The organism is Micromonospora arida (assembly GCF_042873195.1).
GTDB classification, from domain to species: domain Bacteria; phylum Actinomycetota; class Actinomycetes; order Mycobacteriales; family Micromonosporaceae; genus Micromonospora; species Micromonospora arida.
Genome location: NZ_JBIALC010000013.1, coordinates 57672 through 173014, shown reverse-complemented (window position 1 = coordinate 173014; position 115343 = coordinate 57672). Strand labels below are relative to the sequence as shown.

Genomic DNA, 115343 nt, shown 5'->3' with positions numbered 1-115343 from the left:
GAAGGGTTGGGGAGCGAGTGGGATCATCGCCGCCGCAGCGGACCACGTCCGTCGTCATCATTACGTCGCCACCTCGCTCCCAGCGCCGAGCAAGACGGACCAGGACACTTTTGCGGCTCTGCTCGACATCGCACGTCGGCTGCAGGCTGCCAGCCACGGTGACGGGGCTCGCACCGTGAGCTAGGGATCGGTGCGTACCAGCCGACGCTGCGGGCTGGCCCGCCACAGGAGCGACGTGCTCCGCCTGCCACTCGAAATCGCCCGCCGTGATGGCCGTCTGGTCGATGCCGAAGACATCGAACCACGGCAGCAGCGAGGCCGGACACCGCCCGTTCACATTGGGCTCGGGGAGCGCAAGCTGACGCGGTCAGCGGCCGATCGGTCGTAGGGTTCCGGTATGGCACAACGACTCGTCAGCGTATGGCAACCATTCTTCCTCGCTAGCGAGAGTCAGGGCGCGGCCATCGACGCCGCGACCGAGTTGGAGGACCTCGGCTACTCACGAATCTGGTTCTCCGGTGGTTTCGGCGAGAACGTCGCCCCCCGCTTCCGGGAGATCCTGGACGGGACCACGCGCATCGGGGTCGCGACCGGGATCGTGAGCATCTGGCACTCGTCGCCCCCCGAGGCGGCGGCGTTCGCCAAGGACGCGGAGCAGGCGCACCCTGGCCGGTTCCTGCTCGGTCTCGGCGCCAGCCACGCGGTGGTGGTGGAAAGCGGCGGCACCGACTATCGCAAGCCGTACTCACGGATGGTGCAATACCTCGACGGCCTCGACGCGGCCGGGCTCTCGCCCGAGCGGCGCATCCTGGCCGCACTGGGCCCGCGGATGCTCGAACTCTCCCGCGACCGCTCGACCGGGGCGCACCCGTATTTCGTCCCTGCCGAGCACACCGCCGAAGCCCGGGCGGCAATCGGACCCGACCGGCTGCTCGCCCCCGAGGTCGCGGTGGTCCTCGACGCAGACGCCACCACCGCGCGCGCCACCGCCCGCCAGTACACGAGCGGGTACCTCGCACTGCCGAACTACACCAACAACCTGCGGCGATTCGGCTGGACCGACGAGGACTTCGCCGACGGCGGCAGTGACCGCCTCGTCGACGCCCTGATCCCGTGGGGCGGCGTCGAGAAGGTGGTGGCCGGGTTGGAGAAGCACTACCAGGCCGGCGCGGACGAGGTGGCGATCCAGGTGCTCAACGGCGGCGGCGACACGACGTTCCCCGCCGACGCGTTCCGCGCCCTCGCCGCAGCCCTGGTCTGACCTCCGAAAACCAGCCGCTTCTCGGCGTCGACACCCCGGAGGTCTCGCTCGATGGTGTTCCCGGCTGCCCACCACATCGGTGAAGTGCGAGGGTGACACGGCGGGTAGACACGGGCCAGCCTGCCCGCTGAAGATCCTCGTTGTCGGGTCAACACCTGGCCCCCTTCCACCAACTGGGTGGCGGACACGGCCGAGCGATCGCTTTCTTGGCCGTTGACCTTGCGTGACGGCTACGAGACATGTCAATGTTCTTGTCACACGGGGGTGTGGTTGCGGCGCGGGAACGCCGCAACCACGTGCGCCCCCACCTCCCCTCGATCAAGGAGGTTCCATGCGGGGCAGAAAAAATCTTAGCTGGTCCACAGAGGCACTTCTCCATGGCCCCATCCGGAGCAGCCTCCCTGATCGGCGCCTCAGCGTCGGCGACGACCGCGAGTAGTCGGCTACCTACCAGGTCAAACAGGTGGCTTGACCCCGGTCTAGTTGTTGCACCATCGCCAACCTGATCTCGTCGTCATCCGCGGGACAGACGGTCGCGGCAAACGTTTCGAGGCGTTGTCCTCGGCATGACGCATGAGATCGGCTCCCCAGCCGGCACGACGATCCCTTATGGACGAAGACCGGTCAATCCGCACGCACGCCAGGCAAGCAGCTCCGGCATGCGCTTCCGAATCTCAACGTTCCCATCTCTGTTCCGGCACGTGACCTGTGTCGGTGAGGGCTCATGGAACGGCCACACCGTCGATGCGCAACTGGCGTCTTTCCCGACGGCAGCGGCACCTGCCTGGCCAAATCCGCTGGGCTCATTGACGCCTTGATGCTGGACGTCAGCACCGTACCGGGAAGTGTCCGACTACCGGCCATTGGGGCAGGTGGAGATATAGCCACCTGGCGATAACGACACGGGTCGCAGTCGGAGTGATGGCCAATCGACTGCCCGGAATCGAGCGCGAGGTCAATGCGCACCATCTGCGCAATGACGAGATAGGCCGAACAAACTATCTGGAGTCGTCGCACCGGTGTGCACTGTGCGCCCTGGGGCGGGACTCCGGCATTGGCATGCCTGCCAACCGCCCAGTTCTCCGGAGTAGTCGCAGGAGTCATCGCATTGGTGACGCCAAAAGCCGACGAGTGACCTACGTCACATCGTTCGGGTCAACAACAGGCGTCGGGCGGTGCTAGCGTCAATTTAATCCACGGGGGTGAATAGAAATGCCGATGTCGTGACTCAGAACTAGGGCCGACTGAAGTGGCGAGCCATGCGCCAGTACCGGCAGGGTATTGGCGCAATAACCCCCACAAAGAAGGGGATATATTTATGCGATCAACAACGCGACTGGCATGGAGCGCCTTCGCGGCCGTGCTCTTCGTCGGCACGATCCAAGCCCCAGCCTCGGCCGATCCGGCGCCGGTGGGATCCGATTCGGGCTACGTGATTGTCGAGCAGGATGGCGCCGGCGTGGTCTCCGTGCCGGACACATCGCTCGAAACGGCAAAGGAAAAGGAGGCGTGGCTCGCCGAGCGCGACCAGGGGCTCCAGACCTCGGCCACGACCCTTAAGAGCAATGGCAGCAAGTCTGTCTCCGGCGGATACTTGAACGTCGTCGGATCCTCCTCGCTCACCAGTGGGTGCGGCGTGTTCAGCTGCTGGCGGAAGTTCGGTAGCAACTGGGGAGACTTCAGCTGGATCGGATCCGGGAACATCAGCACGATTCAAGGCTCCCTGAAGTGGTGGCTCTCCGGCGTCAACGTCAGCTTCAGCCTGCCGGCTGGTGCCGGCTTCTCGGCTGCGGGAAGTGGCATCGTCTGGGAGCCTGCGGCCCTCAACAACGCCTGGCACGAGCACCTCGACTACTCGGCCAAGGTTCAACTGAACGCCACCATCGTCAACAATGCCTACTTCACCGCCCAAGGGGACTTCCTCAAGGGTGGAACCTGGTATCACGTGCAAGGAGACTAATTAACCTGGTCCCATTCACGGCATGACGTAGAGAGGTTGTAGGAAGTGGCTGCGCGCAAGACTATCTTCGGACGGCGGAGTGTGCTCGCTTGGGCTAGTCTTGCCGCAGTCCTTTTCGCTGGGTTCATCTGGATCGACGGAAAGATCGAGCAGAGAACGGCTGCGGACCAAAGCGTCGATGTAGATAGCGGCAACCCAATGGAGCAACATCCGCAGGAGCTGCTTCGCTCGGCGTGGGCAACTAACGGCACTGTAGGCTTCTTCGTCGACGTGAGTGGCTCCCGCGGAAACGCGATCTCGCTGTATGAGACGGCGTGGTGGTCCAGGAGCCTCACTAAGAGCCCCAATCGCCGATCCCACAATTTGGATCGGTCGACCGTGCAGGAGTGGCTACTTCCGATCCTCTACGGAAGCTCAGACGGTGAGCTCGCGGACACTGCCGGCATGCCCGAGTTGGCAGTGATTGACTCAGCCATCGAACTAGCCATCAACACCGGCGTCGCGATTGATAGCGGGAAAGTCGCCCGACGGATCGAATCCCTTCGTACCGGATCCATGTACAGGTCCGACATGAAGGACAACGCTCCGAGTTGGGGTAACACCGCAGTCGCCATGAAGGCACTGAGGAGCATTCGCGTCGAACCTCCGGCCGCCGTGGTCAGCGCCGCCGAAAAGGCTCTCATGACCTCGCTCGACGTGCGGAAGCCCGACGATCTCGTGGATCAAGTCATTCCGTTGATGGCAGTCATGGACGAAGACGCGAGGCGACGCCATTCGACAGAAGTCGCCGAGCAGCTTTCTCACATAAAGTCTGAGCTGCCCTCGATGTCGGCACTAGACAGGGTGACATCGGTCGCCATGATACGTAACTCTCCGCTGGGACCGGAGACTACCGCCTGGCCTTCCTCGCTCGTCTGCAAAGATCTGCTGGTCACCCCGCAAGGTGCGGCATTCACCAAGGGCAGAGCTGCCGATTCTCGACTAACTGCGAACGCGGTAGACGCGGGATGCTTGTCAGAGTTCGAGCCGCCCCCCTGGATGCAGTCTGGTTGGCCAAGCCTTCAGTCGGTCACCAGTTCTCCCCAGGCATCGGTTGCGGGCTTGCGTATTGCAAAGGCGCTTTCGATGACCGAGGAATACAGGAAACCGCTGACCGCGCAGCTGACGCAGACCTGGTTGCCCGCTCTTCAGTCCGCGAAGCCCGACGGAGTCGGTAACCTCGTCAGCGTAAACGCGTTGATTGGACTCCTCAATGCAGACTCAAAGGCGTTGCCCTCTCGCAAGTTGGGCGACGTGCATGCGGCGATTCAGGACGATAAGGGCCTTCAAGGGATCCCCCTTCTGCTGAGCGCCTGGGCCGAGGGCGCGCGGCTGTCACCACCCGCATCGGTTGACTCTGACGTCGATCTTGGCGCCAATATATTCGTTGCGGCGCGCGAGGAACTGAAGTTCCGGCTGACCGGCAGCGAAGGTTACCGAGCACGGGCGACGTCAGTCCTTCAGAAGCTTGCAATCGGGGACGGGACGTTCAGGTTCGAGGTCAAGCCGGGCAACACCGAGACGAACCACGCTTCTCCTATTGCGACTGCTATCGCAGCCTGGATAACTCAAAGCAAGGTGGACGTCGAGTCGCTGCGCGGCTCGGGCGCATGCACACAGGACCTTCTATGCGGCGGCCTTCCGCAAAACACAATGGCCGTGGACACCCCGTTACTCGCGACCTCGGCCGTTCTGACCTCAGCGACGGGAGACACGAAGTCCTTCCCGCTCGCACTCTAGATGCGACACGTCCTGTTTGCAGCTGACACGACCCACCGCCGCCGTCTCGACGGTGCCAGGAAACACGACGATCACCACCAGCGGACGGCCGTCTGGGGCAGTAGCGCGTATAGGCGCCTCAACCCCTCTCAGATGGCAGAAGGATGAGTGGGCCGCCGGAGTGCGGCGTCGGTTGTAGGCGGGGCGCAGCTGCGGTGTGCCGGGATGGCGGGTGGGGCTGACCGGCTGGTGGCATCATCGAGCCATGCCTGTGGTCGAAGTTGTTCGTGGCGACATCACCAGCGAGGGCGTCGACGCCGTCGTGACCGCGGCGAACGAGTCGCTGTTGGGTGGCGGCGGTGTCGATGGGGCGATTCACCGTGCGGCGGGGCCGCGTCTGGCCCAGGCGGGGGCAGCGCTGGCTCCGTGTGAACCCGGCGATGCGGTTGCCACGCCAGCTTTTGACCTCGACCCACCAATACGTCATGTCATTCACACCGTTGGCCCGGTCTGGGAAGGCGGCGGCCACGGCGAGGCCGACCTTCTGGCGTCGTGCTATCGGCGCAGCCTTGAGGTTGCCGATGAGATCGGCGCTCGCAGCGTCGCCTTCCCCGCCATCGCCACTGGCGTGTACGGATTCCCGGCCGACCAGGCAGCGAAGATCGCAATCTCGACCATCAGGGCAACGCCGACAAGGGTTGAGCGTGTTCGCCTGGTCGCCTTCGACGACGCCACGTACGAACTGCTGACTGCGGCGCTTCAGGGTTGATTGTCGGCCGTCGCAGGAACCGCGCGTGCCGTCGAGGCGTTGTCCGGCCCCGGACCATCGTCGTCCACTCTGGCATACTTCCCGGCATGACCGCACAGCGAAGGGACCGTGCCGCGTAGGCGACCTGGGGCGCTACGCGCCGCCAAACCCAGTCGTCGACAGGTGCCCGAATCCCGTGCACACTTTCACGGCATCTCCGGCAAGGCCGTCGCCGACGTCGTTCGGCTGGAGCGCCACAACAACCGCTTGTATCCCGGTGATATCGGCCGCGCACTTCGGGGCTGGACCGACAAGGTACGAGGCCCTGCCCGTGACCTGCTGGACGATTTTGGCGGGTGCCCCTGCGGTTGCACCTCGGACTATCGGGATCGGGCGGTGCTGGACATCGCCCTGCGATCGCTGACCGGAAAAACGGCGCGGGAGCTGCGGCGGGTCGTCGGTGCAGCCGATGATCTGTTCCTCAGTCGAACCCTGGCCAACCCCTGGGCCGATCCCCGCGCCCCCTGGTGGGAGCAGCGGATCTGAACCCCCGGGCGACGCGCTGTTCGGGCGACAGGTTGCGGTGCGTGGTTGCTGGGTAATACCTGAATGTCGGGCACACATGGGTACGCTGCACCGGCGGTGGCCCCAACCAACTCCGCCGCACCGCGGCCACCCGCACCGACGGGTGGCACCGTCGGTCGTTGCCCGTATCCGCAGACGAGAGGCGAACCCACACCATGACCGCAGTACCAGGCCAACGGTCTACTGCTGTTGCGGGTTCGGCGGCTGCCGAGCAAACAGCGGAGGAGGACCTGCGGGCGTTGTTCGGGCAGTCCATCGCCGTCTTCGCGTCTCTGGCGGGGCCATCGCACCTGGTGGAGACGGCGAACCCGGCGTTCTTCGCCACCATCGGCGAAGAACGGGCACGGGTCGGGGTGGCGATCGCCGAGCTGATGCCCGAGCTGGCCGGTCAAGGATTCATCGCGCTCCTGGACCAGGTCTTCCGCACGGGTGAGCCGCACACCGGCCGTGACGTCCGGGTCGTGCTGGGCAGCGGCCCGCAGGCGCGGGAGGCGTTCTTCGACTTCACCTATGAGCCGCGTCGGGACGCCGACGGCAACGTGACCGGGATCCGTGTGCTCGGCGTGGAGACCACGCAGGTCAAGCATGCCCAACGGCTGATGGCCGAACACCGTGCCCTGCTGGAGCAGATCGCCCGTCAGGCACCCCTTGCCGAGGTGCTCGACGGGATGGCCCGCTGTATCGAGAACCTCGCACCGCAGGAGGTGCTCGTCTCCGTCCTGCTCGCCGATCCCGACGCCCGGCACCTGCGCCACGGCGCCGCGCCGAGCCTGCCCGACTTCTACAACAAGGCCATCGACGGCATCGCGACCGGCGAAGGTGTCGGCTCGTGCGGCACCGCCGCCCACCGGCGGGAACCAGTCATCGTCACCGACATCGCCACCGATCCGTTCTGGGACCACTTCCGGGACCTGGCCGACCAGGCTGGACTGGCGGCCTGCTGGTCCACGCCGATCCTGGCCCGCGACGGCGGCCTGTTGGGCACCTTCGCGATGTACCACCGCACCCCGCGCGTCCCGCAGGACACCGACCTCGCCCTCACCCGGCTCTTCGCCGGCACCGCAGCCCTGGCCATCGAACGCCACCACATCGAGCAGGCGAAACTCGCCGCCGAGGCACGCGCCAAGTCGGCCAATGACGAACTGGCCAAGGTGCTGCGCGTGGAGCGGGAACTGCGCGCCGAGGCTGAGCAGCGCGCCGCCACCGCCGCTGAACTCGCCACCCAGATGCGTGCCGCCGCCGCCGCGCAGGCCGCCGCGCCGCACCCCGAGCACTGCCAGCTCGGCGGCGCCGCAGGGTGCACCGCGCCAGCCGAGGTCAAGATCGCCGATTCGTGGGGTGACGCGGCGTGGGGCTGCCACGCCCACGTCGAGGAGGCCATCCTCAACGTGCGGTCGGTGTTCATCGCCAGCGAGGAGCTCGGCGGCCTGGCCGCCTACCTCAACCGCTGATCGCGCGCGAGAGCGCCGCAGGCGTCGGTCTCCGAGCCGACAGCGCCAGCAGTCGAACAGATCGCGCATCGGCGTTCGGCAACGCTCGATCAGTCGTCTGCGTTCTTCGAGGGTCAGGGGTGCATTGCGGTGGCTCACGCGGCGGCATCAATCATGATCGCGGGAGCCCGTCCACGCCAGCGCCACGTGGTGACGTCCGCGGCCCAGTATGCGTAGCGCGGGGATCGTGACGAGATTCAGCGCGAGCACGACGAGGAACGGGGCGCTGTGCTGGAGCGTGAACAGTGTGCCGAAAAGGATGGGGCCGCCGATCTCGGCTGCCATGAACGAGTACTGCCACATGGCCAGGTAGTCCCCGCGTTTCGCCTCGGGAGCCATGTTGCTGACGATCGCGACCGAGGTCGGCGCATGGAGGATCTCGGCGAGACTGAACGCGAGGACCGCCGCGGCGAGAGGAGCGACCGCGAACGGAAGCGCTGAGGATGCCGCGAACGTCAGCAGTGTGCAGCCCGCAGCCCAGGCGACGGCCGCGGTCCGCAGCACGGCGAACGGCTCGCGGCGACCCGCTTGGCGGGCGCCGACAATGCCGAAGCCGGAGATGAGCAGCGCGTTCCCGACCAGCACGACGGAGCTGACCCATCCCGGGCCACCCAACGCCATCTTGATGATCACCGGCACAGTCAGGCCCAAGAGGAGCGTCGAGATCGCGAAGACGACGTTGGTCGACAGCAGACCGAGAAAACGCCCGTCACGCAGCACCGTCCCCTGCGCGTGCGGCTCTCCAGGAACCCGCGCGCGCGCTCGTGACGGTGCGACAGGCAGCATGAGCAGTACGGATGCCGCCAGGCAGCCGGCGGAGAGGAGTGCGAGCACGATATAGACCCGCGTGCCCGGAATCGTCAGCGCGATGCCGGTGATGATCCCGCCGGCGGCAATCCCCGCGGTGCGGGCGATGTTCGCCAGCGCGAACCAGTGCTGCTGCCTGGGGCCGTCCTGCGCATGATCAGCGAGGGCCGCGAAGATCGTCGACCAGAACAGCCGACCGCCGATCGACATGATCGCGGTGACGGCGAACACGCTCAGCGGGTCTCGGGCGAAGGCATAGCCGAGATAGGCGAACGCCTGAATGCCCTGCGCGACGAGGACGAGTCGGCGTGCGCCGTATCGGTCGGCCAACCGGCCGGCCACGGCGGGCACCGGCACGGACGTGAAACCCGCGAGCCCCACGAGAACGCCGAGCATGCTCAAGCGGATGTCGGTGAGCTCGACGAAGAACACCAGCGAGAGCGGCAGGAACATTCCGCTTCCGATGGAAACGAAGACAAGAGAAGCAGTAAGCGACGCGTCAACAGCGCGGCGCCCAGAGTGGACAGACATTGAAGACTTTCGGGAAGGAGGTGAACAGGGCGGCATCCATCGCCCGCGCGCCTCAAAGACCCGCGGGAGCTAGCCCTGTCTCACGTCCATCACGAACTTCACGGCCATAACTTATACCCACGCGCGAGCCGCTGAACGTCAGCGCCCCACTGCTTGCATCACCCCGTCAACAACCTGCTGGCCAGCAACAGCGCCGTTGGGGAGGCTTGGTCCGTCTACTGATCATTTTCGGCCGGCAACGTGACAGCACAGGGCGGTATTTCCCCGCCTGGACGTCGTCCACCTGCTGACCGCCGCGCGCACGTGGCTGTTGTACGCGCGGAAGGAGGTCAGGGCGTCCACCGCACGCCCGGGTTCACCCGCCCGAACCAGTCGAAGACGGCCATGTTGTCCCACTGGTTTCCGGTGCCGTTGATGTTGGCCGGGTCCCAGCCGTTGCCGCGGACGGCGTACCAGGTCGGTTCCCAGTAGAAGACGCCGATGGCGCCCGCGTTGCGGGCGGTGTTCTGCACCCAGTCGAACTCCTGGGCCTGCCCGGACCAGGTCGCGTTGATGCCGTCGCAGGTCGCGTCGCCGATGGCGTTCGGCTCGCTGTCCGCGTTGTTCCGGGTGAAGGGGTACGCGGTCTCCACGATCACCACCGGTTTGCCGTAGCGCCCCCGCAGGTCGACGATGTTGTTGTAGAGGTTCGCCAGGCTGCCGTGCCACATGCAGTAGTACGACTGGGCGGTGATGTCCCACTGCACACCCTGGGCGCGGATGCCGTCGTAGAACCATCGAGCGTTGGCGTTGCTGTCGGCGTTGGCGGTATGGATCATCACCGGAATGCTGCTGCCGCACGCCTTGGTCGCGTTGTAGCCCTGCTTCAGCAGCCCGGCCAGCGGGGCGAAGTCGTTGTTGACGACCTTGCCCTCGTTCCACAGCATTCCGACGTTGATCTCGTTGCCGATCTGCACACTGTCCGGTGGGGTGCCCTGCCCCCGGAGGCTGGAGCAGACGTCGTAGGTGAAGGTGTAGACGTCGGTACGCAGTTGGCTCAGGCTGTGGCCGGCCCAGGCGGCCGGCTTGTACTGCTTGCCAGGGTCGGCCCAGGTGTCGGAGTAGTGGAGGTCGACGAGCACCTTGAGGCCCTTCGCCCTGGCCGCCCTCGCCTGACCCAACACCGCGCTCTTGTTGTTGTAGCCGCTGATCGGGTTGTTCCAGACCCGTAGCCGGACGTAGTTGACGCCGACGGACTTCAAGATGTCCAGTGGGTCGCGGGCGACCCCTCCGGCGTCGTAGTACCTGGCGCCGAGATCCAGGCTGCGCTGCAACGAGGAGACGTCGGCCCCCCGCATGGTGAGCGTGTTCGCGGCGGAGACGGGCGCGGGCGCGCCGCCGAGCGTGGCGGCGACGGCGAGGATGCCGGCCGCGACAGCCCCGATCAGGGCCCTGGCGAGGCGGTGGTGGGGTGTGGCCCAATGTGTGTTCACGATGCTCCTTCAGCCCGCCGTGCAGGGGGCGCCGTTCAGCGAGAAGCCGGTCGGCGGCGCGTCGCTGACACTCCATCGCCCCTGGACGCCGAAGGTCGCAGAGCCGTTCGGCGCGAGGACGCGGTTCCAGTCGACGTTGCGAGCGGTCACGGCGGCGCCCGTCTGGTCGATCGTGGCGTTCCACCCCGAGGTGACCTGCTGGTCTCCCGGGAAGCTGAAGGTGACCGCCCAACCGTCGATCGGTGCCGCCCCGGCGTTGTGGACCGTCGCAGTGGCCACGAAACCGCCCTGCCATTCGGACTGGTTCCGGTAGGTCACCCGGCAGGTCGAGGGCGGCGGGGGCGTCGGCGTGTCGGTCATCGTGGGCAGAGTGACCGTGTTGGAGGCGATCGACAGGTTGCCCACCGCGTCCCGGGCCCGCACGTAGTACCGGTTTCGCAGCGGCGTCGACGCAGGTAGCGGTGTCGTGTACGTCGTACCCGGCACGGTGGCGACCAGGACCGAGGTGTACCAGCCGTCGAACTGGTAGATGTAGTACCCGAGCACGCCGACGTCGTCCGTCGACGGCGACCAGGACAACGCGCCGGTCGAGGCGGTCACCTCGCCGACGGTCAGGTTCTGCGGCGCGCTCGGCGGCGTGGTGTCCGGGCCGGTGTCGGTCACCGGTGTGACCACGGTCAGCGCGTCGGACCAGTTCGAGCGTTGCCCGAGGCTGTCCCGGGCGATCATTCGGAACGAGAACTGCATGCCGGGCCCGACGTGGGCGGTGATCGTGGTGGTGGTGACCGCGCCGGCGCTGGCGCTGAGGACGATATCGCCAAACTCCTGGTAGTACGTGATGTCGTAGCCGGTGATGGCGCAGCAGTCGGACGTGGCGGCCGTCCAGGTGAGGGTGATCGACCCGGTCCGGACCTCGCTGGCGGTCAGGTTCGTGGGCGCGCTCGGCGCGACGGGCGAGGTGCTTGGCGTACTGGACGGCGTAGTCGGCGTTGGCGGGGCGGTGCCGGTCGGCGCCGCGATGGACACCGCGGCCCCACCGGGCGCCGGGGCGACGCCCGGGTACGCGGCGGGCGCAGCGGTGCCGGCGTCAGCTGCCGGTGCGGCGCTCAGAGCGGTGCCGAGCACCACCGTCGACAGCACGACGGCGGCCAGCAGACCCGGCCGCAGACGGCGGAACAGCGAGGACGAGCGAACGCCAGTCATATGTCGACGATGCCGCAGGATATCGATGGGCGCCAACGTGTCTCACGCCTCGGCCGGCGACTGGCCCGGCTCTTGGTGGCTCGTCGCCGCGCCTCTCCTCCTACGCCAGCACTGCGTCGCTCGATGAGCGTGCTGGTGGGGCAGCGATTCGCTGGGAGCGATACCAGTGGGGCAAAATTTCAATCTCGCGATCGCTAAACTCGCCGCAACGCCGGCACCGCCCGCAGACATCAGCCTGCGCCAGCCCCCATCGAATGGAGACGCCTGTGACCCGCGACAAGGCGGCACCCCCCGGTATCGACCCCAACATTCCGAGCGTGGCCCGGGTTTATGACTTCTTCCTGGGCGGCAAGGACAACTTCGAGGTCGACCGGAAGGTCGCCGAGCACGCCCTGCGGATCACACCGGACGGGCCGGCAGCCGGCCAGGCGAACCGGGCCTTTCTGCGTCGAGTGATTCGCTTCCTCGTCAGCGAGGCGGGCATCGACCAGTTCCTCGACATCGGATCGGGGCTGCCCACCCAGGGCAACGTGCACGAGGTCGCCACCGAGCAGAACCCGAAGGCTCAGGTGGTCTATGTGGACAATGACCCGATCGTCCTGACGCACGGGCGGGCCCTGCTCGCCGCGGAGGGCACCGCGACGGTGATCCAGGCGGACATCCGGGAGCCGCAGGCGATCCTCAACCACCCCGACGTACGCCGGTTCCTCGACTTCGACCGGCCGATCGGGTTGCTGCTCTTCGCGATCCTGCACCACCTCGGTGACGACGAGGACCCGAAGGCGGTGGCGGCCGCGTTGATCGACGCGCTGCCCTCCGGCAGCTACGTGGCGATCTCGCACTTCCGCGACCCGGGCGAGCGAGACCCAGAGGGCTCCCGCAAGGCCCGCGAGGTCGAGCGGGTCTTCAACGAGTCGTTGGGCACCGGCCGCTGGCGTACCGACGAGGAGATCCTCTCGTTCGCCGACGGGCTGACGGTGCTGGAGCCGGGACTGGTGCCGCTGGCCGAGTGGCGCCCAGAGCCGGACGCACCGGCTGCGGTGCAGACCGACACCTATCACACCTTCGTCGGGCTCCTCGCCCGCAAACCGTAGGCGTTCCGCCTTCCGTTGAGGCCCGTCGGCGAGAGCTCGCCCAGGGCCAGGGCAGGATGCTGTTCGGCAGCAGAAAGGCCGCCTCCCGAACCTGGGAGGCGGCCTTTGACCTGCGGAAGCTGAGAGCGGGCGACGCTGGTAGGTTGCGGTTCGTCAGGAGGCGGGGCCAGGGCAGGCCGCAGCCACCTCAGCTCCAGATCGGCATGAGCGGCCCGTGGACGGTCGCCGCACACCCGCCAAGAAGCAACAGGTAGTGATCGCCCGTGCCTGCCGGCTGGTCGCCCATTCAACTAGCCAGCACCTCTGTGGGGAGTTCAGCAGCGCGTTCTGGGTAGCGGAATGGGCTACCCCGACGTCGTGGGAGCGGCGGCCGGACCGTAGGAACCGCCGCCACGACCGGATCGACCTGCTGATGCCCATCCGAGGCAGGGGCTGAACCACCCGGTCGCTACAGATCAGCGATTGGCCCCCGAGCGGGAACAGCACAAAGGTCCGCCCCGACGACGACTGCCTGAAGTCCCCCTACTGCCCGGGTTCCAATACGACGACTGGGATCTGACGGGTGGTCTTCCGCTCATAGTCGGCGAAGCCTGGATACGCGGCCTTCTGCGCGCTCCAGATCCGTTCCCGTTCGTCCCCGGCGGCAACTCTGGCGACCAACTCGACCTTGTCCGTACCGATCTCGGCTTGGGCCTTCGGGTTAGCGAGCAGGTTGTAGTACCAGTCGGGGTTGCTGGGCGCACCGCCTTTGGATGCGAACACGGCATAGCCGCCGTCCACCTTCTGGTACATCATCGGGTTCACGCGAGGCTGGCCGCTCTTGGCGCCGACCGTGTGCAACAACAGCAGCGGGGCGCCGGCGAACTGACCGCCGACCTGCCCACCGTTGGCGCGAAACTCTGCGATGATCTTGTCGTTCCAGTCGCTCATGCCTTCTCCTCGCCCCGCGCACCGGCTCCGTCACCACGATTCTGACAGTCTCGGGCGCCCACTGCTTGCTTGCGCAGGGCTGCGGTCGCCACGTACGCCGATGTAGATTCTCGGCCGTGGGCGAGAGTCGTTTCGAGCGCTATGACCGGTACGAACGGTCTCTTGTTGACGTACTCAACCTTCTCAACCTCGCAGCGCCGCTCGCACCTTCCGGCGACGAGCGGAACGACCCGCAGGCCCGACGGAGCTGGCAATGCACCGTGGCCTGGATGATCATGCAGGAGGCGGTACCGCCGCAGCCCGAGGAGTTGTTCGAGCCGCTGATGCTCGCGGGCGTCTACGAACCTGACCCAAGTCACACCCTTCGACTCATCAGACCAGCACTCGCTGCTTTCGGCCGCCGACGCGTCCAGACCGGCTTGCCCAGCCTGCGCCCGAGGCCCACCGGTAGCTTCCTTCCGGCGGCCTGTGGGAGCCTGTCGCGGTGTCCCGTACGCGTTTACTGACGGTCGCCGGGGTCCTCCTGATGTTGGCCTCGTGTCTGCTTCCCTGCCTTACGTTCTGGAACGGAATCACCCTGCCCGATCAGGACCCGACGCCCGAGGTTATCCAGCAGGAGAACGCGGAAGCCCTCGCGTTCGAGCAGCGATTTCAGATCGCAACGTGGGTCGCCGGCGCTATGGCACTTCTTGGCCTGACTGCCCTCATCTACGCACGGAAACACCACCGGAGTGCCGGCAGCGCCTGACTCCTTTGTCCAGAAGGGGGCTGGACCAACTTCGATGTGCTTACCGAACTGCTGGGAGGCTCCGCCAGCGCCCACGGTCGTCCGGCGGTGTGCGCGCCGGTTTGTCGGTTGCGTCCACGGGAGTGGTGTATGGCTTGCCCGTGATAGCCGTGTTGCGTAGATAGGAGACGGCCATCGCGGGATCCTTCAAGACGACCAGGTCAGAGAAGGAAGAAGAATGCGATGGCCGCATCTGAGAGTGCGAACCCTGTTGACCTGCTGCGCGAGCAGATCGAGGGCGCGTCGCCGGACGTGTTGCAGGCGATGGCGAACATGTTTGCGCAGGCGTTGATGGCCGCCGAGGCGGACGCGGTCTGCGGCACCGGCTACGGGCGCGATCGCTGAACCCGACCACATGATCAGAGTGGCGGTTGACCTGTGGTTGCGCTGGCCTGGTCCGGCAGGTCCGGGCCAGACGCACGGTCGCCGCCGTCTCGCAGCCGGATGGAATGCCATGCCGCGCGTACGTGGCTGCGCATGACCGACTCCGCCCAGTCGGGGTCGGGCGCGGCCAGGGCTGCCACCAGTTCGTGATGGTGAGCCAGGCTACGGCGCAGCGCGTCCGGGCTGTAGCGGGAGAAGGTTCGCCAGACGAGCGGCATCTGGATCACCGATGAGACGACGCCGGCCAGTCGGCTGTTGTCGGACGCCTCAAGGATCATCCGGTGGAACCGGTTGTTCAGCTCGGTGAGCTCGTCCACATCGGTCGGTCGTCCGTCCGGTGCCACCTCGTCCATCCGGTGGGCCAGCGCGTCGAGCGCGTCCACGTCGATGGTGCCCGTGGTCGCCGCCAGTCGGCAGCCCCACGGCTCGAGCACGGCCCGCAGGCTGAAGATTTCGTCGAGGTCGTGGATGCTCCAGGCCTGGACCTGCACGCCACGGTTGCGTTCGTGGCGGACCAGTCCCTCCGCGGTCAGCCGTCTGAGCGCCTCCCGGACGGGCGTCCGACTCACCCCGATCGACTCGGCCAACTCGCCCTCGCGGAGCCACGCGCCGGCCGACCGTTGCCCGGACAGGATCTGGTCCCGGATCAGCCGATAGGCGTCGTCGGCGGCGTGGCCGTTGTCGGCCTCCCGCGGTGGCGTGTGGTCGCTCATGATGCTCGGCACCGTAGCAACACGGCAGGTTGTATGCAATCTCTCTACGGGGCATTGACACCCGAGGAGCAGAGGCCTACTTTCCCTGCACAAGCTGCTGTAACGAGAGTCACAGACCTGTGAATTGCATGCAAAGAGACGTTGATTGAGAGGCTCATGAGCACTCCACTGCCGCTTGACGACATCCGGGTGATCGAGCTCGGCCAGCTGCTGGCGGGGCCGTTCTGCGGTCAACTCCTGGGTGACTTCGGCGCCGAGGTGATCAAGGTCGAGGATCCGGGTCGGGGCGACCCCATGCGGCAGTGGGGGCGCGAGAAGCCGTACGGCAAGTCGCTCTGGTGGCCGGTGGTGGCGCGGAACAAGAAGTCCGTGACCGTGAACCTGCGGACCGAGCAGGGTCAGGATCTGGTACGCGAGCTCATCGCGCGGGCGGACGTGTTGATCGAGAACTTCCGGCCCGGCACGTTGGAGCGCTGGGGCTTGGCCCCGGAGCGGCTGTGGGAGATCAACCCCGGCCTGATCGTCACCCGCGTGACCGGCTTCGGGCAGACCGGCCCGTACTCGTCACGTGCCGGATACGGATCGATCGGCGAGGCGATGGGCGGAATTCGGTACGTGACCGGCGACCCCGATCGCCCTCCGGCCCGGGCCGGCGTCTCTCTGGGCGATTCGCTGGCGGCGACGTTCGCCTGCCTGGGCACCCTGGTGGCGCTGCACCAGCGCGGACGTACCGGTCGAGGCCAGGTGGTGGACTCGGCCATCTACGAGGCCGTGCTGGCGATGATGGAGTCGCTCATCCCCGAATACCAGATCGCCGGCTACCAGCGGGAGCGGACCGGAACGACACTTCCGAACGTGTCCCCGAGCAACGTCTACCCGACGGCCGACGGCGAGATGGTGCTGATCGCGGCGAACCAGGACACGGTCTTCCGCCGGCTCGCCGAAGCGATGGGGCGGGTGGAGCTGGCCACCGACGAGAAGTACGCCACCCACGGCGCCCGAGGCCGGTGGATGGAGCAGCTGGACGGCCTGGTCGCCGAATGGAGCTCGACGCTCGCGGCTGACGATCTGCTCGAACGGTTGCACGCCAAGGGCGTTCCGGCAGGCCGCATCTTCCGGGCCCGGGACATGCTCGAGGACCCGCACTTCGCCTCGCGGGAGGCGATAGTCCGGCTGACCCACCCCGGTCTCGGGGAGTTCGCCATGCACAACGTCGTACCCAAGCTCTCTGACAGCCCGGGCCGGGTCCGGCACGTCGGTCCCGAGCTCGGTGAACACAACGAGGACATCTATCGCGACCTGCTGGGGCTCGGCGACGACGCGATGGCGTCGCTGCGTTCTGCCGGCGTCATCTGAGGAGGAACCATGACCTACCGACTCGGCGTGGACGTGGGCGGAACGTTCACCGACATCCTGCTGATCGACGAGGCGACCGGAGAGACCTACCGGGCCAAGACCTCCTCCACGCCCGAGGACCAGTCCATCGGGGTGCTGCGTGGAATCGAGCGGGCCTGCGAGGCCGCCGGCGTGCCCATGTCGGAGATCACCGAGGTGTTCCACGGCACCACGGTCGCCACGAACGCGATCCTCGAGGGCAAGGGCGCCCGGGTTGGGCTGGTCACCACCGACGGCTTCCGGCAGGTGCTCCAGATCGCCCGTTCCTTCGTGCCAGGTGGCCTGGCCGGCTGGATCATCTGGCCGAAGCCGGAGCCGCTGGCGGCGCTGGAGGACACCGTGGAGGTCGTCGGCAGGATCGGTGCCGACGGCGCGGTGGTGACCGAACTCGACGAGGCTGACGTCCGTACGAAGCTGCGCAAACTCCGCGCGCAGGACATCGAGGCGTTGAGCGTCAGCCTGATCAACTCCTACGCCAACCCGCAGCACGAGCGCCGGGTGGCCGAGTTGTCCGCCGAGGAGCTTCCGGGCGTACCCGTGTCGCTGTCGTCCTCGGTGTTGCCGGAGCTTCGCGAGTACGAGCGGACCATCACCACCGTCGCGAACGCGGCCGTGCAGCCGCAGGTGGCGCGCTACGTGGCGAACCTTGAGGCGCAGCTGCGCGAGTCCGGGGTGGACGGCCGGCTGTGCATCCTGCGCAGCGACGGTGGTCTGGTCTCCGCGGCCGTCGCCGCGGACAACCCGGTGAACCTGCTGCTGTCCGGGCCCGCCGGCGGGGTTACCGGCGCGACCTGGGTGGCGGAGCAGGCCGGCTACCCGGACTTCCTGACCTTCGACATGGGCGGCACCTCCACCGACGTCGCCCTGGTTCAGGGGCTCACCCCGCGGGTGGGCCGGGAAACCACGGTCGGGGACCTCAAGGTCCGCGCCACCTCCGTCGACGTACGAACCGTGGGTGCCGGCGGCGGATCCATCGCCCACGTACCGCCGCTGACCCAGGCGCTCCGGGTAGGGCCGCAGTCAGCCGGTGCCGCACCCGGTCCTGCCGCGTACGCGGCGGGCGGTGAACAACCGACGGTGACCGACGCGAACGTGGTGCTCGGCTACCTGCCCACCGAACTGGCCGGTGGCGAGATCACGCTGGACCGTGCGGCGGCACGAGCGGCGGTGAAGTCGATCGCCGACGCCACCGGGCTGGAGTCGGTCGAGGCCGCCGCCGCGGGCATCATCGACATCGTCAACGAGAACATGTTCGGGGCGTTGCGGCTGGTGTCGGTGCAGCAGGGCTTCGACCCGCGCGACTACGCGCTGGTCGCCTTCGGTGGCGCCGGCCCGTTGCACGCCAACGCCCTCGGCCGACTGACCGGGGCCTGGCCGGTGATCATTCCGCCGTCGCCGGGAGTGCTGTGCGCCTACGGCGACGCGACGACCAACCTGCGCGACGAGTCGGTGCGGACGTTGGTGCGCCGCTTCAACGAAATGACCGACGAGAGTCTTCGCGCGGTACTCACCGAACTCGCGAGCAAGGCGTGCTCCACGCTCGGCGAGCAGGGCGTCCCCGAGGATGAGCAGCACGTCGTCTACTCCGCCGACCTGCGCTACCACGGACAGGGTTTCGAGATCCCGGTGGCCGTCGACATCGACACCTTCGACGGGAACGGCGGTGGGCTCGCGGCCCTGCGGTCGGCGTTCGACGCCGATCACCAACGACTGTTCTCCTTCGTTCTCGATGCCGAACACGAGCTGGTGACCGTCCGGGCCACCGCTCACGGTCCCCGGCCCCAGGTCGCCGCGCCCGAGCTGGAGCATGGTGACGCGGACTCGAGCCCCGCACTGCGGGCCCACCACCGCATCTGGGTCGAGGGTGCCGAAGTGGAAGCCGGCATCTACGACCGGGCCCTGCTGCGGGCGGGCAACGTCGTGCCCGGTCCGGCGATCATCACCGAGATGGACTCCACCACGCTCGTGCTGCCCGGGCACACGGCTGCGGTGCACCCGAGCGGCAGCCTCCTCATCCGCCCCGCCGACACCCACCGGGAGAACTGACCATGGCACGCCTCATCGAGACCGCTGGCGGACCGCTTCGCTCCGTGGATGTCGACCTGGTCACCATCGACCTGATCGAGAACGGGCTGCGCAACGCCCGCTACGAGATGGACGAGGTGCTCTTCCGGACCGCGCTGTCGCCCGGGATCCGTGAACAGCACGACGAGTTTCCGCTGATCGCCAACCCTGACGGCAAAATGATGGTGGGACAGTTCGGGCTGTCCATCCCCGACTTCCTGGACAACTTCGACGGCGACATCGAGGAGGGCGACGTCCTGCTGACGTCCGACCCCTACTCCTGCGGTGCGGCGATCAGCCACGCGAACGACTGGCTCGTGGTGCTGCCCATCTTCTTCGAGGGCCGCATCGTGGGCTGGGCGGCGATGTTCGGGCACATGTCCGACGTCGGCGGCAAGACACCGGCGTCGATGCCGACCGATGCTCGCACCATCTTCGAGGAGGGCGTGGTGATCCCGCCCTTCAAGCTGTACCGCAAGGGCGTGCTCGCCGAGGACGCCCTGCGGATCATCCTCAACCAGGTGCGGAAGCCCGACTGGAACCGCGCCGACCTCAACGGCATCGTCGCGGCGTGCCGGACCGCTTCCCGTCGGGTCCAGGAGATGTGCGCCCGGTTCGGGGTGGACACCTACAACTCTGCGCTCGACCAGCTCCTGGACCGCAACTACCGGGCCATGAAGATCCTGCTCCACGCGGTCTTCAAGGAGGGCGAGACGCTGTCGTTCACCGACTACATCTGCGACGACGGCCTCGGCTACGGCCCCTACGAGCTCAAGCTCAGCCTGACCCGTACCGGTGACAAGGTGCTGCTGGACTTCACCGGCAGCAGCCCGCAGGCGCAGGGCCCGATCAACTACTACATCAACGAGAACCTCGTCCGGATGTTCTTCGGCATCTACATGATCACCGTCGCCGACCCGCAGATCCTCTGGAACGACGGCTTCTACCCGCTGGTCGACGTCATGATCCCCGACGACTCGTTCTGGAAGCCCACGTACCCCGCCGCCCTCAACGCGCGTAACCACGGCATCGGTCGCGTCTTCGACCTGTTCGGCGGCCTGCTCGGTCAGACGAACCCCGGGCTGCTCAACGCCGCCGGCTTCTCGTCATCGCCGCACTTCATGTATTCGGGCACCTACGGGCCCGGCGAGCGCAAGGGCGAGTGGTTCCAGCTGTACTCGATCGGATTCGGCGGGATTCCCGGCCGGCCGCTGGGGGACGGCCCGGACGGCCACTCGCTGTGGCCGTCGTTCGTCAACATCCCGTGCGAGTACCTGGAGTCCTACTACCCGCTCCGGATCGAACGCTGGGAGACCATCGCGGACACCGGTGGCGCCGGGCTTCATCGCGGCGGGAACGGCGTCGACGTGGCCTACCGGTTCCTGGAGGCCGGCACGATCGCGATCCACGACGACCGCTGGCTCACCTATCCGTGGGGGGTCAACGGTGGCGAGCCCGGTGCGCGCGGCCGCAAGTGGCTCGAACGCGCCGACGGCGACACCGAGATCCTGGGCAGCAAGGTGCACGACGTGCCCGTAGCTCCCGGGGACGTGCTGCACTTCGTCACCTGGGGTGGCGGCGGTTGGGGCGACCCGCTCGCCCGCGACCCGGAACTCGTCGGCCTCGAGGTCCGCCGGGGTCTGGTCAGCCCCACGGGGGCCCGCCGCTACGGCGTGGTCTGCGACGAGGCCGGCGCCGTCGACGTCGCGGCCACCGAGGAGGTACGGGCCGAGCTGCGCCACGGACGTCCGGACCCACTGCCCACGTTCGACATGGGACCGCCGATGGAAACCATCCTGGACCGGTGCCTGGAGGAGACCGGTCTTCCTGCTCCCCGGCCGCCTGTCGCCCGATGAGCCCCGTGCCGGACAGCAGCGACGACGGATTCGGGGGCGCACTCCTGCCCGGCGCCCATCCCGCGGTGCTCGTCATCGACCTGATGCGGGCCTACTTCGACCCGGCCAGCCCACTGTGCCTGCCGTCCGCGGACTGCCTGCCCTCGGCTGGCCGGGTCATCGCCGCAGCCCGCGACCACCGGGTTCCCGTGCTGCACACCCGCGTCGCGTACGGGCCCGGCGGTGTCGACGGAGGCCTCTTCGTCCGGAAGGTCACCGCCCTTCGGCAGCTCTTCTCCGGCGGTGGCGCGATGGGTGAGCTGATGCCGCAGGTCTCCCCCGCCGAGAATGAACTGGTGCTGGTCAAGCAGTACGCCAGCGCCTTCTTCGGCACGTCGCTGGCCTCCACCCTGCGGGCGGAGCGCATCGACACCGTCGTGCTGATCGGCGTGAGCACGAGCGGTTGTGTCCGTGCCACGGCGGTGGACGCGATCCAGCACGGTTTCGTCCCGCTGGTGGTCTCCGAAGCGGTGGCGGACCGCGCCCCCGGCCCGCACGAGGCGAGCCTGTACGACCTGCAAGCCAAGTACGCCGAGGTGATCAGCGAGGCCAGGGCCGTCGCGTACCTGTCGGAGGAGCGATGACAGTCATGGTCGACATCGTGGAGGTTTCGCCCCGCGACGGTTTGCAGAACGAGGCGACGCTACTCACCACCGCCGACAAGATCGAGCTCATCGAGCGGTCGGTACGCGCGGGAGCCCGGCGGGTGGAGGTGACCAGCTTCGTCAACCCCGCCCGCGTTCCGCAGATGGCGGACGCGGACGAGCTGATGGCCGCGCTCCCCCGCCACGACGGCGTCCGATACGCGGGCCTGGTGATGAACCGCCGCGGCCTGGACCGAGCTCTGGCCGCGGGCGTCGACGAGATCAACGTCGTCGTCGTGGCCACGGACACCTTCTGCGGCCGCAACCAGGGCATGACCACCGCCCAAGCCTGTGACACAGCCGCAGTACTGGTGCGGGCGGCTCGCGAGGCAGGGGTGTTCACGACGGTGACAGTGGGCGCCTCGTTCGGATGCCCGTTCGAGGGCGAGGTCCCGCCGAACCGGCTGCGGGAGGTACTCACCCGGGTGCGGGACGCGGGTCCGGACGAACTGGCCCTCGCCGACACCATCGGAGTGGCCGTACCCTCCGACGTCACCGATCGGCTGACGCTCGCCCGGGAGGTCACGCAGTCCCGCACACCGCTGCGGCTGCACCTGCACGACACCCGGCACACCGGCGTGGCCAACGCGGTCGCGGCAGTCCAGGCGGGCGTCACCACCCTCGACGCCAGCATCGGTGGAACAGGCGGTTGCCCGTTCGCACCGGCGGCGACCGGAAACGTCGCCACCGAGGATCTCGTCTACCTCTTCGACCGGATGGGGCGGTCCACCGGCCTGAATCTGGAGGAACTGACCTCGGCCGTCTCCTGGTTGGAACGGAGACTCGGCAAGCAACTCCCCGGCGCTCTGCTCCGGGCGGGCGGTTTTCCCGCCTGAGCAGTGTCAGACCGTCACGTCGCCGCGTACGAGCGCCTTCGCGACGACGGTCCGCAGGATGTCGTTCGTGCCCTCGCCGATGCTCATCAGGATCGAGTCCCGGTAGAGGCGCTCGACCTCGAACTCGGTGGAGTAGCCGTAGCCGCCGTGCACCTTCATCGCATCGATCGCGGCCTCGAGGGCCACCTCCGAGCAGAACACCTTGGCCATCCCGGTCTGCCCGTCGGCGCGACCGCGCCGGACCGCGTCGGCCGCCCAGTACGCCATCAGGCGGGCGGCCTGGAGCTGGATCGCGATGGTGGCGAGCTTGAGCTGGATCGCCTGGAACTCGGCGATGTGCTTGCCGAACGCCTTACGCTGCCGGGCGTAGGCCAGCGCCTCGTCGTGGGCGCGCTGCGCGATGCCGACCGACCGCGCGGCGATGTTGACCCGGCCCCACTCCAGGGCGGACAACGCCTGCTTGAGGCCGACGCCCTCGACGCCACCGAGCAACCGGTCCTTCGGTACCCGCACGTTGTCGAGGAGGATCTCGCAGGACTCGGTGCCCTTGTAGCCGAGCTTCGGGATGTCCCGCAGGACCTGGAAGCCGTCCAGCGTCGCGTCGACGAGCAGCACGCTCATGCCGGTGTGCGCGGGCGTGGCTTGCGGGTCGGTCTTGACCAGCACCGGCAGCGGGTCGGCGTACCGCGCGTTGGTGATCCACATTTTGGTGCCGTTGACGACGTAGTGGTCGCCGTCGAGGCGGGCGGTGGTGCGGATGCCCTGCAGGTCGGTACCGGCGTCCGGCTCGGTGAGGCCGATGCCGGTCCGCCGGGCGCCGGTGGCGAGGTCGGGCAGGTAGGCCTGCTTCTGCTCCTCGGTGCCGTGTATGGCGATCATCCGGCAGGCCAGGGAGTGGCTGCCGAGGATGCCGGCGATGCCCATCCAGCCACGGGCGAGTTCCTCGAACACCAGCGCGAACGAGACCGGGTCGAGGTCGAGGCCGCCGTACTGTTCCGGCACGGTGATGCCGAACAGCCCCATCTCGGCCATCCCCCGCACGATCTCCGTCGGGTACCGCCCGGTTTGCTCCCACTCTCGCGCGACCGGGATGATCTCCCGGTCGACGAACGTGCGGAGCAGGGCGCGGAAGTCCTGCTGCTCCTCGGTGAGCGTGAAGTCCATGGGTAGCCTCCGTCAGCGGTGGAAGACCGGCAGCGCCCGGCCGTCGTCGAGGTCGAGCCAACCGACACGGACCGGGTCGCCGATCCGCCAGTCCTGCCCTTCGAGGGTGGACAGCACGAACGGTCCCTCGGCGAGCCGGATCCGGGCGATCGTGTACGGCACGGCAGCCCCCGGCACGGGTGCCCGGTGCACCACGGTGAACGTGTCCACGACGCCGTGGCCGGACGCCTCGACGAGCCCGAGATCCACCATCGACGAGCAGGCGGTGCACAGCGCACGCGGCGGATGCTGGACGTGCCCGCAGGACCCGCAGGTCTGCAGCGTGTAGCGGTGCTCCCGGGTGGCGTCCCACCAGCCGGCCGTCACGTCGTCGGGTGGCGGCACATGCATCACCGCACCCCCAGCACGACCGTCGCGTGCGTGGACAGGATCCCGCCGGTGCCGTGCGCCACGGCCACCCGGGCGTCGGGCACCTGCCGGGCTCCCGCCTCGCCGCGCAGTTGGCGGACCGCCTCCACCAGCAGCAGCACCCCGTACTGACCGGGATGGCAGTACGACAGGCCACCGCCGGAGGTGTCCAGCGCCAGCTCACCGCCGGGACGGATCCGGCCGTCCTGGATGAAGTCGAGCACCTCCCCCGGGCCGCAGAAGCCCAGCGCCTCGATGCTGAGCGCGGCGGTGATGGTGAACGAGTCGTACACCTCCAGCACGTCCACGTCAGCCGGTGTGATGCCGGCCCGGGCGAACGCCTCCCGGCCGGACTCGCGCGCGCCGGTGACCGTCAGGTCCTCGACCGCGGTCATCGACGTGTTCGTCGACCGTTCGCCGTACCCGAGGACCCGTACCGGCGGGTGCCGCAGGTCGCGGGCCCGGTCGAGCGTGGTGAGCACGACCGCCCCGCCGCCGTCGGTCACCAGGCAGCAGTCGGCGACGGTCAGCGGGCTGGAGACCATCGGCGCGGCGAGCACGTCGTCGACGGTCAGCGGCCCGGCGCCGTAGCGGAACGCGGCCGGGTTGAGCAGCGCCCACTCCCTGGCGGCGACCGCGATCTCGGCCAGCTTCTCCCGCGTGCCGCCGTACCGGTGGAAGTACTGCTGTGCCGCCATCGCGTAGTACGACAGCGGGTACAACGGGCCGTACGGCGCCTCGAACTGGGCCTCCGGGGTGTGCTCCTCGACGATGCCGCCGAGGCTGCGCGAGCGCGCGGAGCGCTGGTTCGACGCGAAGCTGATGACCACGGTGGACGCCTGGCCGGCGTCGATCGCCTGCGTGGCGCGGGCGACCATCATCTCGGCGGCCGACCCGCCGACGAACGTCGAGTCGACCCAGCGGGGCTGCTGCCCGAGATACTCGGCGAGCTGTGTGGTGGAGAAGCGGGACACTCCGGTGGTGGCCAGTCCGTCGACGTCGGCGAGGGTCAGCCCGGCGTCGGCGAGCGCCCGGGTGACGGCCTGGGTCTGCAGGGTGAGCGTGGACTTCCCGGTGTTGCCGAGGTCGCACTCGGCCGCACCGACGATCGCGACGCCGGTCACCGCGCGGCCGGCCCGTCGGCCGTGCCGAGCAGGACCGTCGCGTGGGCAGGGCTGGCGGCGGGCCGTTGCGGGCCGTACTCGCTGGCCAGGATCGTGGCGGAGAGCTCGACCCGGACGCGGTCCGCGCCGACCTCGACCACGGTCGCCTCGCACCGCACGGTCTCGCCGGCGAACATCAGGTTCCGGAACGTGAACGACAACTCGTGCACGAAGCAGCGCGGGCCGAGCGCGTCCTGCAACAGCTCGACGAAGAGCGCCCCGAACACCTGCCCGTCCACGACCGGGCCCGGGACCCGCGCGGCGGCCACGAACTCGGGGTCGAAGTGCAGTCGGTACCAGTCCCAGGTGGCGCCGGCGTAGGCGACCATGTCGGTGAGCGTGATGGTGCGCTCCAGCGTGGGCAGCGCAGCCCCGACGCTCGGTGGCATCCGAGGTGTCATGCGGCACCGTCCAGGCTGACCAGGATGATCGCCTCCTCGTTGACGGCGAGCAGTTCGCCGTCCTGGTTGGTGTACGTCGCGCGCGAGGAGACCACGAGCATGTCCGCGCCGGTACGGGTCTGCTTCTCGGTCAGGTCGTGGATCTCCCAGGTCGCGGTGATGACGTCGTCGGGGCGTACCCGGCGGTGGAAGGTGTAGCTGTTGCCGCCGCGGACCTGGCGGGTACCGGGGAGGTCGAGATGCCAGGAGTGCCCGGCATAGCCGTCGCTGCCCATCGGGAGGTTCGCGTACTGGTTGGTCTCGCAGATGAGCGTCGGTGGAGCGGTCACGCCCGGCAGGCCCTGCGTGCGGGCGAACTCGGGGTCGGAGTAGAGCGGGTTGTCGTCGCCGACGGCCATGCCGAAGTACCGGCCGGCCGCGGCGCCGAGCGGTTCGGGCGAGGTGTAGACCTTCCTCGTGCCCAGCAGTGCACGCAGGTCGTCGGTCAGCAGGCTCATGCCGTCTCCTCCGTTCGGCTCCGGACCGTTCCTGTCGGGTACAGCGCCGTCGGGAACACCTCGAGCAGGAACTCGGGGCGCAGCAGGGCCTTGCAGATCGCTCCGGTCGACGCCGGCCAGGGCGGGCTGAGCAGCCGTTCCCGCACGCCAGCGACGCCCCGGTACGCCGACAGCGCGGACTCGACGCAGTATTCGGTCGTCTCCAGCAGGTGCTCCGGTCCGAGGCCGGCGTGGCGCAGCAGGTGCAGGATCGCGCCGTACGTCGCCTCGGCCTGCGCCACGATGTCGTCGGGGTGCAGGGCCTGCTGCGTCTGCATGTCCAGCGCCGCGAACCCGGACATGTACAGGGTCCGGCCCGCCCTGACCCCGGGGGCGTAGGTGAGCGTGTCGTAGCGGGACCAGCCGGGGTTGACCAGTTCCAGGGGGTGCCGGGAGGCGGTGACGTCGATCGCGACGAGCGCGTCCGGGTGGTGCAGCCGGCTCATCAGGATGCCGCCCGCGCCCGGGTACACGCCGGCGCCGCCGAGGCGTTCCCGCCGCACGCGGTGCGTCCGGCGGTACACGTCGCGGGTCTCCGGCGTCGAGTAGTCGTAGGTCGTGACGACCGCGTCGAGGGACAGCCCGACCGCCGTGAGCAGGTCGCCCGCCCGGTCCAGGCAGTAGGCGTACTGCGCGGCGAAGTCCCCCGGGTGGACCACGGCGCCGGTGGCGTCGACCGGGAGCATCGTCGGTAGGTACACCGCGCCGTCGTGGCCGGTCCGCACGGTGGAGGCCTGCCAGGCCCCGGCCGGCCGGGGCTCGCTGGCGGCCAGCACCTCGCCGCCGCCGCGGACCGCGTGCAGCTCGACCTCCAGCAGCGCGGTACGCCGCACGAGCCGCTCGACGACGACCGTCCGCAGCACGGGCTCGTGGTCGCCGAAGACCTCCCGTCGGACCGCCGCGGCCGCCTCGTACTCGGCGAGCCCGGCGACCGTCACGTTCTCGGTGACCCGGGTGACGTCCTGCGGCCCGAACCCGGCGGCCGCCAGGATCGTCAGCACCTTCTCGTACGCGGTGCGCGCCTGCGCCGCCATGTCCCCGGTGACCGTCATCCTGCCGACGGCCTCGTCGAACGCGGCCGAGGTGTGGCCGGAGGTCCAGGCCGCGTCGCCCTCGGCGAGGCCGAGGCAGAACGTGAAGCCGTCGTACGGGAACCAGCGGAAGGAGGGCGGTTTGATGGCGTGTGGCGTCACGGGCGGTCCCTGCCTGTACCGGCGGCGGCCAGCGCCGCCATGAGCGGTTCGATGGTGTCCAGCTCGTCGAGACGGGACAGCAGGTCGACGACGTCCGTGGTGTCGCCACCGGCGTTGCCGTGGAACTTCGCGACGAGCTGCTCGTCGGTCAGCGGGTTGTCCGGGCCGCCCGCGCTGCGTGGCACGCTGCCGGGAACGGCCGAGCCGTCGACGAGCGTGATACGGGCGGTGCCGGGCGCGTCGGCTGCGGGGCCGCCGGTGGGGGCAACGTGCCAACGCACCAGCCGGGCAACGCGTTCCACCTCGGGTCGGGCGAGCGAGTCCGGCTCGTACGTCGCGGTGGTCAGGTCACCGTCGACGACGGCGGCGGCGATGCTCCACGGCAGCGAGAACTTCGCCGCGTACGGCGACGCCGGTCGCGCCAGGTCCCGCCGGGTGTCGCAGACCGTGGGCACCGAGTCGGGGTGCACGTCGACGTCGATCGCGGCGACGTCGCCGGAACGGACACCGCCGCGGCGCACCGCGTCGCGGACCGCGTCGATCGCGGCGTGGGAGAGCTGGCACGCCGGGTACGGCTTGATGCCGATCCGGGTGGTCTCCCAGCGTGTGCCGAGCTCGGCGGTGATGGACGCGAGGTCGACCGCGCCGGCGGCCAGTGCGTCGTAGACACCGTGCGGGCCGTCGAGGACGTTCGCCGGGCCGTCGGCCCCGGCCGCGGCCAGCCGGGCGGCGAGGATGCCGGCGTGCGCGGCGAATCCCGGGTGCAGCTGCTTCGTCGAGGCTCCACCGTGCAGGAACGCGAGGAGCCCGCCGGCCTGGCTGCCGGCGATGCCGAGCGCGTCGGTCGTCAGCGCGGCGTCGAGGCCGAGCAGCCGGGACGCGACGATCGCCGAGGAGAACACGCCGGCCACCATCGTGGCGTGCAGCCCGCGGGCGTGGAAGCCGTGCGACGCGGCGGCGGCGACCCGGCACACGGTTTCGTAGCCGACGACGGCGGCCTCGAGCACGGCCCGGCCGGGCGCGCCGACCTGCTCGCCGACGGCGAACGCGGCCGGCAGCACCACGGCTGTGGCGTGCACGAGGCCGCCGGCGTGGGTGTCGTCGAAGTCCAGTGCGTGCACGAGGGTGCCGTTGGCGAGCGCGGCGGCCGGTGCACCGACCCGGCCCCGCGACCCGATGATCGTCGCCTCCGGCGGCCCGCCGAGTCCCCGGGCGACGACGACGGCCGGTATCGGCGACGGCCCACCGGGCTCCCCCGTCATCGGGCTGGCACGCAGCCCACCCAACGCCGTTCCGACCCCGTCGAGCAGGTGCCGCAGCGCTGCGGCCCGGACCGCGGCCGGCACTTCGACGTGGCCCGTGCCCCACTCGGCAAGCTCCTCGGCGATCATCGTGACCTGGCTGTGGTGTCGAGGCCGTCAGGGGTGTCGGGGGTGTTCGCGCCGTGTGCCGGCTCGGCATCGCCGAACGCGCCGGCCGCCCGCAGTGCCACCACCTGCTGCGCGTCCAGGCCCAGGATCTCCTCGGTGACGAGTGCGAGGTCCTCGTTGCGCTGCGGTGCCCGGCGGTAGGTGGGCGTCTCGTCGCCGACCCGCACCGGGGACGCGAGCTGCCGTACCTCGCCGTAGCGGGGGTGGTCGGTGGTGACCACGAGGTTCCGGGCGGCGGTGTGCTCGTCCACCAGGGCCGCGCCGACGTCGTTGATCGGGCCGCACGGGATCGACCCGGCGTAGAGCTGCGTGAGCCAGTCGTCGACGGTCTTCTGCCGGAAGATCGCCTCCAACCGGGGCACCAGGTCGGCGCTGTGCTCCCGCCGGCTGGCGAAGGTCGCGTACGGCGAGCCGGCCTCGGCCCACTCCGGGTGGCCGACGATCCGGCACAGCCGGGCCCAGAACTTCTCCTTCGCGCAGCCGACGACCATCCAGCCGTCCTTGGCCTCGAACGCCTGGAACGGCACGAGCGACGGGTGGGCCGAGTGGTGTGTGCGGCCCGGCTGGAACCCGGCGTTCAGGTGCCACGTCGCGGGATAGGTCAGCATCGACACCGCGGTGTCGTAGAGGCTGACGTCGCAGTCCATCCCGACGCCGTCGCGGCGGGCGGCGTGCACCCCGGCCAGCAGCGAGATCGCGGCCACGAAGCCGCCCGAGTAGTCCACCAGTGACAGTCCGGACTTGGTGGGCGGTCCGTCCGGCTCACCGGTCAGCTCCATCCAGCCGGCGAGACCCTGCAACACGTAGTCGTAGCCGGGTTCCTGCTTGCGCGGCCCGGTCATCCCGAACCCGGTCAGCGACACGCACACGATGCGCGGGTTGAGGTGCTTGAGGTCGTCGTACCGGATGCGCAGCTTCTCCGGCACGTCCCCGCGTAGGTTGGAGTAGACGACGTCGGAGACCGCGACGAGTTGTTCGAAGACGCCGCGCCCTGCGGCGGTACCCAGATCGAGAGAGACGCTGCGCTTGTTGCGGTTGAACGTCTCGAAGAAGAGCGAGTCCTCGTCCTCGGCGTACGGCGGCACGTACCGGCCGACGTCGCCGCCGGCCCGCGGGTCCTCGATCTTGATGACCTGGGCGCCGAGGTCGGCCAAGTGCACGCTGCCGAACGGCCCGGCGCCGTACTGCTCGACCGCGATGATGCGCAGGTCCTCCAGCGGTCTCACGTGGTCGCTCCCGTCAGCTCGCCGATCAGCGCGATGATCTCGTCCTGGGCCGCGCGGATCTCGACGGCAGGCAGCCCGTGGGTCGGCGGGCTCAGCTTCACGGTGTCGGCGATGCCGTCATAGGCCGCGATCCGGGCGGCGACGTCGTCGCGGGTGCCGGCCATGGTGAGCGCGTCGACCATCCGGTCGCTGACGCTGCCCGCGAGGTGGTCCGCGCCGGCACCGGCCCGGAACGCGTCGATGACGGCCTGCTGGTCCTCGGCGAGGCCGTGGAACGCGAAGAAGTCGGCGTAGGTGCGGACCGTGGCGTAGAAGCCGACCACACCGGCGGCGCGGCGGCGGGCGAGCGCGGGGTCGGCGGCCACCGAGCAGCACGCGGAGACGACGACGTCGACGTCGTGGCGCGTCTTGCCGTCCGCGCGGTCGATGCCGAGCGTGAGGTCGGGCAGGATGTGCTCCCGCAGGTACCCCGGTGAGCACAGCTCGTGGCTGATCCAGCCGTCGCCGATCTCGCCGGCCAACCGGGTCATCAGCGGGCCCATCGCGGCCAGGTACACCGGGATCGGCCGCTCCGGAACGGGGTACGGCCGCTCGTAACCGCGGATGTGCATCGGCTCGAACTCGCCGTCGGCACGGATCTCGGCGCCGGTGGTGCAGGCGTCCCAGAACAGCCGGATGTTGTGGACCGTCTCGCGCAGGTGACCGACCGGCTTGCCGAACGGCACGTTGTGCCATTGCTCGTTGAGCCGGCGCACCCCGGAGCCGAGGCCGATCACGAACCGGCCACCGGACAGCTCGTCCAGGTCGAGCGCCTCCAGCGCGGTGATCATCGGGCTGCGGGTGAACGCCAGGACGATCGAGGTGCCGATCCGTGCGGTCGACGTCGCCCCGGCCAGGGCGGCGGCGGTGCCGGTCGCGCTCCGGTGCAGCTCCGAGGCCCACAGCACCTCGGCGCCCGCGCGTTCCGCCCGGCGCCCGGCGTCGGCCAGCTCCGCGAGCGTCTCCCCCCACGGCTGGTACGTGAGCCTCATGCCGTTTCCTTGCTGTCGCCGTCGAGGGAGAGTGGGGACTTCCCCACCGGGAAGAGGTTTTCCAGCTGTTCGGCGCCCCGGCGGTACACATAGAACGTGCGCTTGAAGGAGCAGACCTCGTCGCCGTGCTGGTTCAGCGTGCGGGTGCGCACCGTGACGATGCCGGCATGCGGGCGGGACGCAGACTCGCGCTTCTCCAGCACGAGCGACTCGCTGTAGAGCGTGTCACCGGCGAACACCGGGTGGGTCATCCGGATCTCGTCCCAGCCGAGGTTCGCGAACGCGTTCTGGGTCAGGTCGGTGACGCTCTGCCCGACCGCGATGGCCACCGTGAGCGTCGACACCACGAGCGGCTTGCCGAACTCCGACCGTGCGGCGTACTCGGCGTTGAAGTGCATCTCGTTGGTATTCATGGTCAGCAGCGTGAACCAGGTGTTGTCGGTCTCCGTGACGGTGCGTCCCAGCGGGTGCTGGTAGACGTCTCCGATCTCGAAGTCCTCGAAGAACCGCCCGGTCCAGCCTTGCTTGAGCCCCATCAGCCACTCTCCTTCTGACCACGCGCGAGGTACCCGTCGCGGATCATCCGCTTGAGGATCTTGCCGCTCGGGTTGCGCGGCAACGCGTCGACGACGTGCCACTCGCGGGGCACCTTGTAGCGCGCCACGTGCTGCCGGACGTGGCCCTCCAGGGCTCCGACGTCGATCAGCGTCCCCGGGCGGCCCACCACGAACGCGGCGATGCGCTCGCCGTACACCTCGTCGGGCACGCCGATGACGGCGACCTCGTCGACCGGCTGGTGGCGGGCGATGACCTCCTCGATCTCGCGCGGAAAGATGTTGACCCCGCCCGCGATGATCATGTCGTTCTTCCGGTCGAAGATGGTGATGAAGCCCTCCTCATCGCGCACGGCCACGTCGCCGACGGAGAAGAACCCGTCGGCGTCGTAACCGGCCCGGGTGGCCTCCTCGTCGTCGAGGTACCCGGCCAGCAGCAGCGGCGAGCGGGCGAACAGCTCGCCGGGCTCACCCGGGGAGACCTCGTTGCCGTCGTCGTCCTTGAGCCGGATCTCGTTCCAGAACCAGGGATGCCCGACACTGCCGGCCCGTTCCAGGGCGAACTCGGGGCGCAGGTTGGTGACGATGGAGCACTCGGTCGAGCCGTACAGCTCGTGCACGTCGACGCCGGGGAATGCGGCGATCACCCACTCCTTCAGCGCGACCGGCAACGCGGCGGCGTTGAAGTAGAGCGTCCGCAGCGCCGACAGGTCGTACCGGGCGGCCGGCTCCTCGCAGAACCGGCGGAGGTGCTGGGCGTGCGTGGGCACCAGGAACACCGTGGAGGCGCGACTGGAGGCCATCAGGTCCAACAGCCGCTCCGGATCCCAGGTCGGCAGCACGCTGCACGAGCCGCCGAGCATCGGGGCGGTGTAGGCGAACGCGAACCCCGCGCCGTGGTACATCGGTGCGACGGCGATCGTGCTGCGGTTGGGGCCGAGCCCGTAGTCCAGCCCGACTCCGAACGCGGTGAGGACCCGCCCCCGGTGGGTCAGCAGGACGCCCTTGGGCCGCCCGGTCGTGCCGGAGGTGTAGGTGACGCAGAACGGGTCGAGTTCGTCGACGGGGACCTGCGGATCGACCGCCCGGCCCTGTCCCAGGAACGTCTCGTACCGCTGGCCGACCTCGCCGGCGAAGCTGAGCACGAGCGGCAGGTCGTCGAGCAGGCCGTCGACGTTGCCAGCCAGTTCGTCGGCCAGGATGATCCCCCTCGCCCGGGAGTGGGCGAGGATGTAGGCGTTGTCCGAACTGTTGTTCTTCGTGTTCAGCGGCACGGTCGGGATGCCGGCCTTGGCCATCGCCGCCGATATCTCGAAGTACTCGTGGCGGTTGTTGCTCAGCACCGCGATCCGCTCACCGGGGGCGACGCCGTGCGCGAGCGTCGCGGACGCGAGCCGGTTGGAGCGCTCGTCGAGCGCGCCGAACGTCACGGTGTGGTCGCCGTCGACGACCGCGACCCGGCCCGGCGTGGCCCGGCCGAACTCGCGGATCCCGGCGGCCATGTTGAGCTGCACACCCTTCACCCGGTGCCGTCCTTCCCTGAGTCATTGATGTGCATGACGGCCCCGGTCAGAGCCCGTAGCGGGCGAGCACGTCCCGCTTGCCGGGAATGAGAAACTTGCGGGTCATCCGGCCGGTGGTGAGCCACGCGATCGCGTCGCCGTTCCTGGTGCTCGCCAGCATCCGCTCGACCAGGTATGGCGCGACGTCGTCGACGTGGTCGCAGAGGATGTTCAGCTGCCGGCGCTGCCGCGCCACCTGCTCCGGCGCGACGGCGGCCTCGCGCAGCCACCCCTCGGTGATGAGGATGCCGGGGCGGATCTGGCCGATCCGCACGCCGGTACCGGTGACCTCCTTGGCCAGTGCCCGGGTGAAGGAGTCCAGACCGCGCTTGGTGGCCGCGTAGACCCCCATCCCGGGGCGGATCCGGCCGTCGCTGCCGCCGCCGAGCACGTTGAAGACTTGGCCGCCGCCTGCGGTGAGCATGCCGCGGACGGCGACCTGCGACCCGTACACGGTGCCGAGCATGTTCGTGGTGACCATCGTCCGGACGTCCTCCGGCGTGGTGTCGACGATCGGCCGGGTGGTGTTGGCGACACCGGCGTTGTTGATCCACAGGTCGACGCCGCCCAGCGCGTCGACCGCGGCGCTCCACATCCGCTCGACCTGCTCGGCGTCGGTGACGTCCCCGGCGAAACCGTGGACGGCGGCACCTGCGCCGGCCTGTGGGCGCAGCCGCGCGACGGCGTCGTCCACGGCCGTCCGCGAACGCCCCGAGACGACGACGGAGTGGCCCCGCGAGAGCAGCTCGCGGGCGAGCGCGAAGCCGATCCCCCTGGTGCTGCCGGTGATGACTGCCTTACGCATGACTGCTCCTGCCCACTCAAGTCGGGAGAACGGGTCCGGTCAGTGGTCGGCCAACCGGGCGACCGCGTCGGCCAGCGGCACCACGTCGGCATACTTGGCGTCGAGGTCGAAGAGGTTGGCCTCGTGCGGGCCGGGATCGCGGTCGGCGCACGCCTCGCGCACCACCATCGGGCGGAACCCGTGTTGCAGGGCGTCCACCGCCGACGCGCGGACGCAGCCGCTGGTGGAGAAGCCGCCGAGCACCACCGTGTCGACGCCGGCCGCGGTGAGCCAGGCGGCCAGGGCGGTTCCGGCGAAGGCGCTGGCGTAGTGCTTGTACACGATGTGATCGCCCGGGGCAGGCGTGACCTGGGTCGGGAAGTCGCCGAGTGGGTTGCCGGCGGCGAACGCGGTCAGCGCCGGCACCTTCGCGGCGAACAGCGGCGCTTCGGCGCAGGACTCGTCGGCGTACCGCACCGCGGTGAAAGCCACCGGAACCCGGGCCGCGCGGGCCGCCGCCGCCAGCGCGGCCATCGCGGCCAGCGCGGCCTCCGCGGTGGCCAGGAACAGCGGCGACGAGGGTACGGCGTACGCGGCGACGGGGTCGACAAGCACGAGCGCGGGCCGGGTGCCCCAGCCGAGCCGGCGGGCGAACCCGGCACCGGCGTAGTCGGCATCGAGCCTGCCACCGCGCGCGGTACCGCCGGGGGTGGCGGACAGCTCGGCACCATTCATTCGACGCATCGTATGCGCTGGATACATCGTTTCGCTAGGGGGAACATTGCAGGACGACGGGCTTGCCGTGCCCGTGGAAACAGTGTTTCCATTGCAGCCATGCTGGTCCCGGACGGCGCCGATCTCACCATCGCCGGCTGCCGGGCGCCCTGCACCTCCGGCTGGGGGCACCGCCCGCAAACGCCGCCGGGAAGACCCTGAAACGCGAAGTGAGGAGCAGCGGGTGCGAGCGCACGTCGAACTGATTCACGAGAATGACTACATCTGGCACGTCGGGGAGCTGCCGCACGGCGAGGGCGGGGTCCACGAACGCCGGCTCTCCACAGACGAGGAGGACGGATCGTCCTCGCTGGCGCTGCGGTTCGACAGCGACTGGGGGCGCGGGCCGGGCGTGCCGCACGCCGACACCGAGTTCTTCGTGCGGTCCGGCTCGCTGATCTACGGCGGTCAGGAGATCGGCCCGGGCGGCTATCTTCAGGTGCCCAGGGGCGTACCGATGGACTGGATCAAGATCCGCGAAGGCTCGTCGGTGCTGCACTGGCGCGAGTACGGCGACTGCGGTTTCGACGTCGGGAAGGCACAGTGGAGCCCGGCCTCAGCGCGGTGGGAGACCGCCGTCGGCGAGGTGACGGTGGTGGATTCCAACGACATGGAGTGGACCGCCGCCCCGACGGTCGGGCCGATCACCCCGCTCTACATCAAGCTGCTGCACCGCGACCCGGTGACCAACTTCTACACCCGCCTGATCCGGGCCCACAAGGGCTGGAGCGACCACCGGCTGGCCCACCACCCCTGCTACGAGGAGTTCTACACGCTCGGCGGGAAGATGGCGTACAACTTCGGCGACATCGACGAGGGCACCTACTGCTTCCGGCCGGCCGGGGTGAAGCACGGCCACTTCGTCGCCGAGACCGACATCGACTGGATCATCCGTTCGGACGGCGAGCTGATCAACTGGTACACCACCGATGAGTGGGTCAAGTGGGGCGGCACGGCGACCAACTACCACGAGCACGACGAGGCGCCGGTCATCTCCACCCTGCCGGTGCGGTCCCGTTCGCGCGGCCCCTGGTCCGGCGACGGGATGTGATGGCGACGGGTGTGACGCGGCCACGACCACCGCCGCGTCACACCCCGGTCACACCTAGCGGGTGACGTACATTCCCTGCGGCTCTCCGGTGACCGCGCCCTCGCGGTATGCGACGTGCCCGCGGACCACCGTCGCGACCGGCCAGCCGCGGACCTTGCGCCCCTCGAACGGACAGTGGTCCTGCCCGGACAGCAGCAGGTCGGTCGTCACCTCCCGCTCCAGGTCAGGGTCGACGATCGCGAGGTCGGCGTCCGCGCCCACCACGAGGTTGCCCTTGCGCCCCCACAGGCCGTACGCCCGCGCGGGGTTCGCCGAGGCCAGCTCCGCGATCCGGGCCGGCGACAGCCCACGCTTGTGCATCCCCTCGCTGATCAGCAGCGGGTAGAGCAGCGCGGTGCCGCCGAAGCCGGGCAGGGCCGGCCAGAGCGCGTCGCCCTTGTGCTCCTCGGTGCAGCACGCGTGGTCGGAGGCCACCCAGTCGACCGAACCGTCGAGCACGCCGGCCCACAGCGCCTCGGTGTCGGCCACCGTGCGGATCGGGGGGTTCACCTTGCCGCCCAGCCCGGTCAGCGCGTCGTAGGACAGGCAGAGGTGGTGCAGTGTGACCTCGGCCCGGATGTCGGCGCCGGGCAGCGCGGCGCGGGCCGCCCGGGCCGCGTCCAGCGCGTCGGCCGAGGACAGGTGCAGCAGGTTGACCGGGCAGCCGGTGGCGCCAGCCAGGGTGGTGGCCTCGCCGATGGCGACCCGCTCGGTGAGCGGCGGGCGGGCGTCGGAGTATGCCTTGAGGGTCTGCGGGTCACCGGCCCCCCGGACCCGGTCGATGAACAGCCGCATCAGCTCGGACTGCTCGCAGTGCAGCGACAGCGACACGCGCCGGTCCGGGCCGTTGGCCGCCGCGACCGCCTCCATGATCTGGTAGAGGTGCCCCAGGTCGTATTCGTCGCTCATCGTGAAGGACTTGGCGTCGCGGGAGTCCGCGCTGAGGTTGAAGCCCTTGTAGAACATGTAGTACTTGAACGACGACACCCCGTGCTCGCCGACCAGTGTCGGCACCTCGCCGACCTGTGCGGTGTCCATCGGCGCGAGGTGGAACCCGTAGTCGGTGTAGGCGCGCCCACCCACGGCCGCGAGCACCTCCGGGAAGATGTCGGCGTACGCGCCGGTGCGGTTGAGGTAGTGCTGCCCGGTCCGGAAGTAGGACAGCACCGTGGTCGCCCCGCCGACCAGGGAGGATCGGGTCTCCTCGGCGGCGTCCTCGGCGAGCGACCGGTAGATGCCCAGGTGGTAGTGCGCGTCCACCGCGCCGGGGAAGACCAGCCTGGCGTTGGCGTCGAGCACCTCGGCGGCGTCGGCCGGGTCGAGGTCGGCCCCGATGGCGGCGATCCGGCCGTCACGGGTGGCGAGATCAGCCCGGACCGTTCCCACGTACGGCAGCACCAGCATGCCGCCCTTGACCAGCAGGTCGTAACGCGCCACCGCGTACCCCCTTCATCGTCTGCGTTTCGGACAATGTAACGGGGTTTCCATTGCTGAGAAAGGGCGGTTAGATTGACGTCCCAACCTCGGTCGGTCCCAGTGGAGGTCCCGTGCCCGGTGCACTGAACGGCATCACGGTGGTGGACGCCTCGACGCTCTTCGCCGGTCCCCTGGCCGCCACCATCCTGGGCGACTACGGCGCCGAGGTCATCAAGATCGAGCATCCGGTCAAGGGTGACCCCGCCCGGGGCCACGGCCCGGCCAAGGACGGCGTGCCGCTGTGGTGGACCATGCTCGGCCGCAACAAGCAGACGGTCACGCTCGACCTCGGCCGGCCCGCGGGCGCCGCGCTGGCCCGCCGGTTACTCGCCGAGGCCGACGTGCTGATCGAGAACTTCCGGCCCGGCACGTTGGAGCGCTGGGGCCTGGCCCCGGATTCGCTGCAGGAGCACAACCCGGGGCTGGTCGTCGCCCGGGTCACCGCGTTCGGTCAGCACGGGCCGTACCGTGACCGGCCCGGCTTCGGCACCCTGGCCGAGGCGATGAGTGGCTTCGCGGCCATCACCGGTCAACCGGACGCTCCACCCACACTGCCGCCGTTCGGGCTCGCCGACGGCATCGCCGCGCTCACCTGCGCCCAGGCCGTCATGACAGCGCTCTACCACCGCGACGCCGGGCGACCCGCCGGTACCGGCCCCGGACAGGTCATCGACCTGGCGATCATCGAGCCGCTGGTCACCGTGCTCGGCATGCAGGCGATGGCGTACGACCAGCTCGGCACTGTGCAGCAGCGCAGCGGCAACCGGTCGGTCAACAACGCCCCGCGCAACACCTACCGCACCCGCGACGGCCGCTGGGTGGCGATCTCCACCAGCGCCCAGGCGATCGCCGAACGGGTGCTGCGGCTCGTCGGGCACCCCGAGGTGATCGACGAACCGTGGTTCGCCAACGGCGTCACCCGGGCACAGCACGCCGACGAGCTCGACGGCTACGTCGGGGGCTGGGTCGCCGAGCGGGATCTCGCCGAGGTGGTCGCCGAGTTCGAGGCGGCCCAGGCTGCGGTGGCCCCGATCTACGACATCGCCGACGTCTTCGCCGACCCGCAGTACCAGGCCCTGGACACCGTGACCACGGTGGAGGATCCGGTGCTCGGTCCGCTGCGGATGCCCAATGTGCTGTACCGAATGTCCGCGACACCCGGTGCCATCGCGTGGACCGGGCGTCCGCGCGGCGCCGACAACCAGTCCGTGTACGGCGACCGGCTCGGCCTCAGCGCCGACGAGCTCGCCGACCTGCAGTCGAGAGGCGTGATCTGAGTGGGCCCACGCACCGGTGCACCGCAACCCGACCTCGACCCCGGCGTCACCGCGCTGTGGCCGGCGCTGGTCGGGGCCCGGGTCATCGACCTGGCCCAGCCGATGCGCCAGGGAATGCCCCAGTCACCGAACCACCCGCCGTTCCGGATGGTGATCGAGCGCCGCCACGGCGACCTGGTGCGCGCCGACGGCGGCAGCGCCGCCAACGAGGTCATCATCACCGGCGGGCACGTCGGGACCCACGTCGACGCGCTGGCCCACGTCTCGCAGGACGGACTCGTGCACTCCGGCCGGCCGGCCGCGGCAGCGCAGTCCCACAAAGGCTTCGCGGAGCTGGGCATCGAGACGTTCGACCCGTACGTCGGACGGGCCGTGCTGCTCGACGTCGCCGCCGTGCACTCCACCGCCGTGCTGCCGGCAGGTTACGAGATCACGCCGGACGACCTGGAGCGGGCCGCCGGGAACACCCGGATCGCACCGGGCGACGCGGTCCTGATCGGCACCGGCTGGTCACGGCGGTGGGGCGACGGAGCGGCGTTCGTCGGGCTCGCCGACGGCGTACCCGGCCCCGGGGTGGCCGCCGCGCGCTGGCTCGCCGAGCGCGCGCCCAGGGTGGTCGGTGGCGAGACGATCGCCTTCGAGCACCTCGCGCCCGGACGCGGGCACGCCACCCTGCCGGTGCACCGGATCCTGTTGGTGGAGCACGGGATCAACATCGTGGAGACGATGAACCTGGCCGCGCTGCTGGACACCGGGGTCCGGGAGTTCCTGTTCGTGCTCAACCCGCTGCCCATCGTCGGAGCCACCGGCGCCCCGGTCCGCCCGCTGGCGGTTCTGCCGTGACGGCGGGCGGAGGTACGAACGGGACCACGGCCGCGCCGGGCGACCAGCCCACGCTCAGCGCCCGGCTGGCGCGCTTCGCGGTCGACTGTCGTGACCAGGGAGTACCGGACGCCGTCCGCGCCGACATCCCCGGCCGGGTGCTGGACATCCTGGGGCTGGCCCTGGCCGCGCACGCCGACCCGGGGGCCGACGCCGCGGCGGCCGCGCTGCGCTCCGTGCGGCGCTGGGGCGGCATCGGCGAGGCCACCGTCATCGGCTCCGGCGATCGTCTGCCCGCCCCGGCCGCCGCTCTGGTCAACGGGGTACTGGCCCACTCGCTGGACTTCGACGACACGCACCTGCCCTCGGTGCTGCACCCGAGCGCCAGCGTCGTGCCGGCCGCGCTCGCCGCCGCGGAGGCGGTCGAGACCGGTGCGGCCGCCGGCGGCGCGGCCCTGGTCGCGGCGGTGGCCGCCGGGATCGAGATCACCAACCGGCTCGGCATGGCCGGCTACCTGCCCGCAACAGGGGTCAACGTCTTCTTCGAGCGGGGCCAGCACGCCACCTCGATCTGCGGCACGATCGGCGCGGCCGTCGCGGCCGGCCTGCTCTACGGCCTGGACGACGTGGGCATCGGCCATGCCATCGGGATCGCCGCGAGCATGGGCGCCGGCATCCTGGAGGCCAACCGCACCGGCGGCTCGGTCAAACAGGCCCACTGCGGCTGGGCCGCCCACGCCGGGGTGAGCGCGGCGGTGCTGGCGGCCGACGGGCTGACCGGCCCGCCGACCGTGCTGGAGGGGCGGTTCGGCTTCTTCACCGCGCACACCGGCGACTTCACCGCCGACGCGCTGCTGCGCGGGCTGGGCACCGACTGGGAGGTGCTACGCACGGTCTACAAGCCGTACCCGTCGAACCACTTCACCCACCCCGGCGTCGACTGCGCCCTGGCGCTGCGGGCTGGCGGGCTCGACCCGGCCGACGTCGCCGAGATCGAGCTGGGGGTGGCCGCCCCGGTGCTGCGTACCATCGCCGAACCCACTGCCGAGAAGACCCGCCCGCGCAGCGCGTACCACGCGAAGTTCTCCGGCCCGTACACGATCGCGGCGGCGCTGCTCGGCGGTGGTGGCCTGGGGTTGTCGCTCGACGACTTCGCCGGCGAACTGCCGGCCGACCGGCTGGCGCTGGCGGCCCGGGTCCGGTGCGTGGCCGACCCCCGGGCGTCGGAGCTGTTCCCGCGTGCGTTCGCGGCGGTGCTGCGGGTGCGGACCCGCGGCGGCGCCCTCCTGGAGCACCGGGTCGACTCGTCGCGCGGCGGACCGCAGCATCCGTTGAGCGCGGCCGATCTGGCGACGAAGTTCCAGCTCAACGCCGAGCGGGCGGTTCCACCGGCGCAGATCGCCGCGCTGCGCGACGCCGTGCTCGGCGCCACGGGTGCCGGGGTGACGCCATCGGCGCTACTCGCGCTGACCGCCCCGGCTCGCTGAGGGCGGTCCCGGGCAGCCGTGCCCACCGCAGCGGCCGCGCGTGCCGGCAGATGCCCGGGTCCTGGGCGGGCGTCTACACGGCCAGGGCGAGCAGGCGTCGGGCGGAGCGGACCACCGCCTCGTCCACCAGCCGGCCCTGTGCGTCGAGGCAGACTGCCACGCCGTCGCGGACCGCCGCGTCGAAGCGGGCCACCAGGTCCGCCGCCGTCGCCACCTCGTCGGGTGCGGGGGTGAACACCTCGTTCACCACCGCGACCTGCGCCGGGTGGATACAGGCCCGGCCGACGAAGCCGAGTCGCCGCAGCGCCGTCGTCGACTCGCGCAGCGCGACCAGGTCCCGGAAGTCGGTGCTGACCGGCCCCACCGGAGGCTCGATGCCGACCGCCGCGCTGGCCAGCACCACCTGCGAGCGGACGAAGAGCAGTTCCCGCTCGTCCGGCCCGAGCGTGACACCGAGGTCGGCGCGCAGGTCCGCCTCGCCGAGTTGCAGCCGCCGTACCCGGGGTGCGCGGGCGATGTCGAGGACCGCGACCACGGCCGCCGCCGACTCCAGCAGCGGCACCACGGGGGTCGTGCCCACCGGCGACCCGGCCGCCGACTCGGCCGCGCCGAGCACCTCGTCCAAGGCGACCAGTTCGGCGGCGGACTCAGCCTTCGCCACACAGAGCCCGGCGAGCCCCGGCCCCACGACGGTCGCCGCGTCGATGTGGCCCAACCGGCCCGGGTTGATCCGCACCCACCAGGCGACCCCGGGTGGTGCGGAGCGCAGGAAGGCGGCGACCGCCGAGCGGGCGGCGTCCTTGCCGGCCTGCGGCACCGCGTCCTCCAGGTCGACGATCACCGCGTCCGCGCCGCGCCCCGCCGCCTTGGCCAGCTTGTCGGGCGCGTCCCCGGGCACGTACAGGTACGACCTCAACGGCTTCGGGCCCTTCCGCTCGACAATGCTCCGGCGATGCGGCCATTGTTTCGACTACGAATACAGTGTTTCCATTAGTGGTCGAGACGTCAAGGAGGCCCCATGGGACCGCACCCGCACGGCTGGTGGATTCTGCTGCACATCGTGCTCTTCGTCTTCTGGCTGGGCGGAGATCTCGGGGTCTTCTGGTCGAGCCGGTTCGTCCTCAAGCCCGACCTCACTCCGGCCGCCCGAGCCACCGCGCTGAAGATCATGGGCGGGCTCGACCTCGGGCCCAAGATCTGCCTGGTGCTCTTCCTGCCCAGCGGCGTCACGCTGATGGCGCTGGACCCGCACGGCGCGCGGGTCTTCGGGATCAACCCGTTCGGCTGGCCGATCGTCGCACTGGTCTGGGTGTTCGCGGCGGCGTGGCTGGCCGCCACGATCTCCGACCACCACCGCCCGGGCCACCGTCGGTGGGTACGCCGGGCGGACTGGACCGTCCGGATCGTGCTGATCGCCGGCCTGGCCGGGACCGCGCTCTACACGCTCTTCGCCGCCGCACCGTTCGGCGTGGACACCAACCCGAGGTGGCTGGGCGGCAAGATCCTGCTCTACAGCATCGCGATCGCCTGCGGACTGGGCATCCGGCTCACCCTGCGCCCGTTCGGGCCGGCTTTCGGCGCGCTGATGACGACCGGCTCCACGCCGGAGGTGGAGCACGCGATGCGGCGGGCGATCGACGGCTGCCTACCCTACGTGTGGGGCATCTGGGGCAGCGTGCTGGCGGCCGCGGCGCTCGGCGTGCTGAAGCCGCTCGCGGCGCTGTGACCCGGACAGGTCGGTCAGGCGCCGCTGTAGCCGAGCTGAGCGGAGATCCGGGCGGTCGCCTTCAGCAGCGACTTCGCCAGCTCGGGCGAGTCCGGCTTGAACCGCCCCACCGGCCCGGCCACGCTGACGACCGCCACCACGTGCCCGTCGTGGTCGTAGACCGGTGCGGCGATCGACGTGGCGCCGGGCTGGCGTTCGCCGCGCGAGGTGGCGTAGCCGCGCTTACGGATGGCGGCCAACTCCTTGCGCAGCTTCGCCGGGTCGGTGATGGTGCGGTCGGTGATCTCGTCGAGCCGGTGCCGTTCCAGGTAGACGTCGAGCTCGTCGTCGTCGACGAAGGCCAGGAACGCCTTGGACGAGCTGCCGGCATGCAGCGGGTACGGGATGCCGATGTTGACGTCCAGCCGCAGCTCGTGCTCAGGCACCACCTGGTCGACGTACAGCCGGGTGTCGCCCCGGCGCAGCGACAGCGTGGCGGTCTCGCCCGTCTCGGCCGCCAGCGCGCGCAGCTCCGGGCCGGCCATCGCGCGCAGGTCGGTGCGGGCCAGGTAGGCCCGGCCGAGCGTGACGGCCGCGTGGCCCAGTGCGTAGCGACGGGTGCTCGGGTCGACGGTGATCAGCTCCCGACTGCGCAGCGCCGTGAGGATACGGTGCACGGCGGCCTTGGTCAGGCCCAGCGCGGTCGCGATCTCGGTGACGCCCAGGTCCGGGCGCCCGCTGCGCCCGAAGTAGAGCAGCACGTCCATCGCCCTCTCGACGGCCGCGATCGAGCGGGACTGGCCGTCGCCGTCCTCCGCGGCCGGCGCCGTCGCCTCCGATGTCCGACTGGGCATGGTTGGGCCTCCACAGTGCTGTTCGTCCGTCCGTCTCCAGAGCAGTGTAGGGCGCTCGATTCCACCTAGCGAAACACCGTGTCCTGGGCGGGTCACCGATTTTCGGCGGCGAGGCGCCCGGACCGATCGGCGGTTGACACGGGCCACCACCCCTCGTTACGTTTCTGGTAACGACGTTTCCTCATGCGAAACGGAGAACTCCGCCAGTGTCGGTCGACAGCATCACGTTCCGCTCGGCTCTCGCCCAGTGGCCCAGTGGCGTCGGTGTCGTGACCACGGTCATCGACGGCCAGCGGCACGGCATGACCGCGAGCTCGTTCTCGTCGGTCAGCCTCAACCCGCCGCTGGTCTCCGTCTGCCTGGGCGTCCACCTTCCCAGTCACGCCCTGGTGGAGCGGGCCGGCGTCTTCGCGATCAGCTTTCTCGGCAAGGGCCAGGCCGGCATCGGCCAGCGCTTCGCCGGCATGCGTCCCGAGGTCACCGACCGCTTCGCCGGGCTGGAATGGGCGCACGCCGAGACCGGCTGCCCGGTCCTGGCCAACGCGACCGCCTGGCTGGACTGCCGGGTCGTGCACGCCTATCCCGGCGGCGACCACACGATCTTCGTCGGCGAGGTGCTCGCGGCCAGCACCCCCCGGGTCGGTGCCCCGCTGCTGTTCCACTCCAGCGCGTGGAGCCAGCTCGCCGACCCGCTGCCGGAGAAGATCGACATCGCGATCGGGGGCCGACTCTCCCGCCTGCGCGCGAACACCCTGGTGACGGCCGGCTTCACGGTGCGGGCAACCCCCGGCCCGATGATCGCCGACGCCTTCCGGCCCGGCGGCGAGGATGCCACCCTCGCCGAGCTGGACCAGTTGCTGCGTGCCGGGCACACCGCCGTCACCCTGGTCGAGAAGGCCGACGCCAGCCCGGTGCAGGTGCGGGCCGTGCTCGCCGACGCCACGGTACGCGCCCGCCGCGCCTCACTCCGGGTGCGGCTGCGTCCGCAGCGCGGGCTCGGCCTGGTCAACGCCATGGTCGCGATGAAGAGCGGCGTCACCGGCTTCGACACCACCCTCAGCGGTCGAGCGAGCGCCCTGCGCACCCGCGACCTGGTCTTTCTCGCCCGGCAACTCGGGGTGTCCTGTCCCCGGCTCCCCGCCAACAAACCAGAGGAGTGACCCACATGTCCACCGGCGGACGGCTCATCGACGACCTCACCCCGGCCGAGCAGGATCGCGCGGCCCGAGTGGAGAAGGTGCTGCCCGCGCTGCGGGCCGCCGCCGCGCAGGCCGACGCCGACGGGGTGTTCCCCGCCGCGCACGTCGCGCTGCTGCGCGATGCCGGGCTGCTCGGCCTGGTGGTTCCGCAGGAGTACGGCGGCCTCGGCGGCGGCCTGCGTGACCTCGCCGCCGCCACCTTCGCCATGGGCAGCGCGTGCCCGTCGACGGCGTTGGCCTTCTTCTTCCACAACACCAGCGCCTCCCGGGGCCTGCTGCCGCTGGAGGCGATCGAGCGCGGCCTCTTCGACGACGTCGACGTCCCCGCCGTGCGGGCCTTCGCCGAGAAGGTGCTGACCCGGATGGCTGGTGGGGTGTGGCTGGCCAACTTCGCCAGCGAGGCGGTGAAGAGTTCGTCGGCCAACATCGCCATCTCCACCACCGCCACGCCGGCGAGCCGCGACGGCGTCGACGGCTGGTCGCTCACCGGCGAGAAGTCGTTCGGCTGCGCCACCGGCGTCGCCGACACCTACCTGGTCACCGCCCGGCTCGCCGGGCACGAGACGGCGGACGGTCTGGCCCTGTTCCTGGTCCCCCGCGATGCCGTCGGGGTCGCCTCACGGCCGGCCTGGGACGGCATCGGCATGCGCGGCTCGGCCAACCACGGCATCAGGCTCGACGACGTCTTCATTCCGGCCGACGAGGCGCTCACCGTGCCCGGCGCGTTCGTGAAGATGTTGCAGTGCAGTCGGGGCAGCTTCGTCGGCAACCAGCTGGCCATCACCGCGGTCTACGTCGGTGCGGCGCAGAGTGTCTACGACGACACGCTCACCAGTCTCACCCGCAAGACCTTCGCCGACACCGGTCGGCCGATTGCGGAGAGCCCCATGCACCAGGTGATCATCGGCGACATGACGGAACGGTTGGAGACGGCGTACCTCTGGCTGCGCCGCCAGTTGCTGCTGGAGACCAGTGAGCCGCCGCTGCGCCCGCACGCCGAGGTCTACCGGCAGTGGCGGTTGGCCAAGGGCTCGATCTGCGAGGCGTGCTTCGACGTGGCGGTCGGCGCGCTCAAGGCGTCCGGCACGTCCGGTGCGACCATGAACGGGTCCGTCGGCCGGGCGCTGCGCGATCTGGCGATGGGACTGGTGATGACGTTCCCGCCGGAGCGCGGCCGGTTGGAGGCGGCCAGTTCGGTGACCAGCGACCGGTCCAACAACCTGTTCGCGGCGGTGGCCGGGTGACCCAGCCGGACCTGCCCGATCTCGCCGACCTGGTCGACGGGGTCTGGACGCCCAGCGACACACCGCTCGGGTTCGACCTGGAGGATCCGGCGACCGGGGCGGTGCGGCGACCCGCTGCCGGCACGCCGCCGCACCGGATCGAGGCCGCCGTCGCCGCCGCGTCGGCGGTGCACGAGGCCGGGAGCTGGGCCGCGCTACCGGCCCCTGATCGTGCCGACGTACTGGACGTCGTCGCCGAGGCGGTCGAGGGCGTCGCGGCCGAGATCTGCGCGCTGGAGTCGGCGACCACCGGCGTGCCGATCCGGCAGACCACACCGCTGGGCGTGATCCTCGGCGGCTCGTTCCGGCTGGCCGCCGCTCAGCTACGGCAGGGCCCGCAGAGCCAGGAGTTCCAGCGCGAGGACGGCCGGATCGCGTACGCCGAACGACTGCCCTGGGGTCCGGCCGCCTGTGTGGTGCCGTGGAACGCGCCAGCGCCGATGGCCGCGCACAAGGTCGCGAACGCGCTCGCCGCGGGCTGCCCCACGATCCTCAAGCCCAGCGAGTACGCCCCGCACGGCAGCCAACGGCTCGCCGCCGTCGTCGGGGCCACGCTCGCCGCCTCCGGCGTTCCTGCCGGGGTGTTCCAGCTCGTGCACGGCGGGGCCGAGGCCGGTGCCGCCCTGGTCGGCGATCCCCGGATCCGGGCGGTCTCCTTCACCGGCGGGCTCGCCGCCGGGCGGGCGGTCGCGGCGGCCTGCGCCTACGACATCAAGCCGGTGCAGCTCGAGCTCGGCGGCAACAACCCGCTGGTCGTGCTTCCCGACGCCGACGTCGCCGATGTCGCCCGGGCCGCGGTCGACCTGCTCAGCACCCTCAACGGGCAGTGGTGCCGGGCGCTGGGTCGGCTGATCGTGCCCGCCGACCGGCACGACGAGATCGTCACCGCGATCGCCGACCGGCTCGCCGGCCTGGTCGCCGGCGCGCCGTTGGACCCCGCGACCGACCTCGGTCCGCTGGTGCACTCCCGGCACGTGGCCCGGGTGGTGGCCGCCCGCGACGACCTGCTGGCCCACGGCGGAACCGCGGTCACCGGCACCACGCTGCCGGCGGCCGGGCCGCTGGCCGGCGGGAACTTCCTCGCCCCGACACTGGTCACCGGCGTCGCCGCCGCGCACACCGGCGACGAGATCTTCGGGCCCGTGGCAGCGGTGCACCCGTACGCCACCGTCGACGAGGCGGTGGCGCTGGCCAACGGCACGTCGTACGGGCTGGAGGCGTACGTGCTCGGCGCGGACGAGGAGGCCGCGCTGGCCGTGGCCCGCCGGATCCGGGCCGGTGAGGTCAAGGTCAACGGCTCCTCGGTGCTCAGCCTGCACCTGTTCAGCCCGCGCCCGGCGTTCGGGCTGTCCGGGTACGGCGAGGAGGGCACCGCCGAGACCCTGCGGTTCTTCACCAACCCGCGGGTCGTCGGCGTCGAGGGCGGCTTCGCGCTGCACGGCCGGTCATGACCCCGGGCGAGACCGCCCCGGCGCAGGCTTCGCCCCCGAACACGGCCGGCGGCGCGGTGACCGCACGCCCGGCCGACGTGCTGCGGGCGCTGCTGGGCGGCGCCTCGCCGGTGCACGCCCCCGGCGTACACGACCCGCTCACCGCCGCGCTGGCCGCCGGGGCCGGGCACCGCGTGGTGCACCTGTCCGGTGCGGTCTGCGCCGCGGTCGAGCTGGGCCTTCCCGATCTGGGATACCTGCACGGCACACACGTCGCGGAGCGGGCCGCGCGGCTGGTCCCGGCACTGGGCGGCGTGCCGCTGATCGCCGACGCGGACACCGGCTACGGCAATCCGCTGCACGCGGTGTGGACCGCCCAGCGGTACGCGGCGGCCGGAGTCGCCGGGCTGCACCTGGAGGACCAGGTCAGCCCGAAGCGCTGCGGCCACCTGGCCGGCAAGGAGCTGTTGGACATCGCGGGTGCGACGGCGAAGATCCGGGCGATCGCCGAGGCGGGCACCGGCCTGGTGCTGATCGCCCGCACCGACGCCTACTCGGTGGCCGGCCTCGACGAGGCGATCGAGCGGGCCGGCCGGTTCGCCGACGCCGGTGCCGACGCGGTCTTCCTGGAGGGTGTGGACACCGCCGAGGAGTTGGCGGCGGTGCGTACCGCGCTGCCCGGCGTACCCCTGGTGGTGAATCGCTCGGAGGCGGCTGGTGCGCGCGCCTTCCCGCCCGACGACGCGCTCGGCGCGCTCGGGGTCCGGGTCGTGCTGCACCCGGTCGCGCCGATGCTGGCCGCGCTGCGCGCGGCTGCCGCCGCCTACGCCGCGATCGGGCGGGACGGTCACGCCGACGCGGTGCCCCGGCTCGCCTGGTCGTCGTTCACCGCGTTGGTCGGCCAGGACGATGCGCTGACTCTCGATCGGAGATACGCCTGATGCACGTGCTGATCGCCGGAGCGGGGCCGGTCGGGCTGACCGCGGCGCTCGCGCTGGCCCGCCGGGGCTGCGAGGTGACCGTGCTGGAGGCCGGTGACGACCTCGCCGCCGAGTCCCGTGCCTCCACGTTCCACCCGCCGACGCTGGAGATGCTCGACGCGTTGGGGGTCGGCGCGGACCTGTTGGCGCGCGGGCTGGTGGCGCCGACGTTCGCCTACCGGGATCGCCGGGAGGGACTGATCGCGGAGCTGGACCTCTCGGTGCTCGCCGAGGACACCCCGTACCCCTACCGGGTGCAGTGCGAGCAGTCCAAGCTGTGCGTGATCCTGCTGGCCCACCTGGCGCGGCATGCGGCGGCGCGGGTCCACTTCGGCTGGCCGGTCGACTCGGTACGGCAGGCCGGGGATCGGGTCGACGACGGCGTGGTCGCGGTCGCCGAGGACGGCCGGGAAGTGACCGGGGACTGGCTGATCGCGGCCGACGGCGCCAGTTCGGCGGTACGGCGGGCGCTGGAGCTGCCGTTCGACGGGATCACCTATCCGGAACGGTTCCTGGTGGCTTCCACCGACGAGGACCTGCCGGCGTTGCTCGGCCCGTTGGCGTACGTCAACTACGTCTTCGACCCGGTCGAGTGGTCGGTGCTGCTGCGCACGCCGGACCACTGGCGGGTGCTGCTGCCCACCCCCGAGGACACCCCTGACGCGCACGAGCTGGGCCGGCTCGACGGGCGCCTGCGGGCCATCGCAGACCCGGGCCGGCCGTGGCGGGTGGCGCACGCCAGTTTGTACCGGGTGCACCAGCGGGTCGCCGCGACGTTCCGGCAGGGGCGGGTGCTGCTGGCCGGCGACGCCGCGCACGTCAACAACCCGCTCGGTGGGCTGGGTATGAACTCGGGCATCCACGACGCGGTCGCCTACGCGCAGGTGCTGGCCTCGGGCCGCCCGGCACCGGACGGCGGGGAGCTGGACCGGGCGGTGACGGCGGTGGCCGACGAGCGGCGCCGGATCGCACTGACCTACGTGCAGGAGGTCTCCGACCAGAACTACCGCCGGATGCGGGCCACCGATCCGCAGTTGCGGTCCGCGCATCTGGCCGGTCTGCGCGCGATGACCGAGGATCCGAAGGCGGCCCGCGCGTATCTGCTGCGCAGCTCGATGATCGCAGCCCTGCGGCCCGACGCCGGGCAGTCGGTGGCACGGGCATGACGACACCTGGTGTGGGCCGGCACGGCACGGTGATCGAGCGGGAGAACCCGTCCAGGACCAGCGAGTTGGTCGGCACGGTCGGTGTCGGCGGGCCTGAGCGGGTGGACGCCCTGGTCCGCCGGGCCGACGCCGCGCAGCGGAGCTGGGCGGCCATCGGCATCACGCGGCGGCTCACGGCGCTGGCCGCTGGCGCCGACGCGATCGCCCGGCGACTCGAACCCTTGGCCGAGTTGCTGGCCCGGGAGTCGGGCAAGGTGCTCGCCGACTGCCGTGGTGAGGTCGGGTTCGCCGGCACGTACCTGCGCTGGGTCGTCGAGCACGCCCCGGCGGCGTACGCGGATCGGGAGATCGACGACGCGGCCGGTCGGCTGCTGCGGCTGCCCCGGCCGTACGGTGTGGTCGCCGCGATCACGCCGTGGAACGCGCCGATCATCCTCACCCTGCTCAAGGTGGCCCCGGCCCTCGCCGCCGGCAACGCGATGGTGGTCAAGCCCTCGCCGCTGGCCCCGCTGGCGGTCTCGGAGGTGCTGCGCCTGCTCGCCGGGGCGCTGCCCGACGGGACGCTGGCGGTCGTCCACGGCGACGCCGCCGCCGGTGCGGCGTTGGTCGGGCACCCGCTGGTGCGCAAGGTGGCGTTCACCGGCGGCGGCGTGGCGGCCCGGCAGGTGGCGGCGACCGCTGCCACCCAGACCACACCGGTCGTGCTGGAGCTGGGCGGCAACGACGCGGCGATCTTCCTCCCGGACGCCAACCTGGGCACCGAGCCGATGCGCCGGCTGGTCCTGGCGAGTTTCGCCACCAGCGGCCAGGTGTGCATGGCTGCCAAGCGCCTGTACGTGCACCGCGGCCGCCGCGACGAGTTCGTGGCGGCGTACCGGGCCGCCGCGGCGGAGGTGCTGCGCGTCGGTGACGCGCTCACGCCGGGGGTGAGCATGGGCCCGGTCATCTCGGCCGGTGCCGTCGCCCGGATCGAGCGGATCGTCGCGGCGGCCGTCGCCCGGGGTGCCACGGCGCTGCCGCTGGGCACTGTCGACGGTGGCACCGACCTGGCCGGCGGGTACTTCGTGGCCCCGACGCTCGTGCTAAACGCACCGGACGACGCCGAGGTGATCACCGGGGAGCAGTTCGGGCCGACGGTGCCGCTGCTGCTCTACGACGACGAGGAGGAACTGCTGGCCCGGGTCAACGCCGACGAGCTGGGCCTTGGCGGCTCGGTCTGGTCGGCCGACGAGGAGCGGGCGTTCGCGCTGGCCCGTCGGGTCGAGGCGGGCTTCGTCTTCGTCAACACGCACAACCGCACCGGGCTGTCGCTGCGGGCGCCGTTCGGTGGGGTGAAGCGCTCCGGCTACGGCCGTGAGTACGCCGAGGAGGGGCTGGCCGAGTACGCGCAGACCTGCGTCGTGCACGCGCCCGGCCCGTTCCGGCCTGGTGGCGCCGGGCTGCCCGCCAACGCGTACCCGGGCTGAGGCCGGGCCGCGTCGGTCGAGCGCTGCCGTCAGTAGTCGACGACGACGCGGGCCGCGAGGCGCGGCTTGAGCCAGCCCGCCACCTCCAGGTGGGCGGGGTGGGACTGGTAGGCGCGCAACGCGTCCACGTCGGTGTGTGTGCTGATCATGCACAGGTCGTAGGAGACCGGGGTCCGCAGCGTGTCCAGGGCGACGGTCAGCGTCGCGATCTCATCAATTGTGCTGGCCAGACCTTCCAGCAGCGACCTCGCCTTGGCAGCATCGGCCGCATCGTCGAACTTCATGAGTACCACGTGCGTAAACACCTGTTCTTCCCCCTGTTCCCCGGCGTCGCCCGAGTGTATGTTCTGGAAACAGCGTTTCGCCAGGGGAACCGGAGCGGGAATGACCATAAGGGTTGCCGCCGTACAGTTCGAGGCCGGCCAGGACATCGGGGCCAATCTGGCCACCTGCCTGCGCCTGGTCACCGACGCCGCCCGACAGGGCGCACAGCTCGTGGTGCTACCCGAGTTCTGCAACCATCTGGCCTGGTACACCGACCGCGCCCAGGCGCACGCCCTGGCCACCCGGCCGGGCGACGATTTCCTCACCGCGATCTCCGCGAGCGCCGCCGAGCATCGGGTGTACCTCAAGATCAATGTCACGCACGCCTATCCCGATGGACGCACCGGCGGCACCAACTTCCTCTTCGGCCCGGACGGGGCGCTGCTCGGCAGCTGCGACAAGCAGGTCCTCATGGGCGCCGAGAACGACCACCTCGACCCGGCGACCGAGGTCGGACCGGTGCTCGACACCCCGATCGGCCGGCTCGGCATGTACGCCTGCATGGAGGGCGTCATTCCCGAGACCACCCGCGGGCTCACGCTGCGCGGTGCCCAGGTGCTGCTCAACAGCCTGAACTCGTTCGCCACCGATGAGGCCGCGCTGCACATTCCGGTGCGGGCCGCGGAGAACCGGGCCTGGGTGATCGCCGCCAACAAGGTCGGCCCGCTGCTGCCCGCCGAGCATCTGCCGGCCATGAGCCGCGGCCTGGGCGTGCCGGAGCAGTGGCTGCACGGGGCCGGCGAGTCGCAGATCGTCGCACCGGACGGCACGGTGCTGGCGAAGGGGCCGCGTACCGGTGAGGCCGTCGTCATCGCCGACATCGCTCCGGAGCGCGCCGACGACAAGCACCGCCCGGACGGCAGCGACATCCTCGCGGCCCGCCGGCCGGAACTCTACGGCCCGCTCGGGGACGTGCCGACCGGCCGCCGCCGGCCGCCCAGCGCGCCGAGCCTGCCGGTCGCCGTGGTCCGTCCGCGGGACCCGGGCCAGGCGGCCGACCTGCTCGGCACGTCGGTCACCGAAGGCGCTCTGCTCGCCGTGCTCGCCGAGGACGCCCTCGGCGCCCACGTCGGGCCGGCCGAGGTGGCCGCGACGCTGGCACCGGCGCTGCGCGGCACCGACGGGTACGCAGTGGCCACCGCTCGCAGCGCCGACGGCCCGGTCGGGCTGCTCATCGGCCCGGACGGCGTGGTCGGCGAGCAGCCACAACTGCATCGGGCCGGCGCGGCCCGCGACGCCGCGCGGCCCGGCGGGGCGCTGCGCACCTTCGACCTGCCCTGGGGGCGGCTGGCGATCGTGGTCGGCGACGACGCGATCTTCCCGGAGACGTTCCGGCTCGCCGCGCTCGCCGACGCCGATGTGGTCGCCGTGCCGTTCACCCCTCGCGAGCCCTGGGAGCTGGCGCTGGGCCTGCCGGAGCGGGCCGCGGAGAACCGGCTCAACGTGATCGCCGCCGGGCCCCTCGGCACGGGCGCCGCGGTCTTCGCCCTCAGCGCCGACTTCACCCTCTGGACCACCTGGGCCGGGCCGTTCACCGGCCGGATCAGCAGCCCGCTGCGCACCGACATCGCCGCCGACCGGTTCGTCACGCATGCCGTCGTGGCCCCGGCGCAGGCGGCGAACCGGCTCGTCTCCCGCCGAACCGACCTCGTCGACGGCCGCCCGTGGCGGCTCGTCCAGGCCCTTACCGAAAGGCGCTGACCCGTGGCCGACACCTTGAAAAACGTCGAGGAGATGCTCGACGACTCCCCCACTGTCGACGTCCACGAGACGTTCCACCGGTACCAGGCACTCCTGGGTGAGCTGAAGGCCAAGATCACCGCACGGTTCGCGCTGACCCGCGACCCGTCCACCGAGCCGCTGGAGAACTACGGGGACTACCCGAACGGACCGGGCGGCTCGCTCGCCGCGTACACCGGGCCCGAGGTCGACTGGCTCGTGCACTCCTGGCTGGGCAACCCGGGTGCCAGCTTCGCCAACCTGCACCTGACGTGCTGGCTGGGCCCGCAGGTCAGGGTGCCGCACCTGGGGTTGGCCCTGCTGGTCTGGCCCGGCGGCTGGTTCTACGTCGACTCGGTGCCCCGGGTCAACATGGTCGAGCACGGCGACTACTACGACCGGTACTACGAGCCGGCCAACGAAGAGTGGCTGCAACTGCGCAACGACCCGGCGTTCGACTACTTCGTCAGCCGGGCCGGGTTCATCCGGGCCAGCCTGTCGCCGACGGCGTACTGCTACTCCTTCGACCGCAGCCCGGAGAACATCGAGAAGGTCAGCCAGGTGACCCACGCCCACGTCGACCGCTGGCTGCGCTGGGTCGACGAGGCCGAGCCGGTGCCGGCCGAGGAGCGGGCCGCGCTCGCCGAGACCGATCTGCGGATCCGCCGCAACATCGCCGACCGCGACCCGGCGAACGTGATGGGCGTGCGCTACTTCGGCGAGGAGACCACCAACCAGCTCGTCCGCGCACTCTGGGGCGGCGACCGCGAACTCCCCCGGCCGTCGGCATGAGCGGTGGGCAGGAAGGCGGTGTCCGGTCGGTCTGGTCGGCCGTACGCGTCCCCGGCGCGCCGGCACCGTTCGACACCGCGCACCTGCGGGTCTACTACCCGGCCCGGCCCACCGGCTCGGACGCCGAGCGGCTCAGCGGGGTGCTGGCGGCCGACCCGGCCGGCGCCCCGTACCCGGTGGTCCTGCTGGTCTCCGGCGTCAACGTCGGGCAGGACGCCTACCGCTGGCTGGCGGTGGAACTGGCCGCCCGGGGCGTCATCGCGGTGACCTACGACTGGGTCGGAGTGCTCTTCGCCGGCCTGCACGGGATCACTCCCGGCGTCGACCTGGACGCGGCCCGGCCGGACGGCTACGGCAGCCGACCGACCAGCCCGTCGCTGCGCCCGGTGCTCGACGCGCTGGCGCAGCTCACCGGGCCGCTCGACGGGTTGCTCGACCTCGACCGGGTGGCGCTGGTGGGTCACTCGGCCGGCGGTACGGTCGCCCTGCAGTCGGCGCGGTTCCTGCCCGAGGTCCGTGCGGTGGCCAGCTACGGGGCGCACACCATGGTGGCGACCATGCTCGGTTGGCCGGCCGGCACCGTGCTGCCGGCCCAGGTGGACTGCCCGGTCATGCTGCTCGCCGGCACCCACGACGGCGTGATCAACGGCTCGGCCGACCGGTACGGCGAGGACGCGGCCACCCGCGCCGACCCGATCACCCGCACCTTCGACGAGGCGCTGCCCGACGCGGGCGGCGCCAACCTGCTGGTGCGGCTGGCCGGCGCCAACCACTTCGGCATCGTGCACCCGCTCGATCCCACCTCGGCGCGCGCCTTCCTCGACGAGGAGGCGACCGCCGACCCGGAAGCCACCCGCGCGCTCCTGGTCGACCTGCTGTCCGGGTTCCTCGCCGTCCACCTTCGCGGCGAACCGGCCGACGGCTTCGACCGATTGCTGGCACAGCTCGGCACCACCTCTTCGATCGCCTCGTTCCGTCGGAGGTAAGCCACCATGCTCAAGAACTTCTGGTACGCGGTCGAGTTCTCCGACCGGGTCACCACCAAGCCAGCCCGGATCACCGTGCTCGGCCAGTACCTGGCCCTCTACCGCACCCCGCGCGGGCGCGTGGTGGCCCTGTCCGACCTGTGCGTGCACCGGGGCGCGGCGCTCTCCGGCGGCTCGACGGCCGGCGAGAACATCGTCTGCCCGTATCACGGCTGGGAGTTCGAGCCGGGTGGGGCGTGCACGAAGATCCCGGCGAACCAGCCCGGCCGGGGCATCCCGAACAAGGCCCGGGTCGACTCGTACCCCGTGCAGGAGCGCTACGGCTTCGTCTGGGTCTTCATGGGCGACCTGCCCGAGGCCGAGCGACCGCCGATCCCGGTCTGGCCGGAGTTCGACAACCTTGTGGAGAACGGTGGCAAGTTCCGCGCGGTGACCGGCGAGTTCCTGTGGAAGGCCAACTACGAGCGGATCCTGGAGAACGGCTGCGACATCGCGCACGCGCCCTTCGTGCACGGCGGCGCATTCGGCAACCCGCAGAAGCCCGAGGTTCCCGAGTACGAGCTCGAAATGCCCGACGAGTGGTCGGCGTTCGCCACGGTCAGCCTGCACCCGCCGCGCTCCAAGGGCCTCTGGTCGCTGGTCAACCGCAACAACGCGGACCTGGCCAACCGCCCGCCGGTGGTCACCTCGGCCGGTTGGATGCTGCCCAACATGATCAAGCTGCACGTTCGGCTGCCGATCGGCGAGCTGATCATCTACGACACCAACATCCCGGTGGACGAGACGACCACGCTGGTCAAGTGGGTCGCGCTACGCACCTTCTTCACCGGGACGTGGGCCAACCGCAACGCCGTACAGCGCGTCCTCAAGATCTTCTACCAGGACGCCGAGGTGGTGAACAACGTCCGCCCCGAGCTGCTCCCGTTCGACCTCGGCGCGGAACTGCACGTCAAGAGCGACCTCATCGCGGTGCACTACCGGCGACGCCGCCAGGAGCTGGCCGAACGAGGCTGGATGCTCTCCGACGCCGACCGGATCACGGGCGACGTGCCGCGCCGGGAGGCGACCGTCATCCCCTCGCCGGCCCGCCGGGAGAACCCGGAGCTGGCCCGCGCCTGGGTGCACAAGGCCAAGGGCGACCACCCGACCGTGGCGGAGTCGCAGCGGATCGGGCTCAAGCGCATCACCGAGGAAGAGGGCGCCGACGCCGCCGCAGGAGCCGAGGCGCAGGCGGGCCCCACCAGCAGCGCGACGACGACGAAGGAGCAGGCATGAGTCTCCCGCTGGAACTCTGCGAGAACGCGGTGGCCCACCTGACCGCCCGGCACCCGCTCACCGCGGTCATCGACGAGCCGCTGAGCAGCCCGATGTCGCCCGACCCGGTGGGTGCGCTGCGGGTCTGGCAGGGCGCACCCGGCCAGCCGGTGGCCAAGGTGGTCTACGTCGGGCTGGTCGTTCCGATGATCCGCCTCGACAGCCACATGGTCTTCGCCTTCACCGCCGCCGACAGCGCGGTCCCGCACTTCACCCTGGACTCGGTGTACGGCGGCGACTACTACGCCTACCACCTCGACCTGATTCCCCGGGCCGAGCTGAGCAGCCACCTGCCCTACCTGGACGCGGCGTACCAGCCACTCAGCACGGTCTTCACCGAGGCCAGCGCGATGGACGGGCTGAGCCGGGCCGACATCGGGCCCCGCCAGTGCGCGCTGATGTCGCCGTGGATGCTGGTCGGCCGGGCCACCGAGGAGGCGTTCCGGAAGATCGGAACCGCCGTGTCCGCGTACGCCGAGCACTGGTCCGCGCTGGTCACCGACGGCCTACCGGCCGACGTCGTGGCCGGCCTGGCCGACACCGATTTGGCCGCCCGGGACACCGCCGTGCGGGTCAACCTGTTCAGTCCCGACGTCGACCCGGTCTGGGCCCGGGTCACCCGGCTGATCGGCGAGCCGGCGACCGACCGGATCCGGGCGGAGCTGATCGGCAATGGGTGAACCGACCGCACCGGCCCCCGCACCGGCCCCCGCACCGGCGGCCGCCGAACCGAGCGAGTGGCAGCAGCGGATCGCCGGCGAGTGGCACGGCCGGCCGTCGCTGTTCACCGCCACCGGCGTCTGGCAGGGCTTCGAGAAGATCCGCCGCTCGTCGGTCTTCGCCGACGGCGTCACCACGTACTTCATGGACGGCGGGCTGGTCGGCGGGGGCGAGCTGGCCGGGCGCTACCGGCTGGGCGCGCCGTTCGCCTTCGGCGTCATCGACTCCGACGCCGACCGGGTCTACACCGGCCCCGACTTCTTCGGCACCGGCCAGCCGTACGGCTCCTTCGTGGACTCGCACTACTACGGCCCCGGCTGGCAGGTCGACCTGAACACCTGGAATCAGGTGCTGCCCGACGGCGAGACGCAGGTCTACTCGTCGATGCTCTACCAGGGCTGGACGGTGGTGGGCTGCTTCAACGGCGTCTACACCCGAAGCTTCGACTACGACACCAACCCGGACACCCGCGAGCGGGTGGCGCGGTTCCTGTCCGCCGAGGAGCGGCGCGGTCCGGTGCCGTACATCCTGCCGACCAAGCAGGCCGGCGCGTTCACCGGTAGCTGCGCGCTGTGGGGCGCCGACCAGCAGCTGCGCGGCGAGGTCGCGGTGCGCCTCGGCCTGGAGCCGATCGACCTGCTGCGCACCCGGCGGGTGGTCAGCTGGGCCGGTGCTGGCCTGGACCGGCGGTACGCGGTCGAGCAGCGCCGCGACGGTGACCGGCTGTTCTTCGAGGGCCCCGACGCCTGGGGCAACGCGCAGGGCTTCGGCCGGGCCAGCTACCCGTCCTGGCACTTTCACGCCGACGGCGGCGACGTGTGGAAGGTCAAGGGCCGCGAGTTCGCCATCGACGCCGAACCGGGCATGTCCGCCGGCGGGCGCCTCGCCGTGGTGTACGAGTTGTTCCGGGGCAACGTACTGGACAGCGTCCTGCACGGCCTGCTCGCCTGGGAGCCAGCCGGATGACCGCGGTGGTGGTGACCGGCGGCACCCGCGGGATCGGTGCCGGCCTGGTACGCGCGCTGCTGGCCCGCGGCGCCCGGGTCGCGTTCTGCGGACGCAGCGCGGATTCGGTGGCAACGGCGCTTGCCACACTGCGTTCCGAAGCCTCGGTGCCGGCCGGAGCCGAGGTGCTCGGGGTACGTGCGGACGTCACCGACCGCGCCGACGTGTCCGTGCTCTGGTCGACGGCCGCCGAGGCGTTCGGCGGGGTCGACATCTGGATCAACAACGCGGGTACGAACCATGCCCGCCGCCCCCTGTGGGAGCTGCCGCCGGCAGAGCTGGACGGAGTGCTCGCGGCGAACCTCGGCGGGGTGGCCCGGGCCAGCGCGGTGGTGCTCGCCGCGATGATCGAGCAGGGTCGCGGCGCGCTGTGGAACATGGAGGGCTTCGGCTCCAACGGGCAGGCCCGGCCGGGGCTTACCGGGTACGGGGCATCCAAGCGCGCGGTCACCTACCTGACCGACGGGCTGGCCAAGGAGCTCGCCGCAGCCGGGGTCGCCGACAGGGTCACCGTGCACCACCTCTCCCCCGGCATCGTCGTGACCGACCTGCTCACCCACGACTACCCGCCGGACGAGCTGGCGAAGGCCAAGAAGGTCTTCAACATCCTCGGTGACCGGGTCGAGACGGTCACCCCGTGGCTGGCCGACCGGGTCCTCGCCGGGGGCCGCAACGGCAGCCGGGCCGCCTGGCTGACCAGCCGCAAGGCCGCCGCTCGGTTCGCCGTCGCCGGCTTCCGCAAGCGCGACCTCTTCGGCGAGTCCGTCAGCGGCCCCGCGGTGACCCGGCACGAGCACCTGTCGTGAACGGCAGCGACTACACAGTCGTCCTCGCGCTGGAGGACTTCGTGCCGACCGGTCTGGCGCTGGTCGGGTTCTGGATCCTGGCCGGCGTGACCGCCCGGGTCGTGCCGCGAGTGGGCCCGGTCGCCCGCGTCAGCGCCGTCCTGATCGGCCTCGGCGGCCTGGCCAAGTCGACCTGGAAGCTGCTGCTGGCCGGGTTCTCGATCGACCTGCCCTGGCTGGAGGCGGCGCTGTTCCCGCTGATGGCGATCGGCGCGGTCGGGCTGGTCTGGGGCCTGGCAAGCGCGCTGCGCGGGCTTAGCGTGCCGTGGTGGCCGTTCGCCGCCGTGCTGGCCGTGACCGCCGGCGTGGCCGCCGCGTACGCCATCTTCGCCCCCATCTTCGCCCTCGCCACCACGGGCGTGACCACCATCAGCGTTCTGGCCGCGGTCATCGCCGGCCGACGGCGCGCCTGGGGCGCGGTGGCGCTCTACGTCGCCGGGCTGGCCTGCGTACTGCTGCTGGTGCCGCTGCGCAACCATCCCGATCACGAGACGCTGGTCATGCAGTGGGTGGAACAGGGCACCAACACCCTCGGTCAGGCGGCGCTGCTGGCCGCGGCGTGGCTGACCGCGCGCGCCCACACGCTGGCCCCGGCCAGTCCCCACCCGACCCCCGCCCAGGAAGGAGCCGTGAGGTCATGACCGACGCGCTCGGCTGGCGCCGCAAGTTCGGCGTCATCGCCCCGTCGACCAACACCATCGTGGAGCCGGACTTCTACCGGATGACGGTGCCCGGGGTGACCGCGCACTTCTCCCGCATCCACATCCGTAACCAGGACCTGTCCAGCGACAGCAACTTCGAGAACCTCCTGACGCAGATCCGCGGTGAGATCGGCGCGGCCTGCGAGCGGGTGCTGACCTGCGAGCCCGACTACATGGTGATGGGGATGTCCGCCGAGACGTTCTGGGGCGGTGTCGAGGGCAACCGGGAATTTGTCGCCCAGATCAAGGCGGCCACCGGGCTGGAGGTGGCGACCGGGGCGGAGGCGTGCGAGCGGGCACTGCGCCTCTACGGCGCGCGCCGGATCGGCGTGGTGACGCCGTACCAACCGATCGGCGACACGAACGTCGTGCAGTTCTTCTCCGAGATCGGCTTCGAGGTGGCCGCGATCGAGGGGCTCAAGTGCCCGACCGCGGTCTCCATCGCCCACGTTCCGGAGGACGAGTTGCGCCGGGCGCTGCTGGCCGTGGACGGCCCGGACGTGGACGCCCTGGTCCAGTGCGGCACCAACCTGTCGATGGTCGGGCTGGCCGACGAGGCCGAACGCTGGCTCGGGAAGCCGGTGATCGCCATCAACGCGGCGACCTGGTGGATGGCGCTGCGCGAGAACGGGATCACCGACAAGGTGTACGGCGCCGGTTCCCTGCTGCGCGAACGCTGAGAAGGAGGTCACGATCCTCAAGGTGTCGATGTCGGGTAGACACGTCGCCTGTTGCTCGGCGTCGGGTTCGCCTTGGCCGGGGCCTCGGTGGTTTCCGGGGGTGGCGCCACAGCCGTCAAGGGCCCTGGGATGCCCAGCTCCTCTACCACCCGAATCCACTCCGCTGGTATCGCTTCCTCGGTCTGGAAGTTGTTCGGGTCTCCGCTCTTGTCCTGGCGCCACCGGTCGTTGCCGTCGACGGCCTTCTTCGGCATGTCGAAGGCGAGGACGAGCCCGCCCTCTCCGGCAACGTCGCGCAGGGTCGGCTCGTTGCGTTTTCTCCCCATGGCCCATTCGGTGTGCTGCCGGGCGTAGGAGAGCGCCATGTCGAAGTCGCGGGTGACGGTGTTCCAGCCCTGGTCCTTGCTCTCGCTGCCAATGTCGTGTCTCTCCCAGCGTTTGCAGCCGATGCCGCTGCCGGCCTTACCCGGCGTCAGGCCCGTGAGCTGGATGCCGTCGCCGTAGAAATTGCAACGGTTGGTGCCGTGGTAGAACCGGTACACCTCCGCGGGCGGCGGGCCCTGGGGCGGGTTCGCCAACCGCCACAGCCGTAGCTGCCGCCCGTTGTATGTCTGGAGTGCCTCCGCATCGCGCGTGTCCACATTTAGGTGCGCGAATGCCGTGGCCAACCGGTACAGGATCAGCTTGTCGGCGACGGTGGCGAGCCCTGGCTCGGCGTACTTCGTGGACAGGACGATCGTGTTGGTTTCCAGCAGGTGGTCGCTGCCGACGGGCGTGTCGAGAAGTGCCACGGTCAGCGGCGTGCCGTACGCGGTGGTGAGGGCCTTCACCACATCGGCGACCACCTGGTCGGCTGCGCACCAGTGCGTCAGGCGCGCGGTCAGGGCCTGTGCGGGGGATGGCTCGTTCGGCTGCACTCCGTAACGCTAGGCAGGACTGTTGCGATGCGTCAGCGGGAAGTCGCCAATCAGACGTGCGGAGAGACACCGGCGCTGTCGGGCGATACGCAACGGCGTGGGCCGGAAATACCTCCCCGGCCCACGCCATTTGCGGGCTCAGCTGCGCAGAATGCCGCGTCGCCTCGGCAGCACCACGACCAGACCGACACCGAGCAGGAGCGCCGCGCTCGACCAGAGCAGCATCAGCGTCGTCACGCCCCCCTCGCCCGTGGTCGGCAACGACCCACCACCGTCGCCGTTGCCACCGCCACCGCCTTCGCCCTCGTCGTCGGTTGCGGCCCGCGACTTCACCGTGAACTTGGCGACGATCGACGTCTCCTTCGGGCCGGTGACCGGGTCGGCGCCGGCGTTGCACTCGGTGTCGACCTGTGGGTGATCGAAGACGATGTTGCTGACCGTCAGACTGACCAGGCCCGCCCGCGAGGTGGTGTAGGTCCCGGTCAGCGTCGCGCCGGGCAGGGCGGCGTAGGCGTCGATCGCGCCGAACGCCGGGCCCCTCAGGTTCACCGTGCCGCTGCCCACCCCGCCGACCTTGACGGTCGCCTTGGGCACCAGATCACCGGCGCCGACGGGCACCGGTCCGCTCTTCGGGCCGGCCGAGAACTTCAGGCTCACCGTCACCTTGGCGCCCCGCCCGGGGTTGCTGGGCGACATGCTCAGCGTGTGCGTGGCGGTCCACGCCGAGAGGCTGCTCAGCGTCTTGCAGTTCAGCTTCACGCTCTTCGGGCCGAACGGTTGCGCCGGCGTGTCGACCTCGTCGGTTGCCGTCGGCGGGTCGTCCGTCGCCGGCGGCGGGAGCGACGGCGACGGTTTTGCGGAGGGCGACGGCGTTGCGGAGGCGGACGGGCTCGGCGGTGGGGTCGCGGTGCCGGTACCGCCGACGGTGAAGTTCTCCACGATGGAGGTCGGCACCGGTGCGGCCTTGTGGTCGCGGTCGCCGGCAGCCGAGCAGTGCGTCGTGGCCGAGGCGTTGGCGAAGGTGACCCGCCCGACGGTGAGCGTCGCCGCCCCGGCGGCGGCGGCGAAGTAGGTGCCGGTCGCGGTGATCGGGCCGAGCGGTTCCGCCGGGGCGACGGCCTGCGCGGGGTACGAGGACATCCGCAGCGTCGCGCTGCCGGAGAGCGAGCCGCCCAGGGCCAGCGTGACGTTCACCGGAACGTCACCGGCGTTCAGCCCCACCGGCCCGTTGTCGGGGCCGGTGGGCGCGGTGAGCGTGACGGTCACCGTGTCGCCGACCTTCGGCTCGGCCGGCGACTGGGTCAGGGTGAAGGTGTCCTGCCAGACCGTCGGCGAGCTGCCGGTACCGGCGTCGTTGAAGTACAGCCGGCAGCCCAGCGTCGCGGCCGTGGGACCGATCGCCGCGGCCGGTGGTGCCGCCCGGGCGGGGACCGCCGCCGGGATCGTCAGCAGCAGCGGGGCCAGGACGAGCGCGGGCGCTGCCATCCGGACGGGGAAACGACGTCGGGTCATGAGGACCTCCGGTTCCGGTAGGGCATCAGCACGAGCAGGCCGATGCAGAGCAACAGCAGGCCGGAGCCGACCAGCACGGTGACCGCGTACCGGTCCGGACCGGCGTTCACCGGGTTGGCGTTGACCAGCGTCGGGGCCGACGTGCCGGCGGCGCCCGCCGGCCCGGTCGAGGGTGAGGTGGTGGCGGCCGGCGTGGCCGAGGGCGCCGCCGGCGCGGGTGGGGTCGCGGACGGGGTTGCCGGTGCGGGCTTCTGCGCCGGCTTTTTGCCGAACGTCAACGTCACCGAGACCTTGTTGGCCTCGACCTGGTCGGCGTTGCCGCTCGTGGGCAGGATCTGCGCCGCGACCACGCACTCGCGCTTGGTGCAGTCGAACGCGCCGAACTTCTGGGCCAGCTTCAGGGTGACCGTGGGCAGCTTCCCGCTGCCGTCGGCGTTGACGAACGCGGCCCCGCCGGACAGGTTGCAGTCGGTCGGTCCCTTGAAACCGGCGACGCACTGACCGACGGCGATCTGCTTCAGGTTCGGGGTGAACCCCGAACCGTTGACGATGACCTGCTGCTTGTCCGTCAGCCCGGTGGTCGCGCTGACGGTGAGGGTCGGCGCGGCGAACGCGGCCGGGGGTGCCGCCACGACGGCGAGGCCGCTGCTGGTGGCGAGCAGGGCGGCGAGCGTGAGCGCCCGGCGGCGGAAGGTTCGCACGGCGATCTCCTGACAGGTTCGGCGCAGGCCGGCACGGGCAAGTGGCGGGGCGACGCGGAGCGGGCTCACGACGGCACCGTCGTACGTTGGGCGGGCACGCCGGAGCGGTTGACGGCGGCGTGGTCGGTACCGAGGTAGGAGCGGACCACGTCGGGGTGGGTGCGGACCTCCTGCGGGGTGCCGTCGGCGATGACCCGGCCGCCGTCCATCGCGACCAGCCGGTCGGCGAGCCGGGCGAGCAGCGGCAGGTCGTGCTCGATGATGACCATGGTGACCCCGAGTTCGTCGTGGATCCGGCGCAGCACCTCGCCCAGCGCGACGCCGTCGGTCTGGGACACTCCCGACGAGGGCTCGTCGAGCAGCAGCAGCGCCGGCTCCAGCGCCAACAGGCAGGTGATCTCGACGATCCGGCGGGTACCGGTGGACAGTTCCCCGACCAACCGATCGGCGAGCGGGGCCAGGCCCATCAGCGTGACGAGTTCCTCGGCCCGGCGGCGTTTGGCCTGGTCCGGGGCGGTGGCACCAAGAGCTGCGGCGACGAGGCTGGTCGGCGCGGTCCGTTCACCGGCCACCATGACGGTCTCCAGCACCGTCATGGTGGCGAAGAGCCGGGCGTCCTGGAACGAGCGCACCAGCCCGAGACCGGCCCGCCGCTGCGGCGACAGCCCGGTGACCGGGCGGCCGGCGAACAGGACCGCGCCCCGGTCCGGGCGGGTGAAGCCGGCAATGATTTCGAACAGGGTGGTCTTGCCGGCGCCGTTCGGGCCGATGATGCCGACCACCTCGCCGGCGGCGACGTCCAGGCTGGCCCCGGCGACGGCCCGCACGCCGCCGAAGGAGCGGGCCACCTCCCGTACCGAGAGCAGCGGCTCGCCGGTCGCCGCCGGCCGCAGCGGGACGGTGCGCGGCGGCAGTGTGATCGGGCCACCGGAGCTGGCGGCCTGCGTCGGCCCGGCCAGCTCATCGGCGGCGGACGGTACCGGTGCGTCGCGGCCGCGGGCGATCAGCCCGGCGATCCGGTCACGCAGCCACAGCACCGGCCCGCCGAGTCCGGCCGGCAGCGCGATCACCACGACCAGCCAGACCAGGGTCAGCGCGGCCTGGCCGATGATGTCCAGTTCCAGGAATCCGGGTACGCCGACGATCAGGAACGCCCCGAGCAGCGGGCCGCCCAGCAGCGTGATCCCGCCGACCACCACGGTGGCGACGACGTCGATGCTGGCCGAGGCCGGGAACGTGTTCACTGTGAGCTGGGTCTGCCCGTGGCCGATCACCGCCCCGCCGAGACCGGCGAGCGCGCCCGCGACCGCGTACGCCTGCAGGACCCGCACCGGCACCGCGACGGTGAACGCGCGGGCGGCGTCGGCGTTGTCGCGCAGCGCCACCAGGATCCGCCCGAAGGCACCGGCGCGCAGGTTGGCGGTGACCCACAGGCCGAGCAGCAGCGCCACCAGCGCGAACAGGTAGTAGTCGGTGGCCAGGTCGAAGGTGTGGCCGAGGATGCGCGGCTTGGGCACCTGCGCGCCATCGCCGAGCAGCCAACCCTGCCGCAGCAGGAACGTGCTGGTGGCCAGCGCGAAGGCGAGCGTGGTGACGGCGAGGGCGAGCCCACGCAGGCGCAGCGCCGGCACGCCGACCGCGACTGCGGCCAGCGCCGCCGCCGCGCAGCCGGCGAGGATCCCCAGGAACAGGTTGCCGGTCCGCACGGAGACCTGCACCGACACCGCGGCGCCGATGCCGGCGAACGCGAACTGGCCCAGGGACAGCTCGCCGGCCACGCCGGTGACCAGCCCGATCGACAGGCCGACCAGGGTGAAGCCGATGATCGCGATGAGCACCGAGGCGGTCTCATTGCTGATCACGAAGGCCAGCACGGCGGCGACGGTGAAGCCCACCCCGGCGACGACCCGGCCCAGGTTGCGCAGCAGCCAGACCCGCTGGTGCGCGGCGGGCAGTGGCGGCGCGCCGATCCGGCCCCAGCCGCCGTCCTCGCCGTCGCGGCGCGCGCGGGCCGGCTGGGCCAGCAGCGCGACCAGGATGACCCCGACCAGGGCCAGCTCGACGAGGCCCCCGCTGGACTGACCGGACAGCAGGATCTGCTCCCCCACCCCGATGCCCAGCGAGGCGCCGAACGCGATCGGGACGGAGGAGAACCGGGCGATCACCGCGCCGGCGAGGCCCCGCACCAGCAGGGCCGGGCCGAGCGACTCAATCGACTGGGTGCCCTGGGTTGGCGCCATGAGGATCGCCGAGAAGGCGGCCACAGCACCGGCGATCGACCAGGCCAGGGTCGCCATCCGGGCCGCGGTGACGCCGTTGAGGGTGGCCGCGTCGGGGGAGTCGGCGGCGGCCCGGATCGCCAGCCCGAACCTGCTGCGCTTGAGAAACATGGCGAGCCCGACCAGCAGCACCGGAGTGAGCAGCAGCATCGCGGTGAACGCCGGGCCGACCGGGGTGTTGCCGATGGTGAACGACGGCATGCCGGGCGGCGCCGGGAACGCCGGGCCGCTGGCCCCCGAGCTGTTCACCAGCAGGGCGAGCACGAGCACGAACTGGGACAGCCCGAGGGTGGCGATCATGCCGATCACCCGGGGCCGGTGCCGCAGCCGGCGCACCACGCTCAGCTCGATCGCGCCGGAGACCGCGGCGGCGGCGAGCATCCCGACCGGCAGGGCGAGCCAGTACGGCAGCACCCCGTCACCGACCAGCCGGCCGAGCACGGCGGCGCCGAACACCCCGACCGCGCCGTGTGCGAAGTTGACGAACCGGCTGGACCGGTAGACCAGCACCAGCCCGACCGCCAGCAGCCCGTACGTGAGGCCGGTGAACAGGCCCAGCACGATGCGGTCCGGGCCGACGTCGAAACCGCCGATCATCGGATCACCGCCCCGTCCACCGGGGTGACCTCCGACGCGGGCGCGTCCTGCGCCTGGGGCGCGGGCTCGGCGGCCTGCGCCTGGGGCGCGGGCTCGGCGGCCTCGGCTGGCGCGTGGCCGCCGAGCATCAGGGCCCGGACCAGGTCCGGTTGGCCGGCCAGTTCGCCCGCGGTGTGCTCGGCGACCATCGCACCCTTCTCCATGAAGTAGATCCGGTCGGCCAGCGACAGCGCCACATTGACGGACTGCTCCACCACCAGCACCGAGGTGCCCAACGCGTTGAGTCGGCGCAGCATCTCCAGCAGGCCGCCGACGACGACCGGGGCCAGGCCGAGCGACAACTCGTCGACCAGCAGCATCCGGGGGCGCTGGATCAGCGTCTTGGCGAGCACGAGCAGTTGCCGTTCACCGCCCGACAGGGTGGCGGCGACCTGGTCGCGCCGCTCGTAGAGGCGGGGGAAGACGGCGAACGACGCGTCGACCCCCCGGTGCACCGCGTCGCTGCGCCGGCCCAGCGCGTAGCCGTGCATGCGCAGGTTCTCGGTGACGGTGAGCGAGCCGAACACCGCCTGACCGACCACCGTGGACAATCCGAGCTCGATCCGGCGGGGCGCGGTCAGCGCGGTCACGTCGACCCCGCCGAGCCGGACCACCCCGGCGGCAGGGCGGTGCAGGCCGGAGAGCACCCGCAGGAACGTGGTCTTGCCGACCCCGTTCGGGCCGCAGATCGCCACCATCTCGCCGTCGCCGACGCGTACGGCCGCGTCGTAGAGCACCTGGACCGGACCGTACGCCGCGTCGATGCCGGAGCAGGAGAGAGCGGCCGGACGTGCGCCGCTGTGCCGTAGCCGGGCGACCTCCGCCTCGTCGGCGAGCACCCGGGCCAACCGTTCGGCGTCGGCGGCGGCGGTGCGCCGGACCCGTCGGGCGTAGCCGGCGCCGACCAGCACCGCCGCCGCGGCCACCGCCAACGCCGGACCTGCGCCGTACCGGGAATTGAGCAGGGTGAGCAGGCTGGCGCCGCCCAGGCCACCGGCCAGGGACAACACCGATGTCGCCGCTACGAACGCGGGGCGGGCGTCGGGGTGGAGCACCTCGGCGGCGATGCGTTCGCCCGAGACGGCGAGCGCGACCAGCGCACCGACGGCGACGGCCAGGCCGGATGCGAACAGCACGACGCCGACCGTGGCGGGGGTGGCCTCGACGAACAGGGCACCGGCGGCGACGAGCAACCCGGCCGGGGCTGCGGCGACGGCGAGGCGCAGCGCCCGCTCGCCGCGCAGGAGCACCGCAAGCGCGGCCCCGGCGAGCAGCGCGTCGCCGACGACTCCGACGGCGCCGCGCGGACCGAGGCCGAACCCGGTGCGCAGCACGTCGGCGGCGAAGACCAGCGCTCCGGGCAGGATCAGGCCGAGGCCGGCCTGGGCCAGCACGGCGGTACGCGCGGTGGGTGGGCGGGTGGCGTTGTCGAACAGGGTGCGGAGCGCCGGTGGCCAGCCGGCATCGCCCGGCAGTTCCGCGGCGGTCGCCCCGGCCAGCACGCCGAGCGCCGCGAGGACGCCCGCTGCCGCCCAGTGGTACCCGAATCCGCCTGCGGTGCCGCTGGCGAGCAGTGCGGCCAGGCCGAGCCCGTTCAGCAGCCCCACGTGCCAGTAGCGCAGGGCGGCCGTCGCGGCGGCGATCGCGCGGCCGGACACCACCAGGACCGCCCAGGGCAGTCCGAGCGCGGTGAGCGCGAGCAGCCCCGGCAGCGGGGCGGCCACGTTGACCACCAGCAGCAGCGCGGCGCCCAGCCCGGCGCCGGCGAGCAGCGCGGCGCGTACCGAATGGCGGTGCGGTACCCGCTGCACGACCGCGACGGTCGCGGCCGCGCCGACCACCGCGGAGGCGATCACCGCGGTCAGCACGCTGGTCAGGTCGACATCGAGACTCCGGGCGAGTCCCGCGGCGCCGAGCAGCGGCACCCCGGTCAGCAAGCCGCCGGCCGTACCCGCTCCCCAGCCCGCGCTACGGGAACGCCATGCCCTCGAACCGTCGCGGGCGGTGCCCGGCGCGACGCCGGGGCCGGTGTTGTCATCGGGTCGCAAAGGACACGTCCTCCCCGCGGTAGGTGAAGCAGGCGCAGCCGCTGTCGTAGCCGAACGCCCGGTAGCCGTTCGAGGCGGCGAACCGGCCCGGGCCGAGCCGCCCGGAGAATCCGGTGGCCGGCTGGAACTGCGTGTCGAGCCTGCCCACGGCCGCCAGCCACCGGTGCGCGTTGAGGTCCGCGCCGAGGTCCTTCGCGCCGGTCTGCAGCAGCAGGACCGCGTCGCAGTACGGGAAGGCCACGCGGGCGTTCTCGCGGGTGCCGAACGACTCCCCCGCTGCGGCGAAGATGCCCAGGCAGGCTCGTTCGGGGTCGGTGGCGGGGAAGGCGTACTCCCGGTCGGCGACGTCCTGGCTGGGGTTGAAGCCGATTCCCACCGCCCCGGTCAGTGCCTCGCGCGGAATGATGTCCGGGTTGCCGATCAGGAAGCTGGGATTGTCGTAGCTGGAGATGCCGTACCGGGCGGTGAAGCCCTGGGCGGAGGCGGAGGTGAGGAAGAAGGAGGCCAGCCTGGTCCCGCCGAGGAAGAAGACCCGCTCGACGCGTTTGGCCCGCAGGTCGACGGCGGCCTGGTTGAGCCCCGTGTTGAGGGTGCCCAGGTCGGTGGAGTCGATCCAGGCCACGGTCGGGGTGATGTCCCGCTGCTTCAGGTACGGCACCACGTGCTGCTCGTACATCGCCCGGTTGGCCGGTGCGTCGACCGCGACGATGCCCGCCTGCCGGGCACCGTCGAAGAAGCCCTGCGCGGCCAGCGCCGGCAGGTACGCGCGCACGAAGTCGTCGTACGCGGGATAGGCCGGGGCGAACAGGTATGGCGCGAGGCGCTCGTTCGTCGCCTGGTCGATGGTGATCAGGGTGGCGTCGAGCACCAGGGTGTGCCGCTGTGCGTAGCAGGGGCGGGCGTTGGCCTGCAACTGGCCGGTGAGCACGACCGCGAACGCGCGGTCGTCCTGGGTGATCTGGTTGCAGAGCTTCTCCTCGGCGGCCGGCGAGTCGTCGCTCGCCTCGTAGTTGCGGAAGATCGCTCGCATCCGCCGGCCGGCGATGCCGCCGTTGGCGTTGACGTGGCTTTCCAGCGCCCGCATCTGGCGTACCGGGTCGCCGGTTGAGGCGGTGTTGAACCCGGTCAGGTTCGCCGTCCTGGTCAGGTCGGTGCCGACGAACACGACGGTGACCGCGTCGGCGGTGACGCCGGGCCCGACGCCGGTGCCGTCGGCGCCGCCCACTCCGGGCAGCACCGCGCCGCAGCCGACGAAGGCGAGCAGCGCGGCGACGGTGGCGACGGCCGCCCGTACCGTCAGGGCCCGGTCCCAGCCGGTGGTGTGGGTGCCAGGATCGCGGCTCATCGAGGGCTCCCGAGGTAGGTGTCGAGCGCGGCCAGATCGATCACGGCGGCGGCGCTCTGGTTGCCGGCGCGTGCTCCGGCCGGCGTGGCCGCGCCTGGGCGGGCGGCGAGCACCGCGTCGAGGGCGGTGAGGTCGATGACGGCGGTGCCGGCGGTGCCGGCGGCCTCGGTGCCGGATCCGTTCGGCAGTCCGGCGTCGCCGAGCAGGTCCCGCAGCGCGGCGACGCTCAGGTGGGCGTTGGCCCGTCGACGTAACCGGCCGGCGCCGGGAGCGTCGTCGAAGACGAGGTACGCCCCGAGTGAGCCGACCCGCACGACGGACGGCAGCAGCGTGCCGGTCGGGGCGGCGGCCATCGCGGGCAGCGGCGGGCGGTCGCGGCGGGCGGCGATGCGGCGGGCGACGCCCACGATGATCAGCGTCCCGCCGAGCAGGTGCACCAGGAACAGGCCCCATGGGTACGTCCGGAGCGTCGCCTCGGCCGGTCCGAACCCGCCCAGGTCGGCCTGCACGGTGTACCGGCCGAACGCGGCGAACGGGGTGGTGACGGGTATCCGGTAGGTGCGTGTCTCGCCCGGCCGGATGCCGCCGGTGCCGGGCGTGCTGATCCGGTCGCCGCCGCCGTCGCGGCCGATCCGGACGTTGAGGGGCGGGTTGGGCAGCGGGTGCGGCCCGGGGTTGTGCACGGTGTAGACGAGGGTTCGGGTCGCGGCGGCGCCGAAGAGGCTCCGCCAGCCCGGTCGGCCGGCGATCCTCGCCTCGACCAGGTCGAGGCGGACCGGGGCGGTCGAGACGGTGGGGGTCTCCCCCATGGCGTGCCCGGTGAGTTCCAGCGGCGCGTCGACCTGGCCGCGCGCGGTGCCGCCGACGAGCGTGGCGTGCACGACGCACGGGCAGGGCACCGGCGGGGTGCCGAGCACGAGTTGCACCGCGAAGGTGCCGTCCGGGCGCACCGGAACGGCCAGGGCGGCCCGTGTGTCGCAGGAGGCCGAACCGCCGACGGCGAGTTGCCCGCAGGTGACGAGCTGGACCAGTGCGCCGCCGGGCCAGCCGGTGCCGCTCACCCCGAGCCGGTCGCCCGGTGCCGCCGCCGGGGCGGCGAGGGTCAGTCCCTCCGCTGCCCGCGCCGGCCCGGTGGGCAGTGCCAGCCCGATGACCAACCCGCACACGACGGCGGTCAGGGTGCGCCCGATCCTCGTCATCCGACCTCCGCGTGCGCGCGGACGCGTCGGACGCCCCGGGGGCGGGCCACCTGGGCGCGGCGGCGCCTGCGCCAGGCCACGACTACGGCGGCGATCAGCGCGGCGAGTGCGGCGACGCCGGTCCAGGAGACGACGACGGTACGGGTGGTCCGCACCGTGAGCACGCCGCCGTCGGCCTTCGCCGTCACGGTGGCGGTGACGAGGTCGACCGGCCACAGCCCGGTGAACCGGGTACGCATCCGCGACTCGGCGCCCGGAACCAGGTCGAGCTGTGGGGTGGCGCCACGCTGGTGGATCCGGTGTCCGAACATGCCGGAGGCGGTGACCGTGATGGTGGGGGCGAGGCGCAGGTTGCCGGTGTTGGCCAGGGTGTATTCCAGGGCACCGTCGACCGGCGTGGGCAGCCAGGGCGTCGGGTGGTCCAGATCCAGGTCGGCGAGGTTGAGGCCGGGCGTCTCCGGCCCGGCCACCCGCAGGTAGATGCGGGCGCCGACGGCCCGCTGCACCGCGACGGCGACGCCGTTCTGCTCGCTCCGACCGCCCGGAACGGACTCCATCGCGACGATGCCGCCGATGTGGTCGCCGGGGCTGGCGTTCGTCGGGATGGTGATGGTGAACGGGATGTCGGCCTGTGCCTTGGGCGGGAGCACCACGGTGCCGGCGCCGACCACCGTCCACACCCCGATGTCCGCCTGCTTCTCGGTGAGCTGGCGCAGCGCGAACCCGCCGTCGCGGGCGGTGTTGTAGGCATCCGAGCCGTACACGGTGAAGGTGCGCTCGGTGTCGGTGCGGTTGATCACCCGCACGGAGTCGGTGAGGGTCCGGCCGGCGGGTGACTCGAGGAAGAAGTAGAGCCGGGGGGTGGGTCCGGCGTTGGCCGGCGGGGTGGGCACGACGGCCCACTCGCCGTTGTCCGCCGCCGCGGCCGGCCCGATCGGGACGACGGTCAGCGTGACAGCGGCGACGGCGGCGGCGAGGGCTGCCGCGCCGGTGCGGAGGCGGCGTGGCCAGAGGGGGTGACGCACGCGGTTCCACCCTTCGACTGGTCGGTGTGGGGGCGGCCGGCTCGGCCGACCGCCCCCACCTCGAGGCGGTCCTCAGCTCAGGGTGAGCGTGAGGGTCGCGGCGTAGGTACCGGCGAGCTGGTTCGCCGGCACGGAGAGGGTCAGCCCGGCTGAGGCGTCGAAGCTGCCGCCCGTACCGGTGGCACTGGTCGGTGCGGAGCAGAGCGTCGCCGCGTCGACCGTGCCCGGGGTACCGGCCACCGCGGTGACCGCGTTGGTCGCGCCGGCGGTGTCGACGCAGGCCGGTGTCCAGGACAGGTTGCTCTTGGCGATGGTTCCGCCCGGGGTGCCGGTGAAGTCGGTGACCGTGCCGACGAGGCTCCACCCGAAGGTGCTGCCCCGGTGGTCGGTCACCGTGACGGTCGACAGGTCGCCCGTCGCCGTCTGCACGCTGCCGCCGACGGTGACGCCGGAGAACGGGATGTTGCCGGTGCCGGGGGCGCGAGCCATCGACAGGTTTCCGGCGGTCACGGTCTCCGACAGGTTGTACGACAGGGTGCAGTTGCCGGTCGTGGCCGAGCCGGTCTTGGCGGTGCACGAGTCAGCCGACCCGGTCCACGCGGAGATTGCGAACAGGGCGCCGGACTGCGCGCCGACGTACGCGGTGGTGCTGTCCGTGACGGTGAAGGTGGCGTTGATCCCACCGGTGGCGCCGGCCGTGGCCGTCGTTGCCGGGTCGCTCGTCGCGGGCGGCGGCGGGGCGCCGGTGAGCGCCTTGTAACCGCCGATCGTGACGGTGCTGCCCGGGTTCCAGTTGGTGCCGGTGACCGTCACCACGGTGCCGGAGCCGCCACCGCTGGGGGTGATCGCGATGCCCGGCGAGCCGAGGATCGTGATCGGGACGGAGACCGTGTTGGTCCCGTCCGAGACCGCCACGGTACGTGCTCCCGTGGTGGCACCGCTGGGCACCGTGAGCGTGCCGGTGCCGGCGCCGGCGGCGTCGGTCGTGCCCGTGCCGGAGCCTTCGGCCGTTCCGGTGCCGTCGGCCGCGCGCAGTGTTGCGGTCAGGGCGGTGGACGGCGCGAGACCGGTCACCGCGTAGTTGATGACGTTGCCGGCCCGGGCAGCCCCGGTCACGGTCTGACCGGTCACCGAGGTGACCGAGACCGTGCCGCCGAAGACGGTGAAGCTCTCCACGATGGAGGTCGGGACCGGTGCTGCCTTGTGGTCCCGGTCGCCGGCGGCGGAGCAGTACGTCTTGGCGATCGGGTTGTTGAGGATCACCCGGTTGACGGTGAGCGTCGCGGCTCCTGTCGCTCCGGCCACATAGGTGCCGGTGGCGGTGATCGGGCCGGTGGGGGTGTTGCCGGGTATCGGACCGGCGGGGTAGTTGGTCTGCTGGAGGGTGACCGGGCCGCTCTGCGAGCCACCCAGCGCCGCCTCCACGACGATCGGCACGTCACCGGGGTTGATCGCGACCGGGCCGTTGTTCGGACCGGCCGCCGCGGTGAAGGTCACCGTCACGGTCTGACCCGGGCTCGGCGTCGCCGGCGTCTGAGTGAGCCCGAACGAGTCGGCCCAGTTCGTCGGCGAGCTGCCGGTACCGGCGTCGTTGAAGTACAGCCGGCATCCCAGGTTGCCCGGGGTGGGGCCGTACGCCTGCGCGGGGGACACGCAGACCGCGGTCGCGGCGGCGGCCAACGCCGCCACGCCCACCGCTGTTGCCGTAGTTCTGAGCAATCCCATTGCGGTCCCGCTCTCCTTCCTGTGGGGAACGGTGCACCCCTGGCTGCTGTTTCGCTAGCGGAAACAACAGTTTCCAAAATTGGATAGGTTCATAAAGGCAGCCGGCCCGCCCTCCTGTCAATAGCCCGACAGGCGATTTGACGCCGGCCGATGTGATCGACTCCGCGCACCACCACAGCGCCGGCGGCGGGTTCGGCGGCACGGCCTTGGCAGGGAGCCCAGGATGGGGCAGAGTGTGGAAACAGCGTTTCCATGAGGAGGTCCAGGTGCGTTACGTGATCATCGGGTGCGGCAACGTCGGCATGGAGCTCGCGCGTCGTTGGGTCTCGGCCGGCCACCAGGTGATCGGCACCACCACCTCCCCCGACCGGGTGCCCGAGCTGGCCCCCGTCTGCACCGAGGTGGCGGTCCTCCGCGGCAGCGACCGTCCGGCCGTCGAGCGGGCCACCCGGGACGCCGACGCGGTCGTGCTCACCGTGAGCCCGCGCATCGCCCGAGCCTTCGACGCCGACCAGCGCATCGCCGAGTACGCCGACACGCTCACCGCGTCCGCGCGCACCGCCGCCGCCGTGCATCCCCGGGTGGTCTTCACCAGCTCGGTGTCGGTCTACGGTGCCGGCCATGGCGCGCTGGTCGACGAGGCCACCCCGGTCACCGACGACCCGGACGCCTCCCCCCGCAACTTCGCCGCCGCCGAGGCCGCCGTGCTGGCCGCCCCGCGCGGCGCCGCGCTGCGGATCCCCGACGTGTACGGGCATCCGCGCGACCTCGACTATCCGACCCGGGTGAAGCTGGCCCACGAGATGCTCGGCGGCAGCGTGCCGTTCTCGGCCGAGGCCCTGCACTACCGCATCGACTACCGCGACGCCGCCGCCGCGCTCGACTTCGTGGTGACCCGCGACCTCACGGGCGTGTTCAACGCGGTGCCGGACGCGGTCGTGCCGCAGACCAACCAGGCCGTCCTCGACGAGCTCTGCGCCGCCGGGGGCTGGCCCGCGCTGACCTACCGGGGTGAGATCAGGACCCCGTTCGTGCCGATCAGCTCCGGCAAGCTGCGCGCGGAGGGCTTCGCCTTCGCGCACTGACTCGGCCCGGAACCTCTGTCCGCTCTGGACTGTCCGGCCGATACCGGCTCAGTCGGCGGTCCCCGCGAGCCGACGCCCGACCAGCCGACCGAAGGCCATGGCCGGCGTCAGGCACATGCCGGAGCAGAACGCGTTGCCATTGACAGCGGCGGAGCCGATCACCTCACCGACGGCGTACAGACCGGGGATCGTCGTGCCGTCCGCACGGCGGACCCGCAGCAGCTCGTCCACGTCCAGGCCGGCGAACGTGATCAGGGTGACCGGATGGTTCTCCAGCGCGTAGAACGGCGGTTCGACGATCGGCGCCGGCAGGTACGTTCTGCCGAAGTCGGCGTCCCGGCCGTCGGCGACGAACCCGTTGTAGCGGGCCACCGTGGCCGACAGCCCCGCCGGGTCGATGCCGGCCAGCCCGGCGAGCTCCGCCAGCCCGGACGCCCGGTGCACGCCGCGGCGCCGGCCGCACTGGGCGTCCAGCTCGGCCGCGCTCCAGCCGTGCACCATCGGGTACGACTCGCGTAGGGCATGGGCGTCGAAGACCGTCCAGAAGGTCATCCGGTCGACCGTGGTCAGCACCCGCTCCTTGTGGTCGATGCTGGGCTCGTCCTCGGCGATCCAGCGACTTCCGGCGCGGTCGACGTAGATCTCCCAGGGCGGCCGCTCCGGCGCCACCAGGTGCGGCCGGTGCGCCCAGTCGACCCGAAGGTCGCCGTCGACCGGGGGCAGCCCACCGAAGGTGGGGATGTAGCAGCCCAGGCCCTGCAGGCCGGCGCCGACCGACCGGCCCATGAGCAGGCCGTCGCCGGTCGAGGTGGGCGACGCCGAGGTGGTCAGCGGCGCGCCCTCCAGCTCGGCGAACAGCTCCGGCGCGTACCCGAATCCGCCGGTGGCGAGCACGACGGCGGGTGCCCGCCACCGCGCGCCGTCGGCGGTGGCCACCCCGACCACCGCGCCGCCCTCGGTCAGCAGCTCGGTGACGTGCGCCTCGCAGCGCAGATCGATGCGGCCGGCGGCCCGATGCGCGTCGAGCATCGGGCGCAGCACGGCCAGAATGGCCGGACCGCCGGGGACGGTGGTGGCGTGGACGGTCCGCGGCGTGCGGTACGGCTCGTGCCCGTACACGATGCGGGGCGTACCCGGGTCGACGGTGAGCCCGGCGGCGAGCAGCCACTCCAGCACCGCCGGCTGTTCGCGCAGCGTCAGCCGGGTCAGGTCGGCCCGCGCGGCGCCCCGGCTGATCCGCCAGACGTCGTCGAAGTGCCGCTCGGGGTCGTCGCTGATGCCCCGCTCGTGCTGCAGCGAGAAGCCGCCGGCGGACAGGTGCCCGCCCGAGTACGGCAGGGCACCCCCGACGTCCGGCGCCTTCTCCAACAGCAGCACGGTGCCGCCCGCGTCGGCGGCGGCGATGGCACAGGCCAGGCCACCCGGCCCGGCGCCCACAACGATCGTGGTCGGCACACCCACCTCCGGCACTCCCGTTGCGTTTCCGTGGAAGTGACAGTGTTTCCATAAAGTCGGACGTCGTCAAACGTCCTGGGCGAGCCGTTCGGCAGTGAACGTTCGGCCCCGCGATTGTGCCGAGCACCGCTGGGTGCGGCTGGGGTTTTCAGTCCACCGGGTGGTTGGGGATCCTCGATCGGACGGCCAGGCCGTACAGGCAGGCCAGCCCGGCCAGGATGCCGAACAGGACGAACGGACCGGCGGGACGCCAGTTGTCGTACAGGGTGCCACCGGCGGCGAACGCGATCATGATGCCGATGCCGCCGCTGAGCGCGAACGTTCCGATGACCGAGCCCCGGGTACGGCTGGGAGCCTGTTCGGCGATCAGCACCTGACTGGAGATGACGGCGCTGACCTGGCCGAGCCCGATCAGCGCGGCGACGGCGTAGCCGAGCGGGCTGAACGGGTCCCCGACGAAGATCGTGGCGGTGTAGCCGAGGGCGGCGGTCCCCAGGGAGATCAGCACCGCGTCGGTGCGGGACAGCCGGTCGGCGATGATGCCGATGGCCGGTGCCCCGATCAGCGCGATGCCGTTGGCCACTCCCAGCAACAGACCTGCCTTGGCCAGCGCCTCGGCCTCGCTGAGCCCTAGTTGCTGGGTGCCGTACTGCTGTGCCCAGAGGGTGAGGTAGGCGCCGACGAGCGCCAGGTCAGCTCGGGCGACGAAGGCGCTGAGGTAGGCGAAGGAGACGCCGGGGCGCCGGATCTCGGCGACGCCCTCGCGCAGCAGCCTGGGGATCGGGATGTGCTCGGAGTGCGTTGTCGCCAGCCCGCCCCGGAGGGTGAGCCCCATCAGGATCGCGGTGAGCAGGGCCAGCCCGCCGACGATGAGGTAGGTCGCCCGCAGCGCGGCGATCGTGTCCATCCCGCCGCCCTCGAAGATGTCGGGCAGTTTGATCAGCACGAAGAACGTGACGAGCGCGCCGAGACCGTTGCAGAAGCCGACGATGCCGTTGGCCCTGCCGCGGGTGGTGTCCCGGACGTAGTCGGCGACCACGGCCGTGAGCATCACGGTGACCATCGCCACGCCGACGGCAGCGACACCCCGGGCCAGGTAGTAGGGCACGACCGAGCCGAGGAACGGTGCCATGCCGACGCCGAGGCCAAGCAGAACGTAGCCGCCGACCACGATCGGGCGTCGTCCGAGGCGGTCGGACCAGGCACCGGCCAGGCCGACCGCCGCGATCAGGACGATTTCGCTGATCAGCCCAGCGGTGCCAACGATCGAACCCTGCTCCCCCTTGGGCACACCCAGGATGGAGGTGAGTAGTGCCGTCTGCGCGGCCGGGATGAACGTGAACGTCATGATCGACGTCAGCGCCAGCCAGTAGTACCCGCTGATGTTGGTCCGGGTCGTGCCCGGTGAGAGCTGGAGCGGGCCGAACGTGGTGGTCTGCTCGCCGGCCTCCGGCGCGGCGGCAATGTCTTCCTGGCTGCGATGCACGCTGGTCCCCCTGCCCTGTGATGGCACAAATGGAAACGCTGTTTCCACACACTAGCGGGTCAGGGCCCGGACGTGATGGCGTCAGTGCGGGCCATTTCTCGCCGCCCGGTCCCGGTCCGGTGCCGTCGACCCGTCCCCGGTTGCACACCGGCGGGCTCAGGAGGCCGACGACGCCGCAGGCGTGTGCGAACGGAAAAGGCCGGAGGCGGTTACATCGCCACCGACACCCTCCGGCTGCTGGTCACGGTCTGAGTCCTGACAGGACCGTGACAAGGGCGGCACTGCTCGCCGCGGTGGCGGCCACCCCGAGCCGGTACGTGTCCGCCGACCAGGGCTTCGTTAACCTCCGAGCGTGCGGTATCTCAGCAGGTCGTTCCTCCTTGGCGCGCTGCACCGCAAGAAGGAGGTCGAGCAGTTCCTCGGACCCGTCGTGATTGCGGGCGTCGCGGGCATCCGCTGGGTGTCCATCTGGCCCTGGCAAGAGGGCTACAACGTGTCCATCCATGACGTGCAGGACCTGGACGACGACAACCGCCGGGACCTGACGGTGTTCCCCTCGCTGGACCCGGACGGCGAGGACTACCCAGGGCCCGGCCGCATGATCGGTCACGTTGAAGACCCGGCCCAAGCGTTGGAATTAGCAGAGCGTGCGACCGGGGCGTCCCCGGATCGCTGGGTCAACCGCGGGGTTGCCGGGGAGGACTACGCGGACTTCGTGCGAGCCAGGAACTCCTGATTCGGACGTTGAAGCGGACCTTGGAGCCCTAACCTCCCCACCAGCACAGCCAACGGCGGGTGCCTGTTCAAGAGGCGTATCGGGCTTTCACTGTTGCTCGCTGTTTGATGACGTTTCACGGGCAGGCGATCGCCGTCCGACGCCGGCTCGGACGGCTCGGCGCGAACACCCATCCTGCTCGCAGCACTTGACGACGCCGCCGAAGCGGACCTCATCCTCGCCGCCGTCCTCGACGAACATGTGGGCCGCTCTGACATCGCCGAACAGCCGCTGGGCTGGTCCGTACTCACCCACCGTCTGACCGACTTGATCCTCTGGGCCGTCCTCGGGCAGACACCGACCATCGCCAGAGGGCTACCTACCGCCCATCCCCGGCGCGGTCCAGTCGCGTCCGGGCCAACTCTGCCCGTCGACGAGCAACGAGCGTTCTTCACTCACCTTCACGTGCTCGCCGATCGCGCCGCAGCCGGACGGCATCGGAAGGTGCTGCTGCACCGGCAAGCCTGCTTCCTTGCCGGCATGGACCCCAAGGCAGCAGCAGGTTGGCTGACCCAGACCACCGCCCGAGCACACCGCACGACCACCTTTCGCACCTGGTCACCGCTGTGGCCCGACGCCCGCTCCGTCGTCACGTCCCTCGCCAACCAGGGCGACCCGGAACCGTTACGGGACTTCATCGCTCGCGCACACCCCGACGACGCCTGCGAGCGAGCAGCCCTCAACTACTCGGCCTACTGGGTGGGCGAGATCCCGTACCGCCACCGCGACGACTCCTTCATGCCCGAAGCGCTCGCCGACTGGCACGGCTCAATCCTTCTTCGGCACCTGGTCCATCGCCTCGATCCAGAGCATCCGTTCGCCGACCTCAACATCCACAACGTCTGGGCTCTGCTGGCCGCACGCCGCGGTCTCGCTCTCGACAACCCCGCCGCGACTCGGGCGCTCCTCGACCGCAGTGTCCCGCTCCTGGACAGTGACCGGATCTCCGCGCAGTCGCGGCAGGAACTAACCTCTATCGTCTACAGCCTGCGGGCGGACGGACTCACCGGCACAGGGACGGGCAGATGACCGACGACCACGACGCCGCCGGAGCGATGAACTTCATCTTCGAAGCCGGCGTCCTCAAACGCGCCGCCCGGACCGGCTGGTGGTTCGCCGGCGTCAAGCAACCCGAGTCCATCGCCGAGCACTCCTTCCGAACGGCGCTCATCGGAATGATGCTCGCCGCCATGGAGGGCGCCGACCCAGCCCGAGTTTCGATGCTCTGCACCCTGCACGACACCCAGGAAACCCGAATCACCGACATCCCGCACATCGCCAAGCGCTATCTCACCGCCGTACCCAACACCGCCGTCACCGCCGACCAGGTCGCCGCCTGTCCCCCAGCCGTCGCCGAAGTCATCACCGGGGCAGTCGCCGAATACGAAGCTGGCGAGACGCTGGAAGCTGTCGTCGCCCGCGACGCAGACAAGCTGGAATGCCTCGTCCAAGCCGTCGAATACCGCCACCAAGGCATCGACAACGTGCAGCGCTGGATCGACAGCTCACGATCCGCTCTGAAGACCGCCAGCGCCCACCTCCTTGCCGATGCCGCCCTCAGCGGACAACCCCTGGCCTGGCTCACTCCCCCGCCGCAGGAGTGAGCGCCCAACACTTGGCGTTGTATTGATCTCGGCGATGGGCGCAGTCGATCAAACTGGACGATACGCCCCGTGAACTGGGCGTGAAGAAGTCATAGACGGTCACCGGTGGTCACTGCTAGTGCACCTCAGACGGCCTGGAGACGGCCTGATCTTGACGCCATCTCCAAGGGCTCCGCTCTCCGCCGAGGAATGCGGAGGCGAGCTGCCGGCTCTTGCCACCTCGATGCCTGACGTCTCGCTCACAAGTCCTGTGCACGTCTATCCGGTTGCTCACGCGCGTTACCGTGTCCCGTGATCGCACAGGTACAGACGGGCGCGGCGCGGAAACCTAATCGGGCTCTTCACAGTCAAGGGTGTAGGCCCGATGCGGGGCAATGGCGGCTCACACTGGGTCTGGCAGGTCGATGAGCGCGAGCTTCGCTGGGTCGATCACAGCGGTGATCTCGGTGATGTGGCCATCGGCGACGGTGAAGGCGAGCAAGGACAGCGGCGTACCGTTCTCGTTCCAGGAGATAACGCCGGGGCGGCCATTGACGGTCGCTGCGTGTCCTCGTGCAGCACCGCCCCCTACTTGGGCGCGGGTGGCGACATTGGTGGCTCCGAGCGTGACGAACTGGCCGTCCTGGGTGTGGACGGTGAACGTCACGTCGGGGTGGAGAACTTCCAACAGCCGCTCGAACTGGCCCTCGCGGGCCGCGGCCAAGAACGCCTCGACCACCTCACGTTGCTGCTGTCGGTCGCTCGCGGACTGCCTGGCGGCCTGCACCTTCTGGCGGGCGCGGCTGGTGAGCATCTTGGTCGCGTCGGTGGACCTGCCGAGGATGGTGCCGATCTCTCCGTGGGGGACGGCGAACACGTCGTGCAGCACGAACGCCAGGCGCTCGTCGGGGCGCAGCGAGTCCAGGACCGTCATCAGCGCCAGGCCCACCGAGTCGCCCAGCGCCACAAGCTCTTCCGCAGCCGGACCATCGTCAAGCGTCACGGCGAATTCGGGCAGATGGTCGTCGAGTGGGACTGTCGGGCGCGTGCGGCCCGAGCGTAGGAGATCAAGGCTGATGCGGCCGACCACGGTGGTCAGCCAGCCGCCGAGGTTGTGGATGGTGTCGGTGTCTTGGCGGGAGAGACGCAGCCACGCCTCCTGGACCGCGTCGTCGGCGTCGGCGTGCGAGCCGAGCACGCGGTAGGCGACAGCTGTAAGCCGGCCGCGGTGCGCCTCGAAGGCCTCGGCGATCGGGTCGGCGGGATGGGTGCCGGACATGGTGTTACCTCCCTGGAAGCTGCTCCGTCATAGGGGTGACGGGCACCAGCCCCGCGAGGTAACCCCGACCAAGGAGAGCATCCTGCCATGCAGAACCGACTGAAGAACAAGGACACCAACAACCCCGACGTGTGGAAGGCGGTCGGGCACCTGCAGAAGGCGATCTCCGCCGGGGGCGTCGACCCGAAGCTGCTCGCGCTGGTCCATCTGCGCGCCAGTCAGATCAACAGCTGCTCGGCGTGCGTCTACGCCAGTGTCGCCGGTGGGAAGAAGGCCGGTGATACCGACGAGCGGCTACACAACGTAGCGGCGTGGCGTGAGGCGCCGTTCTACACCGATGCGGAGCGCGCGGCACTGGCGCTGGCCGAGGCCGCCACCCGGCTGCAGGACGGCGCGCAGGGAGTCACCGACGAGATCTGGGAAGAGGTAACCACCCATTTCACTGACGAGCAGATCGGCGCGATCAACCTGGAGATCGCACTGACCAACTTCTTCAACCGGATCAACCGCACCATCAAGGAACCGGCCGGCCAGACCTGGGGCTGAGCCCCGGCGACCGGGCCCGTCGAAGGATCCCAGCGATCCCTCGACGGGCCTCCTTCGCTCCCCGACGCGCGGTTTAGGAGACCGATGCTCTAGCCCTCAGCGCAGGACGATCATCATTCGCAAACACGGGCCGACCAATCAGGGTGCATCCACTTACCCGCTCCGGCCGCGGACCCACGATGCGAACACCGGCCGACACGATCTACGCCTGCGGCCTGGACCGCAACTTCCGTCTAACGGTCGCACCCGGTGGCTCACCTCCGTTCCAGACACCATGGACGGTTCACGCTGTGGCGCTCTCACTCTGCGTCGTCATCATCGAACGCACAGCACATCGAGGAGGTGATGACCACGATGCACAATGCGATTCAGCGGGTGTCCCGGCGATCAGCCAGAGCGGGCCAGCCCTGGTTCGCCATACCTTGCGCCGAGCCCGTCTCGGACCTTCGACCGGCCGATTCAGGTACCACCGCGCCGCCAGGGCGCCGCAGATCGCCTGGCTGCAGGGCAGCCACGAGGCTGCTGTTGTCGGAGCCCTCATGAGGCTGCCGGAGCTTGCATCTGAACGGTGGCGGTCGAACGATCGGGGCATCGGACTGCCCTGTAGCCGCCGGCAGGACTACCCACCCAGAGCCGCTGCTCCCAATCTGCTCCCATTGTAAGCAGCACATACAGCAAAGCCCGTTACCGACGACTCCGGCAACGGGCTTCTGACCTGCACAAACTGAGAGTGGGCGATGCTGGTATCGAACCAGCGACCTCTTCGGTGTGAACGAAGCGCTCTCCCACTGAGCTAATCGCCCTCAGCGCCACTGACTCTACCCGATCGTGGAACCGGACCGGAAATCCGGGGTCAGTGCGTTGCGAGGTAGTGCATCGCCTCGGCCAGCACGTCGATGCCGAGGCTGTACTTGAGGGACAGCCAGACCACCGCGCCCACAAAGAGCAGGCCGACGGAGCCGAGCACGACTCGCACCAGCAGCGACTGTCTCGTCACCCAGCGTGTCCACGCGTAGACGTGGCGGCGGGTGAAGCCGAGCAGCCGACGCGCCCAGTGGTATTCGACGGCCCAGATGCCCAGGCCGCCGATCACCAGCAGCCAGCCGGGCCCGGGAAGCGGGATGAGGGCGATGCCGATGGTCACCACCAGCGCCCCGGCGATCGCGATGAAGATCTTGAGTGCGATCCGGCCGGTGGGGTTGGCGCGGATGAGGTCGAGGGTCAGCGAGATCCGCTCACGCCAGCGGGGCCGACGCGGCCGTTCCTGCACGGCAACTCCGCCGCCACCACCGGCACCGGCGCCGCTACCAGCATCGGTGCCACCACCACCGGTGCCATCGCCGCCGGGACGACCGGCGTCGGACGCCGGCCGACCGGCCCGTTCGGGCTGCTCCATCGGCACTCCGTACCCCCGCTTTTCGGCTGCTCGGACCGCGACTTTCGGCGGGCCGGGCGCCGCCGCCGGATCCACTGAGGATTGCTTCGTCACCATTTCACCCCCCAGTGTCGCTCGGGCCCGTCACTGCAACGGCCGACTGGACGTTACCGGAGTAAGTCGACGACTGAGCCACCCGATACCGGGCGGGATCCCGCACTGGGCAGAACCGGAAATCCTACATGAATGCTCACATTCACGCGGCATTTCCGTCCCCCTTCCCACCACTGGGTGAAGTCAGCGTATGGCGGAGCGTAGCCAGGAGTAGCACCTGAGTATGGGAAAAGCGGGACACGCGCGTTCCGCAGCGGTGCCGGGGGGAGAACGTCCATGAGTGTCATCCGACCGACGACCGTAGAGGTCGAGACGTCGCTAAGGCTCGTCGCACCTGACGCCACCGCCTTGCCGGTGCGTGCCAGTCTGCGTTACGACCCTGCTGACCCGTATGCGGTCCATGTCCTGTTCCATGCCGAATCGGCAGGGGGCGAGGCGGTGAGTTGGTCGTTCGCTCGCGAACTTCTGGTCACCGGCCTGGACGAGCCGGCCGGCATCGGGGATGTGCGGGTCTGGCCCTGGGCCACACCGCGCGGCGACTTCGTCGCGCTGGCCCTCTCGTCACCGGACGGCAACGCCCTCTTCGAGGTGCCGCGCAGCGTCCTGGTGCGTTTCCTTCGACGGACCTACGTCGTCGTCCCGCGCGGTCGTGAGGCCGAGCACCTGGACGTCGACACGGCGGTGAACCGGCTGCTCGCCGGTCGCTGACCGCCCGAACGGGCAACACCGGCCACACCGGGGCCGCGCGGATCTGCCGAGTCCGCGCGGCCCCGGCACACACCCGAGGTGTACGCGGACAGTGCGCCCCGGGTCGGCCGGTGCTCAGCCGTGCGTGGTGATGCCGCCGTCGACGGGGATGACCGCCCCGGTGAGGTACGCGCCGGCGCGCGACGAGAGGTAGATGGCCGTGCCGGCCATGTCCTCGGGGCGCCCGATGCGGCCCAGCGGCACCTGCTGCTCGATGGCGGCCCGGCTCGCCGGGTCGTCGAGCGCGAACGCCATCATCTTGCTCTCGAACGGGCCGGGCGCGATCGCGTTGACGGTGATCTGCTCACCGGCGAGTTGGTGGGCGAGGCTGCGGGTGAGCATGTGCACGGCCGCCTTGGTGGCCGAGTACGCGTACACCTCCATCATCGGCACCCGGATGCCGTCGATCGACCCGATGTTGATCACGCGGGCCGGGTCGTCGGCGCTGGCGGCGGCGCGCAGCGCCGGAAGCAGCGCGGTGGTGAGCCGGAAGACGGCCTTGACGTTGACCGCCCAGAGCTTGTCGAACGCGGCCCCGGGGTAGTCCTCCAGCGGTGCGCCCCAGGTCGCGCCGGCGTTGTTGACCAGCACGTCGAGGCGGCCGAAGCGCTCGCGCACGGCGGCGGCCAGCGTCTCGGCGCCGGCGTCGTCGCCGAGGTCGGCGGGGATGGCCTCGCAGCGGCCCTCGGCGGACAGGGTGGTGGCGACCGCCTCGCAGACGTCCGCCTTGCGCGACGAAATGATCACGTGTGCGCCCGCCCGGACGAAGCCCTGGGCGATCATCAGCCCGATCCCCCGCGAACCGCCGGTGACCAGGACCGTCTTACCTTCGACCGAAAACAGCTGCGTCATGCCCATCCCATCGCGAGTCGGCGGGGGCCGTCGGCCGGTCGGGTGGCCGGCGAATGCCGGGCGGACCGCGGACCGACGGCGCTACCGCCGGGTAACGTAGCCCGGCCGCCGGGAGCGGGACAAGCCCGCGGCTTGCCGCGGATTCCGCTACGAACGTCGATCGGGATGCGGTGACCTGCGGTTCGGGCTACCGTCGCAGGCGATGGTCTCCACCGATCCCTCCCCCGCGCCATCGATCGGAACGGCGTCTCCCGTCACCGACGAGATAGCCACGTTCGCGCTGGCCGACCTTGCCGGTGCCCCGGGCTGGCGTCGGCCGGTGATCGTCGAGCGGGAGCTGTTGATTCTCACCACGCGCAGGCACGGCGACGCGGAGCTCGACTTTCATCTGCTGCCGTGCCGGCCCGGCACACTGCTTCGGGTCCACCCCGGCCAGGTGCTGCGCTGCGCCGGCCCCCAGTTCGACGCCACCGTGGTCGCCTGGCATCCAGAGACGCTGCGCGACTTCGACGTCGACCTGACCACGACCGCGACCTGGCGGCAGTTGGCCGGTGAGGACGAGGACGCGGTGATCAGCGAGGTGAGCCAGTTGGCGGTGGACTGTCGGCGGCACCCCGACGGCCCCACCGCCCGCGCGCTGCTCCGGCATCAACTGGCCGTGCTGCTGCTGCGGCTGGCCGTGGCCCACGACGACCGGTCGCCGTCCCGACCCGAGGACGAGACGTTCCACCGGTTCCGCCGCGAGGTGGAGCACAGCTACCCGCACACCCGGCGGGTGGAGGACTACGCGGCCCAGCTCGGCTGCTCGGTGCGGACCCTGACCCGGGCCTGCCTGGCCGTCACCGGTCGCAGCGCCAAACAGGTCATCGACGAGCGGGTCGCCTTGCAGGCCAGCCGGCTACTGGCCGCGACAGACCAGCCGATCGCCCAGATCGGCCGGCAGCTCGGCTTCTCCGAACCCACCAACTTCGGCCGCTTCTTCACCCGCGAGGTCGGGGTCAGCCCCGGCGCGTTCCGGGCCACCCGTGATCAACCGGTTGCCGGCCGGGTGGTCCGACCTCGACCGCCGGCCGAGTCGACCGGCGTCAACGGCGGCTGGTTCCGCCCCGGCACCCCGGGCGAACCCGCCAACGGCGGGCACGCCACGAGGTCCGGGCCGCCCGCCGGAGGGCCGGGCGGCACCGGGCGGGCATGATGGCAGGGTGCAGATCTCCGCGCGCGGCGACTACGCGGTACGGGCGGCGTTGAGCCTCGCCACCGCGTACCCCTCGCTGCTGTCCACCCAGGCCATCGCCGCGGAGCAGGACATGCCCCGCAAGTTCCTGGAGGCGGTCCTGGCGGATCTGCGCCGGGCCGGCATCGTCCGCGCCCAACGCGGCGCCGAGGGCGGCTACACCCTCGCGCGCCCACCACGCGAGGTGACCGTCGGCGCGGTGCTGCGCGCCGTCGAGGGCCCACTCGCCGGGGTACGCGGGCTGCGCCCCGAGGAAACCCGGTACGAGGGCTCGGCGGAGAACCTGCCCGGCCTGTGGGTGGCCGTGCGCGCCGCCGTGCGGCGGGTCGTCGACGAGGTGAGCCTCGCCGAGATCGTCAGTGGTCGACTGCCCGCGCACGTCCGCAAGCTCACCGCGCTGCCCGACGCGTGGGAGCCGCGCTGACGCCAGCCAGTGGGTGCTGTCCTCAGCGGCCGAAGAGCTTGCGCAGCCAGGCGAGTTGTTCGAGCTGCTGGTGCGCCTCGCCACCTTCGTGGTCGTTGAACTCGTACACGCGCACCTCCTTGTCGCCCCCGTAGCGGTGGTAGGCGGCGAAGCAGGTCGAGGGCGGGCAGATCTGGTCCATCATCGCGATGGAGAACAGCGCGGGCGCGGTCGCCCCGGATGCGAGCACGGCGGCGTCGACGTACGACAACGTACGGAACACGTGACTGCTCTGGTCACGGTGGAGCGCGAGATACTCGGCGACCTCGCCGTAGGGGCCTTCGGTGGCGACCCGGACGGCGCGCGGGAAGTCACACAGGAAGGGCACGTCGGGCATGGCCGCCGCCACGCCCGGGAACAGCGCGGCCACCGCCAGTGACAAGCCGCCTCCCTGGCTGATGCCGGTGACGACGACCCGGTCGGGGTCGACGGCGGGATGTTCCTGTGCAGCCTGGGCGAACCGGACCGCGTCGATGATCAGCCTGCGGTAGTAGAAGTCCTCCGGGCTGGTGACGCCGCGAGTGAGGAAACCCGGAACGGTGCCTGCTGGGTACCGGTGCGCATCGGCGGTGCTCCCGGGCGCGGCACTCCAGCCCTGACCCCGGGTGTCCATGATGAGATGCGCGAAGCCCGCCGAGGCCCAGAAGAGTTTCTCGTGCGGCAGCCCACGGCCTCGGCCGTACCCGAGGTACTCGACCACGCACGCCAACGGCTCGGTGGCATTCGCCGGCAGGTGCAGCCAGCCGTGCACCGGCTCGCCGCCGTAGCCGGGGACGGTGACCGAGAAGGTGTGGATCTGGGTGAGGCCGGTGTCGACGGGCTCGTACGTCGCCGCTGCGGCACTGGCAGCACCCAGCGTCCGCCCCCAGAAGGCGTCCAGGTCCTCCGGAACACTGAGGTCGGGTCGGTACGCCCAGCACTCGGCGAGGGTGAGATCGGTCAACGCCACAGCATGGCCTCCGCGACAGCAGGATTGTCAGTTGGTGCGGGGTGCCGCCCGGCTGTCCGTGCGGGACCGCCGGGCGGCGGGGTGCGCTACCGGGCGTCAGCCATCGCCGACGTGAACCAGCCGGTGATGGTGGTGGGGTGGGTGATGGCCGTGCCCACCACCACCGTCCACGCCCCGGCCCGCAGCGCCTGCGCCGCGTGGGCCGGTGTGTGGATCCGGCCCTCCGCGACCACCGGCACGTCGATCGCCGTGGAGAGCCGGGCGACCAGGTCCAGGTCGGGTCCGGGCTGCTTGCTGGTGTACGCGGTGTAACCGGACAGGGTGGTGCCGACCAGGTCAGCGCCCGCCGCGGCGGCGGCGATCCCCTCGGCGAGGGTGGAGCAGTCCGCCATCACCAGAGCCCCGGTCAGCTCGTGGACGGCCGTGATGGTGTCGCGGAGGGTTCGGCAGTCCGGCCGGGGCCGCGCGGTGCCGTCGAGGGCGACGACGTGCGCGCCGGCCCGAGCCACCGACAGCGCGTGCTCCAGCGTGGGGGTGATGAAGACGTCGTCGTCCCCGTCCTTCCACAGCCCGATCAGCGGCAGGTCGACCGCCTGCCGGATAGCCGCAATGTCGGCCAGACCCTGGGCGCGGATGCCGGCGGCACCGCCCTGGGCGGCGGCGAGGGCCACCCGGCGCATCGTGTCCGGGCTGCGCATCGGCTCACCGGGGTACGCCTGGCAGGAGACGACAAGGCGGTGGCGGAGCTGCTCGATCAGCTTGTTCATGCGGTGCCCTCCCAGGCGAGTGCTGCGGCGCCGAGAAGCGGGGCGTCCGATCCGAGGGTCGAGGCCAGCACCGGCACGTCGTCCAGGCTGGGCAGTGTCTCCCGCCGCACGGCGCCCCGGAGTGCCTGCCACCAGGTGTCGCCGAGACCGGCGACACCACCGCCGATGACGACGACAGCGGGGTCAAGCATGTTGACCAGCCCGCCGACCGCCGAGCCGACGGCGGCCCCGCCCAGCAGGACCACCTCCCGGGCTGTGGCGTCACCGTCCGCCGCGCGGGCAGCCACCGTGCGCAGGTCGCCGACCGGCTGACCGGTACGCCGCACGTACTCCTCGGTGAGGGCGGGCCCGGAGGCGATCGCCTCCAGGTGCCCCCGCCCGCCGCAGGTGCAGGGCAACTGCCCGGCGTACGGCGAGGGCTGGTGGCCGGCATGGCCGGCCACGGAGTGGGCGCCGGTCAGCACGGTGCCGTCGACGACGAACGAGGCACCGATACCGGTGCCGACCGCGATGAAGAGCATCGTCTGGTGGCCGACCGCCACGCCGTGTCGCGCCTCACCGAGGGCGTGCGCGTGCACGTCGTTGATGGCTGAGACGGGCAGGTCCAGCAGTGCCCGCAGTCGGCCGCTCAGGTCCGTGCCGGCCCAACCGGCCAGGGCGTCGGTGGCCGACAGCACCCGACCCGTCCGGTGGTCGATCACCCCGGCGCTACCGACGCCGAGGGCGCGGATGCGGGTTCCCGTCGCCCTCGCCCGCAGCCGACCGACGAGGTCGGCTGCGGTGTCGATGATGGCGGTCGCCCCGGCCCGGCCGGGGGTGGGGACGGTGATCTGGTCGACGACCTCACCGTCGCGGGTCACGATGGCAGCGGCCGTCTTGGTGCCCCCGATGTCGAGCGCGGCTACCGCCACGTCGACGACCGGAGGCTTGGGTGCCTCGGACATGGCTAGAGCAGTCCTGCCAGCTCCAGCTGGGCACGCACCCGGCTCGCCTCATCGGCGTCGAGCGCTCGCAGCGGAAGCGACACGGCGTTGCTGTCAATGACGCCGAGCAGGGCCAGGGCGGTCTTGAACGCGCCCACGCCCCGGGTCGCCCCTGCCGCCGTCGCCGGGTCGGCCGCGTCGACGATCCGGAACAACCGGGTCAGTCGGTCCTGCTCCGCGCGGGCGGTGTCCCAGTCGCCGGTCACGCAGGCCCGGTGGAGTCGCACGTAGCCCTCCGGGTCCACGTTGCCCAGGCCGGGGACGGAACCGGAGGCACCGGCGAGCATCATCGCGTCGACCACCACCTCGTGGCCGGTCAACAGGCTGAAGCCGGCGTTCGGCGCGTGTTCCGCGATGGACAGCACCAGTTGGCGGAACGAGACGTCGTCACCGCTGGAGTCCTTGACGCCGGCGAGGACGCCCTCCGCGGCGAGTCGGCTCAGCAGGCCCGGCGACAGCTTGGTGTGCACGCAGACCGGAATGTCGTACGCCAGCAGCGGAAGCTCGACCGAAGCGGCGAGGGACCGGAAGTGCCGCTCGACCTCGTGGGGGCCGACGATGGCGTAGAAGGGGGCGGTGGCCACCAGGCCGTCGACGCCCAGGCGCGTCGACGCGTCGGCCCGGTCGAGAACCCGGCGGGTGGTCGGCTCGATGCAGCCCGCGAGGACCGGTACGGTCCCGCCGACGGTCTTCACGACGGTCTCAAGAGCCTGGTCCCGCTGGCTGTCGGTGAGGAACACCGTCTCGCCGGAGCTGCCGAGGGCGAAGATGCCGTCGACGCCGGCGGTGAGCATCCGTTCGACGAGTCGCTCAAGGGAGGCGACGTCGACCGCACCCTCCTCGGTCAGGGGGGTGACGACCGGCGGCACGACTCCGGCGAACCGCGGGGTTGGGGTGGTCACGCTGACTCCTCGACGTGTAGGGGGGTGGTGCGGCCGGTCGCTGCTCTGGCGAGTTCGACCAGCTCTGTGTTGCTGAATCCAGCAGGAACGGGGTGGTAGCACCGGAACTCGTGGGAGCCGGCACCGCCGTCGCCCGACCGGACCGGCGGCATCTCGATGGCGCAGCCGTCGGTCGCCTTCCAGCAGCGGGTGCGGAACGGGCATCCGGTCGGCGGTTTCGTGGCGAGTGGAACGGGACCAACGAGCGGGATCGGGTCGAGTGGCGAGAGCAAACCCGGCGTGGCGGAGAAGAGCGCCCGGGTGTACGGGTGCTGGGCGACCTCGGGGAGCCCGGCGGCGGGTGTCTGCTCCACGATCCGGCCGAGGTACATGGTGACCACGCGGTCACTGATCCGCTTGACCGTCTGGATGTCGTGCGAGACGAAGACCATGGCCAGGTTCAGACGCTCCTTGAGGTCCAGGAGCAGGTTGAGGATCTGCGCCCGGACCGACACGTCGAGGGCGCTGGTGGGCTCGTCGGCGATGACCAGCCCCGGCTCCAGGGCCAGGGCACGCGCGATGGACACCCGCTGACGTTGGCCGCCGGAGAGCTGGCTCGGCAGCACGTCGGCGACCGACCGGGGCAGCCCGACCAGCGCCATCAGCTCCCTGACGCGCTCCTCGCGCTCCTTGCGGGTGCCGCGACGGTGCACGTCGAGCGGGTCGCGCAGGATGTCGCGGACCGGCATGCGCCGGTTCAGCGACGTGGCCGGATCCTGGAAGATCATGCCGACGCCGGCGCCGATGTGCAGTCGGCGTTCCGCCGCGTTCATCGACCAGACGTCCTTGCCGGAGAAGGCGACCGTGCCGCTCGTCGGCCGCTGGAGGCCCACCAGCACCTTCGCCATCGTGGACTTGCCGCAGCCGGACTCGCCGACGACGCCGATGGTCTCGCCGGCACGCACGGTCAGGTCCGCGCCGGTGAGGGCGTACACCCGCTCGCGGCTGAACATGCCGCCACCACGGGTGCGGTGCACCACGTGCACGTCGCGCAGCTCGACGATCGACTGGTGTGGGACTGACGCGCTCATCGGGCCAGCTCCCCTTCCGTGACGGTGACGGCCGGGTGGTGGCAGGCGTACCGGTGGTCGGTGGCGCCCTCCAGGCGGGGCGTCTCCTCCCGGCAGACCTCGGTGGCCATGGGGCAGCGATCAGCGAACCGGCAGCCCGGTGGGAAGTCGGCCGGCGACGGCACCACGCCGCGGATCTGGGTGAGCCGCTCCGCGCCGGCCTCGAGAGAGAGCACGGAACCGAGAAGACCTCGGGCGTAGTGGTGCGCCGGCGCGCCGACCACGTCGGCGGTGACACCGCTCTCGACGATCTGCCCGCCGTACATCACCACGACCCGGTCCGCGACGTCGCTGACCAGCGCGAGGTCGTGGCTGACCAGGATCAGCGCGAACCCGAGCTGGCCGCGCAGCCGCAGCAGCAGCTCCATGACCTGCGCCTGGACGGTGACGTCGAGCGCGGTGGTCGGCTCGTCGGCGATGATCAGGCGCGGATCCCGGGACAGCGCCATGGCGATCACCACGCGCTGCCGCTGCCCACCGGAGAGTTCGTGCGGGTACGCGGACAGGGTGCGCTGCGAGTCCAGGCCCACGAGTTCCATCAGCTCCTCGGCGGACCGGGTGCCGCCACGGCTGATCATCTGGGCGAGCTGAGGGCCGATGCGCAGTGAGGGATTCAGGGCCGAGAGGGCGTCCTGGTAGACCATCGCGATCTCGCGCCCCATCAGGGCACGGCGTCGTTTGGTGCTCATCGTCAGCAGGTCGGTGCCCGCGAAGCGGACCTCGCCGCGGACCCGGGCGCCCTGCGGCAGCAGGCCCATCACGGCGAGGGAGGTCAGCGACTTACCGGAGCCGGACTCCCCCACCAGGCCGAGGACCTCGCCGGGGCGGATGTCGAAGGTCAGGTCGTCGACGATGTCGACGCCGCTGTGGCGTCCCTCGAACCCGATCGACAGGTTCCGGACCTCCAGGACGGGCTCCCCGTCCGGGAGAGGGCGGGCACGCTCGCGCAGCCGCTGCGCGGCCTCGGCCAGGCCGGGCAGTTGCACCACCTCACCGGAGCCGGGCTGCGCCTCCTCCTGCGCGTCCCCGATCTTCGTGGCGGTGGCACGCCGCGCCGCCGGGGCGGCCCAGGCGTCGGACATCCCTTCGGAGAGCACGTTCAGGGCGAGCACGGTGAGCAGGATCAGCAGGCCGGGGAAGAACGTGGCCCACCAGCCACCGATCTGCACCATTTCCTTGCCGAAGGCGATGACCGAGCCCCACGAGGAGGCGGCTTCCTGGGGTGCCAGCCCGCCACCGATGAACGAGAGCGACGCCTCGAACACGATGGCGTCGGCCACCATGACGGTGACGAAGACGAGGATCGGGGCGGCGCAGTTACGCAGGATGTGCCGCCAGAGGATGTGCGGTCGCCGCGCGCCGATGATCCGTTCGGCCGAGACGTAGTCCTCGCGGTACTGCGAGAGCACGTTGGCGCGCACGATACGTGCGATCGAGGGCACGAAGACGAAACCGATCGCAACCACGAGGACCAGGAGGCTGTTCTTGCCGAACGAGATGATCAGCAGGGCGGAGAGCACGATGGCGGGGAAGGCCATGACGACGTCGAGGCACCGCATCACCACCTCGTCGACAGCGGGCCGGCTGGTTCCGGCCAGCGCGCCCAGGATCGCGCCGATCACCAGGGCGATGCCGGCGCTGCCGAAGCCCACGATCAACGAACGCCGGGTGCCGGCGACCAGCCGCGAGAACACGTCGCGTCCGAGCTTGTCCAGGCCGAACCAATAGTCGCCGTTCGGGCCGGTCAGCGCGGGACCGAGCCCGGCCTGCGCGGGGTCGTGCCGCAGGATCAGCGGCGCGAAGATGCCCACCACGACGATGAGCAGGACGAAGCTCAGTGCGATTCGAGCCGTGACGCTGAGCCGTTTGAAGGCGATGCCGGGAGCCGACAGCCGGGCGGTGAGTGTTCGACGCATCAGTGGGCTCCGCGCAGTCGAGGGTTGGCGAAGAGGTAGAGGATGTCGACCACCAGGTTCACGAGGACGAAGCAGATGGCGATCGTCAGCACGGTTCCCTGGGCGAGGGCGGTGTCGTTCTGCTGGACCGCGCTCATGATCTGGGTGCCCATGCCGGGCAGCGAGAAGATGGCCTCGATGACGACCGTGCCGCCCAGCAGGTAGCCGATTCGCAGGCCCAGCACGGTGAGCGGGTTGACCAGCGCGTTGCGCAGCACGTTGCGTCCGACCACCACGCGGGGCGGCAGCCCGGCGCCGATCGCCGTCCGCACGTAGTCCTTGTCGAGCTCCTCGACCATTGACGTCCGCACGATTCTGGCCAGTGAGCAGCCGACCGGCACGGCGAGGGCCAGCGCGGGCATGGCGAGGGACTGCAGCCAGAGGGAGAACGAGTCGCCGGGGTTGACGTACCCGCCGGTCGGGAAGACGGGGCGGCGGACCGACAGCTCCTGGATGAGCAGGAGGGCCAGCCAGAACGACGGCATGGCGATACCGGCCATCGAGACGAACCGGATGACCTGGTCGGGCCAGCGGTCGCGGTACAGCGCGGCGGGGATGCCGAGGGCCAACGCGATGACCAGCGCGCCGACGATGCCGAGGGCCGTCAGCTGGATGGTCAGCGGCAGCGCGGTGGCGATCTTGTCGGCGACCGGGACGGACGGCGGGAAGGTCACGCCGAGATCGCCCCGGAGCAGGTCGCCCAGGAAGTGCAGGTACCGCAGGGGCAGCGGATCGTCGAGACCGTTGGCGGCCTTGAACGCGGCCACCTGCGCGGGGGTCGCCTGATCGCCCAGGACGGACAGCGCGGGATCGATCGGGGAGAACTGCATGATCACGAAGACGAAGATCGTGATACCCAGCACCAGGGGTATCAGGGTCAGGAGTCGTCGCGCGACCAGGCTCAGAACGCTCAGCATGGTGTCTTTCTCTCGTCGAGGGCCGCCGGGACGTCCCGCCCAGCCCCCAAGGACTGAGGGCCGGGCGGGACGCGGAGGGGCCAGGGTGGGGCCCCCGAGGTGGAGCTCAGCCCTTTCGGCTGGCGCCCAGGAAGTACAGGCCGGTGGTCGACGCACCCGAGAAGTCGGAGAGCTTCGCGGGGTCGTACGCGGTGACGACCTTGGTGTGCAGGATCGGGTACAGGGGGGCCTCGTCGGCCACCTTGTCCAGGGCCTGCTTCCACAGAGCCTTGCGGGCCGCCTCGTCGGAGGTCTGCGCCGCCTTGTCGAGCAGGTCGGCCATGGCCTTGCGGTCCGCGGCGCTCCACCGGTAGCGCTGCCCCGGCCAGGTCTCGCCGTAGTAGAACCAGCGCATCAGCAGGTCGGTGTCGACGCCGAAGACGCTGGGGTCACCGGTGGCCATCAGCACCCGGAAGGTGTCCTTCGGAACGATGTCGCCGTAGATGGCCGAGGACGGCACCGTGTTGAGGCTGGCGGTGACGCCGATCTTCTTCCACTGCTCGATGACCAGCGGCGCGACATCCTTCACGACCGAGTTGTCAGTGGTGTCGAGCTGGAACGACAGGTTCGTGACACCGGCCTCCTGGAGCAGGCTCTTGGCCTTTTCCAGGTTGTAGTCGTAGACGGTGGCGGCCTTCTGGTAGTCCTTGTTGCCCTCGTCCAGGTAGCTCGTCGCCGGGCTGCCGTAGCCGTTGAGGGCGGTCTTGATGACCTCGTCCTTGTTGATCGCGTAGTGCAGCGCCTGGCGCACCCGCTTGTCGTTGAACGGCGCCGCCGACGAGTTGAACATGAGGAAGACCTGGTTGAAGGCCTGCTTCACATCGACGGTGTACTTGTCCTTGAGCGAGTCGACGTTCAGGTACGGCACCGACTCGATGGCCTGGACCCGGCCGCCCTGAAGGTCCGACACCCGGGCGGAAGCCTCCGAGGTGGTGTTCCAGGTCATCGTCTCGACCTTGGCCGGGCGCGGGCCGTTGTAGTTCGGATTCTTGCTGAGCTTGACACCCGACTCCTTGGACGCGCTGTCCAACTTGAACGGGCCGGAGCCGATCGGCGCGGTGTCAAAGGCCTTCGACGCGGCCGCGTCCGCGGTCTTCGCCTTCGGCAGGATCTTGATGACGGCGATCCGCTCCGCGAACAGGGCGAACGGGTACTTGAGCTTGAACTCGGCCGTCGTCGCGTCCTTCGCCGTCACCGAGTCGATGAACGACACGAACCCCTGCATCAGCGGCGGGGCCTTGGGGTCGGCCGGCTTCAGCACGCGGGTGAAGGACCAGGCGACGTCCTCGGCGGTGACGGGGGTGCCGTCGGAGAACTTGGCACCGTCACGCACCGCCACGGTGTAGGTGAGCCCGTCTGCGCTGGCCACCGGGTCTTCCTTGGCGAGTGCGCGGTATGGTTCCCGGGTAACCGGGTCAAGATCGATCAGACCCTCGAAGGTGTGCTGGTTGACCGCCGTCGCCACCGCCGACGAGGCGTTCCCCGGGTCGAACCCGCTAGAGAGGGTGAACGCGAGGGTGGTCTCGATCGACGTCTTCCCCCCGCTTCCCTCGACGGCGTTGGTCGAGGCCGGGCCGCCGCTGCAGGCGACCAGTCCGAGAGCGAGGGTTGCCGCGGTGGACGCGACCGCCAACGAACGGAACCGGCGCGGGGGGCGGCGCCGACTCTCCCTTGGCTCAACGGTGGTGCTCACGTAGCTGCCTCCATAGGCTCTTCATGCGCTCGCGTTACCGCTCGCGCTGAGGGATTCGAAGATAATGGGGTCTGACGTCAGACATCTGATGCCGATAGGGTGAGAGTGTCAGATCCGTGAACGAAGGGCAAGTGGCAGATGACGACCATTGACGCATCCCCGCTACGCGGTGCGGAGCGCCCAGGTCCCCGCCGGCAGGAGGTGGGGGCAAAGATCAAGGAGTACATCCTCCGCAACCGCCTCAAGCCGGGAGACATCCTGCCCACCGAGGCGGAGCTGTGTGAGGCGGTGGGCGCGAGCCGCTCAAGCGTCCGCGAGGCCGTCAAGATCCTCTCCGCCCTCGACATCGTCGAGGTGCGGCACGGCCACGGCACCTTCGTCGGCCGCATGTCCCTCGCCGCCCTCGTGGAGGGTCTGACCTTCCGCGGCCTCCTCAGCGGCGAGGAGGACCATCACGTGCTGGGACAGGTCGTCGACGTCCGGCAGACCCTCGAACAGGGGCTCGCGGCCCAGGTCATCGCCGTTCTCGACAGCGAGCACCAGGCCGCTCTCTCCGCGCTCGCCGACGAGATGGAGAGTCTGGCCGCCCAGGGCATGGACTTCCTCGACGTCGACCGGACCTTCCACGTGAAGCTGCTGGAACCCCTCGGCAACGACCTGATCCTCCAACTGACCGAGGCGTTCTGGCAGGTACAGGCCATCGTCGCCCCCACACTGCGTACTCAGCAGGAGGACCGGTTGATCACCGCCCAGCGGCATCGGGCAATCGTGCACGCGGTCGCAGCCGGAAACGTGGAGGGCCTACAGGCTGCCATCGCCGAGCACTACGCACCCATCCGGGCGAGCATCGCCCGCGTCGTGCAGTCCTGAATCAACAACGACATCGCCGTCCGATCCGAGATCGGACTGATATCCCGGGCCGCGATCCCGACTAGACGGAAGGTCCAGACGGCCCGCGCCACGTCGTCACGTGGCGGGGCCGCCACGACGGTACGGATGCTCCACGGTCACGACCCGAAGCGCGGCTCCGCACCACCCTGGCGGACCGAAACACACGTCGCGCTGCGGGTGCCCACGTAGACCTGCCGATGCCCCGAGGTCGCAGTGCGGGTAACACCGTCCACCCTGTCCGTACACAGGAGACTGTCGCCGCACTCGGCTACTGTGCCGACTCGACCAAGAACGCGGCCCGATGCGATCGGCCGCAGAATCGGAGAGCGGCCGATGGCGTGGATGGCTGTTGCTGGTGGCTACGAGGTGACACTTCGTCGCGGTGCCGTCGTCTGCCGGAACTCGGCAGGCGAGGAACTCCGGTCGTTGCCCCGGACGGTCCGGGGGACCCGGTGGTGACCGAGCTCGAGCAGCTCGCGGAGTGGCTGGAGCAGCACGAGCGTGACTGCCGGGCCGATGCGGAACGCTGGATGATCCGCTCCCTGCCGATCCCCGCGATCGCCCTGACCGAGGTCTGGGCAGACGAGGCGTGGCGCACCGCGCTCACCGACCTCGTGGTCGCCGGCCTGAACGAGGACGACAGCTGGGACCCCGACGCCGTGGGCTTCCTGCGCGACGTCGACGACAACGGCGTCGGCGTGGTCAACCGTGACGGCGAGAGCGTCCGGTTGTCCGCCGACCGGATGCTCATCCCGCATCCCGTGCTGCTGGCCGACCTCGACGACCTGCGCGCACTCGCCGCCGATCTCATCGTCACGCAGCCGGTCGACCAGCTCTTCCGCGAGACGTGGCAGCGACCGACGTCCCTCGACCCCGCCGCCATGTCCGTCGACGACTTCGCCGGTGGCCGGTTCGACGAGCTGCGGGACCTGCTCGCCCGGGCCGCTTCGCTCGGCTACCCGGTGCAGGGTGGCTTCGCCTTCTGCCGGATCTTCGAGGGCGGCGAGAACGTCGAGGCCTGCTCGTGGGTCGGCTCCGACCGCCCCGAGAACGAGGCCGAGACGGGGAGGCTGGTCTTCAGCGATGGCACCGGCACCAACCGACCGCTCACCGCGGTCGGCCCGGTGGCCTGGTCGGAAGGCATGCGGATGGCGGCCGCGCTCTACGCCGGTCGAGTCGTGGAGACGTCGGAGGAGCAGCAGTGAGCGTGACGACCGAGGCGTTGCTGGAGGCGGGGGCTGTCGTACCGCTGGGAAGCACCGTGGTCAGGGCCGACCTGGCCGACGAGCTGCGGGCACGGTCCTACCGCCATCCCGGGCTGGCCGACCGGGCCGTGGTCCGGCTGGTCCCCTCGACACTGTCGGAGGCCGAGGACCTGTCGATGGAGTTCCTCGGCTTCGACCGGCCGGACCGGGTCACCTCGGTGGGCCTCACCCGCCAGCGCGCCGTCGGCTTCCCGGCCTGGGTGCTGGTGCACGATCCGGCCAACGGCCACCACGCTCTGGCCCTGGTCAAGGACATCGATCGGCTGTCGCGGTTGGCGATGTCGCGGGTCGGCCCGGCCAAGAACGGCTTCGACACCCTCGGCGACCGGCTCGCCCGGTCCGTGCCGCACTTCCTGCCGACGTTCTACGAGCAGGCCGGTCGCGCGTTCCTGGCCGCCGACAGCCTCTCCTACGCCGCGATGATGTTCGACAAGGCCCGTCAGGCGGAGAAGACGTTCTCGTTGAGCGTCGATGAGGAGCGCGTCCACGCGGCCTTCGTGGAGTTCGGGCTCGCCAACGCGGTCAGCGCGCAGGCACTGTCGGCGCACTCCCGTGACCTCGCTGCCCGCAGCGCCGACCCCGAGGTGGCCCTGGACCGGTTCCGTCGGCTGTGCACCGAACGGATCCTCGGCGGCCTGCCACCACACGCCACAATGCACGCCGACCTGCGCCGCCTGGCGAAGGCCGCCGGGCTCGACCCGATCACTGTCGACCGGCAGGTGCTCACGGAGGTCCTCACCGCGCCTGCGCTGCGACGCGCGCCCGAGGTGTTCTGGACCGCCTACGGTCCCGCCCTCGCCGCTCTCGCCGCCGACAATCCGGCCGTCCGCGGACACCTGCTCTCCTTCCTGCCGCCCGACGTCCACGGCGTGGCCTGGTTGGCGCTGCTGGAGACGACCGGGGCGACCGCCGCCCTGACGGCCCCCGCCGGTGAGACGCCCCGCGAGGCCGAGCCGTCGGAGGGTCCGGCCGGGTGGCTCGGCCGATTCGCCCGGCACTGCGTGCAGAGGTGGCCCGACGACCGGATTCCCGGTCTGTACGGTCTCGCGGAGCGGATGGCGCCCCGGCTCGTCGCCGACGGCGTACCGGTGCGCCTCGTCCAGAGATCGCACAACGACGTCGAACTGCTCGACGTCTGCCTCGCGGCCGGGGTCCCGGTCGCCGACCCACCCCGCACCTACGGCCTCCCGGTGAACCGCCTGTTCCCGCAGCACAGGCCGATCACCCGCGACCTGACCGCCGTCGCCGCGGATCCCCGTTTCCTCACCGCCCTGTTCCGGGCCGTCGAGCGACACCTGCCCGCCGGGGCCAACCCCGACGAGGTACGCCGGGTGCTGGCTGTTCCGGGGTTGCGGCTCGCCGTCCGCGCATGGCTCGACGAGCTTGCCGACACCGTGGCCGCCCAGGGTCTGCCCACACTCGACTGGCATCTCACCCGGGCCCAGAAGGTCGCCACCCCCGAGGGCCGTGCGACCAACCCCGACGCGATAAGTCGCATCGCCGGGCACGACCTCGCCCCGGTGCTCGCCGCCACGCTGCGCGCCGGCATCCTCGACGAGTACGGATGGCCGGCGTTCGAGCGGGCGGCGGGCGAACTGCTCGACCTCCCCTTGAAGGACGAGCGGCTCGTCCTGACCCCGCAGTGGCCAGCCCTGGTGCTGCGCCGCGGCGGCGCCGTGCGGGTCGTCGGGCCGGACGACGTCCTGCTGGAGCACCAGTTGCCCGTCCAGGCCGCGCGGCACTTCAGCGGACTCGTCCTGCGCTTCGTCGACTGTCAACTCCTGGTGTCCTGGCTCGAAGGGCCCGGCCGCTCGGCCTACTGGAGCGGCACCCCCACCGACGTCCGCACCGGGCTTCCTGACGACGCGTTCACGGACGAGCACTACTCCTACTCCTACTCTCTGGCCCTGCCCGGGGGTGGACGGACCGACGGCGGGCGCCCCCTGCGCGTCGGTGACTGGGACGAGCACCACGGGGGCCGGGCCGTCACGGACGGCACCACGTTCTGGGTCCACCAACGCGGTCACGAAGACATACGGGAGTACGACCCGCTGACCGGCGAGCCCGGACGAGAGTCGATGCCCGCGTTCTTCCAGAGCGGCATGGTCGAGGGCCAACCGCTCAGGCTGACGTACAGCATGATGCGGGTTGCGCCGGAGGGCGCCGAGGCCAGCCCGCACGGTGCCGCCGACGGGCTGATCGGATGGCGGGTGCGCGCTGCCCTCGGCCATGCCGACGTCGGCGACGGCATCGACGCCGCCTTCCACCTGGGGGTGGGCGCCGCCACCGCCGATGATCAGGTTGGCGAGGGCGTCGACGGTCGCGCGTTCCGATACAGCCTCCACTCGCGCAGCCCGTTCGGCGGCGCCGCCGGCCCCGGGGTCCGCTTCCCCGGCTCCGACACCGTCCACGGATTGCGGTCCTGGCTGAACTCCGGCGGCGACGGGATCACTCTGTGGGCCGCCGAGGGACGGGCGATCGGCGTCTACACCGGGGCCCGTCACTCCTCGGACTTCGCGGCTGGCACCGTCGTCGTCACGCCCGCAGGCTTCTGGCACCACCTACGTCCGCGTGACCCGGCCGGCTCCGCGGTGCTGCGCGGGCTCTCCGACGGGGTGGCCGCCACGCTGATCACCGAGGCCGGAAAGCTGCGTCCGCCCGCGAACGAGACCCGGGTGCCACTTGCCGCCGTGGTCGAGCTGGTCCGCCGTGCCATCCCGGAGCTGAGCAACGAGGCCATGGTGAAGGGGGTGGCCGGCGTGGTCCGGTACGCCGCCGAACGGGTCACCGCGCACCGGGTGGCGGTTGAGGCGCTCACCGGCTCCGCCCCCGCCGACGACCGCGCCGTCCCCGTAGAGGTGAAGGAATACCTCATCTCCTCGGCGCTCATGCCGTTCCTCCGCTCGCCGAGCTTGACCGGCACGGCCCGGATGGTGGCTGCCGCCGGGGCCACCCTCACCGCGAGCGCACCTGCGGAGGGGACCGTGCTGCCGGTGGAGGCTGACCGCGGATGGTTCCCCTCGCTCGCCCTGGTACGCCCGATCATGTATCTGGCGGTATCGCCGTCGGTCGACCCCGAGCGCCGCGAGGCGTGCCTGGCGCTGTTAACCGTCTTCGCCGACTCGGGCCTGTTCGCCACCGGCGCTCGGTTGCGTCAGCTGACCATGGTCACCGACCTGCAGCCACCGCCGAAGAAGAACACGATCGTCTCCATCGGAGGGTGTCGGGTGCTGGTAGCCAGCGCCGAGAGGGAACACTCCGTGCAGGGCACGTTGACCAGAGTCGAGGCACTGGAATACTCCGCCGACGGCACGTTCGAAGCGGTGCTCGGCTGTCAGCACGTCGAGGAGGAGATCCTCCTCGACGGCACGGTGGACGCCTCGGTGCTCACCACCTTCGTGGCGACGGCCCGCGAGCGAGGCCCGATACCGCTGCGGCACGGCCAGGTGGAAACCCTCTCGCAGACCGCCGGGATCAGCCGGGCCGAGGCTGCTCTGCTCCTCGCCGGCATCCACGTCGACCGAGCCGATCCCGGCTGGAGCCCACCCGACCTGGTGGCCGACAGCCCGGCGATCACGATTGCCAGAAACCGCTGGTACCGACTCGGGCACTCGCTCAACCGCACTCTCGTCGGGTCGCTGGTCCCGGCCGACCCGACCGCGCTGTGGAGCACCGGACCGGTGCTGGACGGGGTCGTGGCGTGGGCCGACCGTCGAGGCGCGCGGCGACCGCTCTCTGACGATCTCATCGTCATGGCCGACCGGTACCTCGCCAATCCCCTCATCGACACCTCGGAGCTGCTGCACGGCCTCGCCAACCCGGACACCTGCCGATGGCTTGCCGGGCCCGCCGAGGGGATCCGAGACCGGAACGTGCTCATTCACGTGGCGCGTACGCTGCCGTGGTTGGTCTACTACCTGCCGCCCGACGATCCGATCCGGGTGGGCCTACCGTGGATCGTCGAGAGGCTGCGGCCTCGCATGGCCGACCCCGCCTTCGCGCTGCGGTTGACAGCCATCGAGAGCGGGTCGATCGAGGAACTCAGCACCGAGATCGGTGTGACACCGGTCGTCGAGCAGGGCTTCACCCGGCACGGTCCACTGACGTACGTGAAATCGCGCGGCCACACGATGGTCGAGCTGTACCCGGCCCTGCTCTCCGGGCCGACCGACCCGGTCCTCTCGCTGCTGAGAAAGCGTGGCTACCACTACGTCGACGACGCGGGCGCGGCATTGGGGATGATGCTCGACGGCAGTCTGGCCCTTCTCGCCGCGCCGACGGCCCATGAGTACCCGCAGCAGGATCCGACGCGGTCGGTGCCGCACGTCGTCGCCGAGGCTGCCGAGTCACTCGGCGTCGGGCCGGACGCGGCCGCGCTCTACCTCCAGTTGCTCGCCCTGCCGGACCCGACCGACCGCAACGTGGCGGTGTGGACGGGATGGAAACCCGCCCGGCTCAAGCAGGCCCGGCAGGAGCTGGTCGACGCGGGCGACCTGGTGGTGGAGGCGAAGCGCCCTCGGGCCGGTCGAAGTCTCTTCCTGCCGTGCGGCTGGCTCGCCCTCAAGGCGCCACACCTGCCGGTGGAGACCTGGAAGGCACCGCTGCTGACCATGGACGAGCAGGGCAACCCCACGTTCGACGTCATCGTGCCGCGCATCCCCGTTGCCCGGCTGTTCGAGCAGGCGTGGGCGCGGGTGCGCGACGGCGACCGACCGACGTTCGACGAGCTCGTCACGAAAGGGCCGAGGCGTCGATGACCTAGACCGTCACCGGGCCGCCGCACGGGCGTCAGGCGGAGCTGTCGCCCGTCGGCTGACGGTCGCCGGGATCGCCGCGGTTCTGAGTGGCTCGGTCACAGCGCCCGGCGGAGCCACTCCTCGACACCGGCGACGTGCACGGTGGCCCAGGAACGCGCAAGATCGGCCTGCCCGAGCGTGATCGCGTCGACGATCGCCTGGTGCTGCTCGCGGGTCCGGGTGACGGCGCCCTCCTGGGTGACACCGCGCCAGATGCGGGCCCGGGTGGTGGGCCCCGAGAGCCCGTCGAGCAGCGAGCACAGCACCGTGTTTCCGGAGCCGACGGCGATGAGGCGGTGGAATTCCAGGTCGTTGGCGACCAGTGCCTCGACGTCGCGGGTGTCGTCGAGGCTGTCGAGCACCGCCTGGAGGTCGGCGATGTCCTCGGCACCCATCCGCTGCGCGGCCAGCGCCGTGGCGGCGGGCTCAAGGATGCGCCGGACCTCGAGGAACTCCAGCACGGTGTCGTCGCGGTGGAAGTCCACGACGAAGCCGAGCGTGTCGAGCAGCAACTGTGGGGCAAGGCTGGTGACATAGGTGCCGTCGCCCTGGCGGACATCCAGAATGCGGATGATGGACAGCGCCTTCACCGCTTCGCGCAGGGAGTTGCGGGACAGACCGAGCCGCCGGGCCAGGTCCGCCTCCTTGGGTAGTCGATCGCCGGGGCCGAGCTCGCCCGAGGTGATCATCGTCTTGATCTTGCCGATCGCCTCGTCGGTGAGAGCCATCGCTGCCTCCGCAAAATCTTCAGGGTAGGGCCCGTCGCCACGATCGCAGGGTCACACCCCTAACCACACCCACACAGACATCGGGTGTTTCTGAACGTATGAGCTCCGACATCTGACGTCTAGCAGATCTCTGCCGATTCGGCAATAGGTCGATATGTGCTGGCGGGTCGCCATTTGGGCCACGGCCTCGTTCGCGGATGACCACATCAGACCGTGGAGTCCAAGCCATTGACAAAAATATACATCCCACGTTAACTCCCATGGCATAGAGGAGGCCCTATGCCTGTGAGCGGCAGTATCCGGACAGTCCTGCGGGCCGCAGCCGCGGCCCTTCTCGTGGCCGCGTGCCTGACATCCGTATCCGGCTTCGCTCCAGCCGAGGCGGCGGCCGAGGCCGAAGCCGCCGCCGATCCCGGGCTCGCGCTCTGGTACGACGAGCCCGCCGCCAACTGGGAGAGCAACGCGCTACCGCTGGGCAACGGCGCGCTCGGCGCCATGGTCTTCGGTGGCGTCCAGACCGAGCGCCTGCAGCTCAACGAGAAGACACTGTGGACAGGCGGGCCCGGCGCCACCGGATACAACCACGGCAATTGGACCTCACCACGGCCCGGAGCCCTGGCCGGGGTGCAAGCGCAGATCGACCGGGACACCCGGATGGCACCCGGCGCGGTCGCCACCGCGCTCGGCCAGCCGGCGACCGGATTCGGCTCGTACCAGAACCTGGCCGACATGTACCTCGACATGTCCGGCACACCCACCACCGTGAGCGGCTACCGGCGCGAGTTGGACCTCGCCGAGGGCACGGCCCGCGTCGGATACTCCCACGGCGGGGTGACCTACCAGCGCGAGTACGTCGCCAGCTACCCCCGCAACGTGATCGTCGCCCGGCTGTCGGCCAGCCAGGCCGGGAAGATCTCCTTCGTCCTTCGCACCGTCTCGGCCCAGCCCGGCAGCACCGTCACGGTGGCGAACGGCCGGATCACCGTCCGGGGCACACTGCCCGGCAACGGGCTGATCCACGAGACCCAGTACCGGGTGGTGACCACCGGCGGCAGCCGGACCGACGGCACCGACCGGATCACGGTCGCCGGCGCCGACTCGGCTCTCGTCGTGCTGTCCGCCGCGACGTCGTACGCCGACACCTACCCCACCTATCGCGGCGTCGACCCCCACACCCGGGTGACCCAGGCGGTCGACGGCGCGGCGAGCTCGACCTGGGCGGCGCTGCGCGCGGCCCACCTGGCCGACTACAAGAAGCTCTTCGACCGCGTCCGGCTCGACGTGGGCGGGCAGATGCCGAACATCCCCACCGACGACCTGCGGTCGGCCTACACGGGTGCCGCCGGACGGGCCCAGGACCGCGCGTTGGAGTCGCTGTACTTCTCCTTCGGCCGGTACCTGCTCATCGCGTCGTCGCGCGGCGGCTCCCTGCCGGCCAACCTCCAGGGCGTCTGGAACAACTCCAACAGCCCGCCCTGGCAGGCCGACTACCACACCAACATCAACGTCCAGATGAACTACTGGCCGGCGGAGACCACCAATCTGTCCGAGACGGCCACGCCGCTGTTCGACTTCATCGACGCGCTGCGGGCGCCCGGCCGGGTGACCGCGCAAAACATCTACGGTACGACCGGCTGGGTCACCCACCTCAGCACCAACCCGTACGGCTTCACCGGCGTGCAGGACTGGGCCACCGCCTTCTGGTTCCCGGAGGCAGCGGCCTGGCTGTGCCAGCACCTCTACGAGCACTACCGCTTCACCCGTGACACCGCGTTCCTGCGCGATCAGGCGTACCCGGCGATGAAGGAGGCCGCCGAGTTCTGGCGGGCCAACCTGCGCGCCGACCCGCGCGACGGCAAGCTGGTCGTCTCGCCCAGCTACTCACCCGAGCAGGGTGACTTCTCGGCCGGCGCGGCGATGAGCGAGCAGATCGTGTGGGATCTGCTCACCAACACCATCGAGGCCAGCACCACGCTCGGCGTCGACGCCACCCTGCGCACACAGTGGCAGACCACGCTGAACAAGCTCGACCCCGGCCTGCGGGTCGGGTCCTGGGGTCAGTTGCAGGAGTGGAAGGCGGACTGGGACAGCCCCACGAACGACCACCGGCACGTCTCGCACCTGTACGCCCTGCACCCGGGCCGGCAGATCTCGCCGCTGACCACCCCGGCCCTGGCCAACGCCGCCAAGGTGTCCCTCACGGCACGCGGCGACGGTGGCACCGGTTGGAGCAAGGCCTGGAAGATCAACTTCTGGGCTCGGCTGCTCGACGGCGACCACGCACACAAGATGCTCAGCGAACAGCTCAAGAGCAGTACGCTCGCCAACCTGTTCGACACCCACCCGCCGTTCCAGATCGACGGCAACTTCGGTGCCACCGCCGGCGTCGCCGAGATGCTGTTGCAGAGCCAGAACGGTGTCGTCGACGTCCTTCCGGCGGTGCCGACGGCCTGGCCCACCGGCTCGGTCAGCGGCCTGAAGGCACGCGGCAACGTGACTGTGGACGCCGAGTGGCGCAACCGCCTGGCCAGCCGGATCACGCTCACCGCCGGCAGCAGCGGCACCCTCACCATCCGGAACCCGATGCTGGCCACCACGTCGCTGGTGGACCTCACCACCAACCAGACCGTGCCGGTGACCCGCACGGGTGAGCGGGTGACGTTCACGGCCGAGGCCGGGCACCGCTACCAGGCCGTCTCCACGGCCGCGACCGGCACGATCGCCGGTGTGGCGAGTGGCCGCTGCGTCGACGTACCGGGTGCGGCCACCGCCGACGGCACCGCCCTCATCCTCTGGGACTGCTCCGGGGCGGCCAACCAGATCTGGACCCGCGAGGCCGACACCACCATCCGCAACCGCGGCAAGTGCCTCACCGCCGCCAGCACCACCAACGGCGCCGCCGCCACCATCACCACCTGCGGCACCGCCACCAACCAACGCTGGACCTACGACACCACAGCGAAAACCCTGCGCAACCAGGCCACCGGCACCTGCCTCGACGCCAACGGCGGCGGCACCACCAACAACACCGCCGTCATCCTCTGGCCCTGCACCACAGCCACCAACCAACAGTGGCTGATGTAGCACCGATCGGGCCGCCGGCCCGCGCACGCCACCCACCGCACCACCCCTCCCTGCCCGTTCTCGGAGAGGACGTCCGATGACCCGTACCCTGCGCCGCCACCGTCCGCGTGCGAGCGGGGCCGCCCTGACCGCCCTGGCCCTGTTCGCCACCTGTCTGATCGAGCTCACTTCACCGGCGGCACCGGCCGTCGCGGCTCCGGGGGACGGCGCCATCACGGGGGTGGCCAGCGGTCGCTGCGTCGACGTACCCGGCGCGGCCACCACCGACGGCACCGCCCTGATCCTCTGGGACTGCACCGGCGCCACCAACCAGATCTGGACCCGCCAGGCCGACACCACCATCCGCAACCGCGGCAAGTGCCTCACCGCCGCCAGCACCACCAACGGCGCCGCCGCCACCATCACCACGTGCGGCACCGCCACCAACCAACGCTGGACCTACGACACCACCACCAAGACCCTGCGCAACCAGGCCACCGGCACCTGCCTCGACGCCAACGGCGGCGGCACCACCAACAACACCACCCTCATCCTCTGGCCCTGCACCACCGCCGCCAACCAGCAGTGGCGCGTCGCCGCCGCCGACTACCAACCGCTGCTCGATGTCGGCTTCAGTGGCACGTTCACCTCCACCACCGGCTACACGCCGTCGACCGGTGAACTGGTCGACGGGCAGCTCACCCGGCTGGCCGGCAGCGAGACGATCAGCGGTCCGGCCGTCACGCTCACCGGAGGGGGCACCGGCATCGGGTTCACCCCACGAATCCCGGTGACCAGTGCGAAGTACGTCAACAAGAGCCTGCTGGCCGAGGCTGTGGTACGCCGTCAGAGCGGCGCCACGATCACCTTCGACACGGTGCTCAGCCTCGCCGGTGGGGGCTACCACCGCTACGCCAGCGGCTCGCAGACCACCACGGAGTTCGGCATGTACGGGCCGGACGCCCCGTACTACGACACCCGGCAGAGCGGGCCGAACCTGTCCGACACGCAGGACACCCACGTGGCGTTGGCCTACGAGTACGTGAACGACTCGGCGGCCCGGCTGGTCGCGTACGTCAACGGCTGCCAGGTGGGCACCACCGTCACCACTCCGGTCGCCGCGGCCAACGCGTCGCAGGGCCTGCTGACGTTCGGCAACGACGCCGGGACCCGTAACCGTGGCTGGCACGGCACTGTGGACGCCATCGCCCTCGCGACGATGACCGGCGCCGCCGGTCCGGTCGACTTCCAGCTCGACGCGCCGGTCTGCGGGGGCACGCCACCGCCGCCCGGCTGCGCCGGCAACCCCGGCAGCAGCGGCCCGGTCAGCCCGGCCAACGTCATCGCCGTCGACCCCTGCGACACCCTCGACCGGATCCGGCAGAAGGCCGCCCAGGTCACCCCCACCGCCGGCCAGCTGGCCTGGCAGCAGCGGGAGCTGACGGCGTTCCTGCACTACGGCATGAACACCTTCACCGACGTCGAGTGGGGCAGCGGGAACGAAGACCCGGCCCAGTTCAACCCGACGACGGTCAACCCCGCTCAGTGGATCGACGTGCTCAAGCGCAACGGGTTCAAGCAGGTCATCCTCACCGTCAAGCACCACGACGGGTTCCTGCTCTACCCGTCGCGCTACAGCACCCACTCGGTGCGCAGCAGCCCCTGGTGGGGTCGGACCAGCCAGAGCGACATCCTGCGCTCCACAGTCGATGCCGCCCGCGCGGCCGGTCTCGCCGTCGGTTTCTACCTCTCCCCCGCCGACGGCGCGGAGATCCCCGGCCGACGCGGCGGTGAGCGGTTCGGCAACGGCAGCGCCAAGCGGGCGGTGACCATCCCGACGCTCGTCGCCGGGGACACCCGCACCCCGACCCAGACGTACGCGTACCAGGCCGACGACTACAACGCCTACTTCCTCAACCAGCTCTACGAGCTGCTCACCGAGTACGGGCCGATGGCCGAGGTGTGGTTCGACGGCGCCAACCCGTACACCGCGTACCCGCAGCCGTACCAGGTCGCCGACTGGTACCGGCTGATCCGGACCCTGCAACCGAACGCCACGATCGCGATCAACGGCCCGGACGTGCGCTGGGTCGGCTCCGAGTCCGGGGCGTTCCGGGCCGACGAGTGGAGCGCACTGCCGTTCAAGGGCACCGATCCCGGCGCGCTGAACCGCGACGACGACATGCTCACCGGTGCCGCGTCGAGCGACCTGGGGTCCAGCGCGCTGATCGGCCGCAACCTGGGGACGGTCACGTACCTGTCGTGGTACCCGGCCGAGGCGGACGTGTCGATCCGGCCCGGCTGGTTCTGGCACTCCGGCCAGAACGGCTCGGTCAAGCAGCCGGCCGCGCTGATGCAGCTCTACGAGAATGCGGTGGGCCGCAACGCCAACCTGCTGCTCAACGTCCCACCGAACCGGGCCGGCGTGATCGACACGCCGGACGTCACAGCCCTCGACGGGTTCGGCACCGCGCAACGCTCACGGTACGGCCGGGAGCTGTTCGCCAAGGCCGGCGCGACCGGCACCCACGCCGCCCTCACCGACGCGGCACTGGGCACGTACTGGTCGCCCTCGGGTGGTGCCGTCACCGGCGCGGTCGAGCTGACCGCCTGCCGGGCCCGCACGTTCGACCGGGTCCTGGTGCAGGAGTCGGTCGGCAACGGCCAGCGCATCGAGGCGTTCGCCGTGGACGCCTGGATCAACGGCGGCTGGCAACAGGTCGCCGCCGCCGGAACGGTCGGTTACAAGCGGATCGTTCCGCTGTCCACCGCCGTGACGAGTGACCGGCTGCGGCTGCGGGTCACCGCCGCACGCGGCGTACCGCAGGTCGCGACGCTCACCGCGTACGCGACCGACAGCACCGCCAACCCGGCGTCCTGCTGATTTCCCAACCCTTTCCCGAGAGGAACGGTTCATGCGTCTTCGACGTATCAGCGTCACCGGAGCGGTGGGAGCACTGGCCGCCGCACTGCTGACAGTGCCGGTCACACCGGCCGCCGCCGTACCGGGTGACCTCCAGGTGATCCCGGCGCTGAAGCAGTGGACGGCGGGCACCGGCAGCTACACCTTCGGCGCCGCGACCCGGATCGTGGTGGATCCCGCGTACACCGCCCAGCTCAACGACGACGCTGCCACCTTCGCCGCGGACCTGCGGGATCTGACCGGCCGCACCGTTCCGGTCACCACCGGAGCCGCGGCGACGGGCGACATCCGGCTGACCCTGGGCGGCAGCCAACCCGCCGAGGGCTACACGATGACTGTCGGGTCGAGCATCGCCATCCAGGGCTCGACCGACGCCGGCGCCTTCTACGGCACCCGGACGGTGCTGCAACTGCTCAAGCAGTCCAGCACGGTGCCGGCGGGCACGACCACCGACAGCCCGACCAAGTCCGAACGCGGCATGATGGTCGACGTCGGTCGCAAGTACTTCACCGTTGACTGGCTCCGTCGGCACGTCAAGGAGCTCGCCTACCTGAAGATGAACCGGTTGCACCTGCACCTGTCCGACACGTTCGGATTCCGGCTGGAGAGCACCATTCACCCGGAGGTGGTGTCGGAGCAGTTCTACACCAAGCAGCAGATCCGCGACCTCATCGCCCTGGCGGCCCAGTACCACATCGAGGTCATTCCCGAGATCGACATGCCCGGTCACATGAACGCCATCCTGGCCGACCACCCGGACCTGCAACTCGCCGACACCAACGGCAACCGCAACCCCTACTACCTCGACCTGTCCAAGCCGGGTGCCTACACCCTGACCCGGGACCTCATCACCGAGTTCCTGCCGCTGTTCCCCGGCCGCTACTGGCACATCGGCGCGGACGAGTACGTCGGCAACTACGCGGCCTACCCGCAGCTGCTGACGTACGCCCGCGCGACCTACGGGCCGAACGCCACAGCGAAGGACGCGTACTACGGCTTCATCAACTGGGCGAACGACATCGTCCGCGCCGGCGGCAAGACCACCCGGATGTGGAACGACGGAATCGGCACCGACGGCACCATCCGTCCGGCGTCGAACATCCACGTCGAGGTCTGGTACAACTACGGCATCACCCCGCAGGCCCTGCTGGACCGGGGGCACACGATCTCCAACCAGGCGTGGAACCCCACCTACTACATCCTCGGCGTCGGTAAGCCGAACGTGACGTGGGGCTACGAGAGCTGGAACCCGGATCTGTTCCAGGGCAACAACACCGTCAACGCCCCCTCCCGCAACCTCGGCACTGTCGTGCACGTCTGGTGTGACTACCCGGACGCCGAAACCGAGGAGCAGGTCACCGCGGGCATCCGGACGATCCTGCGCGTGGTGGCCCAGCAGACCTGGGGCTCGCCCAAGCCGGCCGCCACGTACACCGCCTTCACCCCGATCATCGACCGCATCGGCCGGGCTCCCGGCGGCCCGGCCGTGGCGAGCGGCAACCTGGCGACCAACCGCCCGGTGACCGCGTCGTCGACCGAGACGGCCAGCTTCCCGGCGGCGGCGGCGGTAGACGGCGACATCAGCACCCGCTGGTCGTCGGCCTACACCGACCCGAGCTGGATCCAGGTCGACCTCGGCAGCAGCCAGGAACTCTCCCGCGTCGCCCTGCGCTGGGAGGCCGCCTACGCGCGGGCGTACCAGATCCAGACCTCCACCAACGGCACCACCTGGACCACGGCGGTGACAGTCACCGCCGGGGACGGCGGCACCGACGAACACGTCCTCAACACCACCGCCCGGTACGTGCGCATGCAGGGCACGCAACGGGCCACCACGTTCGGCTACTCGCTGTGGGAGTTCGAGGTCTACGGGCCGAAGAAGGGCGCGATCACCGGCACCGCCAGTAGCCGCTGCATCGACATTCCTGGCAGCAACACCACCGACGGCACGGCGGTGAACCTCTGGGACTGCAACAGCGGCGGTAACCAGACGTGGACCCACCGCAACGACGGCACCCTCACCGCCCTGGGCAAGTGCCTGGAGCCGGCGAACGGAAGCCTCACCGACGGCACCGCGATCGTGGTCCGCACCTGTTCCACCGCCACGTACCAGCGCTGGACCTACGACGCCGCCACCAGCAGCTACCGCACCGGTGGCAAGTGCCTCGACGCCAACGGCGGCGGGACCGCCAACGGCACCCGCCTCATCCTCTGGCCCTGCACCAACGGCGCCAACCAACGCTGGAGCACCCCCACCGCCTGAACCACCGATGGAGGCACGATGCAGCACGCCATGCCCCTGCCATCTTCGTCGACAGCACGGCCACGGCGGCTCGTCGTGCCCGCCATCGTTCTGGGTCTGATCGCCGGTGCCGTCGCTACGGTCGGGGGCCATCCGGCCCCGGCCGGCGCGGCGGTCCCGGCGGACCCGACCTACACCGACGCCGCCGGACTGGTCTTCCCCGGTGTCCAGCCGGGCGCGGCGACGGCGTCGCTCTCCGGCGGCAGCTTCACCCTGGCCAACGCGGCGCTGTCGACCGCGTGGAGCGTGCAGGGCAGCACGGTGTCGCTGACCCGGTTCGACAACCGGGCGGCGAACGCCACAGTGCCGATGAGCCTGCGTGGGCTCTTCACCCTCACCCTGGCCGACGGCAGCACCATCACGACGGCGAACACGACCGTCTCCGCCGCCCCGGTGGTCAGCGACCTGCCGGCGAACCCGGCGTCGGCACGGCTGGCGGAACGTTTCGCCGGCAAGGCGGTGACCACCACCTTCCGGTACGGCGGTGGCACTCGGACACTCGACGTGCAGTGGCAGGTGCGGCTGCGCGGCGGCGCCAACTCCGTGCAGCACAGCTTCACGGTGCGCTCGGTGGCCGGCACGTTCGACGTGGCCTCCCTGCGCCTGGTGGAACTCAACCTGGCAAACGCCCGGGTGCTCGGCAACGACGACGGCAGCCCGGTGGCGCACGGCACGACCGGCAGCGAGACGGTGTTCGTCGGCATCGAGAACCCGATGGCGAAGGCCACCGTGGCCGGGTCGGCGGTCGACATCGCGGTGCCCCGCGCCGGGGACCTCACCGTCGGCACCTCCTGGGTGTACACGGCATCCACCGGTGTCTCGCCGGCCGGGCAGCTGCGCCGCTCGTTCCAGTACTACCTGCAACGCGAACGGGCTCACGACCGCCGGACGTTCCTGCACTACCAGAGTTGGCTGGACCTCAAGCCACCGGGCGAGGTCATCAACAGCGCCGAGCTCACCCGGGCCATCAACCTGTTCGGCACCCAGCTGCGCAACCGCGGCGCCACCATCGACAGCTTCTGGGTCGACGACGGCTGGGACTACCTGCGTTCACCACGGGTCGACGAGACGAATCTGAACGTCTGGTCGTTCGACCCGACCCAGTTCGCCACCGGCTTCGCACCGCAGAAGGCCGCCGCCGCGCAGTACGGCGCGTCGATGTCGGTGTGGATGTCACCCTTCGGCGGGTACGGCACCAGCGCCGCCACCCGCCAGGCCATCAACGCGAGCAAGCCGGCCGACCAGCGACTGGAGACCCACAGCGGCGGTCAGTTCAAACTCGGCGGCAGCCGCTACTACGACCGGTTCCGGTCGGTCGCCTTCGACATGATGGACAACCAGGGGGTACGCGGCTTCAAGCTCGACGGCATCGGCGGCGGGCTCTACCAGTCCGGGCCGAACGCGAACTACATCGCCGACTACGAGGCACTGCTCGGGCTGACGGGGGATCTGCGGGCGCACCAGAAGGACGTGTTCGTCAACGCCACCGTCGGCACCTGGGGATCGCCGTACTGGTTGTGGTACACCGACTCGATCTGGCGTGACGGGCACGACGCGGGCCTGGTCGGCGCGGGCAGCGCACAGCAGCGCTACGTCAACTACCGCGACTCGGAGACGTTCCGCAACAACACCGTGCAGAACCCGCTGTTCCCGATCCCGAGCCTGATGAACCACGGGATCATCTTCTCCGACCGGACACCGCAGTTCACCGCCGACTACGACCTGACCAAGGCCAGCGTGCAGGCCGAGGTGTCGCAGGACATCCGTGCCTACTTCGCGCTCGGCCTGAGCCTTCAGGAGCTGTACGTCCGCAACACGCTCGTCGACGCCAGCAGGCCGGGCGCTGCCTGGTTCTGGGACACCGTGGCGGCCAACGCCAAGTGGGCTCGCGCCAACCAGGGACTGCTCAGCGACGTGCACTGGGTCGGCGGTGACCCGGCCGCCGGGACGGTCTACGGCACGGCCGCCTGGAACTCCTCGGCCGGCGCGTCGAAGGGGATGCTGATGCTGCGCAACCCGTCGGCATCCGCGCAGAGCTTCACGGTCAACCCGCAGACGGTCTTCGAGCTGCCCGGCGGGACCCACCAGCGGTACAAGTTCACCGAACGCGACGGGCGCCGATCCGGCTTCGTGTCGGGTCCCGCCGCACCGGTGAGCATCACCCTCGCACCGTTCGAGGTGGCCGTCTTCCAGGCCGCGCCGACCGACGAGGCGATCGGCGGTGGAGACAGCCCGCAGCTGTCGCGCGCCCGCTGGACCGCAACGGCGGACAGCGTCGAGACGGTCGGCGAGAACGGCGCCGCCGCCAATGCCATCGACGGCAACCCCGCCACCATCTGGCACACCCGCTACGTCGGCGGTGTCGCCGCCATGCCGCACCAGATCACCATCGACCTCGGCGGCACCTTCCGCGTCGACAAACTCGACTACCTGCCCCGCCAGGACGGTGGCACCAACGGCACCATCGCCGACTACCAGATCCAGACCAGCACCGACGGCACCACCTGGACCCAGGTCACCGCCGGCACCTTCGGCTCCGGCAGCACCCTGAAGACAGCGGTCTTCGCGCCCACCACGGCCCGGCACGTACGCCTGCGCACCACCCGCGCCGCGAACGGGGCCGGCTACGCCTCCGCCGCCGAGATCAACCTGTACGGCTCGACGGCCTGACCGCCCTCGCCGTCCCGGGGCGCCCCTATCGCCGCCCCGGGACGGCAGCACTCGTCGCCCTCAGCGGGCGAGGACGTGGGCGAGAATCGCCACACCGCCGACCGCCACCAACGTTCCGGTAGCAGCCAGCAGTGCGGCACCTTCCGGCTGACCCAGGTGGGTGGGCAGTCGGACGGTCCGATACCGACGCCGCGCCAGGACGGCCACCGCGACGGCGAGCGGAGCGCAGGCCAGCACAAGTCCGGCCGCAAACGGATGACGCGGCACCAGTTCCCGTCCGACGGCCACCAGCACGGTGGCCGTCGCCAACGCCGTACGAAGCCACGCCAGCAGGGTGCGTTCGGCCTGTGCTCCCCGGTCGGCGAGCCGCGGTGGCTCCGTCACATCAGCACCACGACATCAGATCAGCACCGACATCAGATCAGCACCACGACGAGGATGGTCAGGCCGGCCACGACCACCCCCGCCGCCGACACGACCGCGACGGGGGTGGACGGCAACGGCAGCTGGAGCCGCAGCGCCCGTTCGTTGCGGCTCCAACGAGGGAACGCCTCGACGGCCACCCCGACGGCGAGCACCGCCAGCACGGCCGCCGCCCACTGCGAGCCTTCCGTGCCGAATGCCTTCACCGCCGCGGCGGCCACCATGAGACCCAGCGCGGTCCGCAGCCACGCGAGGAAGGTGCGCTCGTTGGCGAGGGTGAACCGCGGGTCCGGCTCCGTGCCCACCCCGTAGACCCGGCGTGGCCAGCGGCGGTCGGCTGGTCCGGTCGGCTCAATCGGGGTGACTGACTCGTCCGTCACCCGGTGACCGACGTCGGGGGCTGCCACGGGGCGTCACCACACTCCTGCTGGACCCGGGCGAGCTCGTCGGTGAGCGTCGTCCGGATCCGCGCGTACGCCGGGT

At 70.8% G+C, this 115343-nt stretch carries 96 protein-coding genes, 1 tRNA gene and 2 pseudogenes (2 of these 99 cut by a window edge); 50 read left to right on the top strand and 49 right to left on the bottom strand.

Going from position 1 to position 115343, the window contains the following annotated elements; all coding sequences use genetic code 11:
- From ACFYP0_RS28770 to ACFYP0_RS28740, 7 genes are all read left to right on the top strand, one after another.
- Positions 1–184, top strand: partial view of a DUF6000 family protein gene (locus tag ACFYP0_RS28770; protein WP_386998268.1) — the end only. Its footprint begins 335 nt before the window's first position; the window shows 184 of its 519 coding nt (coding positions 336–519); its start codon lies off the left edge, out of view; its stop codon occupies positions 182–184.
- Positions 185–397: 213 nt separating this feature from the next.
- The gene (locus tag ACFYP0_RS28765; RefSeq protein ID WP_386998266.1) at positions 398–1261 is read left to right on the top strand and encodes a TIGR03620 family F420-dependent LLM class oxidoreductase; all 864 of its coding nucleotides are present in this window, start codon (positions 398–400) and stop codon (positions 1259–1261) included.
- Between the two features lie 1318 nt (positions 1262–2579).
- Positions 2580–3221, top strand: a complete 642-nt coding sequence (locus ACFYP0_RS28760; protein WP_386998264.1) for a hypothetical protein — start codon at positions 2580–2582, stop codon at positions 3219–3221.
- 45 nt (positions 3222–3266) lie between these two features.
- Positions 3267–5000, top strand: a complete 1734-nt coding sequence (locus tag ACFYP0_RS28755) for a hypothetical protein (protein WP_386998262.1) — start codon at positions 3267–3269, stop codon at positions 4998–5000.
- A gap of 244 nt (positions 5001–5244) precedes the next feature.
- Positions 5245–5748 carry an O-acetyl-ADP-ribose deacetylase gene (locus tag ACFYP0_RS28750; RefSeq protein WP_386998260.1) on the top strand — a complete coding sequence of 168 codons (504 nt, stop codon included), beginning with the start codon at positions 5245–5247 and terminating at the stop codon, positions 5746–5748.
- 162 nt (positions 5749–5910) lie between these two features.
- Positions 5911–6273, top strand: coding sequence for a hypothetical protein (locus ACFYP0_RS28745; protein ID WP_386998258.1), 363 nt, complete (start codon positions 5911–5913; stop codon positions 6271–6273).
- A gap of 194 nt (positions 6274–6467) precedes the next feature.
- A complete protein-coding gene (locus tag ACFYP0_RS28740; RefSeq protein WP_386998256.1) occupies positions 6468–7763 on the top strand; it encodes a GAF domain-containing protein in 1296 nt (431 codons plus the stop codon).
- Positions 7764–7910: 147 nt separating this feature from the next.
- On the opposite strand, the gene ACFYP0_RS28735 is transcribed toward ACFYP0_RS28740, so the two are convergent.
- The 3 genes from ACFYP0_RS28735 to ACFYP0_RS28725 all read right to left on the bottom strand — a co-directional run bounded on the left by ACFYP0_RS28735 (position 7911) and on the right by ACFYP0_RS28725 (position 11815).
- Positions 7911–9140, bottom strand: coding sequence for an MFS transporter (locus ACFYP0_RS28735; protein WP_386998254.1), 1230 nt, complete (start codon positions 9138–9140; stop codon positions 7911–7913).
- 329 nt (positions 9141–9469) lie between these two features.
- A complete protein-coding gene (locus ACFYP0_RS28730; RefSeq protein ID WP_386998289.1) occupies positions 9470–10564 on the bottom strand; it encodes a glycoside hydrolase family 53 protein in 1095 nt (364 codons plus the stop codon).
- A gap of 57 nt (positions 10565–10621) precedes the next feature.
- Positions 10622–11815: a cellulose binding domain-containing protein gene (locus ACFYP0_RS28725; RefSeq protein ID WP_386998252.1), complete on the bottom strand. Its 1194-nt coding sequence runs from the start codon at positions 11813–11815 to the stop codon at positions 10622–10624.
- 266 nt (positions 11816–12081) lie between these two features.
- Between ACFYP0_RS28725 and ACFYP0_RS28720 the strand changes: the two genes are divergently transcribed.
- Positions 12082–12909: an SAM-dependent methyltransferase gene (locus tag ACFYP0_RS28720; RefSeq protein ID WP_124853834.1), complete on the top strand. Its 828-nt coding sequence runs from the start codon at positions 12082–12084 to the stop codon at positions 12907–12909.
- Positions 12910–13431: 522 nt separating this feature from the next.
- Here the strand turns inward: ACFYP0_RS28720 and ACFYP0_RS28715 are convergent.
- Complete coding sequence (locus tag ACFYP0_RS28715; RefSeq protein ID WP_386998250.1) at positions 13432–13839, bottom strand: nitroreductase family deazaflavin-dependent oxidoreductase; 408 nt, start codon at positions 13837–13839, stop codon at positions 13432–13434.
- Between the two features lie 484 nt (positions 13840–14323).
- On the opposite strand from ACFYP0_RS28715, the gene ACFYP0_RS28710 reads away from it, so the two are divergent.
- Complete coding sequence (locus tag ACFYP0_RS28710) at positions 14324–14587, top strand: hypothetical protein (RefSeq protein ID WP_386998248.1); 264 nt, start codon at positions 14324–14326, stop codon at positions 14585–14587.
- Between the two features lie 222 nt (positions 14588–14809).
- A pseudogene (locus tag ACFYP0_RS28705) lies at positions 14810–14962 on the top strand (IS256 family transposase); the annotation flags it as partial.
- A 23-nt stretch (positions 14963–14985) separates the two neighbouring features.
- On the opposite strand, the gene ACFYP0_RS28700 reads toward ACFYP0_RS28705, so the two are convergent.
- Positions 14986–15723 (bottom strand): GntR family transcriptional regulator, encoded by a 738-nt coding sequence (locus ACFYP0_RS28700; protein ID WP_386998244.1) that lies wholly within the window; start codon positions 15721–15723, stop codon positions 14986–14988.
- A 156-nt stretch (positions 15724–15879) separates the two neighbouring features.
- On the opposite strand from ACFYP0_RS28700, the gene ACFYP0_RS28695 reads away from it, so the two are divergent.
- From ACFYP0_RS28695 to ACFYP0_RS28675, 5 genes are read left to right on the top strand one after another with little or no spacing between them, the layout of a single operon-like run.
- Positions 15880–17079 (top strand): CaiB/BaiF CoA transferase family protein, encoded by a 1200-nt coding sequence (locus tag ACFYP0_RS28695; protein WP_355494982.1) that lies wholly within the window; start codon positions 15880–15882, stop codon positions 17077–17079.
- Between the two features lie 9 nt (positions 17080–17088).
- A complete protein-coding gene (locus ACFYP0_RS28690) occupies positions 17089–19164 on the top strand; it encodes a hydantoinase/oxoprolinase family protein (protein WP_355494984.1) in 2076 nt (691 codons plus the stop codon).
- Positions 19165–19166: 2 nt separating this feature from the next.
- Positions 19167–21038 (top strand): hydantoinase B/oxoprolinase family protein, encoded by a 1872-nt coding sequence (locus ACFYP0_RS28685; RefSeq protein ID WP_355494986.1) that lies wholly within the window; start codon positions 19167–19169, stop codon positions 21036–21038.
- Positions 21035–21661: an isochorismatase family protein gene (locus ACFYP0_RS28680; protein WP_355494988.1), complete on the top strand. Its 627-nt coding sequence runs from the start codon at positions 21035–21037 to the stop codon at positions 21659–21661. Before ACFYP0_RS28685 ends, ACFYP0_RS28680 begins: the two co-directional genes overlap by 4 nt.
- A complete protein-coding gene (locus ACFYP0_RS28675; protein ID WP_355494990.1) occupies positions 21658–22557 on the top strand; it encodes a hydroxymethylglutaryl-CoA lyase in 900 nt (299 codons plus the stop codon). The genes ACFYP0_RS28680 and ACFYP0_RS28675 overlap by 4 nt, the downstream gene beginning before the upstream one ends.
- Positions 22558–22563: 6 nt before the next feature.
- Here ACFYP0_RS28675 and ACFYP0_RS28670 read toward each other — a convergent pair whose 3' ends face one another.
- The 13 genes from ACFYP0_RS28670 to ACFYP0_RS28610 are packed head-to-tail and all read right to left on the bottom strand — an operon-like array spanning position 22564 to position 34744.
- Positions 22564–23721, bottom strand: coding sequence for an acyl-CoA dehydrogenase family protein (locus ACFYP0_RS28670; RefSeq protein ID WP_124853815.1), 1158 nt, complete (start codon positions 23719–23721; stop codon positions 22564–22566).
- Between the two features lie 12 nt (positions 23722–23733).
- Positions 23734–24111 (bottom strand): Zn-ribbon domain-containing OB-fold protein, encoded by a 378-nt coding sequence (locus ACFYP0_RS28665; protein ID WP_355494993.1) that lies wholly within the window; start codon positions 24109–24111, stop codon positions 23734–23736.
- Positions 24111–25253 (bottom strand): acetyl-CoA acetyltransferase, encoded by a 1143-nt coding sequence (locus tag ACFYP0_RS28660; RefSeq protein WP_124853813.1) that lies wholly within the window; start codon positions 25251–25253, stop codon positions 24111–24113. The genes ACFYP0_RS28665 and ACFYP0_RS28660 overlap by 1 nt, the downstream gene beginning before the upstream one ends.
- Entirely contained in the window at positions 25250–25693 is a 444-nt protein-coding gene (locus ACFYP0_RS28655; RefSeq protein WP_355494996.1) for a MaoC family dehydratase, read from the bottom strand. Before ACFYP0_RS28655 ends, ACFYP0_RS28660 begins: the two co-directional genes overlap by 4 nt.
- Positions 25690–26190, bottom strand: a complete 501-nt coding sequence (locus tag ACFYP0_RS28650) for an FAS1-like dehydratase domain-containing protein (RefSeq protein WP_355494999.1) — start codon at positions 26188–26190, stop codon at positions 25690–25692. Before ACFYP0_RS28650 ends, ACFYP0_RS28655 begins: the two co-directional genes overlap by 4 nt.
- On the bottom strand, positions 26187–27422 hold the full coding sequence (locus ACFYP0_RS28645) for a Rid family hydrolase (protein ID WP_386998240.1): 1236 nt from the start codon (positions 27420–27422) through the stop codon (positions 26187–26189). The genes ACFYP0_RS28650 and ACFYP0_RS28645 overlap by 4 nt, the downstream gene beginning before the upstream one ends.
- Entirely contained in the window at positions 27419–28813 is a 1395-nt protein-coding gene (locus ACFYP0_RS28640) for an MmgE/PrpD family protein (RefSeq protein WP_386998238.1), read from the bottom strand. The genes ACFYP0_RS28645 and ACFYP0_RS28640 overlap by 4 nt, the downstream gene beginning before the upstream one ends.
- Complete coding sequence (locus tag ACFYP0_RS28635; RefSeq protein ID WP_386998236.1) at positions 28810–30078, bottom strand: CaiB/BaiF CoA transferase family protein; 1269 nt, start codon at positions 30076–30078, stop codon at positions 28810–28812. The genes ACFYP0_RS28640 and ACFYP0_RS28635 overlap by 4 nt, the downstream gene beginning before the upstream one ends.
- Complete coding sequence (locus ACFYP0_RS28630; RefSeq protein WP_124853807.1) at positions 30075–31109, bottom strand: LLM class flavin-dependent oxidoreductase; 1035 nt, start codon at positions 31107–31109, stop codon at positions 30075–30077. The genes ACFYP0_RS28635 and ACFYP0_RS28630 overlap by 4 nt, the downstream gene beginning before the upstream one ends.
- The gene (locus ACFYP0_RS28625; RefSeq protein WP_088947019.1) at positions 31106–31645 is read right to left on the bottom strand and encodes a MaoC family dehydratase; all 540 of its coding nucleotides are present in this window, start codon (positions 31643–31645) and stop codon (positions 31106–31108) included. The genes ACFYP0_RS28630 and ACFYP0_RS28625 overlap by 4 nt, the downstream gene beginning before the upstream one ends.
- Complete coding sequence (locus tag ACFYP0_RS28620) at positions 31645–33186, bottom strand: class I adenylate-forming enzyme family protein (protein ID WP_355495009.1); 1542 nt, start codon at positions 33184–33186, stop codon at positions 31645–31647. The genes ACFYP0_RS28625 and ACFYP0_RS28620 overlap by 1 nt, the downstream gene beginning before the upstream one ends.
- Before the next feature lie 46 nt (positions 33187–33232).
- Complete coding sequence (locus ACFYP0_RS28615; protein ID WP_355495011.1) at positions 33233–34030, bottom strand: SDR family oxidoreductase; 798 nt, start codon at positions 34028–34030, stop codon at positions 33233–33235.
- Between the two features lie 39 nt (positions 34031–34069).
- Positions 34070–34744 carry an isochorismatase family protein gene (locus tag ACFYP0_RS28610; RefSeq protein ID WP_386998233.1) on the bottom strand — a complete coding sequence of 225 codons (675 nt, stop codon included), beginning with the start codon at positions 34742–34744 and terminating at the stop codon, positions 34070–34072.
- Between the two features lie 223 nt (positions 34745–34967).
- Here ACFYP0_RS28610 and ACFYP0_RS28605 point away from each other — a divergent pair, with 223 nt between their 5' ends.
- The gene (locus tag ACFYP0_RS28605) at positions 34968–35834 is read left to right on the top strand and encodes a DUF4437 domain-containing protein (protein ID WP_272612333.1); all 867 of its coding nucleotides are present in this window, start codon (positions 34968–34970) and stop codon (positions 35832–35834) included.
- Positions 35835–35888: 54 nt separating this feature from the next.
- Here the strand turns inward: ACFYP0_RS28605 and ACFYP0_RS28600 are convergent, their stop codons facing one another.
- Positions 35889–37310 carry a dihydroorotase gene (locus ACFYP0_RS28600; RefSeq protein ID WP_386998230.1) on the bottom strand — a complete coding sequence of 474 codons (1422 nt, stop codon included), beginning with the start codon at positions 37308–37310 and terminating at the stop codon, positions 35889–35891.
- 110 nt (positions 37311–37420) lie between these two features.
- On the opposite strand from ACFYP0_RS28600, the gene ACFYP0_RS28595 reads away from it, so the two are divergent.
- The 3 genes from ACFYP0_RS28595 to ACFYP0_RS28585 are packed head-to-tail and all read left to right on the top strand — an operon-like array spanning position 37421 to position 40935.
- On the top strand, positions 37421–38626 hold the full coding sequence (locus ACFYP0_RS28595; RefSeq protein ID WP_124853801.1) for a CaiB/BaiF CoA transferase family protein: 1206 nt from the start codon (positions 37421–37423) through the stop codon (positions 38624–38626).
- The gene (locus ACFYP0_RS28590; protein WP_386998228.1) at positions 38627–39469 is read left to right on the top strand and encodes a cyclase family protein; all 843 of its coding nucleotides are present in this window, start codon (positions 38627–38629) and stop codon (positions 39467–39469) included. It abuts the gene before it with no gap.
- Positions 39466–40935, top strand: a complete 1470-nt coding sequence (locus tag ACFYP0_RS28585; protein WP_386998226.1) for an MmgE/PrpD family protein — start codon at positions 39466–39468, stop codon at positions 40933–40935. Before ACFYP0_RS28590 ends, ACFYP0_RS28585 begins: the two co-directional genes overlap by 4 nt.
- Before the next feature lie 73 nt (positions 40936–41008).
- On the opposite strand, the gene ACFYP0_RS28580 is transcribed toward ACFYP0_RS28585, so the two are convergent.
- Positions 41009–41851, bottom strand: coding sequence for an HpcH/HpaI aldolase/citrate lyase family protein (locus ACFYP0_RS28580; RefSeq protein ID WP_386998224.1), 843 nt, complete (start codon positions 41849–41851; stop codon positions 41009–41011).
- Positions 41852–41953: 102 nt separating this feature from the next.
- On the opposite strand from ACFYP0_RS28580, the gene ACFYP0_RS28575 reads away from it, so the two are divergent.
- Positions 41954–42661, top strand: a complete 708-nt coding sequence (locus ACFYP0_RS28575; protein WP_210924488.1) for a hypothetical protein — start codon at positions 41954–41956, stop codon at positions 42659–42661.
- A gap of 14 nt (positions 42662–42675) precedes the next feature.
- Here ACFYP0_RS28575 and ACFYP0_RS28570 read toward each other — a convergent pair whose 3' ends face one another.
- Complete coding sequence (locus ACFYP0_RS28570) at positions 42676–43494, bottom strand: IclR family transcriptional regulator (protein ID WP_357006530.1); 819 nt, start codon at positions 43492–43494, stop codon at positions 42676–42678.
- A 206-nt stretch (positions 43495–43700) separates the two neighbouring features.
- On the opposite strand from ACFYP0_RS28570, the gene ACFYP0_RS28565 reads away from it, so the two are divergent.
- Genes ACFYP0_RS28565 through ACFYP0_RS28540 form a run of 6 tightly spaced genes read left to right on the top strand, consistent with a single transcriptional unit; the run spans position 43701 to position 51018 of the window.
- Positions 43701–44654, top strand: a complete 954-nt coding sequence (locus ACFYP0_RS28565) for a flavin reductase (protein WP_386998221.1) — start codon at positions 43701–43703, stop codon at positions 44652–44654.
- 5 nt (positions 44655–44659) lie between these two features.
- The gene (locus tag ACFYP0_RS28560; protein WP_386998218.1) at positions 44660–45937 is read left to right on the top strand and encodes an acyl-CoA dehydrogenase family protein; all 1278 of its coding nucleotides are present in this window, start codon (positions 44660–44662) and stop codon (positions 45935–45937) included.
- Entirely contained in the window at positions 45934–47427 is a 1494-nt protein-coding gene (locus tag ACFYP0_RS28555) for an aldehyde dehydrogenase family protein (protein ID WP_386998216.1), read from the top strand. Before ACFYP0_RS28560 ends, ACFYP0_RS28555 begins: the two co-directional genes overlap by 4 nt.
- Positions 47424–48347, top strand: a complete 924-nt coding sequence (locus ACFYP0_RS28550; RefSeq protein WP_386998215.1) for an isocitrate lyase/PEP mutase family protein — start codon at positions 47424–47426, stop codon at positions 48345–48347. Before ACFYP0_RS28555 ends, ACFYP0_RS28550 begins: the two co-directional genes overlap by 4 nt.
- Positions 48347–49552 carry an FAD-dependent oxidoreductase gene (locus ACFYP0_RS28545; RefSeq protein WP_386998213.1) on the top strand — a complete coding sequence of 402 codons (1206 nt, stop codon included), beginning with the start codon at positions 48347–48349 and terminating at the stop codon, positions 49550–49552. Before ACFYP0_RS28550 ends, ACFYP0_RS28545 begins: the two co-directional genes overlap by 1 nt.
- Positions 49549–51018, top strand: coding sequence for an aldehyde dehydrogenase family protein (locus ACFYP0_RS28540; protein ID WP_386998211.1), 1470 nt, complete (start codon positions 49549–49551; stop codon positions 51016–51018). The genes ACFYP0_RS28545 and ACFYP0_RS28540 overlap by 4 nt, the downstream gene beginning before the upstream one ends.
- Positions 51019–51047: 29 nt before the next feature.
- Here the strand turns inward: ACFYP0_RS28540 and ACFYP0_RS28535 are convergent, their stop codons facing one another.
- Positions 51048–51410, bottom strand: a complete 363-nt coding sequence (locus ACFYP0_RS28535) for a Dabb family protein (protein ID WP_279635830.1) — start codon at positions 51408–51410, stop codon at positions 51048–51050.
- Between ACFYP0_RS28535 and ACFYP0_RS28530 the strand changes: the two genes are divergently transcribed.
- Genes ACFYP0_RS28530 through ACFYP0_RS28490 form a run of 9 tightly spaced genes read left to right on the top strand, consistent with a single transcriptional unit; the run spans position 51403 to position 60104 of the window.
- Entirely contained in the window at positions 51403–53043 is a 1641-nt protein-coding gene (locus tag ACFYP0_RS28530; protein WP_386998209.1) for a nitrilase-related carbon-nitrogen hydrolase, read from the top strand. The two genes, ACFYP0_RS28535 and ACFYP0_RS28530, sit on opposite strands and share 8 nt — an antisense overlap.
- A gap of 3 nt (positions 53044–53046) precedes the next feature.
- Positions 53047–53853, top strand: coding sequence for an oxidoreductase (locus ACFYP0_RS28525; protein WP_357006554.1), 807 nt, complete (start codon positions 53047–53049; stop codon positions 53851–53853).
- Positions 53850–54839, top strand: coding sequence for an alpha/beta hydrolase family protein (locus tag ACFYP0_RS28520; protein WP_386998207.1), 990 nt, complete (start codon positions 53850–53852; stop codon positions 54837–54839). Before ACFYP0_RS28525 ends, ACFYP0_RS28520 begins: the two co-directional genes overlap by 4 nt.
- Before the next feature lie 6 nt (positions 54840–54845).
- On the top strand, positions 54846–56114 hold the full coding sequence (locus ACFYP0_RS28515; protein WP_357006560.1) for an aromatic ring-hydroxylating dioxygenase subunit alpha: 1269 nt from the start codon (positions 54846–54848) through the stop codon (positions 56112–56114).
- Positions 56111–56833: a hypothetical protein gene (locus ACFYP0_RS28510; RefSeq protein WP_386998204.1), complete on the top strand. Its 723-nt coding sequence runs from the start codon at positions 56111–56113 to the stop codon at positions 56831–56833. Before ACFYP0_RS28515 ends, ACFYP0_RS28510 begins: the two co-directional genes overlap by 4 nt.
- Positions 56826–57839, top strand: coding sequence for a hypothetical protein (locus ACFYP0_RS28505; protein WP_386998203.1), 1014 nt, complete (start codon positions 56826–56828; stop codon positions 57837–57839). The genes ACFYP0_RS28510 and ACFYP0_RS28505 overlap by 8 nt, the downstream gene beginning before the upstream one ends.
- Positions 57836–58684, top strand: a complete 849-nt coding sequence (locus ACFYP0_RS28500; protein ID WP_386998201.1) for an SDR family NAD(P)-dependent oxidoreductase — start codon at positions 57836–57838, stop codon at positions 58682–58684. The genes ACFYP0_RS28505 and ACFYP0_RS28500 overlap by 4 nt, the downstream gene beginning before the upstream one ends.
- Entirely contained in the window at positions 58681–59364 is a 684-nt protein-coding gene (locus ACFYP0_RS28495; protein ID WP_386998198.1) for a hypothetical protein, read from the top strand. The genes ACFYP0_RS28500 and ACFYP0_RS28495 overlap by 4 nt, the downstream gene beginning before the upstream one ends.
- Positions 59361–60104 (top strand): maleate cis-trans isomerase family protein, encoded by a 744-nt coding sequence (locus tag ACFYP0_RS28490; protein ID WP_386998196.1) that lies wholly within the window; start codon positions 59361–59363, stop codon positions 60102–60104. Before ACFYP0_RS28495 ends, ACFYP0_RS28490 begins: the two co-directional genes overlap by 4 nt.
- 17 nt (positions 60105–60121) lie before the next feature.
- On the opposite strand, the gene ACFYP0_RS28485 is transcribed toward ACFYP0_RS28490, so the two are convergent.
- From ACFYP0_RS28485 to ACFYP0_RS28445, 9 genes are all read right to left on the bottom strand, one after another.
- Positions 60122–61021 (bottom strand): hypothetical protein, encoded by a 900-nt coding sequence (locus tag ACFYP0_RS28485; protein ID WP_386998194.1) that lies wholly within the window; start codon positions 61019–61021, stop codon positions 60122–60124.
- 138 nt (positions 61022–61159) lie between these two features.
- Entirely contained in the window at positions 61160–62533 is a 1374-nt protein-coding gene (locus tag ACFYP0_RS28480; protein WP_386998192.1) for a hypothetical protein, read from the bottom strand.
- Positions 62530–63303: a neocarzinostatin apoprotein domain-containing protein gene (locus ACFYP0_RS28475; RefSeq protein ID WP_355495040.1), complete on the bottom strand. Its 774-nt coding sequence runs from the start codon at positions 63301–63303 to the stop codon at positions 62530–62532. The genes ACFYP0_RS28480 and ACFYP0_RS28475 overlap by 4 nt, the downstream gene beginning before the upstream one ends.
- A complete protein-coding gene (locus ACFYP0_RS28470) occupies positions 63300–66110 on the bottom strand; it encodes an ABC transporter permease subunit (protein ID WP_386998190.1) in 2811 nt (936 codons plus the stop codon). The genes ACFYP0_RS28475 and ACFYP0_RS28470 overlap by 4 nt, the downstream gene beginning before the upstream one ends.
- A complete protein-coding gene (locus ACFYP0_RS28465) occupies positions 66107–68197 on the bottom strand; it encodes an ABC transporter ATP-binding protein (protein WP_386998188.1) in 2091 nt (696 codons plus the stop codon). The genes ACFYP0_RS28470 and ACFYP0_RS28465 overlap by 4 nt, the downstream gene beginning before the upstream one ends.
- Positions 68184–69542, bottom strand: a complete 1359-nt coding sequence (locus ACFYP0_RS28460; RefSeq protein WP_386998186.1) for an ABC transporter substrate-binding protein — start codon at positions 69540–69542, stop codon at positions 68184–68186. The genes ACFYP0_RS28465 and ACFYP0_RS28460 overlap by 14 nt, the downstream gene beginning before the upstream one ends.
- Positions 69539–70741, bottom strand: coding sequence for a hypothetical protein (locus tag ACFYP0_RS28455; protein WP_386998184.1), 1203 nt, complete (start codon positions 70739–70741; stop codon positions 69539–69541). Before ACFYP0_RS28455 ends, ACFYP0_RS28460 begins: the two co-directional genes overlap by 4 nt.
- Complete coding sequence (locus ACFYP0_RS28450) at positions 70738–71766, bottom strand: WxL protein peptidoglycan domain-containing protein (RefSeq protein WP_386998182.1); 1029 nt, start codon at positions 71764–71766, stop codon at positions 70738–70740. The genes ACFYP0_RS28455 and ACFYP0_RS28450 overlap by 4 nt, the downstream gene beginning before the upstream one ends.
- A gap of 72 nt (positions 71767–71838) precedes the next feature.
- Positions 71839–73491, bottom strand: a complete 1653-nt coding sequence (locus ACFYP0_RS28445; protein WP_386998180.1) for a hypothetical protein — start codon at positions 73489–73491, stop codon at positions 71839–71841.
- Positions 73492–73757: 266 nt separating this feature from the next.
- Between ACFYP0_RS28445 and ACFYP0_RS28440 the strand changes: the two genes are divergently transcribed.
- Positions 73758–74576, top strand: a complete 819-nt coding sequence (locus tag ACFYP0_RS28440; protein ID WP_386998178.1) for an NAD(P)-binding domain-containing protein — start codon at positions 73758–73760, stop codon at positions 74574–74576.
- A gap of 48 nt (positions 74577–74624) precedes the next feature.
- Here ACFYP0_RS28440 and ACFYP0_RS28435 read toward each other — a convergent pair whose 3' ends face one another.
- Positions 74625–76031 carry an FAD-dependent oxidoreductase gene (locus ACFYP0_RS28435; protein WP_386998176.1) on the bottom strand — a complete coding sequence of 469 codons (1407 nt, stop codon included), beginning with the start codon at positions 76029–76031 and terminating at the stop codon, positions 74625–74627.
- A 148-nt stretch (positions 76032–76179) separates the two neighbouring features.
- A complete protein-coding gene (locus ACFYP0_RS28430; RefSeq protein ID WP_386998174.1) occupies positions 76180–77517 on the bottom strand; it encodes an MFS transporter in 1338 nt (445 codons plus the stop codon).
- Between the two features lie 352 nt (positions 77518–77869).
- Here ACFYP0_RS28430 and ACFYP0_RS28425 point away from each other — a divergent pair, with 352 nt between their 5' ends.
- The 3 genes and pseudogenes from ACFYP0_RS28425 (at position 77870) to ACFYP0_RS28415 (ending at position 79896) form a co-directional block, all read left to right on the top strand.
- Positions 77870–78253 carry a hypothetical protein gene (locus ACFYP0_RS28425; RefSeq protein WP_386998172.1) on the top strand — a complete coding sequence of 128 codons (384 nt, stop codon included), beginning with the start codon at positions 77870–77872 and terminating at the stop codon, positions 78251–78253.
- 119 nt (positions 78254–78372) lie between these two features.
- Positions 78373–79321: pseudogene (locus ACFYP0_RS28420) on the top strand (transcriptional regulator); the annotation flags it as partial.
- Positions 79318–79896: an HD domain-containing protein gene (locus tag ACFYP0_RS28415; RefSeq protein WP_355495062.1), complete on the top strand. Its 579-nt coding sequence runs from the start codon at positions 79318–79320 to the stop codon at positions 79894–79896. The pseudogene ACFYP0_RS28420 and the gene ACFYP0_RS28415, both read left to right, overlap by 4 nt.
- A gap of 382 nt (positions 79897–80278) precedes the next feature.
- On the opposite strand, the gene ACFYP0_RS28410 is transcribed toward ACFYP0_RS28415, so the two are convergent.
- On the bottom strand, positions 80279–81154 hold the full coding sequence (locus ACFYP0_RS28410) for a sigma-70 family RNA polymerase sigma factor (protein ID WP_355495065.1): 876 nt from the start codon (positions 81152–81154) through the stop codon (positions 80279–80281).
- An 87-nt stretch (positions 81155–81241) separates the two neighbouring features.
- Here ACFYP0_RS28410 and ACFYP0_RS28405 point away from each other — a divergent pair, with 87 nt between their 5' ends.
- On the top strand, positions 81242–81700 hold the full coding sequence (locus ACFYP0_RS28405) for a carboxymuconolactone decarboxylase family protein (RefSeq protein ID WP_355495067.1): 459 nt from the start codon (positions 81242–81244) through the stop codon (positions 81698–81700).
- A gap of 731 nt (positions 81701–82431) precedes the next feature.
- On the opposite strand, the gene ACFYP0_RS28400 is transcribed toward ACFYP0_RS28405, so the two are convergent.
- Positions 82432–82503 (bottom strand) — tRNA-Val (locus ACFYP0_RS28400).
- Between the two features lie 50 nt (positions 82504–82553).
- Positions 82554–83171: a PGPGW domain-containing protein gene (locus ACFYP0_RS28395; RefSeq protein ID WP_386998288.1), complete on the bottom strand. Its 618-nt coding sequence runs from the start codon at positions 83169–83171 to the stop codon at positions 82554–82556.
- 294 nt (positions 83172–83465) lie between these two features.
- Between ACFYP0_RS28395 and ACFYP0_RS28390 the strand changes: the two genes are divergently transcribed.
- Positions 83466–83897, top strand: a complete 432-nt coding sequence (locus tag ACFYP0_RS28390; protein ID WP_007457244.1) for an SsgA family sporulation/cell division regulator — start codon at positions 83466–83468, stop codon at positions 83895–83897.
- Positions 83898–84011: 114 nt separating this feature from the next.
- On the opposite strand, the gene ACFYP0_RS28385 is transcribed toward ACFYP0_RS28390, so the two are convergent.
- The gene (locus ACFYP0_RS28385) at positions 84012–84788 is read right to left on the bottom strand and encodes a glucose 1-dehydrogenase (protein WP_355495072.1); all 777 of its coding nucleotides are present in this window, start codon (positions 84786–84788) and stop codon (positions 84012–84014) included.
- A gap of 202 nt (positions 84789–84990) precedes the next feature.
- On the opposite strand from ACFYP0_RS28385, the gene ACFYP0_RS28380 reads away from it, so the two are divergent.
- Both ACFYP0_RS28380 and ACFYP0_RS28375 read left to right on the top strand, forming a co-directional pair.
- On the top strand, positions 84991–85983 hold the full coding sequence (locus ACFYP0_RS28380; protein WP_355495074.1) for a helix-turn-helix transcriptional regulator: 993 nt from the start codon (positions 84991–84993) through the stop codon (positions 85981–85983).
- 7 nt (positions 85984–85990) lie between these two features.
- Complete coding sequence (locus ACFYP0_RS28375) at positions 85991–86446, top strand: RrF2 family transcriptional regulator (protein ID WP_030333674.1); 456 nt, start codon at positions 85991–85993, stop codon at positions 86444–86446.
- A 22-nt stretch (positions 86447–86468) separates the two neighbouring features.
- On the opposite strand, the gene ACFYP0_RS28370 is transcribed toward ACFYP0_RS28375, so the two are convergent.
- The 8 genes from ACFYP0_RS28370 to ACFYP0_RS28335 form a co-directional block, all read right to left on the bottom strand.
- Positions 86469–87434: an acetylxylan esterase gene (locus tag ACFYP0_RS28370; RefSeq protein ID WP_386998168.1), complete on the bottom strand. Its 966-nt coding sequence runs from the start codon at positions 87432–87434 to the stop codon at positions 86469–86471.
- Positions 87435–87520: 86 nt separating this feature from the next.
- Positions 87521–88201, bottom strand: a complete 681-nt coding sequence (locus tag ACFYP0_RS28365; RefSeq protein ID WP_124859004.1) for an N-acetylmannosamine-6-phosphate 2-epimerase — start codon at positions 88199–88201, stop codon at positions 87521–87523.
- Positions 88198–89145, bottom strand: a complete 948-nt coding sequence (locus tag ACFYP0_RS28360; protein ID WP_124859006.1) for an ROK family protein — start codon at positions 89143–89145, stop codon at positions 88198–88200. The genes ACFYP0_RS28365 and ACFYP0_RS28360 overlap by 4 nt, the downstream gene beginning before the upstream one ends.
- 2 nt (positions 89146–89147) lie before the next feature.
- Complete coding sequence (locus ACFYP0_RS28355) at positions 89148–90086, bottom strand: dihydrodipicolinate synthase family protein (protein WP_386998165.1); 939 nt, start codon at positions 90084–90086, stop codon at positions 89148–89150.
- Positions 90083–91156, bottom strand: a complete 1074-nt coding sequence (locus ACFYP0_RS28350) for an oligopeptide/dipeptide ABC transporter ATP-binding protein (protein WP_386998163.1) — start codon at positions 91154–91156, stop codon at positions 90083–90085. The genes ACFYP0_RS28355 and ACFYP0_RS28350 overlap by 4 nt, the downstream gene beginning before the upstream one ends.
- On the bottom strand, positions 91153–93111 hold the full coding sequence (locus ACFYP0_RS28345) for a dipeptide/oligopeptide/nickel ABC transporter permease/ATP-binding protein (RefSeq protein ID WP_386998161.1): 1959 nt from the start codon (positions 93109–93111) through the stop codon (positions 91153–91155). Before ACFYP0_RS28345 ends, ACFYP0_RS28350 begins: the two co-directional genes overlap by 4 nt.
- Complete coding sequence (locus ACFYP0_RS28340) at positions 93111–94067, bottom strand: ABC transporter permease (RefSeq protein ID WP_124859013.1); 957 nt, start codon at positions 94065–94067, stop codon at positions 93111–93113. Before ACFYP0_RS28340 ends, ACFYP0_RS28345 begins: the two co-directional genes overlap by 1 nt.
- Before the next feature lie 106 nt (positions 94068–94173).
- The gene (locus tag ACFYP0_RS28335) at positions 94174–95799 is read right to left on the bottom strand and encodes an ABC transporter substrate-binding protein (RefSeq protein ID WP_357006644.1); all 1626 of its coding nucleotides are present in this window, start codon (positions 95797–95799) and stop codon (positions 94174–94176) included.
- 138 nt (positions 95800–95937) lie between these two features.
- On the opposite strand from ACFYP0_RS28335, the gene ACFYP0_RS28330 reads away from it, so the two are divergent.
- The 3 genes from ACFYP0_RS28330 (at position 95938) to ACFYP0_RS28320 (ending at position 102712) form a co-directional block, all read left to right on the top strand.
- Entirely contained in the window at positions 95938–96669 is a 732-nt protein-coding gene (locus tag ACFYP0_RS28330; RefSeq protein WP_386998158.1) for a FadR/GntR family transcriptional regulator, read from the top strand.
- A gap of 476 nt (positions 96670–97145) precedes the next feature.
- On the top strand, positions 97146–97895 hold the full coding sequence (locus ACFYP0_RS28325) for a DUF4132 domain-containing protein (protein WP_386998156.1): 750 nt from the start codon (positions 97146–97148) through the stop codon (positions 97893–97895).
- A complete protein-coding gene (locus ACFYP0_RS28320; protein WP_386998154.1) occupies positions 97892–102712 on the top strand; it encodes a hypothetical protein in 4821 nt (1606 codons plus the stop codon). Before ACFYP0_RS28325 ends, ACFYP0_RS28320 begins: the two co-directional genes overlap by 4 nt.
- 95 nt (positions 102713–102807) lie before the next feature.
- Here the strand turns inward: ACFYP0_RS28320 and ACFYP0_RS28315 are convergent, their stop codons facing one another.
- Positions 102808–103479: a FadR/GntR family transcriptional regulator gene (locus tag ACFYP0_RS28315; protein ID WP_386998152.1), complete on the bottom strand. Its 672-nt coding sequence runs from the start codon at positions 103477–103479 to the stop codon at positions 102808–102810.
- A 279-nt stretch (positions 103480–103758) separates the two neighbouring features.
- Here ACFYP0_RS28315 and ACFYP0_RS28310 point away from each other — a divergent pair, with 279 nt between their 5' ends.
- The 4 genes from ACFYP0_RS28310 (at position 103759) to ACFYP0_RS28295 (ending at position 114437) form a co-directional block, all read left to right on the top strand.
- The gene (locus ACFYP0_RS28310; protein WP_386998150.1) at positions 103759–106563 is read left to right on the top strand and encodes a glycosyl hydrolase family 95 catalytic domain-containing protein; all 2805 of its coding nucleotides are present in this window, start codon (positions 103759–103761) and stop codon (positions 106561–106563) included.
- 76 nt (positions 106564–106639) lie between these two features.
- Positions 106640–109426: an alpha-L-fucosidase gene (locus ACFYP0_RS28305; protein WP_355495099.1), complete on the top strand. Its 2787-nt coding sequence runs from the start codon at positions 106640–106642 to the stop codon at positions 109424–109426.
- A gap of 31 nt (positions 109427–109457) precedes the next feature.
- Positions 109458–111728, top strand: a complete 2271-nt coding sequence (locus ACFYP0_RS28300) for a family 20 glycosylhydrolase (protein ID WP_386998147.1) — start codon at positions 109458–109460, stop codon at positions 111726–111728.
- Between the two features lie 75 nt (positions 111729–111803).
- The gene (locus ACFYP0_RS28295) at positions 111804–114437 is read left to right on the top strand and encodes a discoidin domain-containing protein (protein ID WP_386998145.1); all 2634 of its coding nucleotides are present in this window, start codon (positions 111804–111806) and stop codon (positions 114435–114437) included.
- Between the two features lie 60 nt (positions 114438–114497).
- Here ACFYP0_RS28295 and ACFYP0_RS28290 read toward each other — a convergent pair whose 3' ends face one another.
- The 3 genes in view from ACFYP0_RS28290 to ACFYP0_RS28280 are tightly spaced (at most 32 nt apart) and all read right to left on the bottom strand, a layout consistent with a single transcriptional unit that may run on beyond the window.
- Entirely contained in the window at positions 114498–114821 is a 324-nt protein-coding gene (locus tag ACFYP0_RS28290; RefSeq protein WP_124859028.1) for a DUF202 domain-containing protein, read from the bottom strand.
- A 32-nt stretch (positions 114822–114853) separates the two neighbouring features.
- Complete coding sequence (locus tag ACFYP0_RS28285; RefSeq protein WP_208741269.1) at positions 114854–115240, bottom strand: YidH family protein; 387 nt, start codon at positions 115238–115240, stop codon at positions 114854–114856.
- Positions 115237–115343 carry the end of a sulfatase family protein gene (locus ACFYP0_RS28280; RefSeq protein ID WP_208741271.1) on the bottom strand. 1306 nt of this gene lie beyond the right edge of the window, so only the last 107 of its 1413 coding nucleotides appear in the window; its start codon lies off the right edge, out of view; it ends in the stop codon at positions 115237–115239. The genes ACFYP0_RS28285 and ACFYP0_RS28280 overlap by 4 nt, the downstream gene beginning before the upstream one ends.

Excerpts from the sequence above, each read along its gene's own strand:
- ACFYP0_RS28365 (WP_124859004.1), bottom strand. The coding sequence starts at position 88,201 with ATGAACAAGCTGATCGAGCAGCTCCGCCACCGCCTTGTCGTCTCCTGC.
- ACFYP0_RS28640 (WP_386998238.1), bottom strand. The coding sequence starts at position 28,813 with ATGATCGCCGAGGAGCTTGCCGAGTGGGGCACGGGCCACGTCGAAGTG.
- ACFYP0_RS28505 (WP_386998203.1), top strand. The coding sequence starts at position 56,826 with ATGGGTGAACCGACCGCACCGGCCCCCGCACCGGCCCCCGCACCGGCG.
- ACFYP0_RS28680 (WP_355494988.1), top strand. The coding sequence starts at position 21,035 with ATGAGCCCCGTGCCGGACAGCAGCGACGACGGATTCGGGGGCGCACTC.
- ACFYP0_RS28405 (WP_355495067.1), top strand. The coding sequence starts at position 81,242 with ATGCAGAACCGACTGAAGAACAAGGACACCAACAACCCCGACGTGTGG.
- ACFYP0_RS28610 (WP_386998233.1), bottom strand. The coding sequence starts at position 34,744 with ATGAATGGTGCCGAGCTGTCCGCCACCCCCGGCGGTACCGCGCGCGGT.
- ACFYP0_RS28675 (WP_355494990.1), top strand. The coding sequence starts at position 21,658 with ATGACAGTCATGGTCGACATCGTGGAGGTTTCGCCCCGCGACGGTTTG.
- ACFYP0_RS28685 (WP_355494986.1), top strand. The coding sequence starts at position 19,167 with ATGGCACGCCTCATCGAGACCGCTGGCGGACCGCTTCGCTCCGTGGAT.
- ACFYP0_RS28460 (WP_386998186.1), bottom strand. The coding sequence starts at position 69,542 with ATGAGCCGCGATCCTGGCACCCACACCACCGGCTGGGACCGGGCCCTG.
- ACFYP0_RS28415 (WP_355495062.1), top strand. The coding sequence starts at position 79,318 with ATGACCGACGACCACGACGCCGCCGGAGCGATGAACTTCATCTTCGAA.
- ACFYP0_RS28670 (WP_124853815.1), bottom strand. The coding sequence starts at position 23,721 with ATGGACTTCACGCTCACCGAGGAGCAGCAGGACTTCCGCGCCCTGCTC.
- ACFYP0_RS28510 (WP_386998204.1), top strand. The coding sequence starts at position 56,111 with ATGAGTCTCCCGCTGGAACTCTGCGAGAACGCGGTGGCCCACCTGACC.
- ACFYP0_RS28615 (WP_355495011.1), bottom strand. The coding sequence starts at position 34,030 with ATGCGTAAGGCAGTCATCACCGGCAGCACCAGGGGGATCGGCTTCGCG.
- ACFYP0_RS28625 (WP_088947019.1), bottom strand. The coding sequence starts at position 31,645 with ATGGGGCTCAAGCAAGGCTGGACCGGGCGGTTCTTCGAGGACTTCGAG.
- ACFYP0_RS28340 (WP_124859013.1), bottom strand. The coding sequence starts at position 94,067 with ATGCTGAGCGTTCTGAGCCTGGTCGCGCGACGACTCCTGACCCTGATA.
- ACFYP0_RS28310 (WP_386998150.1), top strand. The coding sequence starts at position 103,759 with ATGCCTGTGAGCGGCAGTATCCGGACAGTCCTGCGGGCCGCAGCCGCG.
- ACFYP0_RS28665 (WP_355494993.1), bottom strand. The coding sequence starts at position 24,111 with ATGCATGTGCCGCCACCCGACGACGTGACGGCCGGCTGGTGGGACGCC.
- ACFYP0_RS28530 (WP_386998209.1), top strand. The coding sequence starts at position 51,403 with ATGACCATAAGGGTTGCCGCCGTACAGTTCGAGGCCGGCCAGGACATC.
- ACFYP0_RS28550 (WP_386998215.1), top strand. The coding sequence starts at position 47,424 with ATGACCCCGGGCGAGACCGCCCCGGCGCAGGCTTCGCCCCCGAACACG.
- ACFYP0_RS28545 (WP_386998213.1), top strand. The coding sequence starts at position 48,347 with ATGCACGTGCTGATCGCCGGAGCGGGGCCGGTCGGGCTGACCGCGGCG.
- ACFYP0_RS28315 (WP_386998152.1), bottom strand. The coding sequence starts at position 103,479 with ATGGCTCTCACCGACGAGGCGATCGGCAAGATCAAGACGATGATCACC.
- ACFYP0_RS28455 (WP_386998184.1), bottom strand. The coding sequence starts at position 70,741 with ATGACGAGGATCGGGCGCACCCTGACCGCCGTCGTGTGCGGGTTGGTC.
- ACFYP0_RS28360 (WP_124859006.1), bottom strand. The coding sequence starts at position 89,145 with ATGTCCGAGGCACCCAAGCCTCCGGTCGTCGACGTGGCGGTAGCCGCG.
- ACFYP0_RS28715 (WP_386998250.1), bottom strand. The coding sequence starts at position 13,839 with ATGAGCGACTGGAACGACAAGATCATCGCAGAGTTTCGCGCCAACGGT.
- ACFYP0_RS28540 (WP_386998211.1), top strand. The coding sequence starts at position 49,549 with ATGACGACACCTGGTGTGGGCCGGCACGGCACGGTGATCGAGCGGGAG.
- ACFYP0_RS28385 (WP_355495072.1), bottom strand. The coding sequence starts at position 84,788 with ATGACGCAGCTGTTTTCGGTCGAAGGTAAGACGGTCCTGGTCACCGGC.
- ACFYP0_RS28570 (WP_357006530.1), bottom strand. The coding sequence starts at position 43,494 with ATGCCCAGTCGGACATCGGAGGCGACGGCGCCGGCCGCGGAGGACGGC.
- ACFYP0_RS28690 (WP_355494984.1), top strand. The coding sequence starts at position 17,089 with ATGACCTACCGACTCGGCGTGGACGTGGGCGGAACGTTCACCGACATC.
- ACFYP0_RS28535 (WP_279635830.1), bottom strand. The coding sequence starts at position 51,410 with ATGGTCATTCCCGCTCCGGTTCCCCTGGCGAAACGCTGTTTCCAGAAC.
- ACFYP0_RS28630 (WP_124853807.1), bottom strand. The coding sequence starts at position 31,109 with ATGAGGCTCACGTACCAGCCGTGGGGGGAGACGCTCGCGGAGCTGGCC.
- ACFYP0_RS28490 (WP_386998196.1), top strand. The coding sequence starts at position 59,361 with ATGACCGACGCGCTCGGCTGGCGCCGCAAGTTCGGCGTCATCGCCCCG.
- ACFYP0_RS28740 (WP_386998256.1), top strand. The coding sequence starts at position 6,468 with ATGACCGCAGTACCAGGCCAACGGTCTACTGCTGTTGCGGGTTCGGCG.
- ACFYP0_RS28575 (WP_210924488.1), top strand. The coding sequence starts at position 41,954 with ATGGGACCGCACCCGCACGGCTGGTGGATTCTGCTGCACATCGTGCTC.
- ACFYP0_RS28750 (WP_386998260.1), top strand. The coding sequence starts at position 5,245 with ATGCCTGTGGTCGAAGTTGTTCGTGGCGACATCACCAGCGAGGGCGTC.
- ACFYP0_RS28380 (WP_355495074.1), top strand. The coding sequence starts at position 84,991 with ATGGTCTCCACCGATCCCTCCCCCGCGCCATCGATCGGAACGGCGTCT.
- ACFYP0_RS28725 (WP_386998252.1), bottom strand. The coding sequence starts at position 11,815 with ATGACTGGCGTTCGCTCGTCCTCGCTGTTCCGCCGTCTGCGGCCGGGT.
- ACFYP0_RS28480 (WP_386998192.1), bottom strand. The coding sequence starts at position 62,533 with ATGACCCGACGTCGTTTCCCCGTCCGGATGGCAGCGCCCGCGCTCGTC.
- ACFYP0_RS28500 (WP_386998201.1), top strand. The coding sequence starts at position 57,836 with ATGACCGCGGTGGTGGTGACCGGCGGCACCCGCGGGATCGGTGCCGGC.
- ACFYP0_RS28300 (WP_386998147.1), top strand. The coding sequence starts at position 109,458 with ATGCGTCTTCGACGTATCAGCGTCACCGGAGCGGTGGGAGCACTGGCC.
- ACFYP0_RS28350 (WP_386998163.1), bottom strand. The coding sequence starts at position 91,156 with ATGAGCGCGTCAGTCCCACACCAGTCGATCGTCGAGCTGCGCGACGTG.
- ACFYP0_RS28760 (WP_386998264.1), top strand. The coding sequence starts at position 2,580 with ATGCGATCAACAACGCGACTGGCATGGAGCGCCTTCGCGGCCGTGCTC.
- ACFYP0_RS28305 (WP_355495099.1), top strand. The coding sequence starts at position 106,640 with ATGACCCGTACCCTGCGCCGCCACCGTCCGCGTGCGAGCGGGGCCGCC.
- ACFYP0_RS28695 (WP_355494982.1), top strand. The coding sequence starts at position 15,880 with ATGAGCACTCCACTGCCGCTTGACGACATCCGGGTGATCGAGCTCGGC.
- ACFYP0_RS28330 (WP_386998158.1), top strand. The coding sequence starts at position 95,938 with ATGACGACCATTGACGCATCCCCGCTACGCGGTGCGGAGCGCCCAGGT.
- ACFYP0_RS28560 (WP_386998218.1), top strand. The coding sequence starts at position 44,660 with ATGTCCACCGGCGGACGGCTCATCGACGACCTCACCCCGGCCGAGCAG.
- ACFYP0_RS28735 (WP_386998254.1), bottom strand. The coding sequence starts at position 9,140 with ATGTCTGTCCACTCTGGGCGCCGCGCTGTTGACGCGTCGCTTACTGCT.
- ACFYP0_RS28470 (WP_386998190.1), bottom strand. The coding sequence starts at position 66,110 with ATGATCGGCGGTTTCGACGTCGGCCCGGACCGCATCGTGCTGGGCCTG.
- ACFYP0_RS28700 (WP_386998244.1), bottom strand. The coding sequence starts at position 15,723 with ATGAGCGACCACACGCCACCGCGGGAGGCCGACAACGGCCACGCCGCC.
- ACFYP0_RS28390 (WP_007457244.1), top strand. The coding sequence starts at position 83,466 with ATGAGTGTCATCCGACCGACGACCGTAGAGGTCGAGACGTCGCTAAGG.
- ACFYP0_RS28515 (WP_357006560.1), top strand. The coding sequence starts at position 54,846 with ATGCTCAAGAACTTCTGGTACGCGGTCGAGTTCTCCGACCGGGTCACC.
- ACFYP0_RS28410 (WP_355495065.1), bottom strand. The coding sequence starts at position 81,154 with ATGTCCGGCACCCATCCCGCCGACCCGATCGCCGAGGCCTTCGAGGCG.
- ACFYP0_RS28650 (WP_355494999.1), bottom strand. The coding sequence starts at position 26,190 with ATGAGCCTGCTGACCGACGACCTGCGTGCACTGCTGGGCACGAGGAAG.
- ACFYP0_RS28520 (WP_386998207.1), top strand. The coding sequence starts at position 53,850 with ATGAGCGGTGGGCAGGAAGGCGGTGTCCGGTCGGTCTGGTCGGCCGTA.
- ACFYP0_RS28765 (WP_386998266.1), top strand. The coding sequence starts at position 398 with ATGGCACAACGACTCGTCAGCGTATGGCAACCATTCTTCCTCGCTAGC.
- ACFYP0_RS28345 (WP_386998161.1), bottom strand. The coding sequence starts at position 93,111 with ATGCGTCGAACACTCACCGCCCGGCTGTCGGCTCCCGGCATCGCCTTC.
- ACFYP0_RS28445 (WP_386998180.1), bottom strand. The coding sequence starts at position 73,491 with ATGGGATTGCTCAGAACTACGGCAACAGCGGTGGGCGTGGCGGCGTTG.
- ACFYP0_RS28655 (WP_355494996.1), bottom strand. The coding sequence starts at position 25,693 with ATGACACCTCGGATGCCACCGAGCGTCGGGGCTGCGCTGCCCACGCTG.